This window comes from Pseudochelatococcus sp. (assembly GCF_050946405.1).
In the GTDB taxonomy this organism is placed as follows: Bacteria; Pseudomonadota; Alphaproteobacteria; order Rhizobiales; family Beijerinckiaceae; genus Pseudochelatococcus.
Genome location: NZ_JBMNUS010000007.1, coordinates 1 through 112,856 on the forward strand (window position 1 = coordinate 1; position 112,856 = coordinate 112,856).

Sequence of the window (112,856 nt, forward strand, 5' to 3'; positions counted from 1 at the left end):
AATGCATCAAGCGTAATAAGCGCAGCATCTCCCGCGGCCGCGCGTGCCAGCCAGGCGAAAGACTTGATGTCGAGCATCCGGTCCGTGAAACTGTCCTGAAGACGGACGCTGTGCGTGAGTTTGAGAGACGTTTCCGTCAGTACATCGATCGTCGCCGCGACTCTCGCCGCATATTGATCGCCAAGATCAGCCGGACGGTTGGCGCGAGACTGCCGGAGAACTTCCGAGACCTGCTCCTGCTGCGCCTTGAGGCTGTTATGGGCCATCTTGAGATTGGCCGCCAGTTCCGGGCTTGCCGGCAGGTCCGCCGTCTGCAAGACGGCGATCGCCTGCTCGATGGCCGGCATCTCGGCGGCGCGAGCGGCCTGAATCTGCGCGAGACTGCCGGATACGTCGCCATCGCCGACAAGGGCCTGGCGCGTGTTAGCCGAATCAGCCCGTAAATTATGCACCGCGTCGAACAGATACGACGTGATGCGCGTCACCGCCTCGATCCGCGCCAGTTCGACGGTGCGGCGCCATGCCGACGCTGCGTCGAGTGACAATTGAACGATGCTCGCGGCGACAAGGACGCCGACGATGGTCCTGAGAATGAAACTGATAGATAAACTGTTCATGGAGCCCTCTGCTTTCAGACAACAGCCCAGCCACATCTGCACGGTACGGAAAAATATGTACAGACAAGTGACATATCCGTCGATAACGTGTCCGTTCCGTCGATAACGTGTCCGTCGAGGCCATTGTTTCTGACAGCAGTCAGGTGTTCGGGCGCGCCCTGAGAATGCGCCCGCGACAGGGAGTGATAAGAAACGGGATCGCCGGGATCGCGGCCCGGTCTCCGTCAGGCCGTTACGGCCTGTCCTTCCGGCGCCGCGCCGACTTCCTCCACCAGCGGCGGCAGGCCGAGCACGTGGCGGAAGGCGTGGAAGGTGGCCGCCGCCCTGGGATCGGCATCGGAGAGCGGACCGAGCACGTAATGCACCGCTTCCAAGGCCTGTTCGCGCTCCTCCGCCGTGTGCAGCAGGTCCGGCAGGCGCTCCAGCGCCTGCTCGCGGGCGAACTGGGCGGTGAGGCTCTGCTCGTGAATGATGCGCGCCCGCTCCACCGGGGCGAGATGGCTGAACGGCTCGGTCTTGTTCAGAAGATGCGCCGAGCGCTCCAGCCTGTCCTTGCGCACGTTGCCGCGCGAGTCGGCGAGCAGAATCAGCATGCGGATCACCGCCTCGACGAACCCGCCGCCGCCGATATGCGCCAGCGCCGATTGCACCTCCGGCAGCGCGAACAGCTCCTCGCGCGACTTGCGCGTGCGCCCGAACTCGAAGCGGCGCCCGAACCAGCGCATATGGGGCGTGGCGTAGATGCTGAAGAACAGCGTCTCGTACCACGCATTGCGCAGGTCGCGCGCGATATCGACGGATTGCTCGAAAGCGTTCGCAAGCCATTGCTCCGTGCGCACGAAGAGATTGTCCTCATCCGCCGGCGCGCGATTTTCCACCGTCGCGCGGGCGAGGGCCTCCACCGGCCGCAACGCGGCATTGTGCGACGACAGCAGGCCGCGCTGCAAACGCAGCGGGTGCAGCGCCCGTGACAGTTCCGCCGTCGCCTGCGTCACGCCCCCCTGCACGAACGGGCGCAGGAAAATGTCGTAAAGCTCGCCCTGCAACTCGGAAAGGCGCGCGACCGCCGCGAAGGGCACCTCGTCGCGCCGCCCCTCGTTGGCGCCGGGCAGATCGCTCATCTTGCGCTCGTTGAAGGAAACGCTGAACTGCTGGTCGGCGCCCTCGCCGATGATGTCCTCGATCCGCATCTCATAAAGACCGGGCGCCAGCGCCTCGATGGTCTTGAGCGTGGAAGCCACTTCCGTGTGCTCCCGCCGGGCGATCGAGGAAGAGACGAAAATGCCGAGATGCCCGACCTTCTCATGCACCATGTAAATGATGCGCTGGCCGCGAATCCTGATTTCGCTCTCGTCGGCATAGGTATCGACGATCCAGTTCAGCGCCTGCTTGGGCGGCGTGATGGTGTCGCCGAGGCTCGTGAACACGATCACCGGCGAACGGATCTGCTTGACGTCGAGATTGCGCCCGTGCTCCAGGCGCGCCTCGTTGCGCGCGAGCCGGTTGCCGATGAACAGGTCCCGCACGATCCAAAGGATTTCCTCCTCGTTCATGAGGAAGAAGCCGCCCCACCATTTTTCAAATTCGAGAAACCGGCTGCGGCCGGTGTCGATTTCGTTGAAATAGTCGTAATACTTGCGAAAATAGTTGCGGCCGGGATTCATCAGCTCGAAATTGAGCACCAGCCACGCGCCGTCGAACACGCCGTTGCCGATGTCGGACAGGATCATCGGCAGGATCTGGCCGCCGATCAGCCCGGCGTTGTAGCGGATGATGTTGCGGCCGATCTCGCCCGACCACGTTTCCACCGGCGCGCCGTTCAGCACCAGCGGCCCGGTGATGTCGGGGTTGCTCGCACCAAGCAGCAGCGTCGCCCAGCCCCCCTGGCAATTGCCGATCACGACGGGCTTGGCGGATTTGGGGTGCTGCGCCTGCACGTAACGCACGAACGCCGCTTCGGTGCGCGTGACGTCGGCGAGCGTCTGCCCCGGCTCCGGCTCGCGACGGAAGCTGACGAAATACACCGGATGCCCGTCACGCAGCGCGACGCCGACCTGGCTGTCCATCTGCGAGCCGCCGATGCCGGCGCCCTGCCCGGCGCGCGGATCGATGATGACGTAGGGACGCTTCCAGTCGAAGGTCTGCATGCCTTCCGGCGGGCGCACGCGCAGCAGCACGTAATTGGTGGGACGCGGCTGATCCGCGCCGTCCAGCACGAGGTCATAGCCATAGACGAGAACGGGCGGACATCCCGCGGCCTCATGCGCGAGGAAGATATCGCCGCGCTCGCGGATGGTGTCCGCGTAGAGCACGGCCCGCTGCGCGCGGTCGATCCAGTATTGCCGCAGCGCCTCCGCCAGCCCCGCCCCGCCGGCCTGCGCCTCACGAACGAACTCGTCCGTGAGGACATGCGCGGCGTCCAGTGCCGCGCGGACACGGGCGCTGTGATCGGTGGCGATATGCGTGACATGGTGGCTCGACGACTGGGTGGTGAGATCACCCAGCGCGGAATACTCCGAAAGCTGCGCCTTCAGCGCCTGCGCCCGCTGCTCCGCCGTGGAGCGCTGCCCGTCCATGATGCGCGCGATCAGAAACACGTCGTCATCGAAGCCGCCGCTTTCCCGACCCACGATGTCACCCCGGCCCGATTCTGCTGCTTGCGATGCCATTGACGCCTCCGAAGCCTTCCCGACGGGATCCGGGATGATTCTTACACCGCCAACTACGTACAAATCATAACAGCGAACCGTCCATGACGGAAATCAACAACCCGGCGCGATGCCGCTTTACATTAACACGGCGCCTTTTCTCAGCGAAAAACAACGATATTGTTTGATATCAGCCGGAAACGTCATAATATCTACATATAATGACACGGCACCGGCCGCACAACGAAAGCGGGAAAGACTCAGGTCTTTCTGCCGCAAATGCACGTTCGGGCGCAAAACCGGCATCCGCTTTGCGCCCGGAACCGCTTTCGCGATATGCGGAACGATGACGAACCGGCCGACCTGCCGCCAGCGCCTGTCAAGAACAGGCCGGGACGGCTGTCAGGAAAACAGCGAGTCGATATCGTCCTGGGAGACCACGTTGACATCCGTGGCGAGCGCGGGACCGTTCAGCAAAGCCGCATCGCCCTCGCGCTGCATCGACATCGACGGGACCTCGCCGCTGGAAACGGAGGAGAAGCCTTCCTCCCCACCCCAGATCGCCATCATGGTCGCCACGCGATCCTCGACGAAGTGGAGCACCTGCACGACCTTGCTGATGCGCTGGCCGGTCAGATCCTGGAAATTGCACGCCTCGAAGATGCGAATGGCCTGCTTGTGAATTTCGATAGCCATCGCCTGATCGGCGCCGCTCAACTTGGTCAGCAGCTTGCCGGCGGCTTCCTCCACGGTCTCGGCCGAGGAAAGAATGGTTTCCGTCGCGGCCTCGGTGCCGCTCACCACCGCGTCCAGCTCGTCCAGCGCACGGCTGGACGAGTCGCCCTGCAACCCCTTGACTTGCAGGTTGAGGATCTCGCGCTTCGTCTGCGATATCGCATGATGAATCAGCGCGACCTCAGCCTTCATCGATCCCGAGCCCGCGGAAGACTCCGTCGAAGCAGCGGCCGCGCCCTTCTGGACAAGGCCCCTGATTTCCGCCAGCTCTGTAAAAACCCGCTCGAAAAGCGGTGCGTAATCAACCGGTTCGGCAGTCATACGCAAATCCCGCTCCTCGCTCTCCACTTCGTGTCCGGCCTCGATTCGGAACGGCCGCCGATCCGCCAGCATCGGCATTCTCCTGCCATCAGCAAAACCCGGCACACAGATAGCCGATCGCCAGCAACCGCGCAATATTTGAAAATTACAAAAAGCAAGCCTCAGGCAAGCTACAGATGTCATCTACTGGTGATGTTGACGTTTCCGCTACGTTGAATGTACAGTATATGCACGATCGGAGTGATCGATGGCCCTTGATCTTTCAATGCCCATTCTCGTAGTCGACGACTACAAGACGATGATTCGAATCATTCGAAATCTTCTCAAACAGCTGGGCTTTCAGGATATCGACGACGCTGCCGACGGCAGTGAGGCGCTGGCCAAGTTGAAGGAGCGTCAATACGGCCTCGTCATCTCGGACTGGAACATGGAGCCCATGACGGGCTACGAATTGCTGAAGCAGGTGCGCAGCGATCCCGCGCTTGAAGCGATCCCGTTCATCATGGTCACGGCCGAGGCGAAGAGCGAAAACGTCATCGCCGCCAAGAAGGCCGGCGTGAACAACTACATCGTCAAACCCTTCAACGCCCAGACGCTGAAGGAAAAGATCGAGGCCGTTTTCGGCTGATGTGTCACGCGCCGTCGCGGCGGGAAAAAGCGGTTTGCATCGTTGCCGAAGCGGCGGCGGTGCGGACCGTTTCTGTTTTCGCTCCTCTTCGCGACCGATGCCCGAATCGATCGTCCGGCCGGCCGCAGACAGCGGAAGAAAGCCGCCGGAAATGCTCCCCGCGACCTTTCGGATCTACTCCGCCGGCGCTATCCGCGCGCTGTCCGCCACCGCCTCGTCCTGCGCGAAACGCCGCCCGATGAGCGTGTAGACCACAGGCACGACGAACAGCGTCAGCAGCGTGCCCAGCATCATGCCGCCGACGATGACGAGCCCGATCTGCTGGCGGCTCTCGGCGCCGGCCCCCGTGGCCAGCGCCAGCGGCACCGCGCCGAGCACCATCGCGCCCGTCGTCATGAGAATCGGACGCAGCCGCAGCGTCGCCGCCTCCACGACGGCGGCAAGCCTGTCCCGGCCCGCTTCCTGCTGCTGGTTGGCGAATTCCACGATCAGGATGCCGTGCTTGGTGATGAGCCCCACCAGCGTCACCAGCCCGATCTGGGAATAGACGTTCATGGTGCCGCCGCCGTAATGGAGCGCGGCCAGAGCGCCCGTCATGGACAGGGGCACGCTGAGCAGGATGATCAGCGGATCGCGGAAACTCTCGAACTGCGCCGCGAGCACCAGATAGATGAAGCCCAGCGCCAGCACGAAAACCATCGCCAGACTCTGGCTGGAGGCCCGGAACTCCCGGCTCTGGCCGCCGACATCCGTCTGTACACCGTCCGGCAGCACATCGGCCGCTGCGCGATCCAGGAAGGCGAGCCCGTCGCCGAGCGCGTAGCCGGGGGCGAGGTTGCTGGAGATGGTGGCGGAACGCAACTGGTTGAAACGGCGCAGGTCCTTCGGCGCCACCGATTCGGACACCTGCACGATGTTCGAAAGCTGCACCATCTCGCCCGAGGGCGCGCGCAGGAAGATGGTCGAGAGCGTCGACGGCGAGGCGCGGTCTTCCGCCGCCATCTGCACGTAGACGTCATATTGTTCGCCGTCCACCTCGAAGCGCGTCACCTGCCGTCCGCCGAGCAGCGTCTCCAGCGTGCGGCCGACCACCGAGACGTCGAGGCCGAGATCGGCCACCTTCGCGCGGTCGAGCGTCACGCGGAATTCCGGCTTGTTCAGCTTCAGGTCGGATTCGGGATTGACGAAGCCCGGCCATTCCCGGGCCCGCGCCAGCATGGCGTCGACATGCTCCTGCAATTCCTCGTAGGTGCCGGACGTCTGCACCACGAATTCCACCGGACGCGAGGAGCCGCGCTGCCCGAGCGAGGCGGGATTGTTCGCATAGGCCTCGATGCCGGGGATGCGCTGGAGACGCTGGCGCATGTCGGCGGCGAGCTGCTGCTGCTTGACGCCGCGCGCGTCCCAGTCCTTCAGCCGCCCGATCGCCATGAAATCGGTGATTTCGGGAAAGCCGAGGATGACGAGCACCGAATCCATTTCCGGGATCTCGCGCAGATCCCGCTCGATGATGTCGACGTAGCGGCTCATGTAGGCGAGCGTCGCGCCCTCGGGGCCGCTGCCGCGAATCATGACGACGCCGCGATCCTCGACGGGTGCGAGTTCGGACCGCAGCAGCGTGATGTAATAGCCGCTCAGGCCGGCCACGACGAGCGCGACCGCCACCACGAGGAAGCGCACCCGCATCGCGCCCGACAGCAGCCGCCGATATCCCGCCTCCAGCCCGGAGAAAGCCCGCTCCAGCAGCAGGAAGAGGCGGCCGGGGCTCGGGTTGTGGCGCAACAGCTTCGCGCACATCATCGGGGTGAGCGTCAGCGCCACGAAACCGGAGACGATCACCGCGCCGGCGAGCGTCAGCGCGAATTCGAGAAAGAGGCGGCCCGTGCGCCCCTCCGCGAAGGCCACCGGCGCATACACGGCGGCGAGCGTCAGCGTCATGGCGATGACGGCGAAGCCGATCTCGCGCACGCCCCTGATCGCCGCGTCGACCGGCTTCATGCCTTCCTCGACATGGCGATGGATGTTTTCGAGCACCACGATGGCGTCGTCCACCACGAGCCCGATGGCGAGCACCATGGCGAGCAGCGTCAGCGTGTTGACGCTGAAGCCGAGCATCAGCATCAGCGCGAACGTCGTCACCAGCGAGATCGGGATGGTGACGATGGGAATGAGGGAGGCGCGCAGCGAACGCAGGAAGATGAGGATCACCAGCACCACGAGCGCGATGGCCTCGACGATGGTATGGTAGACGGCCTTGATCGAACGGTCGATGAACACCGCGTTGTCATTGGCGATCTGCGCCGTGACGCCGTCGGGAAGCGAGGCGTTGATGTCCGGCATCACGCGCCGCAGCGCCGCCGATACGTCGAGCGGATTGGCCACCGCCTGCTTGACGATGCCCACGGTGACGCTCGTCTGGCCGTTGAAGCGCCCGTCGCGGCGCATGTCCGCCGCCCCGAGCTCCACCCGCGCCACATCGCGCAGGCGCACCTGATGGTTGCCCGCAAGCTTCACCACCACGTTCTCGAATTCCTGCACCGTGGCCAGGCCCGTGCGCGAGAGCACGGTGAACTCGCGGCCGGAACTCTCGATGCGGCCCGAAGGCAGTTCGACGTTCTGCGCCCGCAGCGCCCCTTCCACATCCTGCACCGTAAGGTTGTAGGCGGCGAGGCGCTCGCGGTCCACCCAGACGCGCATGGCGTAGCGGCGCTCGCCGAAGATGGTGACATCGGCGACGCCGGTGAGGTTCTTGAAGCGGTTGACGACGTAACGGTCGATATAATCGGTGAGTTCGAGCGCGTTCATGCGCTCGCTCATGAAGGCGATGAAGACGACCGGCTGGGCGTCGGCCTCGACCTTGGCGATCACCGGCTCGTCCACCTCGTCCGGCAGCCGTCCGCGCACGCGGCTCACACGGTCGCGCACGTCGCTCGCCGCCACGTCCGAATCGACGCTCAGGCCGAAACGCACGGTGATGCGGCTCGACTCGGAGCGGCTGACCGATTCGAGCACGTCGATGCCCGCGATGCCGGCGATGGAACCCTCCAGCACCTGCGTCACCTGGCTTTCGATGATGGAGGCGGAGGCACCGGGATAGCGCACGGTGACGGAGACGACCGGCTCGTCGATGTTCGGATACTCGCGCACCGTCAGCCGGCCGTAGGAGACGATGCCGATGAGTATGAGGATCAGGCTGAGAACGGTGGCGAACACCGGCCGCCGGATGCAAAGCTCCGAAAATCCCATCGCGCGCCCTTTCCGTCAGGTCTGGCCGGCCGCCGCCACGACCGTTTCCACCTGCGCGCCGTCGCGCAGGCGGTGCTGGCCGGCGGTGACGACGACGGCGGCGGCGTCCAGCCCGTCCACCACCTCCACCTCGCCGCCCCGGCGCATGCCGAGCCGCACCACCGTCTCGCGCGCCCGGCCGTCGACAACCCTGTAGACGATCGCATCCGCGCCGCGCGGCACGATGGCCTCCTCGGGAATGAAGACGCTCTCGCCGAGGCTCGCGCCCTTGACGGCGATGCGGGCGAACAGGCCCGGACGCAGCAAGAGATCGGGATTCGGCAGCCGCGCGCGGATGTTGAGCGCCCGCCCGTTCACATCCACCATCGGATCGACGGCGTAGATCGCGCCCGTGAAGCGACGTCCCGGCAGGGCGTCGACCGACAGCTCGATCGTCTGGCCGACGGCGACATTGGCGAGATGGATTTCCGGCACCTTGAAATCGACCTTGAGCCGGTCGATCTTCTCGAGATTGACGATTTCGGCGCCGGGATTGAGATAGGCGCCGACGGAAACCTTGCGCACGCCGAGCATGCCGGAGAACGGCGCGCGGATGAAAAGCTTGTTGTAGCGCGCCTCCACGAGCGCCAGCGCCGCGCGGGCGGTGGCGCGCGCCGCCGCGGCCTCGTCGTTGGCGCGCTGGGTGGCGTTGCCGCCCTGGGCGAGCACGTTGGTGCGCCGATAATTGGCCTCGGCGAGATCGAGCCTGGCGCGCACATCCGCGATCTCGGCTTCCGTCAGCGTCGAGTCGAGCCGCACCAGAAGATCGCCGGCCGTGACCTGCTCACCCTCCGAAAAGCTGATCTCGGCGACGCGCCCGGCGATTTCGGAGGAAATCTGCACGCTCTCGTCCGATTGCAGGCTGCCGACGGTGTTGATCTCGGATACCGACTCGCCCACCCGCACCGGCGCCGTCTCCACCGGCAGCTTCCGCGCGGGTGCGGCGGGCGCCGGCGCGGCCTTGCCCTCCGCGCCCGCCTGCGCCGACGATTGCGTCACGAGCCCGAGACCGGCGAGGGACTCCGCGACGGGCCCCGCCAGAAAGCCCGCGAGATCCCCGCCACGGCGTTGGTAGACGACCGCCCAGGCAACCGCCAGGACGACGACGAGCACTCCGACCGCCAGCAACCTACGCATGCGTCATCCCCGCACAGCCACCGGAACCGCAGCCGGCAAAATGCCCTTCAGTCCAGGTTATCTATCAACAATGCACTTTGGAACGATTGTGCAATGCAACAGGACGGTCGCGCAAGTTAATATTAGCTCATGTTCCGCGTCCCGGGCGCCGCCCGTTCCAGCGCCGGAATTGTCGCGGTTCAGGTCCCGCCTGTCCAATCAAAGTTACGATAGCGGCCCTGTTTTCGCATCGATGGCGCAAGAGCGGTTGACTTTCCGGCCCGCGAGGCTCTACCCGCAAGCGGCGCCTGGCCGGTCACGGCCGGGGCGCGGCTCAAGCCCAGGACAGGACATGACTGCTCAATATGATGTGCTCGGTATCGGCAACGCCATCGTCGATGTCATCGCCCGCGCGGAAGACGATTTCCTCGTTGCGCACAATCTCGTGAAGGGCTCCATGCAGCTCATCGACGCAGCGCGCGCCGACGCGCTTTTCGCCGCGCTCGGTCCTGTCACCTGGGTTTCCGGCGGCAGCGCCGCCAATACTGTCGCCGGCCTCGCCTCGCTCGGCGCGAAACCCGCCTTCATCGGCAAGGTGAAGGACGACGAGGCGGGCAGGCGCTTCGGTCACGACATCCGCTCGCTGTCGGTGGCCTTTCCCACCGCGCCGGCCGCCGACGGCCCGGCGACCGCGGTGTGCCTGATCGTGGTGACGCCGGACGGCGAGCGCACCATGAGCACGTATCTGGGCGCAAGCCGCCACCTGACCGTCGCCGACATTCACCGCGAGACGGTGGAAGCCGCCGCGATCACCTATCTCGAAGGCTATCTGTGGGACCCGGAAGAGGCGAAGGAGGCGTTCGTCGCGGCCTCCGCCATCGCGCACAACGCGGGGCGCGACGTGGCGCTCACGCTCTCGGACGCCTTTTGCGTCGAGCGCTTCCGCGGCGAATTCCTCAACCTCCTGCGCACGCAGGCGGTGGATATCGTGTTCGCCAACGAGACGGAGCTCAAGAGCCTCTACGAGACCTCCGACTTCGACGCCGCCGTGGAGGCGCTGCGCGAGGAAGACCTGCTCGGCGTCGTGACCCGATCGGAGAAGGGCGCGCTGGTCGTGACGCGCGACGAGACGATCGCGGTGCCGGCGTTTCCGGTGGCGGAAGTCACCGATTCGACGGGCGCGGGAGACCTGTTCGCGGCCGGCTTCCTGTTCGGCCTCTCGCACGGGCTCGACCTGCGCACGGCCGCCCACCACGGCGGGCTCGCGGCTTCCCATGTCATCCAGCACATCGGCGCGCGGCCGCAGAAGAACCTGCGCCAGCACGCCATCGATAACGGGCTGCCGGTGGAGCCGCCGACCGGGGCGGCCTGAGCCGTCACCAACTTGTGTGATTGACCCCGGCCGCGTCAAAGGCCACATAGATACCCTGTCCAGGCGCGGGAGCCTTCCGTTCCCCGCCTCCGGGACGAATTCGGTCTATCGCGCCTTGCGGCGCCTTTCGCGGGATATGTTCATGCGCGCCTTACGCCGGCTTTGCCGTTCTCTCCTCGCCGCCGCCTGCGTCGCCTCGTTCGCGGCCTCCGCCCCCGCCGCGGAGATGCCGCAGGAGCAGCGGGCGCAGATCGAGAGCGTGATCCGCGACTATCTGGTGAACAACCCGCAGGTGCTGAAGGACGCATTGGCGGCGCTCGAGGCGCATCAGGAGAAGGAACAGCGCGCCGTCGTCGCGGAGGCGGTGCGCGACGTGACGGCGGACGCCGCCGCGCGGGACGGCATCGTGCTCGGCAACCCGGAGGGCGACATCACGCTCGTCGAGTTTTTCGACTACAACTGCGGCTTCTGCAAGAAAGCGCTCGGCGACATCGAGGCGCTGGTCAAGGCGGACCCGCGCATCCGCTTCGTGCTGCACGATTTCCCCATCCTGCGCTCCGAATCAGCCGACGCGGCGCTGGTGAGCATCGCGGCGGGCAATCAGTTGTCCGGCGACAAGTATTACCGTTTCCATTCCGATCTTCTTCTGTCGAAGGGCGTGGTGGGCAAGGAGCGCGCGCTCGAAGTCGCGAAGGCGGCCGGCGCGGACATGAAGCGGCTCGCGCGGGACATCGAATCGGAAGCCGTGCGTCAGAAGCTGGCGCGCAACATGCAGGCAGGCGAGCGGCTTTCGCTCACGGGCACGCCGAGCTTCATCGCCGGCGACAGCGTGATCCCCGGCGCGGTCGGGCTGGAGACATTGCAGACGATCGTGGCTTCGGTGCGCCAGTGCGGCAAGGTCACTTGCTGATCCACGGCGGAAAAACATCGAAAACAGAGGTTATACGCAGAAAAGCGGAACCATATCCCTTTCCCTGTCGGCCGCGCCGGTCTAAGAGGTGGAATCGCTTTGCGTCGACGATGCGGGCGCGCCTTCGCACACGCCTTCCGGCGTTCGGACGACGGCGGACCGCGATAAGCTGAGCAACCGCCGAATGGTCGCAATCCACGTTCTCAACGGTCCCAACCTCAACCTGCTCGGACAGCGCGAGCCGGAAGTTTACGGCCGTCTCTCGCTCGCCGATATCGAGACGCGCCTGCGGGCCAGGGCAGAGGTTCTGGCGGCCGCCGGCGGCGGGGCGATCTCGCTTGCCTTCGCGCAGACCAACAGCGAGGGCGAGCTCGTCACCCTCGTGCAGAACGCGGGGCTTGCGGGAGCGGGCGTGATCCTCAACGCCGGCGCCTACACGCACACCTCCATCGCGCTGCGGGATGCGATTTCGGGCTCGCGGGCGCTTGCAATCGAGGTGCATTTATCGAATGTGCACGCGCGGGAGCAATTTCGCCATCATTCCGTGATTGCAGCAGTGGCGCACGGCGTGATCGCGGGCTTCGGCGCGGCCGGCTACGAGCTGGCGCTGGAAGCCATCGTGCCGCTGCTGCGGGCGCGCACGGCGGCCGTTGAAGGCGTTGGAAACCATTGACAGAAGAAAGCATGGCAAAAATCAGCCCTATCGATCCTGAACTCGTCAGGGAGCTTGCGAAGCTCATCTCGGAAACCGACCTGACGGAAATCGAGGTTGCCAAGGGCGACCTGCGCATCCGCGTCGCGCGCGCCGTCACGGCCAATGTCGTTCTGCCGCAGGCCGCGCCGGTGGCGGCGACGTTGCCGGGGGCTGCTGCGATCGCGCCGGCCGCGCCCGCGGCGGCGGCGCTCGCCGACAACCCCGGCACCGTGCTGTCGCCGATGGTGGGCACAGCCTACCGCCGCCCCTCGCCGGATGCGAAGCCCTTCATCGAGGTGGGATCGAAAGTGCAGGCGGGCGACAAGCTGCTGCTGGTCGAGGCCATGAAGACCTTCAACGACATCGTGGCCCCGCGCTCGGGCACCGTCACCGCCGTGCTCGTGGAGGACGGGCAGCCGGTCGAGTACGGCGAGCCGCTGCTGGTGATCGAGTAATCGATGTTCGACAAGATCCTGATCGCGAACCGGGGCGAAATCGCGCTGCGCATCCTGCGGGCCTGCAAGGAACTGGGCATCGCCACCGTCGCCGTCCATTCCACCGCCGACGCCAACGCCATGCACGTGCGCCTCGCGGACGAGAGCGTGTGCATCGGCCCGCCTCCCGCGCGCGACAGCTACCTCAACATCCCGGCGCTCATCGCGGCCTGCGAGATCACCGGCGCGGACGCGGTGCACCCCGGCTACGGCTTCTTGTCGGAAAACGCGCATTTCGCCGATGTGCTGGCCGAGCATGGCATCGCCTTCGTCGGCCCCAAGGCCGATCATATCCGCCTGATGGGCGACAAGATCGAGGCCAAGCGCACCGCGCGCGCGCTCGGCATTCCCTGCGTGCCCGGCTCCGAAGGCGGCATCACGGACGATGACGAGGCGCAGCGCGTCGCGGCCGACATCGGTTTTCCCGTGCTCGTCAAGGCGGCGGCGGGCGGCGGCGGGCGCGGCATGAAGGTGGCGCGCGACGCCGCGAGCCTCTCCGATGCGCTCGCCACCGCGCGCATGGAGGCGAAGGCCGCCTTCGGCGACGATTCCGTCTATCTGGAGAAATATCTGGAGAAGCCGCGCCACATCGAGATTCAGGTGATGGGCGACGGACGCGGCGGCGCGATTCACCTGGGCGAGCGCGATTGCTCGCTCCAGCGCCGCCATCAGAAGGTGTGGGAGGAAGCGCCCTCGCCCGCCCTCAACCTGTCGGAGCGCGAGCGCATCGGCGAGGTGGTTTCCCGCGCGATGCGGGAGCTGCAATATCTCGGCGCCGGCACGGTGGAATTCCTGTACGAGAACGGCGAATTCTACTTCATCGAGATGAACACCCGCATTCAGGTGGAGCATCCGATCACGGAGATGATTTCCGGCATCGACCTCGTCAACGAGCAGATCCGCGTCGCCGCCGGCGCGCCGCTGTCCATCCGGCAGGAGGACATCGTGCTGCACGGCCATGCCATCGAGTGCCGCATCAACGCCGAGCATCCGTCCAACTTCCGCCCCTCGCCCGGCACCATCACCTATTACCATCCGCCCGGCGGGCTCGGCGTGCGCGTCGATTCGGCGGTTTATCAGGGCTACCGCATCCCGGCGAATTACGATTCGCTCGTCGGCAAGCTCATCGTGCACGGCCGCACGCGCACCGAATGCCTGATGCGCCTGCGGCGCGCGCTGGACGAGTTCGTGGTGGACGGCGTCGAAACCACGCTGCCGCTGTTCCGGGCGCTGGTGCGCAACCAGGACGTCCAGAACGGTCTTTACGACATCCACTGGCTCGAACATTACCTCGACGCCGAGGGGCCGCTGGAAATCGAGGCGCTGCGCACGGTCTGAGCGGGCGGGACGCTTCGCCCGCGCTTGCTTCCGCCGGGTTTCCTGTCACAATGGCTTATCCGCTTGGGGTGTCCCGCGCCTGTTTCCGGTGCGGGGCTGAGAGGCGCCCGCCAACCCATCGAACCTGAACCGGATCATGCCGGCGGAGGGAAGCGAGATGCGCCCGCAGGCGGTTTTGCGCGGGCGGCCTTCCGTTCCGGCCTGATCGCAACCCGCGACGCGAGCCAGCATCATGCCGCCCTCAACGACAATACAGGAAACGGGCTTCCCCCCTCGCCCGGTCGACCTGCGCCTTTACGCCATTCTCGACCCCGAGCGCGCGCGCGGGCGGCCGCTGCCCGATCTGGCGCTGGCGGCGATCGACGGCGGCGTGACGCTGCTGCAATACCGTGACAAATACGCCGACACGCGCCGGCTCGTCGCCAACGCCCGCGCCATCCGCGAGGCCGTCGCCGGCCGGGGCGTGCCGCTGCTGATCAACGACCGCATCGATGTGGCGCTGGCGGCCGGCGCGGACGGCGTGCACGTGGGGCAGGACGACATGACGCCAGCCGACGCGCGCCGCCTGCTGGGCGGGGAGGCCATCGTCGGCCTGACGCTCAACAATGTCGAGGAAGCGGCGGCGGCCGCGCGCGAGCCCATCGACTACGGCTGCATCGGCGGTGTGTTCGCGACATCCAGCAAGACGGACGCGAAGCCCCCCATCGGCCTCGACGGGCTTGCCGCCGTCGCGGCGGCGGCGCGCGGGCATGCCGCGCATCTGCCGATCGCGGCCATTTCCGGCATCGACGAGACCAATGCCGCCGCCGTCATCGCCGCGGGCGCAGAGGGCGTGTCGGTAATCTCGGCGATCTTCATGGCGGACGACGTGGCGGAAGCGGCGCGGCGGCTGCGCGCCATCGTCGACCACAGCCTCGCCGCGCTCGGGCATCAGGGCGACCTCACGCCGGAAGACAGGCCATGAGCACTATCGCAGGCACCACGCCCATCGCCGTGACGATCGCCGGCTCCGATTCCGGCGGCGGGGCGGGCATCCAGGCCGACCTGAAAACCTTTTCGGCGCTCGGTGTCTATGGCGCCAGCGTCATCGCCGCGCTCACGGCGCAGAACACGCTGGGCGTCACCGGCATCCATGATGTGCCGCCGGATTTCGTCACGGCGCAGATCGACGCCGTCTTTTCCGACCTGCCTGTCGGCGCGGTCAAGATCGGCATGCTGTCGCGGCCGGAAACCATCGCCGCCGTCGCGGACGGTCTGCGACGCTGGCGGCAACAGGCCATCGTGCTCGATCCCGTCATGGTGGCGGCAAGCGGCGACCGGCTTCTGGCGCAGGAGGCGGTGTCGACGCTGCGGGAACGGCTGATCCCGCAAGCCTTGCTGATCACGCCGAACCTGCCGGAGGCCGCCGTGCTGCTCGACACCGACCCGGCGGAAAACGAGGCGGACATGCTGGCGCAGGCGCGCGCCCTGCTGCAACTCGGGCCGCGCGCCGTGCTGATCAAGGGCGGGCACGCGCGCGGCGAGGAAAGCGTCGACCTGCTGATCGAGGGCAAGGACGTCATCCGCCTGCCCGCGCCGCGCGTCGCCACGCGGAACACGCACGGCACCGGCTGCACGCTGTCTTCCGCCGTCGCGGCGGGGCTGGCGAAGGGGCTGGCGCTGGAGGAAGCCGTGGTCGCGGCCAAGGATTACGTCAGCCGCGCCATCGCCGCCGCCGACCGGCTGACGATCGGCAAGGGGCACGGCCCCGTGCACCACTTCCATGCATGGTGGTAGCGGCACGCCTGACGGTAGCGGCGCGGCCGATGGCCGCGCCTTTCAGGAGCGGGATTACTTGTTGGTTTCCTGAATGTGGGCTTCGAGGAACCACAGGTCCTTGTCGAGCGCGCGCGTCACTTCCGTGAACACGTCCGAGGTCGCGTCGTCACCGGCTTCGGCCGTGGTGCGGATCGCCTCGCGGGTGGCCTTGGCGACTTCGGCGAAGGAGCGCGACAGGTATTCGACATGCTCCAGCCCGTCCGTGATCTGCAAGGGATAGGCCTTGAGCTTGCTGATCTCGGCGGCGACCTGCACGGTGCCGTGGGCGATGCCGCCAAGCGCGGTCAGCCGTTCGGCAATCGTGTCCGTATATTCCACCACGTTGGCATAGAGCTTGTCGAACAGCTCGTGCAGCGCGATGAAGTGCGGCCCCTTGACATTCCAGTGCGCATGCTTGATCTGCGCGCCGAGATCGACAAACTGGGCCAGATGCTCGTTCAGCAGCTCGATCGACTTCGTACGGACGTTCTGCCCGAGATCGTTCAACGTCTTGACAGTCATTCCAGGCTCCTCGTTGAGACCTTCGAGCAGGATACGATCGGGTTGAATCGCCATCCCGCTCTAAATTCCATATTCTATAGCATCAGACCGAAAAGCGCGTGCACTTTTTGATCGAATTTGATGCGTTCACAAATGGATAGAACGCCATGCCGAATCAGGCGAGCGTCCGTCGCGCTCCCTCCTCGCTCCCGGCCGGCGGGGTTGCGCGCCATTGCGCGAAGGATCGCGCGCGCCGGCGGGAATCCTCCTTTTCCTTTGGGCACATATAGTCTAAACCAGCATCATGACAGATGTCCGCTCCTCCCTGCGCATTGCGCTTGCGCAACAAAATCCGCTTGTCGGCGACATCGCCGGCAATCTGGCGCGCGCGCGCGCGGCCCGCGCGCAGGCCGCCGTGGCGGGCGCGGACGTCGTCCTGTTTCCCGAGCTGTTCCTGACCGGCTATTCGCCGGAGGATCTCGTGCTGAAGCCCGCCTTCACCGCGGCCGCGCGTGCCGCCTGCGACGATCTGGCGCGCGACACCGCCGATGGCGGACCTGCGATTCTCATCGGGCTGCCGTGGGCGGAAGACGGCCGCATCTACAACGCCGTCGCGCTGCTCGACGGCGGTCGCGTCGCCGACAGACGCCTGAAGGTGGACCTGCCGAATTACGGCGTGTTCGACGAAAAGCGCGTGTTCGACGCCGGTCCCCCGCCGCTGCCGCTCACGGTGCGGGGCGTGCCGGTGGGCGTGCCGGTCTGCGAGGATATCTGGACGCCCGCGCCGGTGGCCGCTCTCGCGGCGGCGGGCGCGGCGCTGCTGCTGGTGCCCAACGGCTCCCCCTACCGGCAGGAGGTGGAGGCGGAGCGCCTTTCCATCGCGCGCGCGCGGGTGGCGGAAAGCGGCCTGCCGCTCGTCTATCTCAACCAGGTGGGCGGACAGGACGAGATCGTGTTCGACGGCGCGTCTTTCGCGCTCGACGGCGACGGCGCGCTCGCCGCGCGCCTGCCCGCCTTCGCCGAGGCGCTCGCGGTGATCGAGGCGCGCCGCGCCGGGCGGGGCTGGACGCTGGCGCCCCTGCCGCCGGCGGCGAATCCGCAGGGCGATTCGGCCGATTATGCCGCCTGCGTGCTGGGCGTGCGCGACTATGTAACGAAAAACCGTTTTCCCGGCGTGGTGCTCGGCCTTTCCGGCGGCATCGATTCCGCGCTGGCGGCGGCGATCGCCGTGGATGCTCTGGGGCGCGAGCGCGTGCATGCGGTGATGCTGCCCTACCGCTTCACCGCCGGCGAGAGCCTTGAGGATGCAGCCCTTTGCGCGCACCGGCTCGGCATCCGCTACGACGTGCTGCCCATCGCCCCGGCGGTGGAGGGGCTGGAGGCGGCGCTCGCGCCGCTTTTCGCCGCCACGCAGCGCGACGTGACGGAAGAGAACCTGCAAAGCCGGGCGCGCGGCACCATCCTGATGGCGCTGTCGAACAAGTTCGGCGCCATGCTGCTCACCACCGGCAACAAGTCCGAAATGGCGGTGGGCTACGCCACGCTCTACGGCGACATGAACGGCGGCTTCAACCCGCTGAAGGATCTCTATAAGACCCAGGTGTTCCGCCTCGCCGCGCTGCGCAACCGCCGGAAGCCCGAAGGCGCGCTCGGCCCCGACGGCGAGGTGATCCCCGAGCGCATCATCACCAAGGTGCCGACCGCCGAACTGCGCGAGAACCAGACCGATCAGGATTCGCTGCCGCCCTACGACGTGCTGGACGACATCCTGCGCGGGCTCGTGGACGCGGAACTGCCGGTCGAGGCGATCGTCGCGGCCGGCCACGACGTGGAAACGGTGCGCAAGGTCGAGCGGCTGCTCTACATCGCCGAATACAAGCGCCGCCAGTCGGCGCCGGGCGTCAAGGTGACGCATCGCAACTTCGGCCGCGACCGGCGCTATCCCATCACCAACGGCTTCCGGGATCCGTTTCCGGCAAGGCCCGCTTCATGACCGCAGCTTCGAGAAACACGGCCGCCCGATGACCGATATCCACCTTCCCGCCGTCATGACCGGGCCTGTCGTTCGCTTCGCCCCCTCGCCCACCGGCTTCCTGCACATCGGCAATGCGCGGCCCGCGCTGCTCAACTGGCTTTTCCGGCTGCGCCACCATGGCCGCTTCATCCTGCGGCTCGACGACACCGACGGCCTGCGCTCGACGGATGAATACGCGCAGGCGCTGGTGGAGGATCTGACCTGGCTCGGCATCCTGCCGGACGCGTTCTTTCGCCAGTCGGAGCGCTTCGCTCTCTACGACGCCGCCGTCAAGCGGCTCGTCGGCGAAGGGCGGCTCTATCCCTGCTACGAGACGGCGGAGGAACTCGAGCGCCGCCGCAAGCTCCAGCTCGCGCGCGGACTGCCCCCGACCTACGACCGCGCGGCGCTGAAGCTCACCGGGGCGGAACGCACGGCGCTGGAGGCGGAAGGCCGCCGCCCGCACTGGCGTTTCCTGCTGGATCACAAGACGGTCGAATGGGACGATCTCGGGCGCGGCGACTGCCGCGTGGACTGCGCCTCGCTGTCGGACCCGATCCTGCGGCGCGAGGACGGCACCTATCTCTACACGCTGCCCTCCGTCGTCGACGATATCGACATGGGCATCACGCATGTCATCCGCGGCGAGGACCATATCACCAACACCGCCGTGCAGATCCAGCTCTTCGAGGCGCTGGACGGGCGCCTGCCGGTCTTCGGCCACCACAACCTGCTGACCACGGCGAGCGGCGAAGGGCTGTCGAAACGGCTCGGCCACCTTTCCCTGCGCCATCTGCGCAAGGCGGGCATGGAGCCGCTGGCGGTCGCCTCGCTGGCCGTGCTCGTCGGCTCGTCGGAGGCCGTGCGGCCGGTCGGTTCGCTGGAGGAACTGGCGCAGATCATCGACATCGGCCAGCTTTCCCATGCGCCCGCGCGTTTCGACGAGAACGAACTGGCGCATCTCAACACGCGGCTGCTGCTCGAATTGCCGTTCGAGGCCGTGCGCGAGCGGCTGGCCTCGTTGCAGATCGGCGGCGGGGAAGATTTCTGGCTCGCCGTGCGCGGCAACATCCTGCGGCTGTCGGATGCGCTCGGCTGGTGGGAGGTTATCAGCAAGCCCCTCGTTCCCCCGATCGAGGATGCCGCCGTCACCGGCGCCGGCGCCCGCCACCTGCCCCCAGGCCCGTGGACGAAGGACACCTGGTCGCCTTTCGCATGGCAGATGTGGACCGAGGCGATCACCGCCGAAACCGGCGCCAAAGGCAGGGCGCTGTTCCATCCGCTCAGGCTTGCGCTCACCGGGCGCGAGCGCGGGCCGGAACTGGCGAACCTGCTGCCGCTCATCGGCCACGACCGCGCGCGCGCGCGCCTCGAGGGCGAGGAAGCTTAGCCCGCGCCGTATCCCCGTAATGATTTTCCTGTTGACGCCCGCCCCGGCGTCACCACATGTCGTTCTGCGGATCAAACGAACGTCCGTCATAAGGAATGCAGCGGCGTGGCGGAACATCGGGGACAGGGCATGGCGAGCGACAATGCCAGCGGACGCGAGCGGATTCGCGACGATTCGGGTGCGCAGGTGCTCTCCGGCCAGTTGGGCAAGACGGTACAGCGCCTGCGCAAGGCGTATAACCTGTCGCTGTCGGAACTTGCCGAGCAATCCGGCGTGGCCAAGTCGATCATCAGCCAGATCGAGCGCAACGAGACCAATCCGACGCTGGCCACCATCTGGCGGCTGTCGCAGGCGCTCGACGTCTCCATCGACCGGGTGCTGACGAGCGAGGCCGACGACGCCTTCATCGAGAAGATCTCGCGCCCCGACACGCCCATCCTTGTCTCCGACGACGGCCGGATGCAGCTCGGCATCATCGGCTGGATCAAGACGGTGGAATGGCTGCAATGGTACGACGTGCGCGCGGAACCGGGCAGCGCGCTCGATTCGGACGCCCACCAGCGCGGCTCGGTGGAGAGCCTGTCCGTGCTGGAAGGCGTGTTCGAGGTGGAGATCGCCGGCGCGGTGCAGGAAGCGCGGGCGGGAGAGAGCCTGCGCTACCGCTGCGACCGGCCCCACATCGTGCGCTGCACCGGCAACACGCCGGGGCGCGCGCTCATGGTCTGCATCCTCAAGGCCGCCGTGATGGACTGACGAGGCGTTTCACGGCTCCTCGCCCGTCGTCACGGGCTCGCCGTGGGCGACCCAATCCTTGAAGCTGCCCTTGTAATGCTCGCGCAGATCGAGGCCCGCCGCGCGCGTGGCGGCGAGGGCGCGCAGCGTGCGCCCGCCGGAGTTGCACGAAAACACGATCCGGCGACCGTTCGCTTCCGGCAGCGCGGCGGGATCGAACGTCGACAGCGGCACGGAAACCGACGCCGGGATATGGCCGGCCGCGTATTCCTCGCTCTCGCGCACGTCCACCAGCAATATCGAGCCGTCGGCAAGGCCGCGCTTCACCTCGTCGATCGCGAGATCGACCACATCATCCGGCTTCGTCACACTCATGTCAGCTTCTCCTCATGTCGGCTTCTCCTGCCCAACACGCTATCCCGTTTCATTCCACGTGAACCTATGGGGCCAGAATTCATTCTACAAGGCAAATGGACAAAACTGCCGATGTCTTTTAGCCTGTGTAAAATTCAGGTGGAAGAAGGTGAGTCTCCCATGAGCAATGCGGCAGGGGTGAGCAACGCAGCAGGAGTCGGCAGCGCGGCAAGGGTTGCCCGCAGCGTCGTCGAGGCCGTCGGCAACACGCCGCTGATCCGGCTCAACAAGGCGTCCGAACTGACGGGCTGCGAGATCTACGGCAAGGCGGAGTTCCTCAACCCCGGACAATCGGTGAAGGACCGCGCCGCCCTCTACATCATCCGGGACGCCGAGGCGCGCGGCGCGCTCCAGCCGGGCGGCACCATCGTGGAAGGCACTGCGGGCAACACCGGCATCGGCCTTGCGGTGATCGGCAACGCGCTGGGCTACCGCACCGTCATCGTAATTCCCGAAACGCAGTCGCAGGAAAAGAAGGACGCGCTGCGCCTGCTGGGGGCGGAGCTGCTGGAAGTGCCGGCGGTGCCCTACGCCAACCCCAACAATTATGTGAAGGTTTCCGGCCGCACGGCGGAGGCGCTCGCCGCCGCCGATCCCAAGGGAGCGGTGTGGGCGAACCAGTTCGATAACGTCGCCAACCGGCAGGCGCACATCGAGGGCACCGGCCCGGAAATCTGGGCGCAGCTCGACGGCGGGATCGACGGCTTCGTCGCCTCGGTGGGCTCCGGCGGCACGCTCGCGGGCGTCGGCATCGCGCTGAAGGAGCGCAACAACGGCGTGAAGATCGCGATCGCCGACCCGCTCGGCGCGGCGCTCTACAGCTATTACACGACGGGCGAGCTGAAATCGGCGGGTTCCTCCATCACGGAAGGCATCGGACAGGGGCGCATCACGAAGAACCTGGAGGATGCGCCGATCGACCTCGCCTATCAGATTTCGGACGCGGAGGCCCTGCCCTATGTCTTCGATCTGGTGCAGAACGAGGGGCTGATTCTGGGCGGTTCCTCCGCCATCAACATCGCCGGCGCGATCCGGCTGGCGAAGGACCTCGGCCCCGGCCACACCATCGTCACCATTCTCGCCGACTACGGCAACCGCTACCAGTCGAAGCTGTTCAACCCGGAATTTTTGCGCGCCCGCGACCTGCCCGTGCCGGCATGGCTGGAGCGCGCGCCCTCCGTGGAGCCCAACCTCGTCTGATTCCGGACTGAAAAGCCAATCGCCCGATTCCATCGCGCGCCCGGATGGGCTATCGATAACCGATAGAAAAACGGGAATCGGTGCGGCCGGGCGATGGAATCACCTCTGTTTCTGGGCATTGACGGCGGCGGCACGCGCTGCCGCGTGCGCCTGAGCGACGCGCAGGGCCGCACGCTCGGCGAGGGGCTGGGCGGCCCGGCCAATGTCCGCCTGCCGCCGGAGAGCGTGCGCGACGCCATCCTCGCCGCCTCGGCCGCCGCGCTCGCGCAAGCGGGGCTCGACGCCACCGCCTGGCGGCGCACCCGCGCCGGTTTCGGCCTCGCGGGCGCGGGACAGGCGTCGGGCCGCGAGCGGCTGTTGCGCCAGCCCTTTCCCTTCGCCGCCATCGTGCTCGATACCGATGCGCGCGCCGCCTGGCTCGGCGCGACCGCCGGCGCGGCGACGGACGACGACAGGGGCGCGATCCTCATCGTCGGCACCGGCGTCTGCGGCTACATGGAGAAGCGCGAGAACGGCGCGAGGCGCGTCATCAGCATCGGCGGCTGGGGCTTTCCGCTGTCGGATGACGGCAGCGGCGCGGTCGCCGGCCGCGAGGCCATCCGGCGCACGCTGCACGTCTGCGACGGGCTCGCACCGGCCGGCACGTTGTCGGAGGCCATCCTCGCCGCCATCGGCCCGACGCCGGAAGCGATCATCGACTGGGGCGACGGCGCCACGCCCGCCGACTATGCCCGCTTCGCGCCGCTCGTCTACGCCCATGCGGCGCAGGGCGACGCGATGGCGCGCACCGTCGTGGCGGAAGCCGCGCAGGCCATCGGCCGCCTTACCCTGCGCCTCGTCGCACTCGGCGCGCCGCGCGTGCACCTCATCGGCGGCCTGACGGAAACGGTGCTGCCGTGGCTGGAGCAGGACGTGCGCCGCCATTTCGCGCCCCCGGACGCCGATGCCCTCACCGGCGCGCTCATGCTGGCGCGGCAGGACCGCCCGGCGCGGGAGAACGCGTCGTGACGAAAGCGCCCGGCCCTTATGCGCTCACCGGCGCGCGCATTTTCCGGGACAATCGCGTCTGGCTGAGCGATCACGCCCTCGTTATCGACGGCGCGCGCATCGCGGCGATCGTGGCCGATGCGGACCTCGGCGAGAGCATCCCGCGCCGGCGCGTCGCCGGCCTGCTGGCGCCGGGCTTCGTCGACGTGCAGGTCAACGGCGGCGGCGGCGTGCTGTTCAACGACACGCGGACATGGGACGGCATCGCCGCCATCGGCGCGGCGCACCGGCGTTTCGGCACCACCGGCTTCCTGCCGACCTTCATCACCGATACGCCCGCCCGCATGCGGGAGGCGCTCGCCGCCGTGCGCGAGGCGGTGGCGCGCGGCGTGCCCGGCCTGCTGGGCGTGCATCTCGAAGGCCCGTTCCTCAATGTCGCGCGCAAGGGCATCCACGATCCGGCGCTGATCCGCCCGATCCGTGACGACGACATCGAGCTGATCGGCGATTTCGCCGCAAGCCTGCCGCCCGGCTTCGCCACCCTGCTCACGCTGGCGCCCGAATGCGTGGGCCCCGACGCGGTGGAGCGGCTGGCGAAGGCGGGCGCGGTGCTGTCGGCCGGCCATACGGATGCCGACGCCGACACGGTGGCGCGGGCGCGGGCGGCGGGACTGACGGGCTTCACCCATCTCTTCAACGCCATGCCGCCGCTCGCCGGGCGCGCGCCCGGCCCCGTGGGCGCGGCGCTCACCGATCCCGAGAGCTACTGCGGCATCATCGCCGATCTGCATCACGTCTCGCCGGTTTCGCTCGCCGCCGCCATCCGCGCCCACGGACCCGCGCGCATGATGCTCGTGACCGACGCCATGCCGACGGTCGGCAGCGCCGAGGATACCTTCACCCTCGCCGGCCGCGCCATCACCCGCGCGGGCGGGCGGCTGACGGCCGCCGACGGCACGCTCGCCGGCTCCGATCTCGACATGGCGAGTGCCGTGCGCCATGCGACAGGGCGTCTCGGCGTTTCGCTGGACGATGCCCTGCGCATGGCCTCACATTATCCGGCGGCCTTTCTCGGGCTGGAGCGCGAACGCGGCCGCATCGCGCCAGGCATGCGCGCCGATCTCGTGCTGCTCGACGCGGCTCTCGCCGTCATCGCCACCTGGATCGACGGGCGCGAAGCAGGCGATCTCCCATGATGACGGCATCCCGCACGCTTGCGGACCGGCTTGCGACCCGCAAGCCGCTCATCATGGGCATTCTCAACGTCACGCCCGATTCGTTTTCGGACGGCGGCCGTTTCGATGCGCCCGACGCCGCGCTGGCGCAAACGCAAACGATGCTCGACGAAGGGGCGGATATCGTCGATGTCGGCGGCGAATCGACGCGCCCCGGCCACATGCCGCTTTCAGCCGAGGAGGAGCAGGCGCGCGTGCTGCCCGTCATCGCCGCCATCGCGCCGCTCACGCGCGCCCGCGACGTGCCGGTCTCCATCGACACGTACAAGGCGGCCACCGCCCGCGCGGCGCTGGCCGCCGGCGCGCAGATCGTCAACGACATCTGGGGCCTCCAGCGCGACCCGGACATGGCGGCGGTCGCAGCCGCCTTCGGCGCGCCGGTGATCGTCATGCACAACCGCGAGCAGCCCGACGCCGCGATCGATATCGTGGACGACATGCTGCGCTTTTTTGAGCGCTCCGTCGCGCTGGCGCGCAAGGCGGGCATCGCCGACGACGCAATCGTGCTCGATCCGGGCATCGGCTTCGGCAAGACGCCCGCACAAAACCTCGACGCGCTGCGCGGCATCGGCAGGATACGGGCGACCGGCTTCGCGGTGCTGGCGGGCGCATCGCGAAAATCCTTCATCGGCAATCTCATCGGCCGCCCGCCGGCGGAGCGGCTGCACGGCACGCTGGCGGCGCATCTCGCCGCGTTGGCGCTGGGCGCGGATATCCTGCGCGCCCACGATGTCCGCCCGCATGTGGAAGCGGTCCGCATCTGGCAGGCGATCGGCGTTCCGGCCGTTTCCGGCGGCAACCTTGTATGACGCTCGTCAGGCAGTATATTTTGTAGACTATAGCGAAGAAATATAGATGGTTGTTTTTTAAACCGATTCCAGAGCATAATCCCCGCAGGCAGATGTTATTTCTTGGGAAAGCGCGTGCTTTGACAAAGAGATAGGGCGGGACAAGCGATTCGGCGAAAAGCCCGCGCCCCGGATGACATCTGCGGTGGAAGGCCGTGCGGATGGGCCGCACTGTTCAGGTTTACATCGCGCGAGCATTTTTCGGCGCGGCCAACGTGAGAGCAAGAGACAGACCGACATGCTGACGAAGAAGGGGAAATATGGGCTCAAGGCCGTGGTTCACCTCGCGAGGCTCGAACCCGGCACATCCGCGCTCGTGGCGGATATCGCCGAGAGCAACAACATCCCCAAGAAGTTTCTGGACGCCATTCTGGGCGAGCTGCGCAACGCCGGCTTTCTGCACAGCAAGAAGGGCAAGGGCGGCGGCTACATGCTGGCCCGCCCGCCGGAGACGATCATCGTCGGCGACATCGTGCGCGTGCTCGACGGCCCGCTCGCGCCGCTGCCTTGCGCCAGCAAGACGGCCTACCGCCCCTGCGAGGATTGTCCCGACGAGCAGATGTGCGCCGTGCGGCTGATGATGCTGGAAGTGCGCGAATCGATCGCCCGCGTGCTCGACCGGCGCAACCTGGCCGAAATGCGCGACCTGCCCAAGGACGAGATGGAGTCCTTCGTCTACCATATCTGACGCCGGCGGCCGCGACTCTCGACCATGCGGGCTTTCCTCAAGCCCGCCCGCCCTCACAACCGCCGCAGCGCCACTTCCTCTATGCGATGGCTGTCGCCCTTGCGCAGGATGAGGCTGGCGCGCTGGCGCGTGGGCAGGATGTTGTCGCGCAGGTTGATGAGGTTCGTGCCGGCCCACAGCTCCTCCGCCTTGCGCCGCGCCTCTTCCTCCGGCACCTCGGCATAACGGCGGAAATAGGATTGCGGATCGCGGAACGCCGTTTCGCGCAGGTGCATGAAGCGGCTCACGTACCATTCATGCAGTTGTTCCTCGTCGGCATCGACATAGATCGAGAAGTCGAAGAAATCGGACACGAAGGGCACGGCCCGTCCGTCGCGCGGCGGGCGCGCCGTCTGGAGCACGTTGAGCCCCTCGACGATGAGAATGTCCGGCCGGTCGACGACGACTTCCTCGCCCGGCACCACATCATAAATCAGGTGCGAGTAGACCGGCGCGCGCACGTTGCGCGCCCCCGCCTTGATCGCGGACAGGAAACGCAGCAGCGCCTGCGTGTCGTAGCTTTCGGGAAAGCCCTTGCGGCTCATGATGCCGAGGCGGTTCAGCTCCGCGTTGGGGAACAGGAAGCCGTCCGTCGTGATGAGCTGGACCTTGGGCGTGTTGGGCCAGCGCCCGAGCAGCGCCTCCAGCACGCGCGCCGTGGTGGACTTGCCCGCCGCCACCGACCCCGCGATGCCGATGATGTAGGGCACCTTGCCGTCCTCGACGGCGAGGAAGCGCTCGGTGGCGCGGAAAAGCCCCTGCATCGCCGCCACATAGAGCGACAGCAGGCGCGAGAGCGGCAGGTAGATTTCCGCCACCTCGGACAAGGACAGCCGGTCGTTCAACGATTGCAGGCGCACAAGCTCGTCGATGGTCAGCGTCATCGGGGTGTCGGCGCGCAGGCTCGCCCATTCGGCGCGGGTGAACACGCGATAGGGCGACAACTCGCCGTTCAGCGGCACGATACCGCCCTCCGCCGCCATGCCCTCACCGGTTTCGCGCTTGTTCATCGGTCTCGCTCCCCCGTCGGGGTCAGGTCTCAGGCCCCTGAAGACTCACGGCCCGGAGGCCTGCGCCCCTCTGGCCGCCTTTTCCTCAAGACCCGACTGCACTGTCCGCCGTTTTAACTCGTTCAGCACATCCTGCAATGCAATATCGCGCGCGCGAAGAACGACGAGAAGGTGATAGAGCACGTCCGCGCTCTCCGAAACGAGGCCGGCGCGGTCGTTCTCGACGGCGGCGATCACCGCCTCCACCGCTTCCTCGCCGAATTTCTTCGCCGAGCGCCCCACGCCCGCCGCGAGCAGCTTCGCCGTGTAGGAGACGTCCGGGCTCTCGGTCGCGCGCCGCGCCACGATCGCCTCCAGATCGCCGAGACTGAAAGGCGTATCCTGCCTGTCCGCCATCGCCTAGTTCCCTTCCCCTGCGACATCGTGGTCGCGGCGCACCGCGATCCCGGCCCGCGCCAGCGCATCCTTGGCTTCGGCAACCGTGAAAGTGCCGAAATGGAAGATGGACGCGGCCAGCACCGCCGTGGCGTGGCCGTCGCGGATGCCTTCGACCAGATGATCGAGCGTGCCGACGCCGCCCGAGGCGATGACCGGCACCGGCACGGCGTCCGCGATGGCGCGGGTGAGCGCGATGTCGTAGCCCGCCCTGGTGCCGTCGCGGTCCATGGAGGTGACGAGCAGCTCGCCCGCGCCCAGCTCCACCACTTCCACGGCGAAAGCCACGGCATCGATGCCGGTGGCCTTGCGGCCGCCGTGGGTGAAGATTTCCCACGCCGGAGTCTCGTCCGGCGCGGAGACGCGCTTGGCGTCGATGGCGACGACGACGCACTGGCTGCCGAACTTTTCCGCCGCCTGGCGCACGAAGCGCCGGTCGTTGACGGCGGCCGTGTTGATCGACACCTTGTCGGCGCCCGCGAGCAGCAGCGCGCGGATATCCTCCACGGCGCGCACGCCGCCGCCGACCGTGAGCGGAATGAAACAGGCTTCGGCCGTGCGCCGCACCACATCGAGCAGCGTGCCGCGATTCTCGTGGCTCGCCGTGATGTCGAGAAAGCACAGCTCGTCCGCGCCCGCCGCGTCATAGGCGCGCGCCGCCTCCACGGGGTCGCCCGCGTCGCGCAGCGCGGTGAACTGCACGCCCTTGACGACGCGCCCGTCCTTCACGTCGAGACAGGGAATGATCCGGTTCTTCAGCATGGCGCGGCCGCCTTCTTCAGCAGCGCGATGGCCTCGCGCGGATCGAGCCGGCCGTCGTAGAGCGCGCGGCCGGTGATCGCCCCTTCCAGAATGGCGCAGTCGGGCTCCAGCAGCCGCTCGATATCGCGGATGGAGCCGAGCCCGCCGGAGGCGATGACGGGAATGCCCACCGCCCGCGCCAAAGCCAGCGTGCCGTCGATGTTGAGGCCCTGCACCAGTCCGTCGCGGGCGATGTCGGTATAGACGATGGCGGCGACGCCGGCGTCCTCGAAGCGCCGGCCGAGTTCCTGCGCCGACAGCTCCGACGTTTCCGCCCAGCCCTCGACGGCGACCAGCCCGTCGCGCGCGTCGATGCCGACGGCGACGCGGCCGGGAAAGCGGCGCGCGGCCTCGCGCACGAAATCGGGATCGCGCACCGCCGCCGTGCCGATGATGACGCGGGCGACGCCCTTCTCCAGCCAGCCCTCGACGGTAGCGAGATTGCGGATGCCGCCGCCGAGCTGCACCGGAATGGAGAGGCGCGACAGGATGCCCTCCACGGCGCCCGCGTTCACCGGCTTGCCGGCGAAGGCGCCGTCGAGATCGACGACATGCAGCCAGGAAAAGCCCTGCGCCTCGAAGGTCGCCGCCTGTTCGGCGGGATTGTCGTTGAACACGGTGGCGCGGCTCATGTCGCCCTGCACCAGGCGCACGCAGCGCCCTTCCTTCAGGTCGATCGCGGGAAACAGGATCACGGGCGCCACCTCAGGAAATTGGCGATGAGCGACAGGCCGAGCGCCTGGCTCTTTTCGGGATGGAACTGCACGCCGGCCACGTTGCCGCGCGCCACCGCCGCCGTCAGCGGGCCGGCGTAATCGGTGGTCGCGACGAGATCGGCGCCATCCGCCGGATGCAGCGCATAGGAATGCACGAAATAGGCGTGCAGGCCGCCCGGCCCGGTCGGAATGCCGTCGAACAGCGGATGGTCGCGCACGAGATCGAGCGTGTTCCAGCCCATGTGCGGAATCTTGAGCGCCGGATCGGCGGGCTCGATCAGCGTCACGTCGCCGGCGATCCAGCCGAGCCCCGGCGTCGTCACATATTCGAGCCCGCGCGTGGCGAGAAGCTGCATGCCGACGCAGATGCCGAGGAACGGCCGGCCCCGGCCCGTCACCGCTTCCGCCAGCGCCTCGCCCATGCCGGCAACGGCGTCGAGCCCCCGGCGGCAATCGGCGAAGGCGCCCACGCCCGGCAACACCACGCGATCCGCCGCGCGCACGGCCTCGGGATCGGAGGAGACGACGACGGTCTCCGCAAGGCCCGCCTCCCGCGCCGCCCGCTCGAAAGCCTTGTGAACGGAATGCAGATTACCCGATTCGTAATCGACGATGACAGTACTCAACGCGGCTCCTCCGCCGGGGGAAACAACCCGATCACACCTTCGTCGCGCCGGTCCCGCACCGGCGCGCGCGGATGGGGATAGGGCCTCGCCTGCGGTTTCGCCGCAACTCCCCCCGCCGCCTGCGCGCCATCCGCCTGCGCGCCGCCTGCCGGCGGCTCATCCGCATCGCGCCCGGCGAGCCAGATGGCGAACGCCCGCCGCTCCGCCGCCTCCGCGTCGTCCGCCACCACCACGCCGCGCAGCGCAAGGCCGCGGCGCTCCAGCGTCCAGCGGCGCAGACCGTTGGCCTCGAAGGCGAAGAGCAGCGCGAGCAGCACGCCGGCAAGCCCCGCCGCCCGCTCCGGCAGGCCGGCCCATTCCAGCCCGAAGGCGAGCGCGAGGCTCACGGCCAGGAAACCGGCGGCGACGAGCCACAGCCGGTTCCACAGGCACCAGAGGAACTGGAAAATCAGCGCCCCCCAGGAGAAACCGTCGCGCACGACGACGGCGCGCTCCAGCGCCAGACGATCGCCGGGCGACGCCCCCGCCGGCACATGAAAGGTGTAGACAGCCATGGTGCGCTCCCGTTTCAACGATCCCGTGCCGAGCGATCCGCTTTCTTCAAAAGAGCCCGGTTCCTCAAAGAGTGCCGGTTCCTTAAAGAGTACCCTTGGTCGAGGGAATGCGCTCGCCCTCGCGCGGATCAAGGCTCACCGCCTTGCGCAGCGCCCGCGCCAGCCCCTTGAAGCCGCTTTCCGCGATGTGATGCGCGTTCTCACCATACAGCGTTTCCACATGCAGCGTCAGCCCGGCGTTGATGGCGAAGGCCTGAAACCATTCGCGCACCAGCTCCGTGTCGAAATTGCCGATCTTCTCGCGCGCGAACGCGGTGCGGAACACGAGGAAGGGCCGGCCGGAGATGTCGACGGCGACGCGCGTCAGCGTCTCGTCCATCGGCAGGTGGACATCGGCATAGCGGGTGATGCCGCGCTTGTCGCCGAGCGCCTTGCGGAACGCCTCGCCGAGCGCGATGCCCGTATCCTCGACGGTGTGATGCTGGTCGATATGCAGGTCGCCCGTCACCTTCACCTTGAGGTCGAACAGGGCGTGGCGCGCGAAAAGGTCCAGCATGTGGTCGAAGAAGCCGACGCCCGTCGCGATCTCGGCCTGCCCCGCGCCGTCGAGGTTCAGGCTGACGAACACGTCGGTTTCCCGGGTCCGGCGTTCCACGGTGGCGGCGCGCATGGGGCTTCATCTCCTGTCGGGCGGCATTCGCCGGGCGATATGAACTTTCGCGCTTGTAGCAAGAGAAATCCCGGTGCGCCAGAGCGGCTTGCGCGCCCGGCGCGCCATTTCCCGTTTGCTTTACCGCCAATCGCGATTACATGAGCGACGACAGAAAGGCACGATGTTCATGAACATGCAGAGTGACGGGCAGTTTCATGCCACCACGATCCTCATGGTCCGCAAGGGCGGCCGCGTCGTCATGGGCGGCGACGGGCAGGTCAGCCTGGGGCAGACCGTCGTCAAGGGCAACGCGCGCAAGGTGCGCCGGCTCGCCAAGGGCAGCGTCGTCTGCGGCTTCGCCGGCGCCACGGCGGACGCCTTCACGCTGTTCGAGCGGCTGGAGACCAAGCTCGAGCAATACCCCGACCAGTTGATGCGCGCCTGCGTGGAACTCGCGAAGGACTGGCGCACGGACCGCTATCTGCGCCGTCTGGAAGCCATGCTGCTGGTGGCGGACAGGCAGGTCGGCCTGCTGCTTTCGGGCACGGGCGACGTGCTGGAGCCCGAGACGCGCGACGGCGCGGCCATCATGGCCATCGGCTCCGGCGGCAACTACGCGCTTTCGGCCGCGCGGGCGCTGGCCGATTCGGCGCTCGATGCGGAAGAGATCGTGCGCCGTTCCATGGCCATCGCCGCCGAAATCTGCGTCTATACCAACACAAGCCTCGTCATCGAAGCGCTGGACGAGGCGCAGACCCCGTGAGTGCAAGCATGAGCGCCTTTTCCCCCCGCGAGATCGTTTCCGAGCTCGACCGCCACATCGTCGGCCAGCGCGACGCCAAGCGCGCCGTCGCCATCGCGCTGCGCAACCGCTGGCGCCGGCAGCAGCTCACCGGCCACCTGCGCGACGAGGTGCTGCCCAAGAACATCCTCATGATCGGCCCCACCGGCTGCGGCAAGACGGAAATCTCCCGCCGCCTCGCCAGGCTCGCCGGCGCGCCCTTCCTCAAGGTGGAAGCGACGAAATTCACCGAGGTCGGTTATGTCGGCCGCGACGTGGAGCAGATCGTGCGCGATCTCGTGGAGGTCGCCATCGGCCTCGTGCGCGAGGCGAAGCGCAAGGACGTGCAGGCGAAGGCGCAGATGGCGGCGGAGGAGCGCGTGCTCGACGCGCTGGTGGGCACCAACGCCAGCCAGACCACGCGCGACGCCTTCCGCCGCAAGCTGCGCGCGGGCGAGCTCGACGACAAGGAAATCGAGATCGAGGTGCAGGCGCAGCCGGCCGGCCTGCCGATGTTCGACCTGCCCGGCATGCCGGGCGCGTCGGTGGGGGCGATTTCCATCGGCGACATCTTCGGCAAGCTGGGCGGCGGGCGCACGCGCACGCGCCGCGTCAACGTGCGCGACGCCTACGAGCCGCTGCTGACGGAAGAAAGCGACAAGCTGCTCGACAGCGACAGCATCGTGCAGGAAGCCGTCCGCGAGACGGAGGAAAACGGCATCGTCTTCCTCGACGAGATCGACAAGATCTGCGCCCGCGAGGGCCGCTCCGGCGCGGACGTCTCGCGCGAGGGCGTGCAGCGCGATCTGCTGCCGCTGATCGAGGGCACCACGGTTTCCACCAAGCACGGCCCGGTGAAGACCGATCACATCCTGTTCATCGCCTCGGGCGCGTTCCATGTCGCCAAGCCGTCGGACCTGCTGCCCGAATTGCAGGGCCGCCTGCCGATCCGCGTGGAGCTGTCGCCGCTCGACGAGAACGATTTCCGCCGCATCCTCACCGAGACCGAGGCGAGCCTCATCAAGCAATCGGTCGCGATGATGGCGACGGAGGGCGTGACCCTCGACTTCAGCGAGGACGCCATCAACGCCATCGCCCGCATCGCGGTGGAGGTGAATTCCTCCGTCGAGAACATCGGCGCGCGCCGCCTTCAGACGGTGATCGAGCGCGTGCTGGACGACATCTCCTTCACCGCGCCGGACCGCTCCGGCGAGACCGTCACCATCGACGGCGACTACGTGCGGGGCGGCGTCGGCGATCTGGCGAAGAACACCGACCTCAGCCGGTTCATCCTGTGACGGCGCCGGCGGCGGGCGCGAAGGGCGCGCGCGCGAACACGCGGAAGCGCTCGTTGCCGGTCTGCCGGTAGAGCGCGAGCGCTTCCACCGGCACGCGCGCCTGCCCGACATGCTCGCCGTACAGCTTCGTGAGTCCGTTCAGCGCCTTCTCCACCTTCTCCTCCGGCACGCGGCCCGTCAGGGTGAGGTGGAAGCGGAAGTCCTCGAAGACATGCGGATAGCCGTAGGCTTTCAGGTGGCCGAGCTGGCGCTCGGTCAGCGCCTCCGGGCAGCGCTTGGCGAATTCCTTGTCGGTGAGCGGCGCGCGGAACGGCTCGAAGACCTTCACGGTGTCGCGCTCCAGCGCCAGCAGGGCCGGCGTCGGCTCGGCAAGGCCCCTGGACCCGAGGCCCTTGGACTCGGTGAGAGCGATGAAGGCGCCGCCCTGACGGTCCGCGATCGCCGTCACCTGCAACGCCGGCAGGACGAATCGCTGCCGCGAGGCCGCGAATTCCGTCAGCGCCGCCGCGAGCGTTTCCTCGGTCTGATCTGCCGCGAGCCGGAAAGGCGCCTTGATGGTGGCGTGGAACGCATAAAGGCGCGGGTCGGCGGTCAGCAGCCGCCAGGCGGGCGCCTCGAACCCCTCCGGCACAAGCTGCGGCACTTCCTCGCCGCTCGCACCGTCATAACCCAGAACGGCGGAGCCGAAACGCCACAGGGCATCCGTCGGCTCCGGCGCGAAATAGACGGCGTATCGGGTAACGGGCTGCGCGCACATATCGACATCATCCCTTTCGGTTGCCGGCCGTCCTCGGGTCATCGGCCGTGCCGCTGCGATCGGTCCCTCCGGCGCGGTCGCGCCCGCCCGCAGCGGGTCTCGCGCCTGAACCGGAACGCATAGAAGCCACACACGACGTCCTTGCGTCAACCGGGGCATCCGGGCTATCTGATCAATTGAATCGTTTGTCCGGGAAGGATACCGTCTTGAAGGATGCCGTCTTGGCCGAATCCGCCTCTTCGCCCGCCCGCAGCGGCGGGCCGGGTCAAAACCGCGGGCCCGGCGCCGGAAATCTCGGTGTCGTGGGCCTCGTCACCGTGGTGAGCGCCATCGTGCTCGTGGCGGCGGAATTTCTGGCGCTGGGCATCGCGGCGGGCTGGGCCGTCGCCGGCCTGCTCGAACTGGGCAATATCGCCGAATACATTCTCATGAGCGCTTTCGGCCTCCTCGGCCTGTGGGCGACGGTGCGCTTCGCGCGCGGCGCGTGGCGGCAGGAAGCGGCGCACCGGCGCGCCTGAGCGCCGCGGCAATCACGCCGGCATGGAGCGATCGCGGCGCGCCGTGCCTTCATTGCGCCGGAATGCCGCTTATCTTCAGCGCCTGTTCCGTGTTCCCCCTCGTCAGGAAACCGATCCCACGATGATCAGCCGCCGCGCCTTCCTCGCCTCCGCCGCCTTCGCTTCCGCTTCCCTTGCCACGGCCGCTCTCGCGCGCTCCGGCTTCGCCGCGCCGGCGGAAGCGGGCCTCGGCCTCGGCCAGCCGGCGCCATTCTCCTTCGACGGCCTGATCGCGCAGGCGAGAGACCTTGCCGCGCAGCCCTACGCGCCGCCGCCGGCGCGCGACGGGGCCATTCTCGATGCGCTCGACTACGAGGCGCACGGCAAGATCCGCTTCGACACCGATGCGGCGCTGTTCGCGGACGGGGGGCGCTCCGGCAAGGGCCGCTTCCCGGTCACTTTCTTCCATCTCGGCACCTTCTTCCGCACGCCGGTGCACATGTTCGTCGTGGAGGACGGCGCGGCGCGCGAGGTGCTCTACGATCCCGCCTATTTCGACATGCCGGCCGACAGCCCGGCGCGCAAGCTGCCGGCAGACGCCGGCTTCGCCGGTTTCCGCTTTCAGGAAAGCCGGCGTGACGGCGATACGCCGGACTGGCGCCGCAACGACTGGGTCGCCTTTCTCGGCGCTTCCTACTTCCGGGCCATCGGCCAGTCGTTCCAATACGGTCTTTCCGCGCGCGGCATCGCGCTCGATGTCGCGGTGGCGGGACAGGCAGAGGAATTTCCGGCCTTCACGCGGTTCTATTTCGAGACGCCGCGCGACGATTCCCCCACCGTCACCGTCTTCGCGCTGCTGGAGGGGCCGAGCATCGCCGGCGCGTACCGCTTCGACATGACGCGCGAGACCGCGGGACCGGAGGCGGGCGTCGCCATGACCATCGACAAGGCGCTGTTCCTGCGCCGCGATGTGGCCCGCCTCGGCATAGCGCCGCTCACCTCGATGTACTGGTATTCGGAAACCGCCAAGAAGACGGCGATCGACTGGCGGCCGGAGGTGCACGATTCCGACGGCCTCGCCCTGTGGACCGGCGCGGGCGAGCGCATCTGGCGGCCGCTCAACAACCCCGCCGCGACCACGGCCTCCGCCTTCGCGGACGATTCGCCGCGCGGCTTCGGCCTGTTGCAGCGCGACCGGCTGTTCGGCCATTATGAGGACGGCGTGCATTACGAGCGCCGCCCGAGCGCCTGGGTGGAGCCGCTGGAGGAATGGGGCCGGGGCGCGGTGCAGCTTGTCGAAATCCCCACCGACGACGAGATCCACGACAACATCGTCGCCTTCTGGGTGCCGGAGCGGCCGGCGCGCGCCGGCGACGCGCTGCGCTTCCGCTACCGCCTGCACTGGCGCGACGCCGATCCCTATCCCTTCCCGCTCGCGCACGTGGTCGCGACGCGGCTCGGCAACGGCGGCCAGCCCGGCCTGCCGCGGCCGCAGGGCGTGCGCAAGTTCGTGGTGGAATTTCTCGGCGGGCCGCTCGGCGATCTGCCCTTCGGCGTGAAGCCGGACGCGGTGCTGTGGGCCTCGCGCGGCAGCTTCTCCTACATCTTCACGGAAGCGGTGCCGAACGACGTGCCCGGCCACTGGCGCGCGCAGTTCGACCTCACCGTGGAGGGCGCCGAGCCGGTGGAACTGCGCCTTTTCCTGCGCGCCGGCGAAAGAACGCTGTCGGAAACCTGGGCCTTCCAGTACCATCCGTTCTGAGGGCAGGCATCATCCGTTCCGGGCGATTGTCGTTTTGCGGCTTTTCTTTTCGCGCGTCCGAACAATATAACAGGATCGACAGCCCACAGGGCGCGCCGTCGCGCCCGCCAGGCATTTCACGAGCGGCACAATCATGAGCGGCGATACCATGAGCGACAAGATCCCCGTCACCGTACTCACCGGCTATCTGGGGGCGGGCAAGACGACCCTGCTGAACCGCATCCTCTCGGAGCCGCACGGGCGCAAATACGCCGTCATCGTCAACGAGTTCGGCGAGATCGGCATCGACAACGACCTCGTCGTCGGTGCGGACGAGGAAGTGTTCGAGATGAACAACGGCTGCATCTGCTGCACCGTCCGCGGCGATCTCATCCGCATCATCGAGGGGCTCGTGAAGCGGCGCGGCAAGTTCGACGCCATCATCGTGGAGACCACCGGCCTCGCCGATCCCGCGCCCGTGGCGCAGACCTTCTTCGTCGATCAGGACGTGGCGGCGCGCGCGCGGCTCGATGCGGTGGTGACGGTCGCGGATGCGAAATGGCTCGCCGAGCGCCTCAAGGACGCGCCCGAGGCCAAGAACCAGATCGCCTTCGCCGATGTCATCGTGCTCAACAAGACCGATCTCGTCACCGCGGAAGAGCTTGAGGAAGTCGTCGGCCGCATCCGCGCCATCAATCCCTACGCGCGGCTCCACAAGACGCAGCGCGCCGCCGTGCCGCTGGCGGAAGTGCTGGAGCGCAACGCCTTCGATCTCGACCGCATCCTCACGCTCGAACCGGCCTTTCTCGAAGACGAGGCGCACGGGCACGACCATCACCACGATCACGAGCACGGCGAGAACTGCGGCTGCGGCCATCATCACGACCACGATCACCGCCATGGCCACGATCATGGCCACGGCCATCATCACCACCATGGCGGCCTGAAGCATTATCACGACGAGGACATGCAGTCGGTCTCGGTGATCGTGCCGGGCGACGTGATCCCTGAAAAATTCCTGCCCTGGGTCAACGATCTGGTGCAGCGCGAGGGGCCGAGCATCCTGCGTTCCAAGGGTATCCTGTCGTTCCGGGGCGAGCCGCGCCGTTTCGTGTTCCAGGGCGTGCACATGATCATCGAGGGCGACCTTCAGCGGGAATGGAAGCCCAGCGAGACGCGCGATTCGCGCATGGTCTTCATCGGCCGCGATCTCGACGAAGAAGCCATCCGCGAGGGTTTCCTCGCCTGCGCGGCCTGATCGCATGTCGGCTACAGCTTCATTGCGCGATCGCGTGGCGTCTTTCGACGCGGGCGCGCACGTCACGGGCGTCGCATGGCTCGACGGCACGGCCGCTTTCGCGCTCGGCGACGGCGGCGTGTGGCTGGACCGGGACGGCGCGCGCCGACGCGTCGAGGCCCATCCCGATGCCGGCGCCCTCGTCGTCGCGCGCGCCGGCAAGCGCCTGCTGACGGGCGGCGACGACGGCCGCGTGGCGGCGACCGGCGCGGACGGCGCGGTCGAGACCGTCGCCGACGAGAACGGCCGCTGGATCACGGCACTTGCCGGGCGTGAGGACGGCGCATTCGCCTGGGCGGCGGGCAAACGGGTGAACGCGCGCGACGCGAAGGGCCGCGCGGCCGCGCTCGACGTGCCCGCCACCGCCCAGGGCCTCGCCTTCGCGCCCAAGGGCTACCGGCTGGCCATCGCCCGTTACAACGGCGCGACGCTGTGGTTCCCGGCGATCGAAAACGGCGTCGAAACGCTGGCGTGGAAGGGGTCGCACCTCGACGTCACCGTTTCGCCGGACGGCCAGTTCGTCGTCACCTCCATGCAGGAAAACACCCTGCACGGCTGGCGGCTGTCGGACGGCAAGGACATGCGCATGGCGGGCTATCCGGCCAAGTCCCGCTCGTTGAGCTGGTCGCATGACGGCGACTGGCTCGCGACCTCAGGCGCGGATGCGGCCATCATCTGGCCTTTCGCCAAGGGCGGGCCGATGGGCAAGGCCCCGCGCGAATGCGGCGTGCGCAATCGCATCGTGACGCAGGTCGCGTTCCATCCGGGCGCGCTCGTGCTGGCGGCAGGCTACGCCGACGGTGCGATCCTGATGATCCGCCTGACCGACGCGGCCGAACTCGCGGCGCGCGACGCGGACGACACGCCGGTTTCGGCCCTTGCATGGGACCGCAAGGGCGGCCGGCTCGCCTTCGGCACCGAGAGCGGCGCGGCGGGCATTCTCACCCTGCCATGAGGCGTCTTCAAGCAGGGCGGATGCCGCTTTGCTTGAAGAAGACACGCAGAATCAGAAGATTGGAGGACTTTTGCGTTCAAGCCGCGCCATCGAATTGAACGCAAGTTGCGGTAAAGTATAAAATTTAGAGCGGCGTGACGATTCCGCTTGAATGCACGCCGCTCTAAAAGCGGCGGGTTCAGAGCGCCGGCGGCACCGGCGTTTCGGGCACGGGCGTCAGCGGTCCCCGGCCGGCGAACCACGCCCGCAGGTTGTCGACCATCAACTGCCCCATGGTGTCGCGCGTATACTCGGAAGCCGAGCCGACATGCGGCAAAAGCACTGTATGCCCGATATCGATCAGCGCCTGCGGCACGCGAGGCTCATCCGCGAACACGTCGAGCCCGGCGGACCGGATCACGCCCTGCTCCAGCGCCGCGATCAGCGCCTGCTCATCCACGATCCCGCCCCTGCCGATGTTGACGAGAATGCCGTCACGCCCCAGCGCCGCGAGCACTTCGGCATCGACGACGCGGTGCGTGCCCTCGCCGCCGGGCGCGGCGACCAGCAGCACATCCGCCTCCTCCGCAAGCCCCTTCAGCGTATCGACATAGCGATAGGGAACGTCGGTGCGCGGGTTGCGGTTGTGATAAAGGATAGTGACGTCGAAAGCCGCCAGCCGGTGCGCGATGGCGATGCCGATGCGGCCGAGCCCGAAAATACCGATCTTGCGCCCGCGCAGGGTGGGAGAAAGCGGAAACGGCTTTTCCAGCCAGCCGCCGGCGCGCAAGTAGCGGTCGGCCTGCGGAATCTGGCGGATCGTGGCGATGAGCAGCCCCACGGCAAGGTCCGCCACCTCGTCGGTGAGCACATCCGGCGTGTTGGTGACGACGACGCCGCGCCGCGCGGCCGCGCCGGTATCGATATTGTCGTAGCCGACACCGAAGGCCGCGATGATTTCAAGACGCGGCAGCGCATCGATGAGCGCCGCGTCGACGGGCACGCCATAGGCGGCCGCGATGCCGCGCGCCGTCGCCCCATGCTCCGCCAGCCAGGCGCCGCGGTCGGCGGCCTCCGCCAGCCGGTGAACCCGAAAAGCGCCTTCAAGCGCCGCTTCGGCGGAAGCGACGACGCGATTCGTCAGGATGACATCGATATCCGTCATGAGCCGTCCCATAGCGCCGTCCGTTCGCACGGAATCGTTTGAACGGAAAGAATGCGCTCAAAAATCAATGGCTTGGAGCATATTGTCGTTTCCGCGCAATGGCAACATGCGCCCGAGAATTTTTACGTTTCACTGAAACGCAAAATCTCCGTCTTTTCGATTTGAAACGTTTCTCCACGCAAGGCGGCATCCGCTTCGCCTGGAAACGCCTTATTCCACCATGTCGTCGGCGTCGTCAGCATCCGCCTCTTCTTCGGCCTCGTCGAGCGCCTGCACGCCGGCGAGGTTGCGGGCGGCCTTGCGCAGCAGCTTGCGCAACCGCTTGCGCTCCTTGTTGTCGAAGCCGTCGAGCAGCTCGTTCTCGACCTCGTTCCACAGCTTGTCGATCGCGACGGCGCGGATCGCTCCCTCTTCGGTGAGGCGCACGATGACGATGCGGGCGTCGCCCGGCTCCGCGATCCGCTCCACGAGGCCCTGCGCGGCGAGGCGCGCGATCGTCTTGGAGGCGGTGGGCGGCTTGACGCGCAGAATATGGGCCAGCTCGCCCATGGTCATGGTATCGACCGTCGACAACGCCTGCAACACCTGTTCCTGCCCCGGAAACAGGCCGAGCCCCGCCAGCCTTTCGCCGATACGCGTGCGGTGCAGCCGCGCCGCATGGACGAGAGCCCATCCGACGCTCTTGGCGACCGGGTGTTTCATCGTCCTTCCTCCTTGTGTCGGGGCAGGCCCCGTTTGCAGCGGAACATGTCCGGCCCGCAGGCGGCAGCCGCTCGCCATATAATCGGACAAGCGCGCCGCGCCCGGCGCCGTCAGCGACAGACCGAAATTAGGTTGCCGTCGAAATAATGCAGTCTTTCTCATGACGCAGCAATGACAAATGGTGCGGCGCAACGTAAAGTCGATGCAATATCGGGGACTTTTCCAATGCTTCCTTTCAACCAGTGGACTCATCTGACAACGGAAGACTTTTCCGGCGGGCGATTCGCCGACACCCTCGCCGTCCTGCCCGTGGCGGCGGTGGAGCAGCACGGGCCGCATCTGCCGCTCGGCACCGACGTCTTCATCATGGAAGGTTATCTGGCGCGCGTGGCGGCGCTGCTCGATGGCGCGGCGCCGGCCCTCTTCCTGCCGGTGCAGCCCATCGGCCTGTCCAACGAGCATCTCGCCTTCAAGGGCACGCTGACGCTGGCGCCGGAAACCGCGATCCGCGTGTGGACGGACGTCGGCGAGAGCCTGCACCGCGCCGGCTGCCGCAAGCTGGTGATCGTCAGTTCCCACGGCGGCAATTCGCCGGTCATCGACATCGTGGCCCGCGATCTGCGCGCGCGCCTGAACATGCTCACGGTAACGGTTTCCTGGCAGAGATTCGGCTACCCCGACGGCTTGTTCGACACGCAGGAGATACGCCACGGCATCCATGGCGGCGATATCGAAACCTCGCTGATGCTCGCCTTCCGCCCCGATCTCGTGCGCATGGAGCGGGCGCGGGATTTCACCCCGCTGAGCGTCGCGCTGGCGGAGAGATATCGCTACCTCAGCGCCGGCCGGCCGGCGGGTCTCGGATGGATGGCGCAGGACCTCCACCCGGCGGGCGCGATCGGCAACGCCGCACCGGCCACGGCGCAAAAGGGCGAGGCCGCGGCGGTGCACGGGGCGCGCGCCTTCATCGACCTGCTGGCGGAAGTGCGCGATTTCGAGCTGCCGGCCGCCGAAGGGCATTGAGCGCGCCGGCCCGGCTCAGCGCGCGGTCCACGGGTGGATCCATGTCTCGGTGAGCGCCCGCCCGCCCTCGCGCAGGAAGGCGCGCACATCCACCGTCTCGCCGGGCGGCACGGCGATGTCGATGCCGGCGCGGAAACCCTTGATCTTCGGATTCGCGACAAGGAACGTGCGCACCACCCTGCCCTTCGAGACGGAGGCGTCGATGGCGACGCGGGACGGATCGAGCATATGATAGGCGAGATCGTCGCCGGCGAAGTCGACGAGGAAGCGGCGCATGCCGGGCAACACTTCCTCGGCGGAGCCGGCGGCCTTGGGCCTGCCCTGATAGGTGTTGATCGCCCGCCCGCCCGGATGCAGGCCGGCGGCCTCGCCCACCGCGCGCACGCGGTAGCGGTAGACCAGCGTCTGCCCCGCCTGCGGCGTCTCCCGCGGCACCCAGAAGGCGACGATGTTGTCGTTCGTTTCGTCGTTGGTGGGGATTTCGAGCAATTCGACATGCCCCGGTCCCCAGTCGCCGACAGGCTCCACCCAATAGCCCGGCCGCAGCTCGTAATGCAGGTCGATATCCTGATAATGCTCGAAGTTGCGGTCGCGCTGCAACAGGCCGAAACCGCGGATATTGTTGTCGATGAAGGACGAGCGCGCCTGCTCGGGCGGGTTGCGCAGCGGCCGCCATATCCACTCGCCCGAGCCGGAATGCACCAGCAGCCCGTCCGAATCGTGCAGTTCCGGCCGGTATTCGTCCAGAAAACGCCGGTCGTTCTCGCCGACGAAGTACATCGACGTCAGCGGCGCGACGCCGAGCCGCTCGATCGGCCGGCGCACGAAGAGCGTCGCCGTCACGTCGAGCACGGTTTCCTTGCCCGGATAGACGAAGAACTGGAACGCCCCCGTCACCGACGCGCCGTCGAGCAACGCCAGCACCGTGACGCGCTCCGCGCCGGGCGCGGGATAGTCGATCCAGAACGCGCGGAAGAACGGAAACTCCTCCTGCGCGCCGGCGTTGACCGCGAGCGCGCGCGCCGAGAGGCCGTATTGCTGGCCGCGGCCCAGAAAACGAAAGTAGCTCGCCCCCAGAAACGAGATCAGCTCATCGAACACCTGCGGATCGTTCAGCGGATGGTGCAGCCTGAACCCGGCGAAGCCCAGGTTGATCGGCAATCCGGCGTCGAGCCGGATGGCGCCGGCGTCGAACAGTTGCGGCGAATAGGGCACCGGCGTCGGCACGCCGTCGCGAATGATGCTGACCGTCACCGGGCGGCGGAAGAGAAACCCGAGATGGAACATCTGCAACCGGAACGGCCCGCCGCCCTCGCCGAGCAGCGCCCGGTCGGCGAGAAAGCGGATGTTGCGATAGGCATCGAAATCGAGATCGGCCACGCTCTCCGGCAGGGGCGGCACATGATCGTCGAAAGGCACGGCCGCCAGCTCGCGGGCGCGCTGCACCACATCCTCATAGCCGAAGCGCGCGACCTGCGCCGTTTCATCCTCGGCGGAGGGCTCGGGCGCCCCGGAGCCTGGCACCCCGGAACCGGGCGCCTGGGCGCGGACGCCCGGAGAAGGCATCACGGCCGACGCGGCGAGCGCCGCCGCAAGGCCCCCGAGAACGCCGCGCCGGGAAACGGGAAACGGGTTTGGCAAGCGTGACATGAGGCGTCCTTCCCGGAATTGGCCGGCAAACGACCGGGCATCCGTTTGTCGCGCAGTATAGTGGCGGAAAGGGGATGCCTCACGGGCTTTCCCCGATGATGGTAAACAGCGGCCGCGCGGCCGGCGACATTGCCTCTTCATGCGTCATGCGCATGCCTGAAATGCAACATTCTGATGCTTCAAGGGGCAAAATGCCGCTGGCGGCGGTTGAGAATCAGCAAGAAACGCCGTATATGTCGCCTTGCCCAATTTCGCACGTGCCTGTGGTCGCGTGCCGGTTGGCGGGTCGCCGGACAAGAGGCCGGTTTTCTCGCCCGTGGCGTGGGGAGTTTGCGTTCCCGCGTTCATCGACAGACCGGCAGCCGGAGGCGAAACCGGCCCACCCTGCTCTCCCGCAGGGGACGGGACTTAAAGCAACGACGGAACGGGCTTTTTTGGTCTCTGCCGGCTTTCCACAGGCCGGTGGCGGTTCACCGAAGAGGCTTGTCCATCATTGCCAGGCGTGCGGTCGGGATTTCCCTTCCAATCCAAGGCAGCCAACCGGGTTGTTCGCTTGCGACGATCCGGGCGCGTTCGATTTGCATCGTTTTGCGTCTCCACAGCGCAATAACGGGTGCCCTCGCATGCGCATTGTCGCGCGCTCGGCTGTTCGAGCGCGCCCCGTCGTCCTTGAGTGCACGTGTAAGGGAAGTACAATGACCGACCGCATTCGCGAATTTCTCCGCAACCGACGTGAAGACGGCCCGTGCCTCGTGGTCGATCTGGACGTGGTGCGCAACAACTATCTCGCTTTCGCCCACGCCCTGCCGGATACGCGCGTGTTCTACGCCGTCAAGGCCAACCCTGCGCCGGAGGTCCTCTCGCTGCTCGCCTCGCTGGGGTCGTGCTTCGACACGGCTTCGGTGGCGGAAGCCGAGATGGCGCTTGCCGCGGGCGCATCGCCCGACCGCATCTCCTTCGGCAACACCATCAAGAAGGAGCGCGACGTCGCGCGCGCCTTCGCGCTCGGCATCCGCCTCTTCGCGGTGGACTGCGAGGCCGAGGTGGAGAAGGTGGCGCGCGCGGCGCCCGGCTCGCGCGTGTTCTGCCGCATCCTGTGCGACGGCGCCGGCGCGGAATGGCCGCTGTCGCGCAAGTTCGGCTGCGATCCGTCGCTTGCGGTGAGCGTGCTCGAACATGCGCACCGTCTGGGGCTTGAGGCTTACGGCGTGTCGTTCCACGTCGGCTCGCAGCAGCGCAACCCGCGTGCGTGGGATCAGGCGCTCGCCTCGGCCGCCGGCATTTTCCGCGAATGCGCGGAGCGCGGCATCGGCCTGTCGATGGTCAATCTCGGCGGCGGTTTCCCGGCGAAGTACCTCAACGACATCCCGGCCGTGGAGGCCTATGGCGCGTCGATCCTCGATTCGCTGCGCGCGCATTTCGGCAACGCGATCCCCGAGACGATCATTGAGCCGGGCCGCGGCATGGTGGGCAACGCGGGCGTGATCGAGGCCGAGGTGGTGCTGGTGTCGCGCAAGAGCGCGGACGATGCGCTGCGCTGGGTCTATCTCGACATCGGCAAGTTCGGCGGTCTCGCCGAGACGATGGACGAGGCGATCCGCTACCCGATCCGCACCGCGCACGATCACGACGCGATGGAGGATTGCATCCTTGCCGGGCCGACCTGCGATTCCGCCGACGTGCTGTACGAGAAGACGCCCTACCCGCTGCCGGTCAGCCTCGCCATCGGCGACAAGGTGCTGATCGAGGGCGCGGGCGCCTATACCACGACCTATTCGGCGGTCGCGTTCAACGGCTTCCCGCCGCTGAGATCCTATCACATCTGATCCCGCGCCCTTCCGCAGGAGGGGCCGATCGTCCGCCGGTCATGGAGCGCCTTGCGACTCGAAGGCCGGCGGATGTTTTTCGCCAAAGCATCGAGCCAAAAAACGGATACCGTTTTTGGGATCGTTCGATGCAAAACAAATTGTTCGTTTTTCCGGCTGCCCGGCCGATTGCCGGGCGGGGAGGAACTTGCCGTGTTTCTTGTTCGTGAGGAAATTCCTGCCGATGTCGCGGGGCGTGAAGCCCTGCTCGATGTCTGCTTCGGCCCCAATCGTTTCGCCAAGACCAGCGAACGCATCCGCGAGGGCCGTTTGCCCGCCGAGGGATTGTCGCTTTCGGCCGTCGCGGACGGGCGCCTCGTCGGTACCGTGCGTCTGTGGCACGTCTCGGCGGGTGCGGAACGCGCCGCGCTGCTGCTCGGCCCTCTGGCCGTCGACCCCACCTGTCAGGCCGGCGGCATCGGCAGCGCGCTGATGCGCGCGTCGATCGCGGCCGCGACCCGCCTGGGCCACGGCGCCATCCTGCTGGTGGGCGACGCGCCCTATTACGCCCGTTTCGGCTTCGGCACGGAACGGACGGGCGCGCTGTGGATGCCCGGCCCGTTCGAGCGCGAACGGTTCCTCGGGCTCGAACTGCGCCCGCAGGCGCTGCTGGGCGCGCGCGGCCTCATCCGCCCCACCGGCGTCCGCGTCGCGCCCGAGCGGGTCGCGGTGCCGCAGGCGGCTTAACATCCTTCGGCACCGGTCGCGGATCGGGGCCGGTACCTTACCGCCCGCCGAGCGCGCGATAGACCTTGGAGCCGGCGCGGCCGCTCTCGGGCATGCCGAGCTGGCGCTCGACGTCCTTGATGGCGTCGCGCGTCACCGGGCCGATCTTGCCGTCCGCCTCGCCGATGTCGTAGCCTTTCGCCAGCAGCAGCTTCTGCAATTGCAGACGCTGTGCGCGGGTGAGGCCGGGGTCGTCCGTGGGCCAGGGCGTGCGCAGCGGCGGATAGCCGGCCAGCCGGTCCGCCAGATGCGAGATGGCGAGCGCGTAGGATTCCGCCTGATTATAGGAATAGATGGCATCGAAGTTGCGGAACACGAGGAAGCCCGGCCCGTTGCTGCCGGCGGGCAGCAGCAGGCCCGCCTGCCCGCCGCCGGCGAGCGGGCGCCCGTCCGCGCGGGTGACGCCGCGCTGCGACCATTCGGCGATCGCGGCCTTGTTGCGCCGCCCGGTCGGCCCCTTGTAGCCGCGCGGCACCTTCACCTCGATCATCCACGGCTCGCCCTCGCGCCAGCCCGCCCGCTTGAGATAATTGGCGGTGGAGCCCAGCGCATCCGGCACGGAAGACACCAGATCGCGCCGGCCGTCGCCGTCGAAATCCACCGCGAGGCGCTGGTAGGTGGAGGGAATGAACTGCGTCTGGCCGAAGGCCCCGGCCCATGAGCCGTAGAGCTTGTTGAGCTCCAGATCGCCCCTGTCGACCAGCTTCAGCGCCGCGAACAGCTCGCCGCGCCAGAAATCCCGGCGCCGCCCGCCCTCGCACACCAGCGTCGCCAGCGCATGCGGCAGGAAGTTGTCACCCGCCTCGCGGCCGAAATCCGTCTCCACGCCCCAGACGGCGGCGATCACATGCCGGTCGACGCCGAAACGGCGCTCGGCGGCGCGCAACGTCGCATCATGACGGCGCATCATCGCCTGGCCATCGGCAACCCGCTGTTCGTCCACGAGAAAGCCGAGATAATCCCAGATCGGCGTCTTGAACTCCGGCTGCACCTTGGAGAGGCGCAGCACCTTTTCGTCGGGCGCGGCGATATCGAGCGCGCGGGACACGACGGCGCGGCTGATGCCGGCCTCAACCGCGGCATTCCGCAGGCCGGCCATGCAGGCGGAAAAATTCGCCCGGGCCGGCGTGGCCACGAGCCCCGCCGCCGACACCGCAATGACGGCGGCAAGCCATTGCCGGACCGCGCCCCGATCGATACGCCCCATGCGCCACACTCCCCGAAACATCGTTCATGCCTGATCCGGGGCATCTTTAACAAAAATGGCTAACGATTCGTTCACGCCGCCATGCCGGTCAGACGCGGATCGTCTCCGTGGGAGCAGGAGGCGGAACCAGCGAACGGACGGCCGGGCTCTCCGGCAGGGTGATCCGCCCTTCCCGGTCGATACGAAGCTCGAATGCGATATCGCACCAGGGCGTCTCATTCTCGCCCAGCGCCGTCACGATGGCCTCATACGATGCGTCGTCCAGTCTCGCGGTGCGCTCATAACGGCACCGGAGAGAAACAACGCCGTCGTCCGCCTTGTCGATGTCGAAGGAAAAGGCATCGGCGGACCGCAAGACTTCTTCGCCGCTCTCCGGGTCCGGCAGGGAAATAACGACGGGGCCGCCCGGCACCACCGCACCCGCCGCCGAGCCGCCCTCGTCCTCGCGGCAATATTCGCCCATGGCGCGGATCGCCCCCTGCGTGCTCAAGGCAAGCAGCGCGTTTCTTTGCGGCGTCGTGCAATCCAGCGTGACGAGCGCCCCGCAGAACGCCTGAAGGCGTTGGGTTCCTTCAGTTGCCTCCGGCGTGTGCAACCGTTCACCGCCGATGGTATAGGTCCCTTCGGCCAGGTCGCCCGCCAGGGCGCTCAACACGCTGCCTCCGGCGGAATAGATGTTCGCCTGCTTGCCGCCGATCTCGAGCACCGGGGCATCGGGCAAATCGACCAGGCCAAGGAAAAACGCTTGCTCCCGCTCCGCATGCCGCATGACCGCCGCACGATCATCGGGATAATCCTTTTCCAGAATACCGAGAGCGGTCCTGACATCGTCCGCCTCGCGCACACGCAACGCGTCGACGGAACTGCCCTCGACATCCACACCGGCATCTCCCGCCCGCGGCCCTTCGCCCCTGAGCAGTTCGAGATGCCGCTGGAAATCGTTCTCCAAACCGGCAACCAGCCCGTTCAGATGCGCCTCGGCGGCTTCCCGACCGCATCCCACGCCCTGCATATGCAGATCGGCCGCGACCCGACCATTCACAAGCAGCTGGTAGCCCCCACCCTCGACTTCGTGCGTCGCAAGCATGCCCCGGGCTTCAGTGCTCACGAGATGCACGAGTTCGTTGAAGGCCGCCAGCTTCTCGCGATTGTCGCCATGCGCGTACAGGTCGTGCAGGCGCACGGCCGCCATCGCCTTGAATTCGTCGGGAAACAGGGACAACGTGTCACGCACGAAATCCGCCCTCGGCGTCCCGTCGTCGAAATGCCCCCACTCGTCGCCCCACTCCCCTGGCAGGATGGCCGCAACATGATCGCCCGCCTTCAGACGATAGGAAGCGATACCGCCGTCTTCACGCCGAACTTCCTCCATCGAGAAAGCAAGCTGGCTCTCAAATTCCACGAGGCTCCTGAGCTCGTTGAAAGCTGCGAGCTTGTCCCTGCTGTTCAGTCTGGGCGAGTTCAGATCGAGCACGAGCCCGAGCGCCTTGTCCCTGCCGGCTTCGGGAAACATGTTCGAAGCCATGCGGTGGAAGTCGATCGCCATGCCCGACACGGCGCCGAATTCCACCGGCTCCCCCGTCCCGCGCTCGATCAGAAGCTGCGCGCCCTTCGCGTTGCGATCGATGACAAAGCTGGCCTGAAATTCGGGCTGAACGAGTTTTTTCAGTTCGTTGAACGTGGACAGCTTGTCAAAATCGGTCGCATTCTCATCGTGGAACAGATCGAAAAGAAGCCGCTTGGCCTCGGCCTTGTTCGACCCCGTGAACATGTCCACGATCCTGTCCCAGATCGTGACAGCCCTGTCCCGGCTATCGGCATGTCTTATGGATTCGATTTCGGCAGAGCCGATCAATATATCAAATCTTTCACTATGAATACCAATAGAAGACATCTATCCATCTCCGTCAGCAATGAATTTAAATACAGACGATTCCGGCGGCACCATGGAAACATATACATGGAAATATATCATGGCAACGGCTTGCGTTGAAACCCGTCCCTTGCCATGCGAGGGGCCTTGCATGTTGGCAACACACCGCCCGTCACAGCCCCGCCGCGGCTCCGGGGCGTCATGAAGCCTGACGACCACCCGCTGCGCCCGCAAGACCGGCGGTCCGCCCGCCGGCCCACGATGAATGCCCGGCGTGTCCTTACACGCGGATCGCGCCTTCAGGGACGCCGCCAGCCGCTGCGGGATTCGCGGCAGCGGGAGCATGAGCGGCTGGTGTATCACGCTGCAATACGTCAACCGGGTCCTTGACGACCGTTACCCGTGTCCCATTCCCGTCCACACTCAGCCTGCCTTCCCGATCGAAGGTGAGTACCACATCGACCTCGCTTCCTACCGTCATTCTTGGGCTTGAGGGTCTGTACTCTTGCGCAAAAACGCCGAACTGCTCTCTATCCATGTTTTCAGGCGTCGAGAAATGGCACTTGACGGTAAATGGTTTATCTTTTGCGACCTCAAACTCGTAAGAGACGGTTGCGCTTTCCGCCCCCGAATACACTATGGCGTTTGGCTCGCGCCCGCCGTTCTTGGCATAGGTGGATTCCGCAACAGCGCCAAAAATCGTTTGCTCAACAATGGACAATGCAGCGTTTATCTGCGCCCTGCTGCCTCCGGCCTGGCTGAGACGCCAGTACAGCGTGTCCAGTTCAGTAATTTCTTGGCCATTGAACTTGAAACTCGCCCTGCCCACGTCTTTTTCAACCTGCTCAAAGAGCCTGGGGACCAGCTGGCCCCTGTCTGTTGTTATGGCATCATTCTCGCTGAACATTTCTGACAACACAGCCCGCGCCGACTTCGCCAGATCTTTAACTTCCTCATCGGAGGCGGCCCGGCCGTTGTTAACCATAACTTCCCTTGCGCGCTCCTCCATGGCGTGCTCCTCCATGGAGGGGAAAAAGCGCTCAGTCTCCTCCTTAGGCGCAGACAGCGTCGGCGATGTCCAAAAATTCTCGAGATCCTGCAGATAAGATAATTCGACTGCAAGCAACATTCTCGCAGAAGGGTCTTTTTCTTCTTTCAAAGACTTTTTCAACAAGCCGATATTCCTTCCGACGGCCTGCATATAAGGTTCCATGCCCTCCCGTCTCTTGCCGACCTCCTCGTTCAACGATCTCTCCAGAAAGCCGATCGATAAACCGATCTCCTCGCGCCCGACCGGCCCGGTCGGAGCAGGCCCCAGTGTCTTCGACACATGGACATCCCGGCCAAACCTCAAAGAGATCCGGTCGTCTGAACCGACATCAAGATTCAGCATATCCATGGCTTTATCGTCAACGGCGAGGCGCTTCAGCTCGAGGAAATCGCGGATCGATTGCCAGCCGCCGACCTTCGGAGAAAAAATATCGCCCAGCAACTCTTTCGCCCGGGCGGCATGCTCCTCGGGGAACAAATGCTTATAATTGTCCCAGTTATTCGCGCGGAAAGCATTGGCTTCCACGCCAAGGATATCGCCGTTATTATCGATACGGACTTCCACAACCTCCGCGTGCTCCGCCGTGTCGTGGCTGGCCTTGACCACAAAGCCGTCTCCGTCCCTGCGGACATCGTAGATGACAGCCGACCCTTCGCCGGGCTTTTCGCTGAAAATATCCCCATCGAGGAGGCCCAGCAGGACATCGCGCGACTTGCCGAAGACGCCTGCCTCTTCAATCTGCCCACACACGCCGCCGAACACTCCCTCCGCAAGCGCCTGCGCCGTGCGCTCATCCTCGTCCAGCCCCGGACGATTGGAGAGGTGGATCGCCTTACCGTCAATCCTGATCTGGGCGCCCTCAGGCAGCGCGCCGGGGCCTCTGAAGCCCGGCATCGAGCTCAAAGGGGCAAAACCTTCTTTTGTCAGAAATTTCCGCGCTTCAGGGGAGAGATTGGAGAAATAAGGGTAAGATTGACCGTTCTCCTGCCCCGCCAGAAATCTCTCCGCCGCCCCCTCATAAGCCTGGATGGCGCGGCAATCGGCCTCCGACAGCTCCCCGTTCTCCAACGCCTTGAGCGCGCGTTCGCCCATCGAATCCGTTCCGATGCTGAGGACATTGTCCGGATTGTCCAGCACAGGCATATAGCCGCCACGGGCGCTGTTAAGATTCCTTGCGGCAGCATTCTGTTGGCTCAGCTTGCCCACTCGCCCGGCGACAGCTTCTTGATCAACCGCCACAGGCACGGGATCGAACGACTCCGGCACCCCGTCCCGCCTGGAGACAGACGATGGCAGCGTGACCTCATGCCCGGCTATCATCAGCTTGCCCAACACGCCACCCGGCGCGCTCTCGCTGAAATCAGCGGAGAAATGCGACGCATGCGACAGGCCGGCGAGCTGCTGCAATTTTTTGAAGCTTTCCAGCCTTTTGCCGCTATCGAGGTCTTCAGAAAAAATCTCCCGTAGCAAGCCCTTCGCCTCGCCAACATGCGTGTCCGAGAAGTAATCCCTGATCTTTTCCCAGACCTGATCCACTGCATGCAAGAAATCGCTAACCAATCCGCGGCCTTTAAGGGAATTTACATTCTCGGCACTGATTTCACGACCGAAATACTCTGCATCGATACCGCCCGGAGGAACCGAACCTATGCTCATTTCAATAGCTCCTTAAAATAAATTATAAGATGCCCCGTTTATAGCGCATGGTTTTTCGCCGCACAAGAAGGCACCCTTACCTGCCAATACATGCAGGCGAAATATTTTGACGGCCGTATTGTTGCGTTTCACTTCGGGACGGGGCCGGGCAAACGGCTGCGCCGGCGCCACCCCGCTCCGATGAAGCCGGGACAGGCCCGCCGCCGTTTCGCGTTCGTCAACAGATGATAAACGGCGGCGGCTCACTTTTCCGGCGCGCGTTAACCATGTGGTAACCATAGTGGCGCCAAATGTTAACAGCGCAGAAACCCGAAGAAGTCCCGTGACCGATACAGCTCATTCCTCATCCGCCGCCAAATCCGACGCCAGGCCGCGCCCCACCATCCGCTTTCGCGGCCGCTCGTTTCTGGCGCTGATGCTGTCGCCCGAGGCGCCGCTCGACGCCTGGCTCGAGGAACTCGCCATCCTGATCGACCGCTCGCCGGGCTTCTTCGGCGCGCGCGCCGTCATTCTCGACGTCTCCAATCTGGACCTCGACAGGCAGGGCCTCGCCGATCTCCTCGCGCGCCTCGGCGAGCAGCGCATTCAGGTGATGGGCATCGAGGGCGCCAGGGAATCCTGGCTCGGGCCGGGCTTTCCGCCGCTGGTGCGCGGCGGCAAGCAGGTGAACGAGGTGGATATTCCGGCGCCCAGGGCGGAAACGCCCGCGGCGCAGAATGCATCGGCGGCCGAAAGCGCGCCGGCGGCGAGCGCGCCGCCCGCGCCCGAGCCGGCGAAGGCCGGGAGCGGCGAAGCGCCCATCGCCATCCCCGACGAGGCGATCCGGCCGTCGCTGCTGGTGGACCGCCCGGTGCGCTCGGGGCAATCGATCGTCTATCCGCAGGGCGACGTCACGATCATCGGCTCCATCGCCTCCGGCGCGGAGGTGATCGCGGGCGGCTCGATCCACGTCTACGGCGCGCTGCGCGGCCGGGCGCTGGCGGGCTGCGCCGGGCATTCCTCGGCGCGCATCTTCTGCGGCAAGCTCGAAGCCGAGCTCGTCGCCATCGACGGCCTCTACAAGACGGCGGAGGTTCTCGGTCAGCAATATCACGGACAGGCCGTTCAACTTTGGCTGGAGGGCGACGCGATCAGGATCGCGCCCCTGAACTGAGAGGGACAAGAAATGACCAAGGTTCTGGTCGTGACATCGGGTAAGGGCGGCGTCGGCAAAACGACGTCGACGGCCGCCCTCGGCGCGGCGCTGGCCAAATCGGGACAGAACGTCGTGGTCATCGATTTCGACGTCGGCCTGCGCAATCTCGATCTCGTCATGGGCGCGGAGCGGCGCGTCGTCTACGATCTCATCAACGTCGTGCAGGGCGAGGCCAAGCTCGCCCAGGCGCTGATCCGCGACAAGCGCATCGACACGCTGTCGCTGCTGCCCGCCTCGCAGACCCGCGACAAGGACGCGCTCACGGAAGAGGGCGTCGACCGGGTGATCGACGAGCTGCGCGGCAAGTTCGACTGGGTGATCTGCGACAGCCCCGCCGGCATCGAACGCGGCCCGACGCTGGCCATGCGCCATGCCGACATCGCCGTGGTCGTCACCAACCCGGAAGTCTCGTCGGTGCGCGACTCGGACCGCATCATCGGCGTGCTCGATTCCAAGACGCTGAAGGCGGAGCGCGGCGAGCGGGTCGACAAGCACCTGCTGCTCACGCGCTACGACCCCGCGCGCGCCGAGCGTGGCGAGATGCTGAAGGTCGAGGACGTGCTCGAAATCCTCTCCATCCCGCTCATCGGCATCATCCCCGAAAGCGACGAGGTGCTGCGCGCCTCGAACCTCGGCACGCCGGTGACGATCAGCAACCCCACCAGCGCCCCCGCGCGCGCCTATCTCGACGCGGCGAAGCGGCTGCGCGGCGAGGCGGTGGACATGACCATTCCTTCCGACAGGAAGGGGCTGTTCAACAAACTGTTCGGCAGGAGGGCGGCATGAGCTTCTTCAAACTGTTCACCCGCCGCTCGTCCGCGCCGGTCGCGCGCGAACGGCTGCAAATCCTGCTCGCGCACGAGCGCATCTCGACCGGGCAATCCGATCTCGTCGCCGTGCTGCGCGAGGAAATCCTCGCCGTCATCGCCAAGCACATCCATGTCGACAGCGACAAGGTGAAGGTGACGATGGACCGCGGCGACGCCGTATCGACCCTCGAAGTCGACATCGAACTGCCGTCGCATATCGCGCCGCCGAACGCCGAGGCAGCCGACGGCAAGGGGATCGATAACAAGGGGATCGACGGCAAGGCGGCGAGCGCATCCGCCGTCAAGAACGCGCCCGCCGCAAAGCCCGCCAAGGCGGCCTCCGGCACCCTGCCGCGCTCCGCCAGCGCCTGAGGCGGCGGCGGCCCCGCCGCGCAAGACCTTTCACCGGAAAAGTATTTTATCGCGCCGGACGCGCCCTCCCCCCCTTGTTGTTGCGCACCTGCAACACTTACATGAGCCGCATGACCGGTTGACGCCGATCAGTGACTTCATCACCCTGCGGCTGCCAACTGGGGCTGCTCGGAGATACGGACCATTCGATGCGGGACGCCTTTCCGGGCCGACCGGCCGGCGGAGCCTTCACGCTCCCCGCCCGTGTGACGGAAGGCGTTGCCGAAGGGAGCGCGACTGATGAACATCGAGAAGTATACCGACCGTGCGAAGGGGTTCCTGCAATCCGCCCAGTCGCTGGCGCTGCGGGAGCAACATCAGCAATTCCTGCCCGAGCACCTGCTGAAGGTGTTGCTCGACGACGCCGAGGGCCTTGCCGCGGGGCTGATCGACCGCGCCGGCGGGCAGTCGGCGCTGGCGCTGCGCCAGACGGAACAGGCGCTGGCGAAGGTGACGAAGGTGCAGGGCGGATCGGGGCAGATCTATCTGTCGCCGGCGCTCGCGCGCGTGTTCGACACCGCCGAGAAGGCCGCCGACAAGGCGGGCGACTCGTATGTCACGGTGGAACGGCTGTTGCTCGCGCTCGTCGTGGAGAAGGATACGGAAGCCGGCAAGGCGCTGGCGCAGGCCGGCGTGACGCCGCAGAACCTCAACGCCGCCATCGAGGCGCTGCGCAAGGGGCGCACCGCCGACAACGCCTCGGCCGAAAACGCCTATGACGCGCTGAAGAAATACGCCCGCGACCTCACCGCCGCCGCGCGGGAAGGCAAGCTCGATCCCGTCATCGGCCGCGACGAGGAAATCCGCCGCGCCATCCAGGTGCTGTCGCGGCGCACGAAGAACAACCCGGTGCTGATCGGCGAGCCCGGCGTCGGCAAGACGGCCATCGTCGAGGGGCTGGCGCTGCGCATCGTCAACGGCGACGTGCCCGAGAGCCTCAAGGACAAGCGCCTGCTGGCGCTCGACATGGGCGCGCTGATCGCCGGCGCGAAATACCGCGGCGAGTTCGAGGAGCGCCTCAAGGGCGTGCTCTCCGAGGTGCAGGCGGCGGAAGGCGGCATCATCCTGTTCATCGACGAGATGCACACGCTGGTGGGCGCCGGCAAGTCCGACGGGGCGATGGACGCCTCCAACCTGCTCAAGCCCGCGCTGGCGCGCGGCGAGTTGCATTGCGTCGGCGCCACCACGCTCGACGAATACCGCAAGCACGTGGAAAAGGACCCGGCGCTGGCGCGCCGCTTCCAGCCGGTGTTCGTCTCCGAGCCGACCGTCGAGGATACGGTCTCGATCCTGCGCGGCCTCAAGGAGAAGTACGAGCAGCACCACGGCGTGCGCATCCAGGATTCGGCGCTCGTCGCCGCCGCCACCCTGTCGAACCGCTACATCACCGACCGCTTCCTGCCCGACAAGGCCATCGACCTCGTGGACGAGGCGGCGGCGCGCCTGCGCATGCAGGTCGACTCCAAGCCCGAGGAACTCGATTCCGTCGACCGCGAGATCGTGCGCCTGAAGATCGAGGCGGAAGCCCTCAAGAAGGAACAGGACGCAGCCTCCAAGGACCGCCTCGTGCGCCTCGAAAAGGAACTGGCCGACCTAGAGGAGCGCTCCTCCACGCTCACCGCCCGGTGGCAGGCGGAGAAGGACAAGCTCGGCCGCGCCGCCAACCTCAAGAAGCAGCTCGACGAAGCCCGCACCGAACTCGCCAGCGCCCAGCGGCAGGGTCAGTACCAGCGCGCGGGCGAGCTCGCCTACGGCGTCATCCCCGGCCTCGAAAAGGAGTTGCAGGAGATCGAAGCGCAAGGAAAAGACCCGCATGCCGGCAAGGCGGGATCGGTGCGCGAGGAAGTGACGCCCGACAACGTGGCGCAGGTCGTCTCGCGCTGGACGGGCGTGCCCGTCGATCGCATGCTGGAGGGCGAGCGCGAGAAGCTGCTCAGGATGGAAGAGGTGCTCGGCAAGCGCGTGATCGGCCAGGAAGAGGCGGTCATCGCCGTCTCCACCGCCGTGCGCCGCGCCCGCGCCGGGTTGCAGGACCCCAACCGGCCGATCGGCTCCTTCATGTTCCTCGGCCCCACCGGCGTGGGCAAGACGGAACTGACGAAGGCGCTCGCCTCCTTCCTGTTCGACGACGAGACGGCGCTGGTGCGCATGGACATGTCGGAATACATGGAGAAGCATTCGGTGGCGCGGCTCATCGGCGCGCCCCCCGGCTATGTCGGCTATGAGGAAGGCGGGGCGCTCACCGAGGCGGTGCGCCGCCGGCCCTATCAGGTCGTTCTGTTCGACGAGATCGAGAAGGCGCACCCGGACGTGTTCAACGTGCTGCTGCAAGTGCTCGACGACGGCAGGCTCACGGACGGGCAGGGCCGCACGGTGGACTTCCGCAACACGCTGATCATCATGACGTCGAACCTCGGCGCCGAATATCTCGTGGCGCAGAAGGCGGGCGAGGATTCGGAGGCGGTGCGCGACGACGTGATGGCGGTGGTGCGCGCGCATTTCCGCCCCGAGTTCCTCAACCGCGTGGACGAGATCATCCTGTTCCACCGCCTCAGGCGGGACCAGATGAACGCCATCGTCGACATCCAGCTCCAGCGCCTGGCGCGGCTGCTGGAAGAGCGCAAGATCACGCTCGACCTCGACGACAGCGCCCGCGACTGGCTCGCCGAGCGCGGCTACGATCCGGCCTACGGCGCGCGCCCGCTGAAGCGCGTGATCCAGAAGAACGTGCAGGACCCGCTGGCGGAGCTGATCCTCAGCGGCCGGATCAAGGACGGCGAAACGGTGCCCGTGACCGCCGGCCCGCTCGGGCTCGTGATCGGAGACCTCGCCGTCTCGACGGAGCGTCCGCCGAACGCGGCGCTGAACTGATCGCGCTGATCGCGCCATGTCGATCGCATCATGACGAAACCGGGAAGCGCTCGCCGCTTCCCGGTTTTCCTTTCAAGAGCTTAAGCCGCGTCGGACTGGCCCCAGCGCGGGAAGGGGTCCGGCAGATCGCCGTAGCGGGAAGGCTCGAAGGCCGCCCCGTTCGCGGGGCCGACGAGGCATTCGTCGAGAGCGGCGCGGATGGCCGCCTCGTCCATGCCGGTGCCGATGAAGACGAGTTCCTGCCGCCGGTCGCCCCAGATGCGATCCCAATGGCGGCGGAAGTTCTCGCGCCATTCGGGATGATCGGGCCAGTGCTGCTTCGGGATCGCCGCCCACCAGTAGCCCATGGCGGAGACGCGCGCCACCGCGCCCGCGAGCGAGAACTCGCCCACCCAGCGCGGACGGGTGGCGAGCCAGAAATGCCCCTTGGCGCGGATCAGGCCCGGCCAGGTGCGGTTGATGAAGGCATTGAACCTTTCCGGGTGGAACGGACGGCGCGCGCGGTAGACGAAACTGCCGATGCCGTATTCCTCCGTCTCGGGCACATGATCGGCAAAGCCGTAAAGCTCCTTGAACCACAGCGGATGCGTCTCGGCCTTTTCCTCGCTGAACAGGCCGGTATCCAGCACGTCGGCGAGCGATACGCGGCCGAAATCGGTTTCCACCAGCCGCGCGTCGGCGTTGAGCGCCTTCACCACGCTGCGCACCAGCGCAAGCTGCTCGGGGGCGATGTCCGACGCCTTGTTGAGCACCACGACATCCGCGAATTCGATCTGCTCCACCAGCAGGTCGACGATGGTGCGCTCGTCCGCGTCGCCGTTGCTTTCGCCACGATCGCGCAGGAAATCGTTGGAGCCGTAATCGCGCAGCAGATTCGCGGCGTCCACCACCGTCACCATCGTGTCGAGGCGGGCGATATCGGAAAGGCTTTCGCCGTCCTCGTCGCGAAACGAGAACGTGCTGGCGACCGGCAGCGGCTCGGCGATGCCGGTGCCCTCGATCAGCAGGTAGTCGAAGCGCCCTTCGTCGGCGAGACGGCGCACTTCAGCCAGCAGGTCGTCGCGCAGGGTGCAGCAGATGCACCCGTTCGTCATCTCGACGAGCTTCTCCTCCGTGCGCGACAGGTTGCCGCCGCCCTCGCGCACCAGATCGGCGTCGATGTTCACCTCGCTCATGTCGTTGACGATCACCGCGACGCGCCGGCCCTCGCGGTTGTTCAGGATATGGTTCAGCAGCGTGGTCTTGCCCGCGCCCAGAAACCCCGACAGAACGGTCACGGGAAGCCGTGCGTCGCGCGGCGTGTCTTGCAGCAGCGGCGTGTCTTGCAGCAGCGGCGTGTCTTGCAACATCGTTACCTCTTATGAAATGTTATACTATTGCATAATTTAATCCTTCCATATCCACGCCGTCAATCCGGCTCGCACCATTCCTTCAATGGCAATCCCGGCAGAGGCAATCCTGCGGGCGATCCTGCTCAAGGCGGTTCTGCGGATTTCCCCATAGGCGCGCGCGATGATCCGTGCGATGTGCTGAATGCGGGACAGTCACCGGAAACCGACACGTCAATCACGGATATCGACATGCCTTTCACGGACAACAATCAGGCCGACGCCCTGGTGCAGATCGGCCGCTCGGGAACGCTCGGACGCATCCATCTCAACCGCCCCAAGGCGCTCAACAGCCTGACGCTCGACATGGTGCGCCTCATCGCCGGCGCGCTCGACCGTTTCGAGACCGACGCGCAGGTCGCGGCCGTGCTCATCACGGGCGAGGGCGAGCGCGCCTTCTGCGCCGGCGGCGACATCCGCGCCCTCTATGACGGCGGACCGGAGAACAGCGCGGCGGGCCGCCTGTTCTGGCGCGAGGAATATGTCGTCAACGCGCGCATCCGGCGCTACGCGAAACCGTATGTCGCCTTGATGGACGGGATCGTGATGGGCGGCGGCGTCGGGGTGTCGGCGCACGGCAGCCACCGCGTCGTGACCGACCGCACGCGGCTCGCCATGCCGGAGACCGGCATCGGCTTCTTCCCCGACGTCGGCGGCACCTGGCTGCTGTCGCGCGGGCGGGCCGGCGCGGGGCGCAGCGAGATCGGCACCTATCTCGCGCTCACCGGCGAGCAGATCGGCGGCGCGGACGCCATTCACGCCGGCCTCGCCGATCATTTCGTGCCGGCCGGCGGCTTGCCCACGCTTGTCGAGCGCCTCTCCGCCCTCCCCGCCTCGGCGGACGCCGCCGTCGTCGCGCAAGTCATCGAGACCGTGACGGCGCCGGCCGAACCCGGCCCGGTGGAGCGGAACGCGGCCACGATCGATGCTGCTTTCGCCTTCGACACCGTGGAAGAGATCTTCGCCGCCCTCGCGGCATCGGGCGACGACTTCGCGCGGAAGACGCTGGCGACCCTGCAAACGCGCTCGCCCACCAGTCTCAAGCTGGCGCTCCGGTTGCTGCGCCTCGCGCGCGAGGACGCAACCCTCGAACAGACGCTCGAGCGCGAATACGCGGCCGGCGCGGCGGTGCTCGCCGGCCGGGACTTCTACGAGGGCGTGCGCGCCGCCATCATCGACAAGGACCGCAACCCGCAATGGCAGCCCGCAACCCTCGACGCCGTGGCTGACAGCGACCTCGACCGCTATTTCGCGCCGGCGCCCGAGCGGGTGTTCGCCTGAGCGAAAGCATGCCGGACCGGCGGACAATCGCTTCTTGCCCGTCGGGGATTTCGGGAGCATTGTCGTCGGCCTTGTGATTCCATACAGATGATTCCATCCGGTCGCGGTCGCCTTGCGGCATGGGCCGGGCGCCCCTTCCGGCAGCGTTTTCAGGATCGACAGCATGCCGCAGGACGGCCTGTTCTTGCTTGCGGCGGGTGTCGCCGCGTTTCTGGTCGGGCTGTCGAAGGGCGGCCTGCCGCTGATCGGCATGTTGTCCGTGCCCCTGCTGGCGCTGACCATACCGGCGTTTCAGGCGGCGACGCTGCTGTTGCCGGTCTTCGTCTTCGCGGACGTGATCAGCATCTGGCTCTACCGCCGCCATTTCAGCCGCCGCAATCTCGCGATCCTGGTGCCCGCCGGCCTGCTCGGCGTCCTGATCGGGTTCATGACCGTCGCCGTGATCCCGGACGCCGCCGTGGCGCTGCTCGTGGGCGCGGTCGGCCTGGTGTTTTCGATGAACGCATGGCGCAAGCGGGGCGTCCAACTGCCGCCGCGTCCGGCGGACGTGCCGCGCGGCCTGCTGTGGGGCGCCGCCGCCGGCTTCACCAGCTTCCTGTCTCACGCCGGCGGCCCGCCCTACCAGATCTACGTGCTGCCGCAAAAGCTCGACAAGCTCACCTTCGTCGGCACGACCACCATCGTCTTTGCCGCGATCAACGCCGCCAAGGTCGTTCCGTTCCAGGTACTGTCACCGCTGACAGGGGATCAGTGGCGGATGGTGGCCGGCCTGCTGCCCGTCGCCGCTCTCGGCGCGCTCACCGGCCGGCGCGCGCTGAACGTCATCCCGGAAAGGACGTTCTACGCCCTTGTCGAGGCAGGGCTGTTCATCGTCTCGCTGATGCTCTGCTACACCGCGATCAGGGAGTTTTCCGGCGGATAGAGCGGCGTGCATTCAAGCGGAATCGTCACGCCGCTCTAAATTCCATATTTTACCGCAACTTGCGTTCAAATCGATCAATCGACTTGAACGCAAACTGCTCTGGAGCGGCGTGCATTCAAGCAAAATCGTCACGCCGCTCTAAATTCTATATTTTACCGCAACTTGCGTTCAAATCGATGGATCGATTTGAACGCAAACTGCTCTGGAGCGGCGTGCATTCAAGCGGAAACGCGGCGTCCCGTCAGAAAACCACCTTGCCGGGCGCGACCGCCGAGCGGGGGCTGAGCAGCACGACATTGCCTTCCGCGTTCTGCGCGCCCAGAATCAGCACCTGCGACTGGAAACCGGCGATGTTGCGCGGCGGGAAGTTGGCGACGCACGCCACCTGCGTGCCGACGAGATCCTCGGCGGCATAGCTCGTGATCTGCGCGCTCGACCAGCGGATGCCGAGATCGCCCAGATCGACGGCGACCTTGTAGGAGGGATTGCGCGCGCGGGGAAACGGCTGCACCTCGACGATCCGCCCGACGCGAATGTCGAGCCTGGCGAAATCGTCGTATGTCACCTCGGCCTTCGCCGGCTGCGCCGTCTCCGTCATTCCATCCCCCGGACCGATTCATCGCGAAAACATGGAGCATAGCCATGTTTCGCCAAAACGCAAAAATCCTCCATCTTCCTGATTTGCCGCATTTTCTTCATGCAAGGCGACCCCCAGGCAAAAACAGACCCCGGCAGCCTGCGCCACCGGGGTCATAAATCCTGGACGATCGCCAAATCCTGGACGATCGCAACGCAATCACTCGGCCGGCGCGGGCTCCGTGTGGCCCTCGCCGGCGCCCGGAGCGCCCTCCTGTTTCCGGCCTCCGCCGAACAGGCGCATGACGCCCACAAAAAACACCGGCACGAAGAAGATGGCGAGGACGGTGGCCGAAATCATACCGCCCATCACGCCCGTGCCGATGGCCTGCTGGCTACCGGCGCTCGCGCCCGAGGCGATGGCGAGCGGCAGCACGCCGAGCGTGAAGGCGATGGACGTCATGAGGATCGGCCGGAAGCGCAGATGCGCCGCCTCCAGCGTCGAATCCACCAGTGACCGGCCTTCCGCATAGAGGTCCTTGGCGAATTCCACGATCAGAATGGCGTTCTTCGCCGACAGGCCGATGATGGCGATGAGGCCGACCTTGAAGTACACGTCGTTGGGCATGTCGCGCAGCAGCACCGCCGCGACGGAACCGATCACGCCGAGCGGCACCACCAGCATCACCGCAAACGGAATCGACCAGCTCTCATAAAGCGCGGCGAGGAACAGGAACACCACGAGGCAGCTCAGCGCCAGCAGGAACGGCACCTGCGAGCCGGACTGGATTTCCTGCAACGATTGCCCCGTCCATTCGTAACCGAAGCCGTCCGGCAACTCGCCCGCCAGCCGCTGCATCTCGGTGATGGCGTCGCCGGAGGAGAAGCCCGGCGCGGCCTCGCCCGCGATGCGTATCGACGGATAGCCGTTGTAGCCGACGACCATCGCCGGCCCCTTCTTCCACTCCGCGGAGGCGAAGGAGGAAAGAGGCACCATGCCGCCGCCGGCGTTGCGCACGTTGATGGCCAGCAGGTCGGAGAGCTGCTTGCGCCTGTCCTGATCGGCCTGCACCGTCACCCGCTGCATGCGGCCCACGTTGGGGAAGTCGTTGACGTAGGACGAGCCGAGATTGGTCGAGATGGCGTGATTGATGTCGGCGAAGGTCACGCCGAACGTGTTCGCCTTCTCGCGGTCGATGGTGATGCTCACCTGCGCCGCATCCGGCAGGCCCTCGATGCGCAGGCCGGTGAGCACCGGGCTCTTCGCCGCCGCCGCCATGAGCTGATCGCGCGCGCCGGCAAGCGCCTCCTGCCCCAGCCCGCCGCGGTCCTGAAGGCGGAACGAGAAGCCGCTCGCGGTGCCCAGGCCCTGAATGGGCGGCGGCGACAGGGCGAAGGCGATCGCGTCGCGCAGGCCGAACATCTGCATGTTCGCCCGCATCGCGATTTCCGCCGCCGAATTGCCCGGCCCGCGTTCCGACCAGTCCTTCAGCGTGGCGAAAGCCAGCGCCGCGTTCTGCCCGGCGCCGTCGAAGCTGAAGCCGTTGATCATGACGAGGTTCTCGACCGCGTCTTCCCTGGCGAAGATGCCCTCGACGGTTTCGATGACCTCGCGCATGCGGTTGCTCGTCGCTTCCGGCGGCCCCTGCATGCTGACGATGATGTAGCCCTGGTCCTCGTTCGGCAGGAACGCCGACGGCAGCTTGACGAACAGGTAGCCCAGGCCCCCGACCAGGATCAGATAGACGAGCATCACCCGCACGACCCGGCGCACGAGAAAGCCGACGATCCCCGTGTAACCATGCGTGAGGCGATCGAACGTGCGGTTGAACCAGCCGAAGAAGCCGCGCTTCTCATCGTGGTGGCCCTTCGGCACCTGCTTGAGGAAGCTTGCGCACAGCGCCGGCGTCAGCGACAGCGCCAGCAGCGCCGAGAACAGGATCGACACCACCATGGTGAGACTGAACTGGCGATAGATGACGCCGACCGCGCCGGGGAAGAAGGCCATCGGCACGAACACCGCCGTGAGCACCAGCGTGATGCCGATGATCGCACCGGTGATCTGCTTCATCGCCTTGCGGGTCGCCTCGCGCGGCGGCAGCCCTTCCTCCGACATGATGCGCTCGACGTTCTCCACCACGACGATGGCGTCGTCGACGAGAATGCCGATGGCGAGCACCATGGCGAACATGGTCAGCACGTTGATGGAGAAGCCCGTCACCAGCATGATGGCGCAGGTGCCCAGCAACGCGATCGGCACGACGATGATCGGGATGAGCGTGTAGCGGAAGTTCTGGAGGAACAGGAACATCACCACGAACACGAGCCCAACCGCCTCGAGCAGCGTGTGGAACACCTTCTCGATGGAGACGGCGACGAAAGGCGCGGTGTCGTAGGGAATGTCCCACTTGAGGTTGGCGGGGAAGAACTGCGCCAGCTCCGTCATGCGCGCGTGGATCGCCTCCGACGTGGCGAGCGCGTTGGCGGTCGAGGTCAGCTGCACGCCGATGGCGGCGCTCGGCTTGCCGTTCAGACGCGAGGTGACGTTGTAATCCTCGCCTCCCACCTCGACGCGCGCGACGTCGCGCAGACGCACGGACGAACCGTCCGGGTTGGCGCGCAGCACGATGGCGCCGAACTCCTCCGGCGAGGTCAACTGCCCCGTCACGAGAACGGTGGCGGAGATCGTCTGGTCGATGGGGTTGGGCTGCGCGCCGATGCGCCCGGCCGCCACCTGCGCGTTCTGCGCCTGGATCGCGGTCGTGATGTCGCTCGTCGTGAGCTTGAGCCCGATCATCTTCTCGGGATCGATCCAGATGCGCATCGCCCGCTCGGCGGCGAAGAGCTGCGCCTTGCCGACGCCCGGCACGCGGCGGATCTCGCTCAGCACGTTGCGGGTGAGGAAGTCGCCGAGGCCGATGGCGTCCGTCGTGCCGTCGACGGAGGTCAGCGTGATGACGAGGAGGAAGCCGGCCCCCGCCTCCTCGACGTTGATGCCCTGCTGGGAAACGGCCTGCGGCAGGCGCGGCTCGACACGGCGCACCCTGTTCTGCACCTCGGTCGAGGCGAAGTTGACGTCCGTGCCCGGCTGGAAGGTCGCCGTGATCTCGACGCTGCCGTTGCTGTCGGAAGTCGACTCGAAATAGAGAAGACCCTGAACGCCGTTCAGTTCTTCCTCGATCAGCCGCGTGACGCTCTGGTAGATCTCGTTGGGCGACGCACCCGGATAGGCAGTCGTGATCGAGATCTGCGGCGGGGCGACGTTGGGATATTGCGCGATCGGCAGCAGCGGAATGGCGAGCGCGCCGGCGAGAACGAGGAAGATCGCCACGACCCAGGCGAAGACCGGGCGATCGATGAAGAAACTGGGCATGCCGGTGCTCCCTATTCGCCGCTTTTCACGGCTGCGGGCGCGGTCGCGGCCGTCGTCTCCGCGCGGGGTTTCCAGTCGGCGGGCGCCACCGGCGCGCCGGGGCGGATCTTCTGGAAGCCCTCGACGATCACCCGGTCTCCCGGCTTCAGGCCCTCGGAAATCACCCAGCGGTCGCCGATGACCCGGCCCGCCCGCACGGGACGCACCTCGGCGACGTTGTTCGCGCCCACGACATAGACGAGCGCCTGCCCGCCGGTATCGCGCTGCACGGCCTGCTGCGGCACGGCGACGGCGCCCTGCTCCACACCCTGCTCGATGCGGATGCGCACGTACATGCCCGGCAACAGTTCGCCGTCGGGATTGGGGAACTGACCGCGCATCGTCACCTGGCCGGTCGTCGCGTCGACGGTCGCCTCCGAGAACAGCAGCCGCCCGACATGCCGATAGGGCGTGCCGTCGTCGTACAGCAGATGCACGGGCGCCTCGCTCTCGTTGCCGCCCAGCACCTCGCCCCGCTGCGCCGCGCGGCGCAGGTTCAGAAGATCGTTCACGGACTGCGTGAAATCCGCGTAGATGGGATCGAGTTCCTGAATGGTCGCCAGGATGTCGCCCACGCCGGTGCCGACCAGCGCGCCCTCGGTGATGCGGGCGCGGCCGATGCGGCCGCTGATCGGCGCGGTGACGTTCGTGTATTGCAGATTGAGCTGCGCCGTGGCGAGCGCGGCCTTCGCCGCCGCGACATCCGCGTTCGCCTGCGCGAGCGCGGCGACGCTGTTCTCGAGCGCCTGCGTGCTCGTGACGTTGCGGGCCTGCAACTCCTTGCTGCGGTCGGCCTGCTGGCGGGCCTGCAACTGCGTGGCCTCGGCGCGCGCCAGCGTCGCCCGCGCGCTTTCCACCTGAAGGCGGAAGGGCTCGGGATCGATGCGGTAGAGCACGTCTCCCTCGTTCACATGCCCGCCCTGCGTGAACACGCGCTCGACGACGATGCCCGAAACGCGCGGACGCACCTCGGCGATACGGGTCGGCGTGATGCGTCCCGGCAATTCGTTGGTGATGGGAATGGCCTCGGCCTGCACCGTGACGACGCCCACCTGCGGCGGCGGCATCGCCGGCGGCCCGCCCGCCGATTGCCCGTTGCCTTCGTCAGTGCAGGCGGCAAGCGCGGCGGCCGTCAGCAGGGACATCCCGACGAAAAGAGCCCGTAGAGAGGATGGGATCTGCATTCACAATTCCTGCCGTAATTCCTGGATATCGAAACCCGCCTGAGCCTTCCGGCTCAGGAACTACCATGAGACGGCCCCGCCGCCAACGTGTCATACCAGAAAACGGATACCGTTCTTCCGGGTAAATTTGCTGTAAAAACAAATAGACAGGGCGAAATTCCGCATTTGCGCCGAATGCGTTTCGCCCCCGGATGCGTTCACCCTACGGGTCGTTCTTCTCAGCTGCGGCGGCAGGCGGCGGATGCGCCTGCGCACCCGCGGGCGCCTGCGACGACAACCACCCGATATCGGCCAGCAACTGATCCCACTCCTCGCCCTGCCACGGCTGAAAGCCGAACATTTCGAGCTGCGCCAGCCCTTCGGTTGCCAGAAAGGCGAGCAGCGCGCCGCGCGGGCTGGCCGATGTCCGGCGCAGATCGCCGATGATGGCCGCGAACAGATCCTGCACCGGCCGCCGCAACACCGCATCCTGCGCCATCGCCGCGCAAAGGCTCGTCGTCGCCGTGCGATCCTCTTCCGACAGCGCCCGCACGCCCTCGATCCGCGCGCGGATATACGCATCGGGCGACGACAGGCCGAAACGCGCCTTCAGATCGTCTATCTTGCGGCAATGGTTGTCGATGTCCCGCGCGATGAGCGCGCCGACAAGCTGCTGCTTGCTCTTGAAATCGTAAAGAACGCTCGCCTTGCTGATGCCCGCCTGCCGCGCGACGGCCTCAAGCGTCAGCCGCCCGGCGCCGTCGCGCAGGACAACGGCCTGCGCTGCGTCGAGCACCTGATCGCGCGTGATCGTCCTGTGACGGGCCATGAGAGTCCACATTCATTTCCGACCGGTTGGTTATTATTCCATCGCACACCGGAGTCAAGCGCCCGCGCGGCGCGGAAAGTGCGGACGGGCACGTCGCGATATCGCCGTAGAATTGGGGCTGCAATGCGTTCGTTTTCCGCGCGCGGCCGGCATGATCACTCAGATGTGATGCGGCCGGACGCCTTGCGGGGCCTCCGCCCCCTCCGACAGCTCGGCGATGATGGGACAATGCGGGCGTCCGTCGCCGTGGCAGTTGTTCGCCAGATGGCGCAGGGTATCGGCCATCTGTTGCAGTTCGCGCATGCGGGCTTCGAGTTCGGCGATATGGTCGAGCGCCACCCGCTTGACATCGGCGCTGGCGCGCGCGCGATCCCGCCAGAGGGCGAGCAGCGTTTCGATGCGGGCGAGGGAAAAGCCGAGATCGCGCGCCCGGCGGATGAAGCGCAGCGTATGCACGTCCGCGTCCTCATAGACGCGATAGCCCGACCGCGTGCGCGCGACGCCGTCGATCAGGCCGATGGCCTCGTAATAGCGGATCATCTTGGCCGACACGCCCGACGCCCGCGCGGCCTCGCCGATGTTCATGGCCGGGCCTCCGGCCGCGTCACCTCCATCGGGCCGTGAAAGCGGCGCAACCGCAGCGCGTTGGTGAGCACGAACACGCTGGAGAGCGCCATCGCGCCCGCCGCCAGCATCGGCGACAGCAGCGTGCCGTTGACGGGATAGAGCAGACCCGCCGCCACCGGAATGAGCGCGGCGTTGTAGGCGAAGGCCCAGAACAGGTTCTGCCCGATGTTGCGCATCGTCGCCCGCGACAGCGCGACGGCGTTGACGACGCCGCGCAGATCGCCCGACATCAGCACCACGTCGGCGCTCTCGATGGCCACATCCGTGCCGGTTCCCACCGCGATGCCGACATCCGCCGCGGCGAGAGCGGGCGCGTCGTTGATGCCGTCGCCCACGAAGGCCAGCGCCCCGCCGGCCGACAGGCGGCGAACGACGTCGACCTTGCCCTCCGGCAGCACCTCCGCCTCCACCGTGTCGATGCCGAGCCGGCGCGCGATCGCCGCCGCCGTGCGGCGGTTGTCGCCCGTGACCATGACGACCTTCAGCCCGAGATCGTGCAGCGCCCCGATGGCGGCCGGCGTCGTCGGCTTCACCGGATCGGCCACGGCGGCGATGGCGGCGAGGCGCCCGCCGACCGCCGCATAGAGCGGCGTGCGCCCTTCGTCGCCGAGCCGGGCCGCCTCTCCGGCGAAGGGCGCGGGATCGAGGCCGAGCCGGCGCATGAAGCGATCCGCCCCGACATCCACCCGCACGCCGCCGACCGCGCCGGTGATGCCGTAGCCGGGCACGGCCTCGACCGTTTCCGGCGCCGGTACTTCCAGCCCGCGCGCCCGTGCCGCCGCCACGATGGCCTGCCCGACGGGATGCTCCGAGCGTCCCTCGACGGCGGCGACGAGCGCCAGCACCTCGCCCTCGGAAAAGCCCGCGCTCACCGTGAAATCGGTGAGTTCGGGCCGCCCTTCGGTCAGCGTGCCCGTCTTGTCGACGGCGATCGCCGTGATGTCGCGCAGGCGCTGGAGCGCGTCGCCCTTGCGGAACAGGACGCCGAGCTCCGCCGCCCGCCCGGTGCCGACCATGATGGATGTCGGCGTCGCGAGCCCCATGGCGCAAGGGCAGGCGATGATCAGCACCGCCACCGCGTTGACCAGCGCGTAGGTGAGCGACGGCGCGGGGCCGAACGCAAGCCACGCCGCGAAGGTCAGCAGCGCGGCCGCGAAGACCGCCGGCACGAACCATGCGGTGATACGGTCCACCAGCGCCTGCACGGGCAGCTTGGCGCCTTGCGCCTCCTCCACGAGGCGGATGATCTGCGCCAGCACCGTCTCCGCCCCCACCCGCGTCGCGCGGAAGGAGAAGGTGCCGGCGCCATTGACCGTGCCGCCGACGACCGCCGCACCGCGCCCCTTGGCGACGGGCACCGGCTCCCCGGTGATCATGGATTCGTCGACGAAGGATTCGCCCTCGACCACCTCGCCGTCGACGGCGATGCGCTCGCCCGGCCGCACGATGACGATATCGCCGGGCGCGACGTCGCCGATATCGACCTCCACCGTCTCGCCGCCGCGCGACACATGCGCCGTTCGCGGCCGCAGGCCCACCAGCCGGCGGATCGCATCGCTGGTGCGCCCCTTGGCGCGCGCCTCCAGATAGCGCCCGGCGAGGATCAGCGTGACGATGACCGCCGCCGCCTCATAATAGACATGCACCGTGCCGGCCGGGAGCACGCCCGGCAGGAAGGTCGCGACCGCCGAATAAGCCCAGGCCGCGCCCGCGCCCACCGCCACGAGCGCATTCATGTCCGGCGCGCCGCGCAGCAACGCCGGGACGCCGATGGCGAAAAAGCGCCGGCCGGGGCCGAACAGCGCCGCGGTGGTCAGCGCGAACTGGCCGTACCAGTTCCATGGCCCGAGCGCGCCGGCAAGCCAGTGATGGAATGCGGGCACGAGATGCGCGCCCATCTCCGCGATGAAAACCGGCAGCGTGAGCGCGGCGGCAATCGCCACCGCGCGCCGCAGCGTCGCGATCTCCGCCTCGCGCGCCGCGCGCTCCCGGTCGCCGCCGTCGGCCGGCGTCAGCGCCCGCGCCTCATAACCCGCGCGGCGGACGGCCGCTTCGATCGCGCCGGGAGCCACAGCGCCCACCGCCGCCGTCACGCTGGCGCGCTCCGTCGCGAGGTTCACCGCCGCGGCGATCACACCCGGCACCGCCTTGATGGCGCTCTCGACGCGCAGCACGCACGACGCGCAGCTCATGCCCGCGATGGAGAAGCCGAGCGTCTCCTGCCGCACGTCATAGCCCGCCGCCCGCACCGCATCGACGACGGCGCCGACATCCGGCGTGCCGGCAAAGCTGACGCTCGCCCGCTCCGTCGCCAGGCTGGCGCTCGCATCCGCCACCCCCGGCGCAGAGCGGATGGCCTTTTCCACCCGGCTGACGCACGACGCGCAGCTCATGCCCTCGACGGACAACTGCAACGTCGTTCCCCGTGCGGGCGCTTGCGGGGCATCGGCGGCCATCACTGCATCATTCATGATCGGACCTGCTATGCAATCGGCGTCGCACGGCGGCGACATCGCATCTTCCATAGACCTTCCCATGATGGCAAGGTCAAGCGCAGCCGCGACCCGTTGACCTTGCCATCATGGGAAGGTCTATCATGCACGCGACTCGCAGAAAGGAGAAGGCAGGATGCCGACGTTGAAAGTACCGACCATGAAATGTGAGGGCTGCGCCGCCACGATCGAAAAGGCGATCAGGGACATCGATCCGCAGGCGACGATAACGGTCGACCTCGCGGCCAGGACGGTTGCCGTGGAGTCGGCGGCCGACGCGCGGGCGCTGTCGCAAGCCGTCCGCGCGGCGGGATACGAGAACGGGCCGGCGTGATCGCCCTGCCGTTGCGTTACTGCGGATTCTCGCGCCGCTCACCGTAAAAGGCGTCCTGCCGCACCAGACGAGGCTGCGCCTCAAGAGGCGGCAGATCGTCTTCCGCCGCGACCGCCCACACCCGCTCGTTGAGCGGCGTCGGATTGTCGGCAACTGCCGTCCTGCCGGGAGGGGGGGCCAGCGGATCGGAATTTTCCGTCACCCCGCGCCCATGAAAACCGCTGGTCGCCGGGGATGAGGCGGGCCCCGCATTGGAAACTGGAGCCTGCACGCCGGCGGGATCCTGAATGCCGGGAGAAATGCGAAAAGAAGAATTATAATCAGACATACCTCAAACCTTTCAGGTCAAAAATAGTTGTAAAATGAAATATTCGCCCGTGAAAAACGACTTCGGCTCATTATTCGGGAACGAAAACGAGCGCCATCCGACAAGGAATATAGCTACATAAAAAACACCACCCGCAACCGCCGGGTCGCCGCCCATCAACGCATATGGGAAAGTGCTAAACAGCGGCACCGACGATGGCGCAATTGCTACAATACTATGAAATATGTAATGTTCCGTCAAGCAGTCTCATATCCTCACAAAACCGGTGGCGGCCGGAGCATCGCCCCCGAACGGCGCGGATGCGCCGTCGCCGCGATGAAGAATGTCGAAGAGCGACCCTTTCAGGAACTCGATCCTGTCCACCGCTGATTTGAGCGCCTCCTGAAACCGCTCCTGCGTGAGCCCCGCGAGCGGCACACGATCGGACCATACGATCCGCCCGGAAGCTTCATCGAAAGTCAATGCGCCGTCGCCGCAAAAAACGGAAAGATGCCCCTCTCCCGCAAGGCGGCGAAAGAAACTCTCGCCCGCATGCGGCGTTACGGCGCAGACCGGCCCATAGAGCAGGAACGCGTCGCGCGCGCCGTCGTAAAGAATGCTGAGCGCATGATCATCGAAAAGCAGGCCGATGAAGCCGCGCTCTCCGAAGGACAGCCCCGGCAAACCGATATAGTCGCCGAACCCCGAAAGAAGCGCTTCCGCATCCAGAGAAACCGCCACCCGCACTTCACTCATTACATCGCCCCTGACCGCACGATCGACCCGCCGCCGCAGAACCAGAAGCAACGAAGCCGAACAACCCGATGTCGCACCCGGATAAAAGCAAAAACGCACACCCGACCACGCAATACATGAACACGCTCAATTACAGCCATAAAACAGGACACACTTTTTACTTGCAAAAAGCTTCCGCATTAAATATTTATTTTGATATTATGGCAATGTACATTCATATGTTACCATGAAAATGATGCAAGTCAACCGCCATAACTGCCCGGGCGGTCGTCGTGAAACTGCAACATGCGACAGATATGCGACATTCTTGCGCTTTCATCACCGCGACAACAAGCTTATAGTTCCGCCTCGCGATAATGTCCGCGCATGAGCGGGTATTGGAGCGGCGTGACGATTCCGCTCGAATGCACGCCGCTCTGAATTCCATATTTTACTGCAATTTGCGTTCAGATCGATCGACCTGCACGCAAACTGCTCCGGAGAGGCAGGCATGGAAGAATCCGCAGCACGCAGGGCGCAGATCGTGGCCGAAATCACGGCGGCCACCGGAATCGACGATGGCATGATCGAGCGCCTTGTCGGCACGTTCTATGCGCGCGTCCGTGAAGATGCCGTTCTCGGCCCCGTGTTCGAGGCCCATGTCACGGATTGGGATGTCCATCTTGCGCAGATGCGTCTGTTCTGGTCGTCGGTGACGCTCATGAGCGGGCGCTATCACGGCCGCCCGATGCCCAAGCACCTGAACCTGCCCGTGGACGCGCGCCACTTCGACCACTGGCTGCGGCTTTTCGAAGCGACTGCACGGGAGGTCTGCCCGCCCGCCGCGGCCGATTACTTTCTGGAGCGCGCACGGCGCATCGCGAGCCATCTGGAATATGGCGTCGCCACGCGCCACGGCGCCAGCCTCGCGCCCGGCGAGCGTTTCGTCAATCCGGCCCTGCCCGCCGGGCAGGTGGCCTGACCGGCCGGCGATCACGCCTTCTTGACGAATTCCGTCTTGAGCACGAGCCCCTTTACCTGCTTCGTGTTCGCCTCGATTTCACCGGGCTTGCCGGTCAGCCGGACGTTCTTGACCAGCGTGCCGCGCTTCAGCGTCTCCGAAGTGCCCTTGACCTTGAGGTCCTTGATCAGCGTCACCGAGTCACCGTCCGCCAGCGGCGTGCCGTTGCTGTCCTTGACGATATCGTCGCTCACTGCGTATTTCCCTCCGATATGCCCGTTTCGATGCCGATTTCGGCCGGGTCGATGTCGTAATGGCGCGAGCAGAACTCGCAGGTGACGCCGATGCGCCCGTCCTCGCCCACCATGGCCCGCCTGTCGTCGTCGTCGAAGCGCGACAGCGTGGCGAGGATGCGGTCGCGATCGCAGCGGCAGGCTTCCCGCACCGGCTGCGCCTCGAACACGCGCACGCCCCGCTCGTGGAACAGCCGGTACAGCAGCCGCTCGCTCGACACCGTGGAATCGATCAGTTCATGATCCTCCACCGTTTCGGCCAGCAGATGCGCCTCCCGCCAGCGGTCATCGGCATCCTCGTCCTGCGCCTCCGTGGAAGCCCGCGCGGCGCCCGCGCCGGTCGGCGGCAGGAACTGCACCATCACGCCGCCGGCGCGATAACCGGTGCGGCGCGCCTCGCCCGCACCGGACGTCTCCTCGCCCACCGCGAGCCGCACATGCGTCGGAATCTGTTCGGACTGGCGAAAATACGTATGCGCCGCCGCCTCGAAGTCGTCCCCCTCGAGAGCGACGATGCCCTGATAGCGCGACATGGCCGCGCCCTGATCGATGGTGAGCGCGAGATGGCCGGAGCCGAGCAGCGCGCCGGTGCCGGTTTCGCCCGCCGCTTCCGCCGCCGCGAGGCGCTCGGCGTCGAACGTCGCGCAGGCGCGCAGCCTGTCGGGCGTGTCGAAATCGACCACGACCATGCCGACCGGCCCGTCGGAGCGCGTCTGCAACTGAAACTGCCCCTCGAACTTCAGCGCCGATCCGAGCAGCACCGCCAGCGCCGCGGCCTCTCCCACCACGCGCGACACCGCGGGCGGATAACCGTGGCGCGACAGGATGAGATCGATCGACGGCCCGAGCCGCACAGCGCGCCCGCGCACATCGAGCCCTTCGACGGCGAACGGCAGCACGCTGTCATCCGCGCCCTCGGCAGGCCCCGCGTGGAAGCCGTCCCGCACGCGCTCCTGTCCGCTCGCCACGCTCACCGCCCTCCGTCGGCGGCCGGCGCGGTGACGCCGAAGCACCAGGCCAGAACGCCCTTTTGCGCGTGCAGACGATTCTCGGCCTCATCGAACACGACCGACTGCGGCCCGTCCATCACCGCATCCGTCACTTCCTCGCCGCGATGGGCCGGCAGACAATGCATGAAGATCGCATCCTTGCCGGCGGCCGCCATCAGCCTCTCATTGACCTGATAGGGACGCAGCAGATTGTGGCGATAGCGCTCGTCGTCGTCGCCCATCGACACCCAGCAATCGGTGACGACGGCATCCGCCCCCTTCACCGCCTCGAACGGATCATCGGTCACGAGCACCTCGGCGCCCTGCCCCCCCGCCCATTTGACGAGATCCGCGCGCGGCGCAAGCCCGGGCGGCGTCGCCACCGCGATGCGGAAGTCGAGCCGCGCGGCGGCCTGAATCCACGATGTCAACACATTGTTGGAATCGCCGGTCCACGCCACCGTGCGCCCCTTGATGGGGCCGCGGTGCTCCTCGAAAGTCATCACATCCGCCATGATCTGGCAGGGATGCGACAGCTTGGTGAGGCCGTTGATCACCGGAACCGAGGCATATTCCGCCAGTTCGAGCATCGCGGCGTGATCGAGAATGCGGATCATGATCGCATCGACGAAACGCGACAGCACGCGCGCCGTATCGGGGATCGACTCCCCCCGGCCGAGCTGCATCTCGGCGCCGGTCAGCATGATCGGCTCGCCGCCGAGCTCCCGGAAACCGACATCGAAGGAGACGCGCGTGCGGGTGGAGGGCTTGTCGAAGATCATCGCCAGCACCTTGCCGGCCAGCGGGCGGCTGGCCTGCGGCCCGCCTTTCACGCGCCCCGCCTTGATGGCGGCGCCGAGATCGAGCACCGCGCGCACCTCTTCGCCCGAGAAATCGCCGAGATCGAGAAAATGCCGCACCTTCCGGCCTTCCGTGGCTCCGTTGCCGTTACTCATCCTGCCTGTCTTTCGTCTGCTTTTCCTGCGTCCGGTTCCGCCTGAAGAGTTTGCGCCCGAAACGTCTGCGCCACTTCGCCGAGCCCCGCGACGGCCTCTCCGATCTCCGCCTCGCCGATGATGAGCGGCGGCAGCAAGCGCACCACGTTATCCCCCGCCGCGATCACGACAAGCCGGCGCGCAAGCGCTGCCTTGACGAACTCCGTGTTCGGCACCTTGAGCTTGAGGCCGAGCATCAGCCCCTCGCCGCGCACATCCTCGAACACGTCGGGAAAGGCGTCCTTCAGTTCCGCGAGCCGCTGGCGGAAGAGGCCGGCCTTCTCCTGCACGCCCTCCAGGAAGCCGGGCGCGAGGATCTCGTCGAGCACGGCGTTGCCCACCGCCGCCGCCAGCGGATTGCCGCCGAAGGTGGTGCCGTGGGTGCCGAGCGTCATGCCCTTCGACGCCTCGCGCGTCGCGAGGCTCGCGCCCAGCGGGAAACCGCCGCCGATGCCCTTGGCGATGGCCACGATGTCCGGCGTGACGCCGGCCCATTCGTGGGCGAAAAGCTTGCCCGTGCGGCCGATACCGCATTGCACCTCGTCGAGGACCAGCAGCAGGCCGTTATCGTCGGCGATCTGGCGCAACCGGCGCAGGTCCTGCGGCGGCACGGCGCGAATGCCGCCCTCGCCCTGCACGGGCTCGATGAGAATGCCGGCGGTCTCGGGCCCGATCGCGGCGGCGAGCGCATCCCAATCGCCGAACGGCACCTGATCGAAACCCTCGACCTTCGGTCCGAAGCCCTCAAGGTATTTCTGCTGGCCGCCGGCCGCGATCGTGGCCAGCGTCCGCCCGTGAAAAGCGCCCTCGAAGGTGACGAGACGGAAGCGCTCGGGATGGCCGTTCGCGGCATGATACTTGCGCGCGGTCTTGATCGCGCATTCCAGCGCCTCCGCGCCGGAATTGGTGAAGAACACCGTATCGGCGAAGCTTGCGTCGACAAGCCGTTGCGCGAGGCGCTCCGCCTGCGGGTTCCGGAACAGGTTCGAGATGTGCCACAGCTTGCCGCCCTGCGCGCCGAGCGCAGCCAGCAATCCGGGGTGGTTATAGCCCAGCGCATTGACGCCGATGCCCGACCCCAGATCGAGATATCGCTGACCGTCGCGCGCCACGAGCCATACGCCCTCCCCGGTCTCGAAAACGACGTCGGCCCGCGCATAGGTTGGCAGAAGAGGCGATGTCAAGGCACCATACTCCAGAGAAGGCAGGCCGCGCGCGAAAGGCCGCCAGACGGCGCACGCGCCCCGGAAAACCCGCCGCCCGCGCCGGCCACCCGGCGACGGAAAACGGAAAAGCCGCCCCACAGGGCGGCAACTCCCTAGTATCTTATGATCGATGCCGCAGACATTCAAGTATAAACTCCGCCGCGCCCCGCCGTCGGCGCTCGCGGCGAAAAATTGCGAATTTCGCGCCATCGCCTTGATATCGCCCGCATTCACAGCATTCTTCGCGGCGTTCAAGGATTTGTTTACGATCTCTCCTGTGGGAAATTGCGCGCCAATCGACGCATGACTCTTGCCGGAGAGTCGCAGCATATTGTAGTTTCCCGCGTGAGAGCCACGGAATATCGTCCGGCTGCCTCTTCCAGCGTTTCCCATGAGGTGAACGTTGCGTCCGGCAATGAGTCGTTTGCCGGCGAAATGAGGGATTCCGTTTGGGCATCGAGGGATTCCCCGCGGGGCGTGGCGAGATGGAGCATGAATGATGAGCGATCCCGGCAACACCTGGACTGACGAGCGCGTCGAGCAACTGCGCAAGCTTTGGAGCGACGGGTTGAGCGCCAGCCAGATTGCGACGGAAATCGGCGGCGTCAGCCGCAATGCGGTGATCGGCAAGGTTCATCGTCTTGGCCTGTCGGGCCGCGCGAAGGCGCCGGCGGCGCAGACCGTCCGCGCGCCGCGCAAGCCGCCGCAGGCTGCCGAGCCGCTCGCGCCCGCCCCGCGCCAGGTTCCGCCGGCGGCCATCGTTCCTCCCGCCCCGGCGCCGCAGCCCATGGCGCCGACCTTCGGCAACGCCGCGCTCGCGGCCGCGCCGCTGGCCGTGGAACCGGATGAGGATCCCGTCCGCAGCCCGGCCGCCGATCTCGTGCCGGTCACGCGCGAGAATGTCGTTGTGCCGATTTCCGAGCGTGTCACCATCATGGATTTGCGCGAGTACATGTGCCGCTGGCCGGTGGGCGATCCCACGTCGCCGAATTTCCGCTTCTGCGGCGCGCGGGCGGTGATCGGCATGCCCTATTGCGCGCATCACGCCAGCATCGCCTACCAGCCCGTTCTCGATCGCCGCCGGGACCGCAAGCGCGCCTGAGCCGGGGCCGCCCCATCACGGCAAAAGAAGAAAGCCGCCGGACGATCCGGCGGCTTTTGCATGAGCCCGCACCGGGCAAAATCCTTCCGGCGGGACGGTCGCAAAGCGCTCTACTCGGCGCGCGCGAATGTCTCGTCGAAAGCATAGCCCGCGCCGCGCACGGTGCGGATCGGATCGGGGCTGCGGGCGCGGTTGATGGCCTTGCGCAACCGTCCGACATGCACATCCACCGTGCGCTCGTCGATATAGACATCGTGGCCCCATACGCCATCGAGCAATTGCTCGCGGGTGAAGACGCGGCCGGGGCTCTGCATCAGGAACTCGAGCAGCTTGAACTCGGTCGGCCCCAGGTGCAACTCGCGGCCGTTGCGGCGCACGCGCCGGGTTTCCCGGTCGAGCTCGATGTCGCCCGCCAGCAGCAGTGTCGCCACATGACCAGGCTTCGTGCGCCGCAGCAGCGCGCGCACGCGCGCCAGCAGTTCCGGCACGGAGAAAGGCTTGACGACGTAATCGTCGGCGCCCGTGGCGAGTCCCCTCACCCGTTCGCCCTCCTCGCCGCGCGCCGTCAGCATGATGATCGGCAGGCGTTCGGTGTCGCCGCGCGCACGCACGCGCCGGCACAGCTCGATGCCGGAGAGGCCCGGCAACATCCAGTCCAGCAGAACCAGGTCGGGAACCTGCTCCCGGAGCCGGATCTCCGCTTCGTCGCCGCGTCCGACACTGTCGACGAAGTAGCCTTCGGCTTCGAGGTTGTAACGAAGAAGCAGCGCCAGCGGCTCTTCGTCCTCCACGATGAGAATGCGTGGTCCTACCATGATATCCTCGTGGAACCGCCCGCAACCATTGCGAGACATCGAATCTTCACGTGCTCAGGCTACACTGTCCTCATCGGCAATTCGGCGGAGGTTGTCGCGCGGAGACGCCGCGCAACGCGAGCAACCCCTTCGGACCGTTCTCCGAAAGGATCATGTGCGCTTGCGGCATATGAGGATGACCGGTGCATCGCCCGAGCTGTCCATCTTTCCCTGTACGTTCCACCTGACCCCTCGGGACGGCGCATCCCGCGAGGCTGCGCAAGCAGAGCCCGCCTTGACGGCGCACGGCCCCGGAGCGCCGTGGGGTACTCCGGGACCTGCCGCCTTCAGAGCGTTGCGGTCGTGGCGAAGCTCGTGGTGTCGCCCTTGGGGCGCTCACCCGCAAGCGTCTCGCCCGTGGTCAGGAAGTAGATCGTCTCGGCGATGTTGGTCGTGTGGTCGCCGATGCGCTCGATGTTCTTGGCAAGGAACAACAGATGCGTGCAGAACGTGATGTTGCGCGTGTCTTCCATCATATAGGTGAGAAGCTCGCGGAACACCGAGTTGTAGAGCGCGTCGATACGGTCGTCGCCGTTCCAGACGTCGAGCGCCTTCTTTTCGTCGCGCTGGGCATAGGCGTCGAGAACGTCCTTGAGCTGCGCCTGCACGAGATCGCTCATGTGCTGGACGCCGACGACGATCTTGGCCGGCTGCAACTCGCTGCTGATGGCCAGGACGCGCTTCGCCGTGTTCTTCGCCAGATCGCCGATACGCTCGACATCTCCGGCCACGCGGATGGCCGAGACGATATCCCGCAGATCGACCGCGACCGGCTGGCGGCGGGCGATGGTGGACACCGCAAGATCCTCGATCTCGCGTTGCAGGTTGTCGAGACGCACGTCGGCATCGATGACCTGTTGGGCGAGGGCGACGTCGCGGCGCACCAGCGCGCGCGTGGAATCATCCAGTTGCTTCTCGGCAATGCCCCCCATCTCGGCGATCTTGCTGCGCAAGAGTTCGAGATCGGCGTCGAAGGAAGTTACAATATGTTCGGCCATCACCAAATATCCCTGTCTGAAGGCGGCACGGGCGATGCGGCGCACCGCCCGGTCCATACGCCCGATCAGCCGAAGCGGCCCGTGATGTAGTCCTGCGTGCGCTTGTCCTGCGGCGCGGTGAAGATCTTCGTCGTTTCCGCGAATTCCACCAGCTCGCCCAGATACATGAACGCCGTGAACTGCGACACGCGCGCCGCCTGCTGCATGTTATGCGTCACGATGGCGATCGTGTAGTCTTCCTTCAGCTCGTCGATCAGCTCCTCGACTTTGGACGTCGAGATCGGATCGAGCGCCGAGCACGGCTCGTCGAACAGGATGACCTCGGGCTTCACGGCAACGGTGCGGGCGATGCACAGGCGCTGCTGCTGGCCGCCCGAAAGGCTCTGGCCGGAAGCGTTGAGCTTGTCCTTGACCTCGTCCCAGATGGCGGCGCGGCGCAGGGAGGATTCGACGCGCTCGTCCATTTCCGCCTTGCTCAGGCTTTCGTAGAGGCGGACGCCGAAGGCGATGTTGTCGTAGATCGACATCGGAAACGGCGTCGGCTTCTGGAACACCATGCCGACCTTGGCGCGCAGGGCGTTCAGGTCCTGGTTGGGAACGAGCACGTTCTGCCCGTCCACCAGCACCTCGCCCTCGGCCCGCTGGCCGGGGTAAAGATCGTACATGCGGTTCAGGACGCGCAGCAGCGTCGACTTGCCGCAACCCGAGGGGCCGATGAAGGCGGTGACGATCCGGTCGTACAGCGGCAGATTGATGCCCTTCAGCGCCAGCGTGCTGCCGTAGTAGAACTTCAGATTGCGAACCGAAACCTTTTCGGTGAGGGGGCCGGCGGGGATCGCCGGCGGCACCGGTTGCGTGGCGCTCTGGGTGGTCATTTCTTCTTCCTCGTGGAGAGAGCGCGAGCCGAAATGCTCATCGCAAGAACCGTAAAGGTGATAAGCAGGGCGCCCGTCCATGCAAGCTGCTGCATGTTCTCGTCAGGCGTCTTGGTGAAGTTGTAGATCACGACCGGCAGGCTGGCGATCGGCTGCGTCATGTCCCAGCTCAGGAAGTTGTTGCTGAGCGCGGTGAACAGCAGCGGCGCGGTTTCGCCGCTCACCCGCGCCACCGCCAGCAGGACGCCGGTGACGATGCCCGCGAGCGCCGCCTTGTAGGCGACCTGACGGATCACGATCGAGCGCGGCAGCCCCAGCGCGGTCGCGGCCTCGCGCAACTGGCCGGGCACGAGCAGCAGCATGTCCTCGGTCGTGCGCACCACGACGGGGATCACGATCACGGCCAGCGCCGCAGCGCCCGCCCAGCCCGAGAAGCCCCCGAACGGCGCCACCAGAACCTCGTAGATGAACAGGCCGATGACGATCGACGGCGCGGAAAGCAGGATGTCGTTGATGAAGCGCACGACGTTCGTCAGCTTGTCGTAGCGGCCGTATTCCGCCATGTATGTGCCGGCGAGCACGCCGAGCGGCGTGCCGATGAGCACGGCGACGAAGGTCATCATGATGGAGCCGATGATGGCGTTCAACAGGCCGCCGCCGACGGAGCCCATGCTCGGCGTGATTTCCGTGAACACGGCGGCGGACAGGCCGGAGAAGCCTTCCCACACCAGCACGCCCAGGATCAGCAGCAGCCACAGGATGCCGAACAGCGCGGCGGACGTGCAAAGGCCCATGGTGATGCTGTTTTTGCGCTTGCGCGCGGCATAAGTGACCATGATCAGGCCCCCTGCTTGTTGAGGCGCGCCAGCATGAGGCGGGCGGCGGCCAGCACGATGAAGCTGATGATGAACAGGATGAGACCGAGCGCCACGAGCGACGAGCGATAAAGCCCTTCCGACGCCTCGGCATATTCGAGCGCGATGGTCGCGGAAATGGTCGTGCCGGGCTGAAGGATCGACGCCGAGATCTGCTTGGCGTTACCGATCACGAAGGTGACGGCCATCGTCTCGCCCAGCGCGCGCCCCAGCGCCAGCATGATGCCGCCGACGAGACCGGCGCGCGTGTGCGGGATGACCACGTTGCGCACGACTTCCCAGGTGGTGCAACCGAGGCCGTAGGCCGCTTCCTTCATCACGGCTGGCACCGTCTCGAACACGTCGCGCGACACCGAAGCGATGAACGGCAGCACCATGATCGCCAGGATCAGGCCCGCCGTCAGCGTGCCGAGACCGTAGGGAGGGCCGGCGAAAACCGCGTTCAGCAGCGGGACGGGGCCGAAGACCGCGATCAGGAACGGCTGCACCGTCTGCTGGAGGAAGGGCGCGAATACGAAGAAGCCCCAGATACCGTAGATGATCGACGGGATGCCGGCCAGCAGCTCGACCGCGATGCCGATCGGGCGGCGCAGCGTCATCGGGCAGAGCTCGGTGAGGAACACCGCGATGCCGAGCCCCACGGGAACCGCGATCAGCATCGCGATCAGCGAAGTCACCAGCGTGCCGTAAATGGTCGCCAGCGCGCCGAATTCCTCGGCGTTCGCATCCCATGCCTGCGATACGAAGAAGTCGAGGCCGAAATGGCTGAGAGCCGGCCAGGCGCCGTACATCAGCGAAGCCATGATCGCGAACAGGAGGACCAGCACCAGAAGTGCCGCCGTCCGCGTCAAATGGAAGAATATCGTGTCGCCCTGCCTGAACCTGTTCAGGACGCGCGATCTGTTCACCGCTGCGTCACCGCCGCGGGAGATGTCTTTTATTGCAACGTCGGCCATGACTTCTCTGCCTGTGTGCGTTGGAATTCTTCGTCTGCCCGCCGTCTTGTGGCAGCCCGGAAGGCGGCAGGCAAGCGAAAACTCCCCGCGCATTCGGCCGCCATCCGCGCGGGGACCGAAGCGCCGCAGCGGGGCCGGCCAAGGGGCGCCGAAACGGCGCCCCCGGCCTGTGTTCCGGAACGGAACCGCTTACTTGTTCTTGACTTCCGCCGTCCAGACGGCGCGGATCTGGTCCGTCAGGCTCGACGGCAGCGGGATATAGGCCAGCTCTTCGGCAAGCGAAGCGCCCTTGTTGTACGCCCAGTCGAAGAACTGGAGCGCGGCAGCGGACTGCGCCTTGTCCTTGGGCTCCTTGTGCACGAGCACGAAGGTGGCGGCGGTGATCGGCCAAGAGCCTTCACCGGCCTCGTCGGCCAGAATCACGCCGAAGCCCGGAACCGACTTCCAGTCGGCATTGGCGGCGGCGGCCTGGAACGAAGCCGTGGTCGGCTCCACAACCTTGCCGGCCTTGTTCTTCAGGCGGGTGTGCGACAGGTTGTTCTTCTTGGCGTAGATGTATTCGACGTAGCCGACCGAACCGGCGATCTTGGCGACGTTGTTGGCGACGCCGTCGTTGCCCGGCGCGCCGAGACCGACCGGCCACTGCACCGTGGTGCCGACACCGAGCTTGTCCTTCCAGTCGGCCGAAACCTTGGACAGATAGCTGGTGAAGTTGAAGGTCGTGCCCGAGGAATCGGCGCGGCGCACGACGGCGATCGGCGTGGCGGGCAGCTTGACGTCGGGGTTCAGCGCCTTGATGGCCGCGTCGTCCCACTGCTTGATCTCGCCGAGGAAGATCTTGGCCAGCGTGTCGCCGTCAAGGGCGAGCTCGCCGGGCTTGATGCCTTCGAGGTTGACGATCGGAACCACGCCGCCGATGACGGTGGGGAACTGCACGAGGCCGGACTCTTCGAGGTCCTTGCCGGACAGCGGAGCATCGGTCGCGCCGAAGACAACGGTGTTGCCCTTGATCGCCTTGATGCCGTTGCCGGAACCGCTCGACTGGTAGTTGATCTGGACGCCCGTCTCCTTGTTGAAGGCTTCCGCCCACTTCACGTAGACCGGGGCGGGAAAGCTGGCGCCCGCGCCGGTGATGGTCTGAGCGCCGGCAGGAGCGGCAAAAGCGGCGGCGGCGAGGCCGGCGGCCGCATAAACGTAGGAAAATTTCATGGAGCGTCTCCGGGAACAAATGCAAATGAATGAAACCGCCCGCCGTGCCAATACGGCCGGCGCAACGTTGTCGCCTGGACAAGCTCAACCCTAATGGGCGACATGACAGCTTCTATGACGTTTGAATGACGGCTCCATGACACTCGGCGCCGCAACGTCCGGCTTCAGCGCCTTCCGGCCTCGCGGGCGCCTTGCGCGGCGGCGGATCAGGCCGTCCCGCCCGGAGGCGCGATCCGCGGAAGCGACACCTTGAACGTCGCGCCCTCGCCGACCTTGCTGGCGATGTCCAGGCGGCCGCGATGGCGGTTGACGATGTGCTTGACGATGGCGAGGCCGAGCCCGGTGCCGCCTTTTTCCCGGCTGTCCGCGACGTCGGCGCGATAGAATCGTTCCGTCAGGCGCGGCAGATGTTCCGGCGCCACGCCGGGGCCGTAGTCCCGCACCTCGATCGCGACCTCCTCGCCCGCCGAGGCCCGCGCCGTCATGACGGACACATCCACGCGCCGTCCCTTCTGGCCGTATTTGATGGCGTTTTCGACGAGGTTCTCGACGACGCGCAGCAATTCGTCCCGCGCGCCGGTCACGAAGAGGGGAACAGGCGCCTGCTCCAGCGCCAGCGTGACGCCGCGCTCCTGCGCCAGCGGGGCCAGCGTCTCGATCATGTGGCGCACGAGCAGCCCCACCTCGACCGTGTCGTCGGGCAGCATGTGAAGGCTCATCTCGATGCGCGACAACGACAGCAGATCGTCGATGAGCCGCGACATGCGCCGCGCCTGATCGCGCATGATCACCAGAAAGCGCTCGCGCGCGTTGGCGTCGTTGCGCGCCGGCCCCTGGAGGGTCTCGATGAAACCGATCAGCGACGCGAGGGGCGTGCGCAGTTCATGGCTGGCGTTGGCCACGAAATCGACGCGCATGTGCTCCAGACGGCGCGCGGTGGTGAGATCGCGGATCATCAGCACCGCCCCCTCCGGCAGCGCGTCGGCGCGGCTGACGAGCGGGGCGATGTGCGCCTCCAGCGTGCGCTCCACCACGCCGTGCTCGCGAAACTCCGCCTGCACGGCCTCGCCCCCCCGCAACACGGTCTCGATGCCGTCGAGCACGGCGGGCGCCCGCACGATGAACGCCAGCGGCCGCGCCTCCACCAGCAGCGGAAACAGCGCCCGCGCGGCGGGATTGACGTTCAGCACCACCCCGCGCCTGTCGATCAGCACCACCGGATCGGGCAGCGCCGCCAGCAGCACGGCGGGCGAAACGAAACTGGCGGACGGCGGCTTCACGCCCCCGACCGGCACCTGCCTGCCCGGCATGCGCCTGTCCCTGAACAGAAGGAGCGCGGCAGGCACCGACAGTCCCGCCCCGATCGCCGTCGCCAGGCTGAAACCGCCGCCGACAATCTCGACCAGCGCCACGATGGCGCCGGCCAGCAATACCGAGCGCAGGGCTATTGCGCGTGAACTCAATGCCATACCGTTACCCGCACGATGCGCCGGCGGCCGCGCCCACTCGCGGCACGGCTGTTAACCCGGCTTACAAATCGTTATGATGCCATCGGATTCATGACAGGGAGACGGCAGATGACCCATCATCGCAAGCAAAATCGGGCGGCCGCGACTGAAACCGCCGCAAGCGCCGGTCCGGGCGGGGCGCTGTCCACGTTCGACATCGAAACGCCGGAGCTGCCGCGGACGATCGCCGACGCCGCCTTGCGTTCGGGCGGGTTTCCCTATGACGACAAGCTGTCGCGCAAGGTATACAAGCATGAATTGCGCAACCTTCAGATCGAACTGCTCAAGCTCGCGGCCTGGGTGCGCCAGTCGGGCGAGCGCCTCGTGGTCGTGTTCGAGGGGCGAGACGGCGCGGGCAAGGGCGGCGCCATCACGCGCTTCACCCAGCATCTCAACCCGCGCAGCGTGCGCATCGCGGCCCTTCCCCGGCCTTCCAGCGTCGAGGCGGGGCAATGGTACTTCCAGCGCTATGTCAGGGAATTGCCGACCGCCGGCGAGATCGTTCTCTTCGATCGCTCCTGGTACAACCGCGCCGGCGTCGAGGCGGTCATGGGCTTCTGCTCGCCCGAGCAGACGGAGCGCTTTCTGCGCGAGGCCCCGATTCTCGAAAAGCTGTGGACGGACGACGGCATCCGCCTGATCAAGATCTTGCTGACCATCGGGCCGGAAATGCAGATGGCCCGCCTGCACGCGCGCGAGCACGACCCGCTGAAACGCTGGAAGCTGTCGCCCATCGATTACGAGGCCATTCCGCGCTTCGACGCCTATTCGCGCGCCTTCGACCGCCTGATCGAGCATACCAGCACGCCGCATGCGCCCTGGACGATCATCCGCGGCAACGACAAGGCGCGCGCCCGCCTCGCCGTCATCCGCCATGTCCTGACCGTGACGCCCTATGCCGACAAGGACGACGCGGCCGTGGGCGCGGAAGACCGGGGCGTCGTCCTTTCGGCGCGGCGTTTTCTGTGCAAGGGAGGCGAGCCCACCGCCAACGGCGAGTGACGCCGCGGAAGTGACGCCGCAGACGAGAGGTATGGAGCGGCGACGCGATCCTGCGTGAAAGGTCCCGGACTGCGGGCGAAAGAGGCCGCTCAGGGTATCGCCGGAGGATCGACGAAAACCCGCAGCGGCTTCGAGCGGCCCCGAACGGCGATGGTGCGGGCGGCGAGCCCTTCGGTCTCGATGCCGGCCATGCGCATGACGGGTTCCGACACCACGATCGCGGCGTCGAGTTCCTTCGCGACGGCTTCCAGCCGGCTGGCGACGTTCACGGTATCGCCGATCGCGGTCAGGCTGCGCGCGGGACCGTAGCCCATCACGCCGACGATGGCGGGGCCGGCGTGGATGCCGACGGCGACGCGCAGCGGCGCGGAAAGCTCCATGCCCAGCTCGCGATGCAGCCGGCCGATATCCGCCACGATGCGGTGCGCCGCCTGCAACGCGGAGCGACAGCCGTCCCGCGCCGTGCCGCCGATCCCGAACAGCGCCATCGCTCCGTCGCCGATGAACTTGTCGACGCGCCCGCCGCTTTCCTCGACCGCCTGTCCGACGAGGGCGAAGTAACGGTTGAGGAGAAACACCGTGTCGTAGGGCAGCCGCTTTTCGGTCATGCCGGTGAAGTTGCGGATATCGCAGAACATCACCGCGATTTCCTGCTCCCTTCCGGGCGCGGTTTCCCTGATGTCCTTCAGGCGATCGTGTTTGCGGGGCGGCACGAGAACGGGCGTGACGCTGATATCGTGCGCGGGCCGCAACTGGCAGGCGAGACGCACGCCGGCGGACGCGCCCACGCGCTCCAGCGTCGCCATCTCCAGCGCGTCGGGCGGCGCGAGGGCCGCCGGGTCGCCGAACACCTCGACACGGCACGTCGAACAGCGCCCCTTGCCGCCGCACACCGCATATTGGGGAATGCCGGCAAGGCGGCTGGCCTCCAGCACGGTGAGGCCGCGCGGCACCCTGATGCGGCGGTTGCCCGGATAGCTGATCTCGACCGTCGCGCGCCGCTCCCGCAAACGCCGCAGGCCGCGCAGCGCGAACACGCCGCCGACGGCAAGACCGAACCCGCCGTAGAGCGAGACGCGGGCGAGCTGCAAGCCGGCGTCGACATGCGCCCGCGCGACCGGATCCGACGGCGGCGCGCTCGCCCCCGTCACGGCGAGCGCGCGGCCGGTTTCGGCGAAGCCGAGCAGCGCCAGCACCGGCAGAAGGGCCGCACCGACGAGCAGCCACGCGGATGCCTTCCGATACCAGTCGCGCGGGCGCATCCAGAAATGCAGGCCGATGCAGCCGTGGAACCACACCACCGCAAGCGCCACGCTCTGACGCACGCCCGAGACCGGCGACGTCACCCACAGCGAACGGATCACCGTTTCATACGTGCTTTCAAGCCCGTAGAACGAATAGCCGACGCGCGTCGCGACCACATGGTCGATCAGGAGCAGCGGCACCAGCAGGCCGAGCGCGATCTGCAAGATCTCCCCCGCCGGCATGCGCAGCGTGCGGCGGCGGTAAAGGGCGTGGAGAGCGAGGCCCACATGCAGGAGCAACGCGCCATAGAGAAGCATGCCGCCGGCGAAGGTTCCCCAGAACGCCGAAAACAGCTCCAGCCCCGCCTCCGCCACCGGAAGCGAAATCAGGTTCAGCGAATGGTTGACGAGATGCGTCGTCACGAAAACGAACATGACGATGCCTGTCGCGATCCGCAGATTGCGTTCGGCCAGCGCCTCGAACCGGGAAACGGACGCCACCTTCCGGGCAAGCCCGATGGAGAAACGAACGGCCGGCGCAAAAGCCCGATTCATGGTCAATGCATCTTGCTCCGAACCGGACGGGAGCCTGTGCGCTTTCCGCCCGCAAAGCGGATACCGCCTTGCGTGAAGACAACGCTTCAACTCAAGAAGACGGACAGCGGCGCCGGATCATGCCTCGCCGGCCAGCAGCCTGACGCGCGTGCCCCATGGGTCCGTCGTTTCTACACCATTCCCGACCGGCCTGACAGCCAGGCCCGCCGCCTTGAGGCGCGACGACTGCCCGTCGATCAGCGCCCCGTCGCGCACGTTCAGGGAAAACCAGTCGAGCCCGGTGCTGCGCGGATCGCGCATGCCGGCGCCGGCGCTGTTCCAGGTGTTGAGCGCCACATGATGATGATAGCCGCCCGACGAGAGGAAGGCGGCGTCGCGCCGGTCGCCCCGCGTGGACACGAGGCCGAGCGCCTGCTCGTAGAACCGCCGCCCGGCGGAAACCTCGCCCACGCGCAGATGGATATGGCCGATCCGCAGCCCGGCCGGCGCACCCGCGTAGGTGTCCCTCTCCGTGGTCGTCAGATCGAGAATGGCGTCGATGTCGAGCGGATGCGTGCCCATCGTGACGACGCCGTCATGCCATGCCCACTCACCCGCCGGGCGATCGGCGTAGATCTCGAGCCCGTTGCCTTCCGGGTCGTCCAGATAGACGGCCTCGCTGACGCTGTGATCGGCGAAGCCCGACAGCGGCAGCCGCGTGAAGGCGGCATGCACCAGCCATTGCGCCAGATACCTGCGTTCCGGCATCAGGAACGCTATATGGAACAGGCCCGCCTGCGTCGGCGGCTCGAACGCCGCATCCCCGGCATCGACAAGCGTCAGCAGGGGCACGCCGTCGACGCCGAGCACGGCACGGTCGCCCTCCTCCGCCAGCGGAGACAGGCCGATCGCATCGCGATAGAAGGCGGTCATCGCATCGCGCCGGCGCACACGCAACGCGGCCGCTCCGATGCTGACGGGCGTGCTGTTGGCGAAGCCCGGACCGGCGGAAACGACGCCGCCCTCCGCCCGCACGGCGCCCTGCATCGCCATCGTCAGCGAGGCCGCGCCCGCCAGCCTGAAAAGCGTTCTGCGCGTGGCGACCATGCTCATGAACCGCGCTCCATCTCCGTTGATATCGACCGGTTTCTAGCTCCGCGCCGTCGCCCCCGCATCTCACAACCGCGTGACGCCGTTCGCCCGGTCAATGGCCGTGGCCTTCGGCACGAACGGGCGTTTGCCGTGCGCGGCGCGCTTCCCGCATGCGATCCTCTTCCGGGGGCGGGGTGCGCCACAGACGCCGCAGCCAGCCCTGCGCGTCGATCAGCACGACGGCCTGCGCAAGCTCCCGCTCCTCCTGCCCGGTCAGGATCGCGAGCGCGGAAAGCCACCGCGACCGCTCCGCCTCGTCGCGGATGGTGCAGACGCGCCACGAAACGCCGTCCGCGACAATCGCCGCCGCTCCGCCGCCGGCCATGACCGTATTCGTCGCGGCCAGATAAAGCATGGCGTCGCCGGGGCGCGCGGGGTCCACCGTCCGGCCCTCTTCCAGGCAGGCGAACGACATGGCGGGAGCGCGCGTCGCCGCCGTCCAGCGCCCGTCCTGGTCGAGGCTGCGGGCGCTGCCGCGGGCGCGGACGACATCGACGAGCATCCAGATATCGCCCTCGGTGAGCCTGTCGCCGAAAGCCGGCATCGAGGGCGTTCCATCGGCGGCTCTCATGCCGTGCGCGATGCGCCAGAAGAGATCGCCGTCGAGATGGCGGCGGAACAGGGGCGCGGTGAGATCGGGCGGCCAGACGGGTCTGCCCGTCGCCAGCGGGCCGCGGCCACGCGCGTCGGCGGCATGGCAGCTCGCGCATTCGGTCGTGAACAACGCCGCGCCGCGTTGCAGGGAGGCGGGCGAGCGAGCGCGTTCCCATTGCTGGAAGGTCGTCGGAAACGCCTCGCGAAAATAGGGCTTGAGCGGAAACGACGGCACCCAGAACGCTGCCGCGACCGCCGCGCCGACCAGCGGCCAGCGCCCCGCGCGCCACAGCAGGCCCGCGACGAGCAGGGCAAGCCCGGCGAGAACCGGCGCCAGCGTGCGGACGATCCTGTCGCGCAGGAAGGCGTCGTCCCAAAGGCCCGGCACCGGCCGGAGGGAGAAGGGCCACACCGGCTGCTCGTGCGCCGCCGGCGGCAGGCTGGCGAGCGCGGCCGCCGCGCCGATCAGCGCCACGCCGACGAGCGCTTCGGCGAATACGCTGACCCTGATGGCGCGCAGGGCATCCTCCCGCCCGGCCAGCGCCCGCGGGGTGAACACGAAGCGGTTGACGGCCGCGAAGGCGAGCATGACGGCGAACAGAAACACCTTGCCCGCCGCGAAAAGGCCGTAGGGCGTGCCGATGAAACGGGGCACGTCGCCAAGCATCGGCCATTGCAGGACGGCCGTCGCCACGATGATCAGCACGCAGGCGAGACCGACCGGCGAAAAGCGACGGGCGGCCAGCGCACCCGCGCGCGCCGCGCCGCGCAACGTCAGCCAGAGCGGAAAGAGCGCGCCGAGCCAGACGCTCGCCGCCAGAACATGCGCGGCCGTCGCCAGCGGCACCAGCGCCCCGTCGCTGGCCGCGCCATGGCCGAGCAGCGGCTGGAGCAGGATCGCGGCAGCGAGGAGCAGGCAGGCGAGCCATGATCCCGACCGGCCGCCGGGCCATCGCAGCGCGATCGCGGCGAGAAGCAGCAGGGCGAGGCGAAGACTGAAAACCGCGCCGAAGCGCGTCTGCGTCAGCACGAGCATCAGGCGGTCGGGCGCCCCCCATCCGCCGCCGGCCATCGCCGCCGTCTGCGCCAGCAGCCACAGGAGCGCCCCGGCGATCGACACGACGAGGCTCGCCGTGGCCAGCGCACGAATGCGCCGCCGCACGTTTCGCAATGCGTCGTCATCCGCGCGCGCGAGAACTCCCGGCGGAGGGAGAACCGCCCGCATAAACACGAGCGCCCCCAGCGCCGCGACCAGCGCCGCCAGATGCAGCAGACGCGCCGCCGGCACGGCGAATTCGATCGGCGTCACCGGCTCGCGCCGCCCCGATCAGCCACGAAAGCCGCCTGCCGTCACGGGCTCACCGTGAAGGTGTAGGAGCCGTTCGTGCTGTGCGTGTCGACCGAGGTCGCGACCCACCGGACGCGATAGACGCCGGCCGCGAGCCTGGGCAGGCTGACGCGCAGGCTCTTGCGGTCGCCGTTCACGTTTTCCGGCTCGCCCGTCGCAACCGGCTCGCCCTTGTCGTTCGTCACCTTGATGCTGCTCAGCTTCAGCTCGATCTCCTGCGAGAAACTCAGGGTGACGGCCTCGGGCGGGGCGCTTTCCTGCGCCTGCTCCGCCGGAACGGCGCGGTCGAGATGGGCGTGAGACCACGCCGGCGATGCGAACATCAGCGACGCGATGACGCCGCCCGCCAGAATGCGATTGAATTCCATGATGCTGTCCTGTCATTCCCCGTCGGGGCGGACCGGCCGCGCCCGACGGCAACCTTTACCACGATGCGTCAAGGCCCAGTTGCGCCAGCGCCTCGCGGCGCAGTTCCGCCAGCTCGGGCGCGCCCCTGCGGCGCGGATAGGGAAGATCGTTGACGATCTCCTTCCTGATGCCGGCCGGGCGATCGCTCAGCACGATGATGCGCTGCGCGAGGAAGGCCGCCTCCTCCACGTCGTGGGTCACGAGCAACGTGGTGAAGCCGCGCGCATGCCAGAGGTCGAGAATTTCCGTCTGCATGGCGATGCGCGTGAGCGAATCGAGCTTGCCGAGCGGCTCGTCGAGGATCAGGATGCGCGGATCGTTGACGAGCGCGCGCGCCAGCGACGCCCGCTGGGCCATGCCCCCCGACAACTGCCGGGGATAGGCGTTCTCGAAGCCGGTGAGGCCGACGAGCCGGATCGCGTCATCGACGCTCGCGCGGCGCTCCTTCAGGATGTTGCGCGCCTCCAGCCCCAGCGACACGTTTCGCCACACCGTCCGCCACGGATAGAGGGTCGGGTCCTGAAACACCACGACCCGCGAAGGATCGGGCTCCAGAACCGGCTCGCCGTCGACGAGGATCGCGCCCTTCGTCGGGTGGTCGAGCCCGGCGACGAGGCGCAGCAACGTGGATTTGCCGCATCCGCTCGGCCCCAGAAAGGCGACGAACTCGCCCGGCCGAACCTCCAGATCGATGTCGGCGAGCACCGGCAGCGATTGCCCGTCGAGGTCGAACGCATGGCTCAACCCCTTGATCGCGATATGCGCGCCCGCGTCCGACGCCGGAACGCCGTTTTGCGCGGCTTGCGGCAGGGCTACCATTTCACCACTCCCTTCTGCCATGCGAGCAGGCGGTCGCGAACCGCGAACAGCAGGGTGATGAGGCCCGAGAAGACGATCGCCATCACGATCAGCGCGCCGTACATGTTGGAATAGGCCGCCCAGCCCTGCGCCCATTGCAGGTACCAGCCCAGCCCCGACTTCACGCCCATCATCTCCGCCACGACGAGCACCGAGAACGACGAGCTGAGCCCCATGAACAGGCCGACGAACACATGCGGCAGGGCCGCCGGCACGGCCACCTTGAGCACGAGGAAGCGCTCGTCGGCGCCAAGCGTGCGCGCCACATCGTAATAGGCCTTGTCGACGCTCGCCACGCCCGACCACGTCAGCACCGTCACCGGGAACCACGTCGCGAGCGCGATGAGAAACACCGCCGCCGAAAAACTCGTCGGAAAGAAGAAGAAAGCCATCGGCAGCAGCGCCGTCGACGGAATCGGCCCCAGGAAGCGCAGCACGGGATGCACCCAGTAGCCGAGCGATTGCGACCATCCGATCAGGGCGCCGGTCACGAAACCTGTTATCGCGCCGAGCGCGAAGCCGATGGCCAGCAGCCGCATCGAGTTGAAAAGGCTGTCCGACAGCCGCACCCAGTCATCGGCATAGACTTCCACCAGCGAGGAAGGCGGCGCGAAGAAAGGCACCGGCAGAACGCCGAACTTCGCCGTCAGCAGTTCCCACAGCACGAAGAAAACGCCGATCGCCACGAGCCACGGCGATGCCTTCAGCAGCCGCGCGCGCACGGCCGGAATGAAAGGCGCGGCAAGCGCCAGCGCCGCAAGCAGCGCCGTCCACACGACGAAGCCGATGCCCGTCTCCCGCGCGTAGAGCGGCTCCGCGAAGCCCGAGGGCCTGTCGGGAAGGCCGAGCGCGACCGCGGCCACGACGGCCCAGACCGACACGGCCACCGCCGTCCATATCGGGTTCGCGCCCACCTCGCCGCCGCGCGCCGCGCGGCTTGCCCCGTCCGCACGGGCGGGGGAAAAATCCCCCGCCAGCGCCGATGTCGGAATATGATCAGATGAGGACATCGGGCACAACTTTCCTCGCGAAGGCCGCGACGTCGGTGTTCTGGCGGATGACGTTGATGATCTTCAACTTTTCCGCGAACAGCGCGACATCCTTGCGCAGCGCCTCGCCCGTCGAGTGATGGTCGTGGGTGTGGCTGCGCAGGATGGCGGCCAGCGTGTCGGCCGGGATCTTGGCCGGCACGAACGGCGCGAAGATCTCGGCCGAGGCGTCGGGATTGGCGGCGGTCCACGCCTGCGCCTCGACGATGGCGCGGGTGACGGCGGCGGCGACGTCCGGCTGGTCGCGCAGCAGGCTGCCGCGAAGGCCGAGCACGCAGCAGGTCGATTCACGGTAGACGCCGTCGAGGTTCGTGGCGACTTCCTTCAGATTCTCGCGCTCGCGGATCAGATAGAGCTGCGGATCGTCACCGGCGATGGCCTGCACCTCGCCCTTCTTCAGCGCCTCGCCGAACAGATCCTGCGGATACTGGAGCCACTCGACTTCCTTGTCGGGGTCGATGCCCAGCTCCGCGAGGCGGATGGCGAAGAAGTTGCGGACGGGGCTCGCCTGATCGGTGACGGCCACCTTCTTCCCGCGCAGATCCTCGACCTTGCCGATGTCGGCGTCGGGGGCCGCCAGCAGGCGCATGCAGCCGCCATGGGTGCCCACCGTCAGCGCCACGTCGAAGCCCTGCTCCAGCGGCTTCAGCCAGCGCAGCGCCATGCCGATGCCGCCGTCGGCGTGGCCGGTGGCGATGGCTTGCAGCAACTGGTCGGTCGGGCCGCTGAAATGCACCGGCTCGACGGTCAGGTTGTACTGATCGAAGAAGCCGCGCTTGAGCGCCACCGAGATCGGCGACTGACAGACCGCCGTCTGGCCCCAGGCGAGCTTCACGACGGTCCGCTCCCTGAGCGGAGAAACCTGCGCGATGGCGGGCCGGGACAGAATGCCGAACGGGTCTGCCGCGCCCAGCGCGCCGAGGCCCAGTGCGCCGCCCGCGACCTGCAACAGCCGGCGGCGGGAGGGATTGGCGGTACTTTCAAACGTCGAACGGGTCATCGTAACACCTTTTAGGAATGGGATCGTCGCATCGGCGACCGCAAGGACGCATGCGCCGCACACCGCGCGGGACCGCGCCTTTCCGCCCCCGGAAATTCGTTCAAGGCTGTCATCGCCGCTGCCGCCTCGATTTTCACAGGCTCGATCCGTCCTTTGCGCGGCGCCCGAGACGAGCAACGGACGCATGGGGCACACCATACCCTCGGCAATCATGTTAGTCTATAAAAATACAATTAAACAGGACGTCGCAGGATCGCCGGCGGCAACCGCGCAACAACGCGCATCTTCGGGACGCATCTCGCCTGCCGCAGCGATGTAAAAGACGACAATTCCGGGAGTGTTTTCATTTCAGGGCGCGGCTTCGGCGGGGAAAGGCTTCGCGCCCGTTTCTCTCACGCAAGCTGCGCGCTCCCACGCGCCCGTGGCGGACCCGTCAAGCCCGGCGGGAGACGGAATCGGCAGGAAGGCGAAGGCCGCCGGCGGCGGCGTCAGGGCGGCCTGCGTTCAGGCCGATCCGTCGAATTGAAGGCAAGTTGCTGTAAAATATGGAATTGAGAGCGGGATGGCGCTTCAGCCTGATCGCATCCCGCTCTGACGGCTTGCGGCGCGGAAGGCGGGTGCCGCCGTCCGCGCCGCTCCCGAACGGCCGGGCGTCAATGCGCCGGCGAGCCTTCCGCCGGCCGGGCGGCGGGCGTCTCGTCCTGCGCGGCGGCAACGGGAATGAGCTTTCCGCCCAGCGCATCCGCGAGTTTTTCCGGGTCGAGTTCGCGCTCCCACTTCGCCACCACGATGCAGGCGACGGCGTTGCCGATGAGGTTGGTCAGCGCGCGGCATTCCGACATGAAGCGATCGACGCCCAGAATGAGCGCCATGCCCGCCACCGGCACCGAAGGCACGACGGACAGCGTGGCCGCCAGCGTGATGAAGCCGGCGCCGGTGATGCCGGCCGCGCCCTTGGAACTGAGCATCGCCACCAGCAGGAGCAGGATCTGTTCGCCCAGCGACAACGGAATATCCATCGCCTGGGCGATGAAGAGAGCCGCCAGCGTCATGTAGATGTTGGTGCCGTCGAGATTGAAGGAATAGCCGGTGGGAATGACGAGCCCCACCACGGAACGCGCGCAGCCGGCCCGTTCGAGCTTCTCCATCAGCGTCGGCAGCGCCGCCTCGGACGAGCTCGTGCCCAGCACCAGCAGCAGCTCCTCGCGGATGTAGCGGGCCAGAGCGACGATGGAGAACCCGTTGTAGCGGGCCACCGCGCCGAGCACGACCAGCACGAACAGCAGCGAGGTGAGATAGAAGGTGCCCACGAGCAACGCCAGGTTGGCGACGGACTCGATGCCGTACTTGCCGATGGTGAAGGCCATCGCGCCGAACGCGCCGACGGGGGCCGCCCTCATGAGGATCGCCACCAGCCGGAAGATGGGCAGCGTCAGCGCTTGCAGGAAGTGCAGCACGGGTTCGCCGCGCTTGCCGACCATGCCGAGCGCGATGCCGAACAGCACCGAGAAGAACAGAACCTGCAGGATGTCGCCCGACGCGAAGGCCCCGACGATCGTCGAGGGAATGATGCCGAGCAGGAAGCCGACGAGGCTCTGCTCATGCGCCTTTTCCGCATAGGTCGCGACCGCGCCCGCATCCAGCGAGGCGGGATCGATGTGCATGCCGCTGCCGGGCTGCACGACATTCGCGACCACGAGCCCGATGATGAGCGCCAGCGTCGAGAAGGTGAGAAAATACAGCATCGCCTTGCCGGCGACCCGCCCGACCTTCTGGAGATCGGACATGCCCGCGATGCCGGTCGAGACGGTGAGGAAGATCACCGGCGCGATGATCATCTTGACGAGCTTGATGAACGCATCGCCCAGCGGCTTCATCGACTCGCCGATGTCGGGCGAGAAGTGGCCCAGGGCGATACCCACGGCGATCGCCGCCAGAACCTGGACATACAGATGGCTGTAGAACGGGATTTTCGTCTTGTGCGCGGCAGGCGCGGCTACATGGACCGGACTCACAGCTTTCCTCCTATATTTTATGTTGTAGCGGGCGACAGCGGCGGAAGGCTTTTCTTCCGGGCGAGGCGGGAGGCTGTCCCCTCATTTCGGGCAAGCTTGAGCAAACCCCGTGCCAATTCGGAGGAAAAATGTATGATATTGAAATATATTGCGTATTTTCCATATTGAGATTATCGGCTTGCCATATGTGCGAAAAACCGCTCTGAATCGCCAACCCGGTGTCCGAAATTCCGCACGGTGCTGCCATGGACGCTTCGTCATCCCTGAACCGGTTTCTGCGCGCGGCGCGCATGCTTCCCGACGCATGGCGCATGCGGTTCGGCGCGGTCTGGCTCGTCTATGGCGCGCTCGCGGCCGCGGTGGTCACGGGGGCGCTGCTGATCGGCGCGGAGCGGGGCCGCGAGCGCGCCTATGCGGCCATCGGCGGACGGGCGCACAACACGGCCGTGCTCAACGCGGCGCTGCTGCGCACCGTGCTGGAAAAGCAGCGCTCGCTGCCCTTCGTGCTCGCGCAGGATACGGAACTGCATGCGGCGCTTGCCGCGGGCGACGCCAGGCTGCTGCATGCGCTCGACGAGAAGTTCGAGAAGCTCGCGGCGGGCACCAACGCATCCGTGATCTACCTTCTCGACGCCAACGGCCTGGCGGTGGCGGCAAGCAACTGGCGAACGCCCATCAGCTTCGTCGGCAACGACTATGGCTTTCGCCCCTATTTTCTCGACGCCGTGGCGGGAGGATCGGCCGAATACTACGCGCTCGGCACCGCCAGCCTCATGCCGGGCCTCTACATCACGCGCCGCATCGACGGACCGGCGGGGCCGCTCGGCGTCGTCGTCGTCAAGGTCCAGTTCGATCAGGTCGAGGCGGACTGGCGCGAGGGGCCGGATATCTCCTACGTCAGCGACGCGCGCGGCGTGATCGTGGTCTCGCGGCAGCCGGAATGGCGGTTCAGCACCATCGCGACCCTTCCCGAAGCGGCGAAGGAGCCGTTGCGCAAGAGCCTCCAGTTCGGCGACGCGCCGCTGATGCCGGTGCCCGTCACGCCGGCTTTCCCGGCGCGGACGCCGGATATCGTCTCCGTGCTGCCGCCGGATGCGGCCTCGCCGTCGCGCTTCGTCAGGATCGGCGTTCCGGTGCCCTCGACACGGTGGACGCTGCATTTGCTGGCACCGAGCGAGCAGGAGGTCCGCGCCGCCGCCTATGCCGGGCGGCTCGGCGCCTTCGCCGTGGTCGCGCCGCTCGTGGCGCTCGCCGGGTGGCTCGTCCATCGCCGCAACCGCCATCTGCTGCGCGCCGCGCGCGACGAGGCGTCGCGCATCGAGCTGGAACGGCGCGTCCGCGACCGCACCCGCGAGCTGAGCGCCGCCAACGACAGGCTTCAGTCCGAGGTGCTCCGGCGTCAGGAGGCCGTCAGCCACTTGCAGGAGGCGCGGGAGGAACTGGCGCAGGCCAACCGGCTGGCGATCCTCGGGCAGGTGTCGGCCGGCATCGCCCACGACATCAACCAGCCCATGGCCGCCATCCGCAGCTATGCCGACAACGCCCAGATCCTGCTTCAGCGCAACAAGACCGAAGCCGTCCGCGAGAACCTCGCCACCATCGCCGCGCTGACGCAGCGCATCGGCACGATCATGGAAGACCTGCGCGCCTTCGCGCGCCGGCGTACCGGCGGCCTGGAGGCGACCGTCGTGGCCGAATCGATCGACGGGGCGCTGCTGCTGCTGCACAACAGGCAGCGGCAGCAGGCCGTCACCCTGGCGTGCAACATGCCGCCGAGAGACCTGAAGGTCATGGGCAACCGCGTCCGGCTGGAGCAGGTGCTCGTCAACCTGATGCAGAACGCGCTGGAGGCGATGGACGGCCGGCCCGGCGGCCGACTCGAACTCGACTGGCGCGTGGAAGGCGACGAGGTTTTGCTGAGCGTGGGCGACAACGGTCCGGGCATTCCCGAGGAAGTCATGCAGCGCCTGTTCACGCCTTTCACCACGACCAAGCAGGGCGGGCTGGGGCTCGGCCATGTCATCTGCAACGACATCATCACCGCGTTCGGCGGTTCGCTCGACGTGGAGAGCGCGCCGGAAAAGGGCACGCGGTTCACCATCCATCTCAAGCGCACCGGCACGGGCGGCGACGGCCGGACACCGGAGGAGCGGACGGCGGCATCATGACGACAGACGCACGAGAGAACGGCCCCATCGACGTCGCCTTCGTCGACGACGACGCGGAACTGAGGCGGGCGAACGCCCAGACGCTCGAACTCGCGGGCCTCGACGTGCGGCTGTTCGAAACCGGCCCGGCCCTGATCGCGGCCATGGACGACACGTTTCCGGGCGCGATCGTGACGGATGTCCGCATGCCGGGCATGGACGGCTTCCGCCTGTTTCGCCACCTGCGCGAGATCGACGCCGATATTCCCGTCATCCTCATCACCGGCCACGGCGACATCGACATGGCGGTTGAAGCCATGCACCAGGGCGCCTACGATTTCATTCCCAAGCCCTATGCCGCGGACCGGCTGGTGCGGAGCGTGCAGCGCGCGGTGGAGAAGCGCCGGCTGGTGCTGGAAAACCGGCGGCTGCGCGAGGCGGTGACGCGCGCCGACCACGACGACGTGCCGCTGATCGGCCAGACGCCCGCCATGGAGCGGCTGCGCCAGACGCTGCGCCAGATCGCCGTGGCGGATGTCGACGTGCTGGTGGCGGGCGAGACCGGCAGCGGCAAGGAGGTGGTGGCGGAACTCCTGCACCGCTGGAGCCGCCGCCGGGAGGGCCGTTTCGTGGCACTCAACTGCGGCGCGCTGCCCGAGAACGTCATCGAGAGCGAGCTTTTCGGCCACGAGGCCGGCGCCTTCACCGGGGCGCTGAAGAAACGCATCGGGCATATCGAGTATTCCAGCGGCGGCACGCTGTTTCTCGACGAGATCGAAAGCATGCCGCTCGCGGCGCAGGCCAAGCTGCTGCGCGTGCTCGAAAAGCGGGAGATCGTGCCGCTGGGCGGCAACGACAGCCGCCAGCTCGACCTCAGGGTCGTCGCCGCCGCCAAGACCGATCTCGGCGATCCGGCGGCGCGGGGCGATTTTCGCGAAGACCTTTACTTCAGGCTCAACGTCGTCAGCCTCGCCATTCCGCCGCTGCGCGAACGGCGCGACGACATCCCGCTGCTTTTCATGCATTTTCTGAAGAAGGCGGCCGCGCGCTTCAAGGTCGAGCCGCCGGACATGAAGCCGGGGCTGCTGCGCTTCCTGCACATGCATCCGTGGCCCGGCAACGTGCGGGAACTCGCCCACGCCGCCGAGCGGTACGTGCTCGGCCTCCTCGACGTGCCGGCGTGGCAGGAGGCCGGCGCGGAGGGCGAAACGCTCACGCTGCCCCGGCAGATGGAACTCTACGAAGCCGAACTGATCCGCGAGGCGCTGCGGGAATACAAGGGCAACGTCAGGGCGGCGACAGAAGCGCTCGGCATCCCGCGCAAAACCTTTTACGACAAGCTGCAAAAGCACGGGCTGGTGCGCAGCGACTTCACCTGACGGAGGCGGTTTCCACGCCCCGCCGTCCCGCCTTCCCGCACGCGAACGGACGACGATGAAAAGCCGCATCGGCGCCGGCGCGCATGCCGGTCGCGGCAGCGGACCGTCTTCGAATCAGGCGAACCCGGCCGCGGCGGCGACACCCGGAAACGGCGACCGTCGCCCGCCGCCAACCCTCCGGCGAAGCCGGTACAGTTTCCTTCTGTAACCACGATAATATCCGACGATGCTTATTTTAATAATTATAAAATGATAAGCGAAAAGTGAAAATTTTTGCTCCGTGAACATTTATTGATTACTATCAAACAACGGTCATTCAGCTTGACCTATCTGGTCGGGGGACACCTTCGCGGAATGGTATTGCTGATCGCTATCGGCCGCGAGGTTTCGCATTTCGGGGTGAAAGACTCACGGCGCAACAGGTGATCGCGACCGATTGCCTGTCCTCCGGGAGAGGAGCGGGCGATCATGCGGGCATTTCTGGCGGCTTTACTGTTGGCGGCGCAGTTTTGCATTCTCCCTTGCTTCCTCGATGCGGGACGGTTGCAGGCGCAGGAGGCGGGCGCGCGCGCCGGTCTGGACTATGCGTCGCTCGTCTCGCGCATCGACGCGTTGCTTGCCCAGGGTCTGGAGGATTATCGCGCCGGCCGCGTCGATGACGCGAAGAAGGCCGTGCAGCGCTCGTATTTCGAAATATTCGAGAACCTCGAAGGCCCCATCCGCGTCAATATATCGGCCCGCCGCAGCTATCAGCTCGAATCGGAATTCGGCGCGATCAGGCGGCTGATGACGGAAGGCGCTCCCGTCGCGCAGGTTGAGACGCGCATCCGCGCCCATATCGCCGCGCTCGACGCGATCGTGCCGCAGCTCGAAAAGGGCCACCGCATCATCGCCGAACGCGCCGACGACGCCCCGCAGGCCGCGCCCGAGCCGGCGGCGGACGAGATGCCGAAAACGATAGAGCCCTATTGGGAACGGGCGGTGGAGACGGTGAACCGGCGCCTGCTCGAAGCCGCCGACGCGCTGGAGCGCGGCAGCCGGGACGAGGCGCGCGAACTGGTCCGCAAGGGGCAGTTCGAAGGTTACAAGAACAGCCTGCTGGAAGCGGCCATCCGCCAGCATGTCTCGCAAAAGCGCGACGCCGAATTCGCCGCCGAGTTCAGCCGCATCGTCGGGCTCGTGAACGACGGCCGCGAACCCCGGCTGATCCGCGGCTCGGCCCGCGTGCTGAACGACGATCTCACCGCGCTGCTGCACGGCCTGCCGCTCGTCGGCACCGCGAAGGAGCAGGCGGCGGAGGCCGCGCCCGCGTCGGCGGACTGGAACGCCGTCGCGCGGCGCATCGCGGACGAGGTTTCCCGCGCGCTGGCGCTGGCGGCGGCCGGCAATCCCGCCGACGCGGTCGGCGTGCTTCAGGATACCTATTTCGACGTTTTCGAGGCGAGCGGCATGGAGGCGCGCGTCGGCGCGCGCGACAACGCCTTCAAGACGCGCATCGAAGGGCACTTCAGCCGGCTGATGGCGCTGGTCCGCGACGGCGCGCCCGCGCCGGCGCTGCGGGAGGTCGCGAACAGTCTCGACACGGACGTGGCGCAGGCGGCGGAACTGCTCGGCGGCGCGAGCGCGGGAAGCTGGAGCGCCTTGTTCGCGGCCTCGCTGCTCATCATCCTGCGCGAGGGCTTCGAAGCGATCCTGATCGTCTCCGCCATCATCGCCTATCTGGTGAAGACCGGGCACGGCGACAGGCGCGGGGTGATCGTCAACAGCGTCGTCGTCGCCCTCGTCGCCAGCGTCATCACGGCGATCCTGCTCAAGCTCGTGTTCCGCGCCTCCGCCGCCAGCCAGGAAGTGCTGGAGGGGGCGACCATGCTGCTGGCGGCGGCGGTGCTGTTCTTCACCAGCAACTGGCTGCTCGCCAAGGCCGAGGCCGCCCGGTGGAGCGCCTTCATCGAGGGCAGGATCGACGGGGCCGTCAGCACCGGCTCGCTGCGCGCCCTGTGGTTCGTCTCCTTCCTCGCCGTCTACCGCGAGGGCGCGGAAACGGTGCTGTTCTATCAGGCGCTGACCATCGACGCGGATACCCGCGGCCTCGTCGCCATCGCGGCCGGCTTCGCCATCGGCGCGCTGGCGCTCGTCGGCGTGTACCAGGCCATGCAGAAAGGCGCGCTCCGGTTGCCCATCGGCCCGTTCTTCCGCGTCACCGGCGCGATCCTCTACGTGATGGCGTTCGTGTTCGTCGGCAAGGGCGTTCTCGAACTTGTCGAGGGCAAGGTGATCGAGCCGACGCTCGTCGCCCGGGCGCCGGAAATCCCCCTGCTCGGCATCCATCCCTACCGCGAGACGCTGCTGCCGCAGGCCCTCTTCATCGCCGTCACCGTGCTGTCGCTGGCGATCATCTGGCGTCGCGGCAGGCGGCAGGCCGATGCCGGCACCGGCGCGGCGGCGCAGACATCCCGGCCCTGACGTCTCCGGCAGGGGCCGGGCCATTCACCGAGGAGCAACACCATGAAGAACACCGCACTTTTCGCAGCAAGCCTCGCCCTGCTCGCCGCCTCCGGCGCGCAGGCCCAGCATGCCCAGCATCAGGCCGCGCAGGAGCTGGTGGAATATCCCATCGGCGAGCCGAAAGTCGTCAACGCGCTGGAGGTCGGCGCCGTCTACCTCGCGCCCATCGATCTCGACCCCGCCGGCATCGACCTGCCCGCCTCGCAGTCGGACGTGCATCTCGAAGCCGACATCCGCGCCACCGAAGGCAACCCGAACGGCTTCGGCGCGGGCGAGTTCGTGCCCTATCTCTCCGTCTCCTACCGTCTGGAGAACAAGGACACCGGCAAGGTGCAGACCGGCAACTTCATGCCGATGGTGGCCATCGACGGCCCGCATTACGGCTCCAACGTCAAGCTGCCGGGCGCGGGCAACTACAAGCTCACCTACCACATCGAGCCGCCGGCCCGGCAGGGCTTCGGCCGCCACACGGACAAGGCGAGCGGCGTGGGCAAGTGGTTCGAGCCCTTCGAGGTCGAGTACGACTTCACCTACGTGCCGCTGAAGTAACAACCGCCGGCAGGCGGCCCGAGGCGGGGCCGGGAGCATCGCATTGGCCTATTACATCACCATACTGGCCCAGACCCTGGCCGTCGCGGCGCTGGTCGCGGCGTTGTGGCCCTTTGTCGCCGCCGGCGGCGAGCGCCCGCGGGGGGCAGGCGTGCTCCCGGCGCTCGCGGCGGGCGCGGCCGTCGCCGCTCTCGCTGCCGGCGCGGCGGCGGCCACGCCGCGCTCCGCCACCGCCATCGCGACGCTGGTGCACGCGGCCGCGCTGGCGTTCATCCTCGCCGGCCTGCTGCTGACGCCGTTCGCGGCGCGTCCTGCCGCCGGCCCGCCCGCGCTCTGGCGGCGCGTCGCGGGCTTCGTGCTCATCGCCGTCGTGACGGCGCAAGGCGTGTTCGATGCCTGGCGGCTGAGCGTCAACCACACGCTGAGCGCGACCGACATCGTCAACACCGAGCTTATCGTCAATTGCGCCGCCATCGTCATCGGCCTCGCCGCGCTCACCGCGCTGGGGATGCTGCTGGCGCGCGTCGCGCCTCTTGCCGGGCGCGTGGCGTCCGCGCTCGCGCTCGCCGCCGCGCTCGCGGCGCTGGCGGTGGCGGGAATCGAAAAATCGCTGCTCGGCATGCTGCGCATCGACGCCCTTTCCGTCACGGCGGAGCGCGTCTCGTTCGTGGCGCGGCTGTCGCTCGTCACGCCCTGGCTCGCCTACGCGCCGCTCGCGATCGCGCTGCTGCTGGCGGGCGTGGCGGCGCTGCGCCGCCTGCGCATTCCCGCCGACGTCACCGGACGCATCGAGCGCCGCCGCCTGCGCGCGCGCAGCCTGGGCGAGCGGCGCTGGCGCGGCGGCGTTGCCGCGACCGCCGCCTTCCTGCTGGCGGTCATGCTCTATCAGGATCTTTACGCCTCGCGCCCGCCGCGCCTGTCGCAGGCGGTGCAGCTCGCGCCCGATGCGCGCGACACGATCCGCATTCCGATCGATGAGGTCAAGGACGGCAACCTGCACCGTTTCGCCTATGTCTCGTCGGACGGGCATCGGGTGCGCTTCTTTCTGGTCAACCGCTACGACGAGGCGCACACGAGCATCGGCGTGGTGCTCGACGCCTGCCTCATCTGCGGCGAGGGCGGCTACATCCAGCGGGGCGACGAGATCATCTGCATCGCCTGCAACGTGCGCATGTATCGCCCCACCATCGGCAAGCCCGGCGGCTGCAACCCGATCCCGCTCAATCACGCGGTCGAGGACGGCATCATCGTCATCGCGGCGGACGATCTGGAGAAGGGCGCGCGCTACTTCAGCGAGGTGGTCGAGATCGACGTCGCGGACCCCGTGAGCGGCGCGCGGCTGCGAAACACGGGCGCGCCCTTCCAGTACGAGCACGGCGGGCGCACCTGGTTCTTCGAGAACCGCGACACCTACGACCGCTTCCGGGCGACGCCGGAAGCCTTCGTCAAACCTCGGGGGGCGTAAGCGATGTTCCTGCGCATGCTGCGCCAGTCGTTCGCCGGCAACCGCAAGCGCAAGGCGCTGGCGGCCGTCACGGTGGCCCTGTCGGCGACGCTGATCACCACGCTGTTCGCGCTCTCCGTCGATGTCGGAGACAAGATGGCGAGCGAGATGAAGGCTTACGGCTCCAACATCCGCGTCACCCCGCGCACGGAGAACATGCCGCTGATCATCGGCGGGCGGGATTTCAACCCCTTGCGGGGGCGCGATTTCATCGACGAATCCGCCCTGCCCGCGCTCAAGGATATCTTCTGGCGGCACAATGTCGTCGGCTTCGCGCCGCGTCTGACGCTGCCGGTCGTCGTCATCGGCGGCGCGCGGTCGCTGGAGGCGAGCCTCATCGGCACCTATTTCGACAAGAATGTGCCGTTGCCCGACGACCCCGGCTACCGCACCGGCGTGCGCGGCATCAATCCGTTCTGGCATGTGGAAGGCGCATGGCCCGACGACGAGGCGGGCGCGGGCATCACCGGCGTTCTCATCGGCGGCGGACTGGCCGGGCGGCTCGGGGCGCGCGTGGGATCGGAACTGACGCTCGCCGAGCCCGCGCCGCAGGCCGCTTCCGGTGTCGTGCAGGCGACGTCGGGCATCGTGAAAGTGACCGGCATCCTCGCCACCGGCGACGTGGAGGACAACGCGCTGGTGGCGCCGCTCGGCTTCGTGCAGAAACTGGCCCGCCGGCCCGGCAAACTCCAGTCCATCGACGTCAGCGCGCTCACGGTGGCGGAAAACGATCTCTCCCGCAAGGCGAGCCGGGGCGCGGAGGCGCTGACGCCGGAGGAATACGACGTCTGGTATTGCACGGCCTATGTCAGCTCCATCGCCCATCAGATCGAGGAAGCGATTCCCGGCGTCTCGGCGCGGCCCATCTGGCAGGTGGCGGCGGGCGAAGGGGCCGTGATCGGGCGCATCCAGAGCCTGCTGTTCGTCGTCAGCGTTGCGGCGATCGCCGCCGCCGCCATGGCGGTCGCGGCGCTGACCACGACGACGATCACCGAGCGCGCCGGCGAGATCGGCCTGATGAAGGCGCTCGGCGCGGCGCCGTGGCAAATCTATCTGCTGTTCATCGGCGAGGCGGTGATCGTCGGCCTGATCGGCGGGCTGATCGGTGTCGCGGCCGGCTATCTCATGGCGCAGGGCGTGGGGTGGAGCGTGTTCGGCGCGGGCGTCGAGGTGCGGGCGATCACCGTGCCGGTGGTGCTGGCGACATCCGTGCTGACGGTGCTGGTGGGCGCGCTCGTCTCCTCGCGCGAGATCGCCTCGCTGCTGCCGGTGGAGGTGCTGCATGGCCGCCGGTGACGCCTTCTCCCGCCATGGCCGCCGGCGCGGCGCCCGGCCGTTCGCGCGCCTGAAAACGTTCGCCCATCTCGTCTGGCGCTCGCTCGCCGTGCGCAGCGGCAGGCTGGAAATCGCGCTCGCCGCCATCATCGTCGGGGCGGCGATCGTATCAGCGCTCACGAGCCTCTATCTCGACATCTCCATCAAGATGAGCCAGGAATTGCGGGCTTTCGGCCCCAACCTCATCATCTCCGCCCGCGACGGCGCGGAAGGCGACGGGGCGGAGGGAGACGGCGGCGCGCAGCCGCGCGGCGTGGCGGAAGCGCTGCTGCGCGAGGCCATCGCCGCCGTGCCGGCGGACAGGCGTGTCGGCGGCAGTCCCTATCTTTACGGGCTGGTGCGGCTCGATCTCGGCAGCGCCGTGCTGGCGGGCGTCGATCTCGCCGCGCTGCGCGCCATCTCGCCCTATTGGCAAGTCGAGGGCGCGTGGATAACGGCGGATTTCGACGACCGCAACGCCATGGTCGGCCGCCGGCTGGCGCAGAGCATGGAGCTTGCGCCCGGCAGCGCCGTCACCATCACCGGCGGCAACGGCGAGCAGGCGCGGGTGACGGTGAAGGGCATCATGGACACGGGCGAGAACGAGGACAGCCAGATCGTCGTCAATCTCGCGCTGGCGCAGCGCCTGCTCGGCCTGCCCGGCCGCGCCGATTTCGCCATGGTCAGCGTCGCGGCGCAAGGCCCGCAGGCGGACGCCATCACGGCGGCGCTGGCGGAGCGGTTTCCGGCGCTCGCCGCGCGACCCATCCGCAAGGTGTCGGAGAACGACGGCCAGATCCTCGATCGCATCGAGGGCCTGATGGCGCTGGTGGCGGCCATCATCCTCGTCATCACGACGCTCAGCGTCAACGCGACGCTGACCGCCATGATCACCGAGCGCACGCCGCAGATCGGCCTGCAAAAGGCGCTCGGCGCATCGAACCGCGACATCGTCGGCCAGATCCTGGCCGAAACGGCCGTCACCTGCCTCGCGGCGGTCGCGATCGGCCTCCTGCTCGGCTTCGGCCTCGCGCAACTGCTGGGGCAGGCGGTGTTCGGCGCGTGGGTGACGTTCCGGCCCGTCGTCGTGCCGCTGACGCTCGGCGTATCGCTGCTCGCGGCGCTGATCGCTGCCGCGCTGCCGGTGCGGGGCGCCGTCAATGTCGTGCCCGCCCGCGTTCTGAGAGGAGAATGAGCCCGGTGACTTCCACGAGCCTGCGAGAATCCGCGCCCGTCTCCCCTTCCGGGGAGCGGCAGAAAGTCATCGGCGTCGAGGGCCTGACCAAGGCTTTCGGCGCGGTCCGCGCGCTCGACGACGTGACCTTCGACGTCTTCGCCGGCGCGTTCGTCAGCATCATGGGGCCTTCGGGATCGGGCAAGACGACGCTTCTCAACATCCTGTCGCTGCTCGACGTGCCGACCGGCGGCTCCTACCGGCTCGACGGCATCGAGACCGCCCGGCTGACGGAAGCGGAGCAGGTCGTCATCCGCCGCGAGAAGATCGGCCTCGTCTTCCAGCAATTCCACCTCATCCCGTACCTTACGGCGGTGGAAAACCTCATGCTGGCGCAATATTATCACTCCATCGCCGATCGCGAGGAGGCACTGGAGGCGCTGGAGCGCATCGGCCTCGCGGACCGGGCCGACCATCTGCCCTCCCAGCTTTCGGGCGGCGAGCAGCAGCGGGTGTGCATCGCGCGTGCGCTCATCAACGATCCGGCGCTCATCCTCGCCGACGAGCCCACCGGCAACCTCGACGAGGGCAACGAGGAGCGCGTCATGGGCCTGTTCCGGGAATTGCAGGCGAGCGGGCGCACCATCATCCTGGTGACGCACAATCCCGATCTCGGCGCGCAGACCGATTACGTCATCCGGCTCCAGCACGGCAGGAGGGTTGCATGAAGACACCGCGGATGCTGCTTTGCGCCGTCGCGCTGGCGGCCTGCCTGTGCGGCTGCAAGGCGGAACCGGAAATCGCCGCCGGCAAGCCGGTGGCCGAGCTGGCCGCCTTCGCCTTCGACGGCACGCCGGTGCGCCTCGAACACTATCGGGGCAAGGTCGTGCTGCTGAACTTCTGGTCCGGCGGCTGCGGGCCGTGCATCGCCGAGATGCCGGCGCTCGACGCCGTTTACCGCGCCAACCGCGACAGGGGCGGCGGCTTCGCGGTGCTGGCGCTCAACATGGGCGAGCCCGACGCGGCCGTGCGGCGGGCGGCGGAGCGGCTCGACGTCTCGTTCCCCGTGCTGCTCGACGGCCTGAAGATCACCACCGACCGCTACCGGGTGATCGGCGCGCCGACATCCTTCCTGATCGACGGCGAGGGCCGGCTGATCGAGAAGATCGTCGGGCCGGTGGATATCGCCGGACTGGAACACAAACTGGCCGGGCTGCTGTGATGCGCCCGCCGGCCGCGCGGGGCGGAACGGCCTCAATGCTCGCGAAACTGCGCCGCGTAATTCACCAGCGCCTCGATTTCGGCGTCGCTCAACCCCTTCTTGAGACGCTGATACGGCCGGGCCGGCGCCTCGACGGCGCGCGCCGCCAGGAGATAGCCGCGAACGGCTTCCGCGGAGAGCGTATCGAGCGGGCGGGCGCGGCCGCGCGCCGTCTCCCGCCCCTGCCGGCCGTGGCAGCCGGCGCAAGCCTCGTCATAGAATCGCCGGCCGTCCACCGCCTCCTGCGCGACCGGCCCGGAGGGCGAAAGAAGACAGATCGCCGTCATGACGGCGAGGAGCCGCACGCCCGGCAGCCGGGGGCGATACTCAGTTGTTGTCGTTTCGGAAGACAATCGACCGGACCTTCATTGATAGCTGATGCAACGTATCGACAACTATATGGAACATCCGAAAACGCCTCGGAACGTCTTATGGTTAGCATTAGCGACATATGCACATCAACCGTTCCTGCGTACAGGGATTCGGAAACAGCCCGAATACAGGCAGGGAATGACCGGATAACCCCTCCGCCATCGCAAGGACCGGCGCATGCATCCTGACCTCTCGCCCTTCATGACGTTGCGCCGGTTTCTGGCCATCGCCCATCATGTGCCGGGGCGGATCAGGGTGAAGCTCGATCCGGCCGCGCTCATGCAATTGCCGATCGTCGACACCGGTCCTTTCGTCGCGTTGGCGAAACGGATTCCGGGCGTGAAGGCGATCCGCGTTAATGCCGCGGCCCTGTCGGCGGTGATAGAGTACGACGCCGGGTTGATCGCCGCGCCGGTATGGGAGCGGCTGCTGGCGGGGGACCGGGCCGAGATCGAGGAGATTCTTCGGAATCACAGCGCGTAGGCGGCCGCGTCCGCCGCTTCGGAACAGCATGCGAGGACAATCATGTCGCACGACAATTATCGGTGGAACGGCTACGGGCCGGGCGCGGGCCAGCGCTCCGGGCAGCGCATCGATGCGCTGGACGTGCTGGAAGGCGTGCTGAAGGACGGCTTCAGCGTCTCCAACCTGACGCGCATCGCCCGCGCCAGCGGCTCGAACTTCTGGCTCGGCGCGGCGCTGGGGGCGGGGCTCGTCGTGCTCGCCAACCGTCCCGACGTGCGCGCCGCCGTCGCCGGCGTTTTCCGCAACGGCGCACCGCCCGCCGCCGCGCCGCACGATCCGCAGTCGCCGGCAACCTGACCCCACCGGAGGATCATCATGTCGAACAAGCCACAGGATCAGCAGGGCATCCACTACCATTATCATTTCTACGGCCCCGGCGCGGCCGCGGCCGGCCAGCAGGGCGACGCCGGCGCCCAGCAAGGCAATCCGCCGGGTGGCGATCCGCGCAGCGCCGGCTTCGGCCCGCCGCCGTTTCCGGGCGCTCCCTATCCCGAGAATCCTTTTCCCGGCGGCGCGAGCGGCAACGCCCATGCGCATCCCGGCGCGGACTCGCTGGTGAAGGGCCTGCTCATCGGCGCGGGCGCGGCCTATCTGCTCACCAACGAGACGGCCCAGCGCACCATCCTGCGCGCCGCCGTGCAACTCTGGGCCGCCGTGCAGGGCGGCGTCGAGGAACTGAAGGAAAAGCTTCACGACGCGGAAGCCGAGTTCGCGGCCGCCGCCGGCCCCGCGCCCGCCGCAACGGCAGCGGCCGCGCCCGATGCCGGCGCGGCCGGTGTCGAACCTCCCGCCCCCGCGCAGGAAGCACCCACAAAGGAAACGCCCGCGCAGGCGGCCGACAGGGACCCGGCCGTGATCTCGCCGCGCTTCTTCCACGCCGGGAGCTGAGCGGCGACATGGCGCGGATCGTTCATGAGTTGCCGGGCCGTCTGCGCCTGAGACTGGCGCAGACGGCGGACGGGCTCGCCCGCGCGGGTGCTGCGGTGCGCGACATCGCCGGCGTGGCGCGCGTGCGCGTCAATCCCGGCTGCCGCTCGCTCGTGGTGCGCTACGACGGCGATCCGCAGGTGCGCGCGCGGATACTCGCGCATGCCGCCAATCCGCCGCCCGCCGAACATCCGCTGGTGCAGCCGACGCCGGGCACGGAAGGGTCGCAGCTCGCGCTGGCGGGGGCGGCGGCGCTGGCCTCGCTCGTGCTGCCGCGCGAGGCCGCGCGCGTGCTCACCGTCGCCAATGTGGCGGGCACGGTGGCGCGGGGCATTCACGCCGCCGCCACCGAGGGCCTCAAGGTCGAGGTGCTCGATGCCCTCGCCATCGGCCTGCCCACGCTGCGCGGGCGCTTCACGACCGCCAATTTCACCCGCTTCCTGATGGAGCTCGCCGTCTACATCGAGTCCACCACCGTGGAGCGCTCCGACGAGCTGCTGCGCTCCCTGCTGCACCGCAAGCCGGACGACGTATGGGTGGAACTGCCGGACGGGCGGTTGATCAGGGTGCCTTTCGCGCACCTGAAAGGCGGCGAGCACATCGCCGTCGGCCTCGGCGAGACGGTTCCCGTCGACGGCCGGGTGATCTCCGGCGATGCCTATGCCGACCAGTCGGCGGTGACGGGCGAGAGCCTGCCCGTCCCGCTGTCGCCGGGCGGCGAGGCGCTCGCCGGCAGCATCCTCACGGACGGGCGCCTGGTCATCCGGGCGGAGCGCGTGGGCGAGGCCACGACCACCGGCCGCATCACCCGCTACATTCAGGAGGCGCTGGAACGTCCCGCCGAGATCCAGTCGGTCTCCGACGCGCTGGCCGACCGGCGCGTCGGCATCACGCTGGCCTCGGCCGCGGGCGTGTTCGCCCTCACGCGCGACTGGCGGCGCATCGAATCCGTGTTCATGGTCGATTACTCCTGCACCGTGAAGCTCGGCACGCCCATCGCCCTGAAACGGGCGATGTACAACGCCGCCCGGCAGGGCTGCCTGGTGAAGAGCGGGCAGACGGTGGAAACACTGGCCGGCATCGATACGGTGGTGTTCGACAAGACGGGGACGCTGACCCACAACACGCTCGAGGTGACGGACATCGTGCCGCTCGTCGGCGGGCTGGGCGAGGACGAGGCGGTGGCGATCGTCGCCTCGCTCGGCGAGCACACCTCCCATCCCATCGCGCGCGCCGTGGTGGAACTCGCCCGCGCGCGCCGGCTCGCCCACGTCGACCATCAGGAAGTCAACTTCATCGTCGGCCACGGCGTGGAAGGCGCGATCGGCGGCGATGTCGTGCGCTTCGGCAGCCGCCACTATCTGGAGGACGACGAACACATCTCCTTCGCCCGCCAGCGGGCGCTGGTGCGGACCTTTCAGGCGGAAGGCAAGTCGCTGCTCTACGCGGCGCGCAACGACCGTCCGCTCGCCGTCTTCGCCCTGCGCGACAGGCTGCGCGCGGAAGCCGGCGACACGCTGCGGCGTCTGCGCGCGGGCGGCGTCGAACGTCTCGTCATGATCACCGGCGACCATCGCGCCAAGGCGCTCGCCATCGGCGCGGCGCTGGGCCTCGACGACGTGCATTACGAACAGCAGCCGGAAGACAAGGCCCGCATCATCGGGGAGCTGAAGGCGGCCGGCCGCCGCGTGGCGTATGTCGGCGACGGCGTGAACGACGGGCCGGCGCTGATGATGGCCGATGTCGGCATCGCCATGCCCCGCGCCGCCGACATCGCCCGCGCGACCGCCGACATCATCCTGCTCGACGATCATCTCGCGTCGCTCGTCACCGTGCTCGGCCTCTCCCGGAATGCGATGCAGCTCATCCATTCCAATTTCCGCGTCGCGGTGGGCGTGAACTCGGCCATCCTCGCCGGCGCCGCCACGGGGCTGCTGCCCTCTCTCGCCACCGCCACGCTCCACAACGGCACCACGATCGCCGTGCTCGTCCGCTCCCTGCTGGCGGGAAAACGGACGTGACGGCCGCGCGCTTCCACGCGCAGCGAAAGCGCAAAAAATACGCGACGAAAGCGCAAAAAATCATCCGGCATGTGCCAATAATATCATATGAAATATTTCGCGGCCGTGATCTACTACATAGCCAATATAGCCTCCAGTGAATCTATATTGATCAAATTACAAGCTGCCGCACCGGAGTGAACCAAATGATCAACTTAACCCGCTATCTGACGGGAGGTGCGGCGTGTCTTGCCGCGATCTCTCCGGCGTGGGCCGCCGACCTGCCGGTTTCGAAGAGCGCGCCCGTCGAATACGTGCGCGTCTGTTCGGTGCACGGCGAGGGCTTCTTCTATGTGCCGGGCACGGATACCTGTCTCAGGATCGGTGGACGTCTGCGCGCGGATTATGCTTTCGCGGAGCCCAGGGGCGCCACGATCACCGAAACCGACGCCGCCGGCAACGTTATCGGCGCATGGCGCGACGGGCGCTATCGCGACGCCACCGGCATGAAGGCGCAGGCGCGGCTTGAGGTGGACGTCCGCACGGCGACGGACTTCGGCCTGCTGCGGGCCTTCATCCGCTACGAGATCGAGAAGAACACGGGCGTCTTCAGCGACGACGAGAACGGCGGGCTGGTCGAGAGCGCCTACATTCAGTGGGCGGGCCTGACGGCGGGCCATGCGACATCGTTCTTCGATTTCTACGCCAACGATCTCAACTTCGGATCAGGCCTGCAAGGCTCCTTCGGCTCGGACACGACGAACAACCTGCTGGCCTATACGGCCACCTTCGGCGACGGCTTCTCGGCGACGCTCTCGCTGGAAGACCGCAACACGCGCAATGTCAACGACGCCTGGTACGATGTGGCGGGCCAGCGCCTCCCGGATGTGGTCGCCAATCTGCGCGTCGACCAGGACTGGGGATCGGCGCAATTGTCGGGCGCGCTGCATCAGCTCAATTCAGGATCGCTCTACGGGCCGTTCGCGCAGCGCGTGGACACGGCCTATGGCTGGGCGCTTCAGGGCGGCGTGAACATCAATCTGCCCGCGCTGGCGGAAGGCGACGTGCTGTGGCTTCAGGCCGCCTATGCAGACGGCGCCCTGCATTACATCGGCGCCGGCGACATCGAGACGGGGGATTTCCTGTCGATCGTCACGGACGGCGCCCTTGTCAACGGCGACGTCAAGACGACGCGCGGCTGGAACGCGACCGCCGCCTTCCTGCACTACTGGACGCCTTCGGTGCGCCAGAGCATCTGGGGCAGCTATACCGGCATTTCCTATGACAATACCGTCAAGGCCGACTACGTGGCGCTGCGCAACGTCGACGCGTGGACCGTGGGCTCGAACCTGATCTGGTCTCCGGTGAACGCCTTCGACATCGGCGTCGAGGTGCTCTACTCGAAAGCCGAACGGAAGAATTTCGCCGGCGAAATCATCGAGAGCCGCCAGAAGTCGGAAGATCAGGTGCAGGCCCGCCTGCGGCTTCAGCGCGAGTTCTGAACCCGGTTTCCCGATATCCTGGAGACATTCCGCGTTTCCTTGAAACGCGGAATGTCTCCAAAGTTTTCGATTCCGTTTGACCGGAACGCGATCTATCGGGCGGCGAGCGGTTCGCTCGCGCGCAGGAAACGGATGTGCGTACGGTTCAGTTCGTCGCAGCCGTGCGCGCCAAGCATGGCGAGGTTGCGGTCGACTTCCGCGGCAAGCAGCCTGATGGCATGGGCGACGCCCGCTTCGCCCGCCACCGCCGCCGCGTAGTTGAAGGGCCGGCCGACGAAAACGAGCCGCGCGCCGAGCGCGATCGCCTTCAGCACATCCGAGCCGCGCCTGAAACCGCTGTCGATCAGCACCGGCACCTGCACGCTGTCGACGATCTCCGGCAGCACACGCAGCGGCGCGATCGCGCCGTCGAGTTGCCGCCCGCCGTGATTGGAAACGACGATGCCGTCGACTCCCGCCTGTTCGGCAATCCGGGCGTCCTCGCGGCTGAGAATGCCCTTGATCAGCAGATCGCCGCCCCAGCGCTGGCGGATGCGCTCGATATGCCGCCAGGAGAAATGATCGCGCCCGGCGAAGTTCCTCAGCACCGTGGACGAGAACACCGGCACGCCACGATTGGCGAAGGAATTTTCGAAGTGCGGCAGGCCATGCCGCGCGACCGTTCGAAACAGCGTCTCGACAAGCCAGCGCGGGTGCGTGATGCCATCGACGGCGAGCCTCGCGCTCGGGCGCAGCGGCGTGGAGAAGCCGTTGCGGACGTTGTTCTCCCGGTTGGCGCTGATCGGAATATCGACCGTGACCACCAGCGTGCGGAAGCCGGCGGCCCTGACGCGGTCGATCAGCGCGTCGATGCCCGCATCGTCGGCCGGCAGATAGGCCTGGAACCAGATGCCGGGCGCCTCCGCGATAACCTCCTCCATGGGAATCAGCGAAGCGCCGCTCAGGATCATGGGGATATTGGCCTTGCGGGCGGCGCGGGCCTGCACGATGTCGCCGCGATAAGCGCTCAGGGCCGAGAGCCCCATCGGCGCCACCCCGAAGGGTGAGGCGAATTCCTGGCCGAAGACGGTCACCGACTGGCTGCGCCGGGACACGTCCGTCAACACCCTGGGAACGAGCGAAACATCGTCGAACGCATCGCGGTTGGCCTGAAGGGATTTGTTGTCCTCCGCCCCGCCGGAAACGTAACCGAACACCGGACGCGGCAACCGCCGGCGCGCCACCGGCTCGAAGCAGTTCAGGGAAAGGAAGCGGTTGGCAAGGCGTGAAGGGGCGACATCTTTCGTTTCGGGATTGCTCAT

General features: G+C 67.2%; 100 protein-coding genes, 1 pseudogene and 1 riboswitch. Of the genes and pseudogenes, 49 read left to right on the forward strand and 52 right to left on the reverse strand.

Features of this window, described 5'->3' with window-relative positions; all coding sequences use genetic code 11:
- The 3 genes from ACOYJQ_RS11390 to ACOYJQ_RS11400 form a co-directional block, all read right to left on the reverse strand.
- Nucleotides 1-653: hypothetical protein (locus ACOYJQ_RS11390; protein ID WP_433458553.1), on the reverse strand; the 653-nt coding region annotated here is incomplete at its 3' end.
- Between the two features lie 188 nt (nucleotides 654-841).
- A complete protein-coding gene (locus ACOYJQ_RS11395; protein ID WP_433458554.1) occupies nucleotides 842-3,286 on the reverse strand; it encodes a DUF3141 domain-containing protein in 2,445 nt (814 codons plus the stop codon).
- Nucleotides 3,287-3,667: 381 nt separating this feature from the next.
- On the reverse strand, nucleotides 3,668-4,393 hold the full coding sequence (locus tag ACOYJQ_RS11400; RefSeq protein WP_433458555.1) for a protein phosphatase CheZ: 726 nt from the start codon (nucleotides 4,391-4,393) through the stop codon (nucleotides 3,668-3,670).
- Nucleotides 4,394-4,568: 175 nt separating this feature from the next.
- Between ACOYJQ_RS11400 and ACOYJQ_RS11405 the strand changes: the two genes are divergently transcribed.
- The gene (locus ACOYJQ_RS11405; RefSeq protein WP_433458556.1) at nucleotides 4,569-4,949 is read left to right on the forward strand and encodes a response regulator; all 381 of its coding nucleotides are present in this window, start codon (nucleotides 4,569-4,571) and stop codon (nucleotides 4,947-4,949) included.
- 174 nt (nucleotides 4,950-5,123) lie between these two features.
- Here ACOYJQ_RS11405 and ACOYJQ_RS11410 read toward each other — a convergent pair whose 3' ends face one another.
- Both ACOYJQ_RS11410 and ACOYJQ_RS11415 read right to left on the reverse strand, forming a co-directional pair.
- Nucleotides 5,124-8,195 (reverse strand): efflux RND transporter permease subunit, encoded by a 3,072-nt coding sequence (locus ACOYJQ_RS11410; RefSeq protein ID WP_433458557.1) that lies wholly within the window; start codon nucleotides 8,193-8,195, stop codon nucleotides 5,124-5,126.
- 15 nt (nucleotides 8,196-8,210) lie between these two features.
- Nucleotides 8,211-9,371 carry an efflux RND transporter periplasmic adaptor subunit gene (locus ACOYJQ_RS11415; protein ID WP_433458558.1) on the reverse strand — a complete coding sequence of 387 codons (1,161 nt, stop codon included), beginning with the start codon at nucleotides 9,369-9,371 and terminating at the stop codon, nucleotides 8,211-8,213.
- Nucleotides 9,372-9,702: 331 nt separating this feature from the next.
- Here ACOYJQ_RS11415 and ACOYJQ_RS11420 point away from each other — a divergent pair, with 331 nt between their 5' ends.
- From ACOYJQ_RS11420 to thiD, 7 genes are all read left to right on the forward strand, one after another.
- The gene (locus tag ACOYJQ_RS11420) at nucleotides 9,703-10,722 is read left to right on the forward strand and encodes an adenosine kinase (protein ID WP_433458559.1); all 1,020 of its coding nucleotides are present in this window, start codon (nucleotides 9,703-9,705) and stop codon (nucleotides 10,720-10,722) included.
- Between the two features lie 142 nt (nucleotides 10,723-10,864).
- Nucleotides 10,865-11,632 carry a DsbA family protein gene (locus ACOYJQ_RS11425; RefSeq protein WP_433458560.1) on the forward strand — a complete coding sequence of 256 codons (768 nt, stop codon included), beginning with the start codon at nucleotides 10,865-10,867 and terminating at the stop codon, nucleotides 11,630-11,632.
- Nucleotides 11,633-11,816: 184 nt separating this feature from the next.
- Entirely contained in the window at nucleotides 11,817-12,305 is a 489-nt protein-coding gene (gene aroQ, locus ACOYJQ_RS11430; RefSeq protein ID WP_433458562.1) for a type II 3-dehydroquinate dehydratase, read from the forward strand.
- 11 nt (nucleotides 12,306-12,316) lie between these two features.
- Nucleotides 12,317-12,781, forward strand: coding sequence for an acetyl-CoA carboxylase biotin carboxyl carrier protein (accB, locus tag ACOYJQ_RS11435; RefSeq protein WP_433458563.1), 465 nt, complete (start codon nucleotides 12,317-12,319; stop codon nucleotides 12,779-12,781).
- A gap of 3 nt (nucleotides 12,782-12,784) precedes the next feature.
- On the forward strand, nucleotides 12,785-14,158 hold the full coding sequence (gene accC, locus ACOYJQ_RS11440) for an acetyl-CoA carboxylase biotin carboxylase subunit (RefSeq protein WP_433458564.1): 1,374 nt from the start codon (nucleotides 12,785-12,787) through the stop codon (nucleotides 14,156-14,158).
- A 54-nt stretch (nucleotides 14,159-14,212) separates the two neighbouring features.
- Nucleotides 14,213-14,326: riboswitch (TPP riboswitch) on the forward strand.
- Nucleotides 14,327-14,390: 64 nt separating this feature from the next.
- A complete protein-coding gene (gene thiE / locus ACOYJQ_RS11445) occupies nucleotides 14,391-15,122 on the forward strand; it encodes a thiamine phosphate synthase (protein WP_433458565.1) in 732 nt (243 codons plus the stop codon).
- Nucleotides 15,119-15,934 carry a bifunctional hydroxymethylpyrimidine kinase/phosphomethylpyrimidine kinase gene (gene thiD, locus ACOYJQ_RS11450; RefSeq protein ID WP_433458566.1) on the forward strand — a complete coding sequence of 272 codons (816 nt, stop codon included), beginning with the start codon at nucleotides 15,119-15,121 and terminating at the stop codon, nucleotides 15,932-15,934. The genes thiE and thiD overlap by 4 nt, the downstream gene beginning before the upstream one ends.
- Before the next feature lie 54 nt (nucleotides 15,935-15,988).
- Here thiD and dps read toward each other — a convergent pair whose 3' ends face one another.
- Entirely contained in the window at nucleotides 15,989-16,531 is a 543-nt protein-coding gene (dps, locus tag ACOYJQ_RS11455; RefSeq protein ID WP_433458567.1) for a DNA starvation/stationary phase protection protein Dps, read from the reverse strand.
- 229 nt (nucleotides 16,532-16,760) lie between these two features.
- On the opposite strand from dps, the gene ACOYJQ_RS11460 reads away from it, so the two are divergent.
- The 3 genes from ACOYJQ_RS11460 to ACOYJQ_RS11470 all read left to right on the forward strand — a co-directional run bounded on the left by ACOYJQ_RS11460 (nucleotide 16,761) and on the right by ACOYJQ_RS11470 (nucleotide 20,613).
- A complete protein-coding gene (locus ACOYJQ_RS11460) occupies nucleotides 16,761-18,449 on the forward strand; it encodes an NAD+ synthase (RefSeq protein WP_433458568.1) in 1,689 nt (562 codons plus the stop codon).
- 55 nt (nucleotides 18,450-18,504) lie between these two features.
- Nucleotides 18,505-19,860: a glutamate--tRNA ligase gene (gene gltX / locus ACOYJQ_RS11465; protein WP_433458842.1), complete on the forward strand. Its 1,356-nt coding sequence runs from the start codon at nucleotides 18,505-18,507 to the stop codon at nucleotides 19,858-19,860.
- Between the two features lie 129 nt (nucleotides 19,861-19,989).
- On the forward strand, nucleotides 19,990-20,613 hold the full coding sequence (locus ACOYJQ_RS11470) for a helix-turn-helix domain-containing protein (protein WP_433458843.1): 624 nt from the start codon (nucleotides 19,990-19,992) through the stop codon (nucleotides 20,611-20,613).
- A 9-nt stretch (nucleotides 20,614-20,622) separates the two neighbouring features.
- Here ACOYJQ_RS11470 and ACOYJQ_RS11475 read toward each other — a convergent pair whose 3' ends face one another.
- Nucleotides 20,623-20,967, reverse strand: coding sequence for a rhodanese-like domain-containing protein (locus ACOYJQ_RS11475; protein WP_433458570.1), 345 nt, complete (start codon nucleotides 20,965-20,967; stop codon nucleotides 20,623-20,625).
- Between the two features lie 159 nt (nucleotides 20,968-21,126).
- Between ACOYJQ_RS11475 and ACOYJQ_RS11480 the strand changes: the two genes are divergently transcribed.
- The 5 genes from ACOYJQ_RS11480 to ACOYJQ_RS11500 all read left to right on the forward strand — a co-directional run bounded on the left by ACOYJQ_RS11480 (nucleotide 21,127) and on the right by ACOYJQ_RS11500 (nucleotide 25,964).
- Nucleotides 21,127-22,206, forward strand: a complete 1,080-nt coding sequence (locus tag ACOYJQ_RS11480; RefSeq protein WP_433458571.1) for a cysteine synthase A — start codon at nucleotides 21,127-21,129, stop codon at nucleotides 22,204-22,206.
- Between the two features lie 93 nt (nucleotides 22,207-22,299).
- Nucleotides 22,300-23,214, forward strand: coding sequence for a BadF/BadG/BcrA/BcrD ATPase family protein (locus tag ACOYJQ_RS11485; RefSeq protein WP_433458572.1), 915 nt, complete (start codon nucleotides 22,300-22,302; stop codon nucleotides 23,212-23,214).
- Nucleotides 23,211-24,389, forward strand: coding sequence for an N-acetylglucosamine-6-phosphate deacetylase (gene nagA, locus ACOYJQ_RS11490; RefSeq protein ID WP_433458574.1), 1,179 nt, complete (start codon nucleotides 23,211-23,213; stop codon nucleotides 24,387-24,389). The genes ACOYJQ_RS11485 and nagA overlap by 4 nt, the downstream gene beginning before the upstream one ends.
- Nucleotides 24,389-25,237, forward strand: coding sequence for a dihydropteroate synthase (gene folP, locus ACOYJQ_RS11495; RefSeq protein WP_433458844.1), 849 nt, complete (start codon nucleotides 24,389-24,391; stop codon nucleotides 25,235-25,237). Before nagA ends, folP begins: the two co-directional genes overlap by 1 nt.
- A 277-nt stretch (nucleotides 25,238-25,514) precedes the next feature.
- The gene (locus ACOYJQ_RS11500) at nucleotides 25,515-25,964 is read left to right on the forward strand and encodes an RrF2 family transcriptional regulator (RefSeq protein ID WP_433458575.1); all 450 of its coding nucleotides are present in this window, start codon (nucleotides 25,515-25,517) and stop codon (nucleotides 25,962-25,964) included.
- A 53-nt stretch (nucleotides 25,965-26,017) separates the two neighbouring features.
- On the opposite strand, the gene coaA is transcribed toward ACOYJQ_RS11500, so the two are convergent.
- From coaA to hisB, 7 genes are all read right to left on the reverse strand, one after another.
- On the reverse strand, nucleotides 26,018-26,986 hold the full coding sequence (gene coaA, locus ACOYJQ_RS11505) for a type I pantothenate kinase (RefSeq protein ID WP_433458845.1): 969 nt from the start codon (nucleotides 26,984-26,986) through the stop codon (nucleotides 26,018-26,020).
- A gap of 72 nt (nucleotides 26,987-27,058) precedes the next feature.
- Nucleotides 27,059-27,409, reverse strand: coding sequence for a phosphoribosyl-ATP diphosphatase (locus ACOYJQ_RS11510; protein WP_433458577.1), 351 nt, complete (start codon nucleotides 27,407-27,409; stop codon nucleotides 27,059-27,061).
- Nucleotides 27,410-27,412: 3 nt separating this feature from the next.
- Nucleotides 27,413-28,210 carry an imidazole glycerol phosphate synthase subunit HisF gene (hisF, locus tag ACOYJQ_RS11515; protein WP_433458578.1) on the reverse strand — a complete coding sequence of 266 codons (798 nt, stop codon included), beginning with the start codon at nucleotides 28,208-28,210 and terminating at the stop codon, nucleotides 27,413-27,415.
- On the reverse strand, nucleotides 28,204-28,953 hold the full coding sequence (gene hisA, locus ACOYJQ_RS11520) for a 1-(5-phosphoribosyl)-5-[(5-phosphoribosylamino)methylideneamino]imidazole-4-carboxamide isomerase (RefSeq protein ID WP_433458579.1): 750 nt from the start codon (nucleotides 28,951-28,953) through the stop codon (nucleotides 28,204-28,206). The genes hisF and hisA overlap by 7 nt, the downstream gene beginning before the upstream one ends.
- On the reverse strand, nucleotides 28,941-29,591 hold the full coding sequence (hisH, locus tag ACOYJQ_RS11525) for an imidazole glycerol phosphate synthase subunit HisH (RefSeq protein ID WP_433458581.1): 651 nt from the start codon (nucleotides 29,589-29,591) through the stop codon (nucleotides 28,941-28,943). The genes hisA and hisH overlap by 13 nt, the downstream gene beginning before the upstream one ends.
- Nucleotides 29,588-30,145 (reverse strand): DUF2628 domain-containing protein, encoded by a 558-nt coding sequence (locus ACOYJQ_RS11530; protein WP_433458583.1) that lies wholly within the window; start codon nucleotides 30,143-30,145, stop codon nucleotides 29,588-29,590. Before ACOYJQ_RS11530 ends, hisH begins: the two co-directional genes overlap by 4 nt.
- Before the next feature lie 82 nt (nucleotides 30,146-30,227).
- A complete protein-coding gene (hisB, locus tag ACOYJQ_RS11535; RefSeq protein ID WP_433458585.1) occupies nucleotides 30,228-30,815 on the reverse strand; it encodes an imidazoleglycerol-phosphate dehydratase HisB in 588 nt (195 codons plus the stop codon).
- A 169-nt stretch (nucleotides 30,816-30,984) separates the two neighbouring features.
- On the opposite strand from hisB, the gene hslV reads away from it, so the two are divergent.
- Together hslV and hslU are read left to right on the forward strand one after the other, a co-directional pair.
- A complete protein-coding gene (hslV, locus tag ACOYJQ_RS11540) occupies nucleotides 30,985-31,560 on the forward strand; it encodes an ATP-dependent protease subunit HslV (protein WP_433458586.1) in 576 nt (191 codons plus the stop codon).
- Nucleotides 31,561-31,568: 8 nt separating this feature from the next.
- On the forward strand, nucleotides 31,569-32,876 hold the full coding sequence (gene hslU, locus ACOYJQ_RS11545; RefSeq protein ID WP_433458587.1) for an ATP-dependent protease ATPase subunit HslU: 1,308 nt from the start codon (nucleotides 31,569-31,571) through the stop codon (nucleotides 32,874-32,876).
- Here hslU and ACOYJQ_RS11550 read toward each other — a convergent pair.
- Nucleotides 32,866-33,633 carry a DUF1045 domain-containing protein gene (locus ACOYJQ_RS11550; protein WP_433458588.1) on the reverse strand — a complete coding sequence of 256 codons (768 nt, stop codon included), beginning with the start codon at nucleotides 33,631-33,633 and terminating at the stop codon, nucleotides 32,866-32,868. The two genes, hslU and ACOYJQ_RS11550, sit on opposite strands and share 11 nt — an antisense overlap.
- 221 nt (nucleotides 33,634-33,854) lie before the next feature.
- On the opposite strand from ACOYJQ_RS11550, the gene ACOYJQ_RS11555 reads away from it, so the two are divergent.
- From ACOYJQ_RS11555 to ACOYJQ_RS11570, 4 genes are all read left to right on the forward strand, one after another.
- The gene (locus ACOYJQ_RS11555; RefSeq protein ID WP_433458589.1) at nucleotides 33,855-34,151 is read left to right on the forward strand and encodes a hypothetical protein; all 297 of its coding nucleotides are present in this window, start codon (nucleotides 33,855-33,857) and stop codon (nucleotides 34,149-34,151) included.
- A gap of 121 nt (nucleotides 34,152-34,272) precedes the next feature.
- Entirely contained in the window at nucleotides 34,273-35,892 is a 1,620-nt protein-coding gene (locus ACOYJQ_RS11560) for a glucan biosynthesis protein (protein ID WP_433458591.1), read from the forward strand.
- A 148-nt stretch (nucleotides 35,893-36,040) separates the two neighbouring features.
- The gene (locus ACOYJQ_RS11565) at nucleotides 36,041-37,129 is read left to right on the forward strand and encodes a CobW family GTP-binding protein (RefSeq protein WP_433458846.1); all 1,089 of its coding nucleotides are present in this window, start codon (nucleotides 36,041-36,043) and stop codon (nucleotides 37,127-37,129) included.
- Between the two features lie 4 nt (nucleotides 37,130-37,133).
- Entirely contained in the window at nucleotides 37,134-38,123 is a 990-nt protein-coding gene (locus ACOYJQ_RS11570) for a WD40 repeat domain-containing protein (RefSeq protein WP_433458593.1), read from the forward strand.
- A gap of 178 nt (nucleotides 38,124-38,301) precedes the next feature.
- Here the strand turns inward: ACOYJQ_RS11570 and ACOYJQ_RS11575 are convergent, their stop codons facing one another.
- Nucleotides 38,302-39,267, reverse strand: coding sequence for a 2-hydroxyacid dehydrogenase (locus ACOYJQ_RS11575; RefSeq protein WP_433458594.1), 966 nt, complete (start codon nucleotides 39,265-39,267; stop codon nucleotides 38,302-38,304).
- Nucleotides 39,268-39,477: 210 nt separating this feature from the next.
- A complete protein-coding gene (locus ACOYJQ_RS11580) occupies nucleotides 39,478-39,969 on the reverse strand; it encodes a MarR family winged helix-turn-helix transcriptional regulator (RefSeq protein ID WP_433458596.1) in 492 nt (163 codons plus the stop codon).
- 225 nt (nucleotides 39,970-40,194) lie between these two features.
- Here ACOYJQ_RS11580 and ACOYJQ_RS11585 point away from each other — a divergent pair, with 225 nt between their 5' ends.
- Nucleotides 40,195-40,992: a creatininase family protein gene (locus tag ACOYJQ_RS11585; protein ID WP_433458597.1), complete on the forward strand. Its 798-nt coding sequence runs from the start codon at nucleotides 40,195-40,197 to the stop codon at nucleotides 40,990-40,992.
- A 15-nt stretch (nucleotides 40,993-41,007) separates the two neighbouring features.
- Here ACOYJQ_RS11585 and ACOYJQ_RS11590 read toward each other — a convergent pair whose 3' ends face one another.
- Nucleotides 41,008-42,642, reverse strand: coding sequence for a glucan biosynthesis protein (locus ACOYJQ_RS11590; protein WP_433458599.1), 1,635 nt, complete (start codon nucleotides 42,640-42,642; stop codon nucleotides 41,008-41,010).
- 695 nt (nucleotides 42,643-43,337) lie between these two features.
- Between ACOYJQ_RS11590 and ACOYJQ_RS11595 the strand changes: the two genes are divergently transcribed.
- A complete protein-coding gene (locus ACOYJQ_RS11595) occupies nucleotides 43,338-44,468 on the forward strand; it encodes a type III PLP-dependent enzyme (RefSeq protein ID WP_433458600.1) in 1,131 nt (376 codons plus the stop codon).
- A 192-nt stretch (nucleotides 44,469-44,660) separates the two neighbouring features.
- Entirely contained in the window at nucleotides 44,661-45,194 is a 534-nt protein-coding gene (locus ACOYJQ_RS11600; RefSeq protein ID WP_433458601.1) for a GNAT family N-acetyltransferase, read from the forward strand.
- 37 nt (nucleotides 45,195-45,231) lie between these two features.
- Here the strand turns inward: ACOYJQ_RS11600 and ACOYJQ_RS11605 are convergent, their stop codons facing one another.
- From ACOYJQ_RS11605 to ACOYJQ_RS11615, 3 genes are all read right to left on the reverse strand, one after another.
- Nucleotides 45,232-46,440, reverse strand: a complete 1,209-nt coding sequence (locus tag ACOYJQ_RS11605; protein WP_433458602.1) for a lytic murein transglycosylase — start codon at nucleotides 46,438-46,440, stop codon at nucleotides 45,232-45,234.
- A gap of 88 nt (nucleotides 46,441-46,528) precedes the next feature.
- Entirely contained in the window at nucleotides 46,529-48,211 is a 1,683-nt protein-coding gene (locus ACOYJQ_RS11610) for a hypothetical protein (protein WP_433458603.1), read from the reverse strand.
- A 382-nt stretch (nucleotides 48,212-48,593) separates the two neighbouring features.
- Nucleotides 48,594-51,020 (reverse strand): hypothetical protein, encoded by a 2,427-nt coding sequence (locus ACOYJQ_RS11615; RefSeq protein ID WP_433458604.1) that lies wholly within the window; start codon nucleotides 51,018-51,020, stop codon nucleotides 48,594-48,596.
- Between the two features lie 322 nt (nucleotides 51,021-51,342).
- Here ACOYJQ_RS11615 and minC point away from each other — a divergent pair, with 322 nt between their 5' ends.
- The 4 genes and pseudogenes from minC to clpB all read left to right on the forward strand — a co-directional run bounded on the left by minC (nucleotide 51,343) and on the right by clpB (nucleotide 56,306).
- Nucleotides 51,343-52,173: a septum site-determining protein MinC gene (gene minC / locus ACOYJQ_RS11620; protein WP_433458606.1), complete on the forward strand. Its 831-nt coding sequence runs from the start codon at nucleotides 51,343-51,345 to the stop codon at nucleotides 52,171-52,173.
- Between the two features lie 12 nt (nucleotides 52,174-52,185).
- A complete protein-coding gene (gene minD, locus ACOYJQ_RS11625; protein ID WP_433458608.1) occupies nucleotides 52,186-53,001 on the forward strand; it encodes a septum site-determining protein MinD in 816 nt (271 codons plus the stop codon).
- Nucleotides 52,998-53,234: pseudogene (gene minE / locus ACOYJQ_RS11630) on the forward strand (cell division topological specificity factor MinE); the annotation flags it as partial. The gene minD and the pseudogene minE, both read left to right, overlap by 4 nt.
- 441 nt (nucleotides 53,235-53,675) lie before the next feature.
- Nucleotides 53,676-56,306: an ATP-dependent chaperone ClpB gene (clpB, locus tag ACOYJQ_RS11635; protein WP_433458610.1), complete on the forward strand. Its 2,631-nt coding sequence runs from the start codon at nucleotides 53,676-53,678 to the stop codon at nucleotides 56,304-56,306.
- Nucleotides 56,307-56,386: 80 nt separating this feature from the next.
- On the opposite strand, the gene zigA is transcribed toward clpB, so the two are convergent.
- Entirely contained in the window at nucleotides 56,387-57,655 is a 1,269-nt protein-coding gene (gene zigA / locus ACOYJQ_RS11640; protein WP_433458611.1) for a zinc metallochaperone GTPase ZigA, read from the reverse strand.
- A gap of 231 nt (nucleotides 57,656-57,886) precedes the next feature.
- Between zigA and ACOYJQ_RS11645 the strand changes: the two genes are divergently transcribed.
- The gene (locus tag ACOYJQ_RS11645; RefSeq protein WP_433458612.1) at nucleotides 57,887-58,975 is read left to right on the forward strand and encodes an enoyl-CoA hydratase/isomerase family protein; all 1,089 of its coding nucleotides are present in this window, start codon (nucleotides 57,887-57,889) and stop codon (nucleotides 58,973-58,975) included.
- Between the two features lie 163 nt (nucleotides 58,976-59,138).
- Nucleotides 59,139-59,897, forward strand: coding sequence for a sulfite exporter TauE/SafE family protein (locus tag ACOYJQ_RS11650; RefSeq protein ID WP_433458613.1), 759 nt, complete (start codon nucleotides 59,139-59,141; stop codon nucleotides 59,895-59,897).
- A 241-nt stretch (nucleotides 59,898-60,138) separates the two neighbouring features.
- Here ACOYJQ_RS11650 and ACOYJQ_RS11655 read toward each other — a convergent pair whose 3' ends face one another.
- The 6 genes from ACOYJQ_RS11655 to ACOYJQ_RS11680 all read right to left on the reverse strand — a co-directional run bounded on the left by ACOYJQ_RS11655 (nucleotide 60,139) and on the right by ACOYJQ_RS11680 (nucleotide 68,960).
- A complete protein-coding gene (locus ACOYJQ_RS11655) occupies nucleotides 60,139-60,495 on the reverse strand; it encodes a tRNA-binding protein (protein WP_433458614.1) in 357 nt (118 codons plus the stop codon).
- Nucleotides 60,496-60,693: 198 nt separating this feature from the next.
- On the reverse strand, nucleotides 60,694-63,846 hold the full coding sequence (locus ACOYJQ_RS11660) for a multidrug efflux RND transporter permease subunit (RefSeq protein ID WP_433458616.1): 3,153 nt from the start codon (nucleotides 63,844-63,846) through the stop codon (nucleotides 60,694-60,696).
- Between the two features lie 11 nt (nucleotides 63,847-63,857).
- Nucleotides 63,858-65,069, reverse strand: a complete 1,212-nt coding sequence (locus ACOYJQ_RS11665) for an efflux RND transporter periplasmic adaptor subunit (protein ID WP_433458617.1) — start codon at nucleotides 65,067-65,069, stop codon at nucleotides 63,858-63,860.
- A gap of 202 nt (nucleotides 65,070-65,271) precedes the next feature.
- Nucleotides 65,272-65,877, reverse strand: a complete 606-nt coding sequence (locus ACOYJQ_RS11670) for a TetR/AcrR family transcriptional regulator (protein WP_433458618.1) — start codon at nucleotides 65,875-65,877, stop codon at nucleotides 65,272-65,274.
- 159 nt (nucleotides 65,878-66,036) lie between these two features.
- On the reverse strand, nucleotides 66,037-66,462 hold the full coding sequence (cueR, locus tag ACOYJQ_RS11675; RefSeq protein ID WP_433458619.1) for a Cu(I)-responsive transcriptional regulator: 426 nt from the start codon (nucleotides 66,460-66,462) through the stop codon (nucleotides 66,037-66,039).
- Nucleotides 66,459-68,960: a heavy metal translocating P-type ATPase gene (locus ACOYJQ_RS11680; protein ID WP_433458848.1), complete on the reverse strand. Its 2,502-nt coding sequence runs from the start codon at nucleotides 68,958-68,960 to the stop codon at nucleotides 66,459-66,461. The genes cueR and ACOYJQ_RS11680 overlap by 4 nt, the downstream gene beginning before the upstream one ends.
- A gap of 172 nt (nucleotides 68,961-69,132) precedes the next feature.
- Between ACOYJQ_RS11680 and ACOYJQ_RS11685 the strand changes: the two genes are divergently transcribed.
- Nucleotides 69,133-69,330 carry a heavy-metal-associated domain-containing protein gene (locus ACOYJQ_RS11685; protein ID WP_433458620.1) on the forward strand — a complete coding sequence of 66 codons (198 nt, stop codon included), beginning with the start codon at nucleotides 69,133-69,135 and terminating at the stop codon, nucleotides 69,328-69,330.
- Between the two features lie 16 nt (nucleotides 69,331-69,346).
- Here the strand turns inward: ACOYJQ_RS11685 and ACOYJQ_RS11690 are convergent, their stop codons facing one another.
- The 3 genes from ACOYJQ_RS11690 to ACOYJQ_RS11700 form a co-directional block, all read right to left on the reverse strand.
- Nucleotides 69,347-69,532 carry a hypothetical protein gene (locus ACOYJQ_RS11690; protein WP_433458621.1) on the reverse strand — a complete coding sequence of 62 codons (186 nt, stop codon included), beginning with the start codon at nucleotides 69,530-69,532 and terminating at the stop codon, nucleotides 69,347-69,349.
- 138 nt (nucleotides 69,533-69,670) lie between these two features.
- Nucleotides 69,671-69,898 carry a hypothetical protein gene (locus ACOYJQ_RS11695; protein ID WP_433458622.1) on the reverse strand — a complete coding sequence of 76 codons (228 nt, stop codon included), beginning with the start codon at nucleotides 69,896-69,898 and terminating at the stop codon, nucleotides 69,671-69,673.
- A gap of 6 nt (nucleotides 69,899-69,904) precedes the next feature.
- The gene (locus ACOYJQ_RS11700) at nucleotides 69,905-70,393 is read right to left on the reverse strand and encodes a type III secretion system chaperone (protein WP_433458624.1); all 489 of its coding nucleotides are present in this window, start codon (nucleotides 70,391-70,393) and stop codon (nucleotides 69,905-69,907) included.
- A 490-nt stretch (nucleotides 70,394-70,883) separates the two neighbouring features.
- Between ACOYJQ_RS11700 and ACOYJQ_RS11705 the strand changes: the two genes are divergently transcribed.
- Nucleotides 70,884-71,354, forward strand: coding sequence for a group III truncated hemoglobin (locus ACOYJQ_RS11705; RefSeq protein WP_433458626.1), 471 nt, complete (start codon nucleotides 70,884-70,886; stop codon nucleotides 71,352-71,354).
- Between the two features lie 11 nt (nucleotides 71,355-71,365).
- On the opposite strand, the gene ACOYJQ_RS11710 is transcribed toward ACOYJQ_RS11705, so the two are convergent.
- From ACOYJQ_RS11710 to ACOYJQ_RS11725, 4 genes are read right to left on the reverse strand one after another with little or no spacing between them, the layout of a single operon-like run.
- Nucleotides 71,366-71,587, reverse strand: a complete 222-nt coding sequence (locus ACOYJQ_RS11710; RefSeq protein WP_433458628.1) for an alkylphosphonate utilization protein — start codon at nucleotides 71,585-71,587, stop codon at nucleotides 71,366-71,368.
- The gene (locus ACOYJQ_RS11715) at nucleotides 71,584-72,594 is read right to left on the reverse strand and encodes an Hsp33 family molecular chaperone (RefSeq protein WP_433458849.1); all 1,011 of its coding nucleotides are present in this window, start codon (nucleotides 72,592-72,594) and stop codon (nucleotides 71,584-71,586) included. The genes ACOYJQ_RS11710 and ACOYJQ_RS11715 overlap by 4 nt, the downstream gene beginning before the upstream one ends.
- Nucleotides 72,595-72,596: 2 nt before the next feature.
- On the reverse strand, nucleotides 72,597-73,571 hold the full coding sequence (gene argF, locus ACOYJQ_RS11720) for an ornithine carbamoyltransferase (RefSeq protein WP_433458630.1): 975 nt from the start codon (nucleotides 73,569-73,571) through the stop codon (nucleotides 72,597-72,599).
- Nucleotides 73,568-74,794 carry an aspartate aminotransferase family protein gene (locus ACOYJQ_RS11725; protein WP_433458631.1) on the reverse strand — a complete coding sequence of 409 codons (1,227 nt, stop codon included), beginning with the start codon at nucleotides 74,792-74,794 and terminating at the stop codon, nucleotides 73,568-73,570. The genes argF and ACOYJQ_RS11725 overlap by 4 nt, the downstream gene beginning before the upstream one ends.
- 520 nt (nucleotides 74,795-75,314) lie before the next feature.
- Here ACOYJQ_RS11725 and ACOYJQ_RS11730 point away from each other — a divergent pair.
- Nucleotides 75,315-75,917 (forward strand): GcrA family cell cycle regulator, encoded by a 603-nt coding sequence (locus ACOYJQ_RS11730; protein WP_433458850.1) that lies wholly within the window; start codon nucleotides 75,315-75,317, stop codon nucleotides 75,915-75,917.
- A 110-nt stretch (nucleotides 75,918-76,027) separates the two neighbouring features.
- On the opposite strand, the gene phoB is transcribed toward ACOYJQ_RS11730, so the two are convergent.
- The 7 genes from phoB to ACOYJQ_RS11765 form a co-directional block, all read right to left on the reverse strand.
- Entirely contained in the window at nucleotides 76,028-76,732 is a 705-nt protein-coding gene (gene phoB, locus ACOYJQ_RS11735) for a phosphate regulon transcriptional regulator PhoB (protein WP_433458633.1), read from the reverse strand.
- A 326-nt stretch (nucleotides 76,733-77,058) separates the two neighbouring features.
- Nucleotides 77,059-77,769, reverse strand: coding sequence for a phosphate signaling complex protein PhoU (gene phoU / locus ACOYJQ_RS11740; protein ID WP_433458635.1), 711 nt, complete (start codon nucleotides 77,767-77,769; stop codon nucleotides 77,059-77,061).
- 65 nt (nucleotides 77,770-77,834) lie between these two features.
- Complete coding sequence (pstB, locus tag ACOYJQ_RS11745) at nucleotides 77,835-78,644, reverse strand: phosphate ABC transporter ATP-binding protein PstB (protein ID WP_433458636.1); 810 nt, start codon at nucleotides 78,642-78,644, stop codon at nucleotides 77,835-77,837.
- On the reverse strand, nucleotides 78,641-79,480 hold the full coding sequence (gene pstA, locus ACOYJQ_RS11750) for a phosphate ABC transporter permease PstA (protein ID WP_433458638.1): 840 nt from the start codon (nucleotides 79,478-79,480) through the stop codon (nucleotides 78,641-78,643). Before pstA ends, pstB begins: the two co-directional genes overlap by 4 nt.
- Before the next feature lie 2 nt (nucleotides 79,481-79,482).
- Nucleotides 79,483-80,475 (reverse strand): phosphate ABC transporter permease subunit PstC, encoded by a 993-nt coding sequence (pstC, locus tag ACOYJQ_RS11755; RefSeq protein WP_433458639.1) that lies wholly within the window; start codon nucleotides 80,473-80,475, stop codon nucleotides 79,483-79,485.
- Nucleotides 80,476-80,664: 189 nt separating this feature from the next.
- The gene (pstS, locus tag ACOYJQ_RS11760; protein ID WP_433458640.1) at nucleotides 80,665-81,684 is read right to left on the reverse strand and encodes a phosphate ABC transporter substrate-binding protein PstS; all 1,020 of its coding nucleotides are present in this window, start codon (nucleotides 81,682-81,684) and stop codon (nucleotides 80,665-80,667) included.
- 206 nt (nucleotides 81,685-81,890) lie between these two features.
- Nucleotides 81,891-83,153, reverse strand: coding sequence for an ATP-binding protein (locus ACOYJQ_RS11765; RefSeq protein ID WP_433458642.1), 1,263 nt, complete (start codon nucleotides 83,151-83,153; stop codon nucleotides 81,891-81,893).
- A 108-nt stretch (nucleotides 83,154-83,261) separates the two neighbouring features.
- On the opposite strand from ACOYJQ_RS11765, the gene ppk2 reads away from it, so the two are divergent.
- Complete coding sequence (gene ppk2, locus ACOYJQ_RS11770; RefSeq protein WP_433458643.1) at nucleotides 83,262-84,194, forward strand: polyphosphate kinase 2; 933 nt, start codon at nucleotides 83,262-83,264, stop codon at nucleotides 84,192-84,194.
- Between the two features lie 89 nt (nucleotides 84,195-84,283).
- Here the strand turns inward: ppk2 and ACOYJQ_RS11775 are convergent, their stop codons facing one another.
- The 8 genes from ACOYJQ_RS11775 to ACOYJQ_RS11810 form a co-directional block, all read right to left on the reverse strand.
- Nucleotides 84,284-85,993 (reverse strand): adenylate/guanylate cyclase domain-containing protein, encoded by a 1,710-nt coding sequence (locus tag ACOYJQ_RS11775; RefSeq protein WP_433458645.1) that lies wholly within the window; start codon nucleotides 85,991-85,993, stop codon nucleotides 84,284-84,286.
- 117 nt (nucleotides 85,994-86,110) lie between these two features.
- Entirely contained in the window at nucleotides 86,111-87,079 is a 969-nt protein-coding gene (locus ACOYJQ_RS11780) for a VOC family protein (RefSeq protein WP_433458851.1), read from the reverse strand.
- A gap of 97 nt (nucleotides 87,080-87,176) precedes the next feature.
- On the reverse strand, nucleotides 87,177-89,027 hold the full coding sequence (locus tag ACOYJQ_RS11785; RefSeq protein ID WP_433458646.1) for a CopD family protein: 1,851 nt from the start codon (nucleotides 89,025-89,027) through the stop codon (nucleotides 87,177-87,179).
- A 41-nt stretch (nucleotides 89,028-89,068) separates the two neighbouring features.
- Nucleotides 89,069-89,434: a copper homeostasis periplasmic binding protein CopC gene (gene copC, locus ACOYJQ_RS11790; RefSeq protein WP_433458647.1), complete on the reverse strand. Its 366-nt coding sequence runs from the start codon at nucleotides 89,432-89,434 to the stop codon at nucleotides 89,069-89,071.
- 55 nt (nucleotides 89,435-89,489) lie between these two features.
- Nucleotides 89,490-90,293, reverse strand: coding sequence for an ABC transporter ATP-binding protein (locus tag ACOYJQ_RS11795; protein ID WP_433458648.1), 804 nt, complete (start codon nucleotides 90,291-90,293; stop codon nucleotides 89,490-89,492).
- Nucleotides 90,287-91,213 carry an ABC transporter permease gene (locus ACOYJQ_RS11800; protein WP_433458852.1) on the reverse strand — a complete coding sequence of 309 codons (927 nt, stop codon included), beginning with the start codon at nucleotides 91,211-91,213 and terminating at the stop codon, nucleotides 90,287-90,289. The genes ACOYJQ_RS11795 and ACOYJQ_RS11800 overlap by 7 nt, the downstream gene beginning before the upstream one ends.
- A 115-nt stretch (nucleotides 91,214-91,328) precedes the next feature.
- The gene (locus tag ACOYJQ_RS11805; RefSeq protein ID WP_433458649.1) at nucleotides 91,329-92,381 is read right to left on the reverse strand and encodes an ABC transporter substrate-binding protein; all 1,053 of its coding nucleotides are present in this window, start codon (nucleotides 92,379-92,381) and stop codon (nucleotides 91,329-91,331) included.
- 653 nt (nucleotides 92,382-93,034) lie between these two features.
- Nucleotides 93,035-94,396, reverse strand: coding sequence for a dicarboxylate/amino acid:cation symporter (locus ACOYJQ_RS11810; protein WP_433458651.1), 1,362 nt, complete (start codon nucleotides 94,394-94,396; stop codon nucleotides 93,035-93,037).
- 245 nt (nucleotides 94,397-94,641) lie between these two features.
- Here ACOYJQ_RS11810 and ACOYJQ_RS11815 point away from each other — a divergent pair, with 245 nt between their 5' ends.
- From ACOYJQ_RS11815 to ACOYJQ_RS11855, 9 genes are all read left to right on the forward strand, one after another.
- Nucleotides 94,642-96,564 (forward strand): sensor histidine kinase, encoded by a 1,923-nt coding sequence (locus ACOYJQ_RS11815; RefSeq protein ID WP_433458652.1) that lies wholly within the window; start codon nucleotides 94,642-94,644, stop codon nucleotides 96,562-96,564.
- Entirely contained in the window at nucleotides 96,561-97,922 is a 1,362-nt protein-coding gene (locus ACOYJQ_RS11820) for a sigma-54-dependent transcriptional regulator (RefSeq protein WP_433458653.1), read from the forward strand. Before ACOYJQ_RS11815 ends, ACOYJQ_RS11820 begins: the two co-directional genes overlap by 4 nt.
- Nucleotides 97,923-98,390: 468 nt before the next feature.
- On the forward strand, nucleotides 98,391-100,385 hold the full coding sequence (locus ACOYJQ_RS11825) for an FTR1 family iron permease (RefSeq protein WP_433458654.1): 1,995 nt from the start codon (nucleotides 98,391-98,393) through the stop codon (nucleotides 100,383-100,385).
- Between the two features lie 42 nt (nucleotides 100,386-100,427).
- Complete coding sequence (locus ACOYJQ_RS11830) at nucleotides 100,428-100,976, forward strand: iron transporter (protein ID WP_433458655.1); 549 nt, start codon at nucleotides 100,428-100,430, stop codon at nucleotides 100,974-100,976.
- A 43-nt stretch (nucleotides 100,977-101,019) separates the two neighbouring features.
- Nucleotides 101,020-102,441 carry a Fe-S-containing protein gene (locus ACOYJQ_RS11835; protein ID WP_433458656.1) on the forward strand — a complete coding sequence of 474 codons (1,422 nt, stop codon included), beginning with the start codon at nucleotides 101,020-101,022 and terminating at the stop codon, nucleotides 102,439-102,441.
- Between the two features lie 3 nt (nucleotides 102,442-102,444).
- Nucleotides 102,445-103,776 (forward strand): ABC transporter permease, encoded by a 1,332-nt coding sequence (locus tag ACOYJQ_RS11840; RefSeq protein WP_433458657.1) that lies wholly within the window; start codon nucleotides 102,445-102,447, stop codon nucleotides 103,774-103,776.
- Nucleotides 103,763-104,989 (forward strand): ABC transporter permease, encoded by a 1,227-nt coding sequence (locus ACOYJQ_RS11845; protein ID WP_433458659.1) that lies wholly within the window; start codon nucleotides 103,763-103,765, stop codon nucleotides 104,987-104,989. The genes ACOYJQ_RS11840 and ACOYJQ_RS11845 overlap by 14 nt, the downstream gene beginning before the upstream one ends.
- Nucleotides 104,990-104,994: 5 nt before the next feature.
- Nucleotides 104,995-105,696 (forward strand): ABC transporter ATP-binding protein, encoded by a 702-nt coding sequence (locus ACOYJQ_RS11850; protein ID WP_433458660.1) that lies wholly within the window; start codon nucleotides 104,995-104,997, stop codon nucleotides 105,694-105,696.
- The gene (locus ACOYJQ_RS11855) at nucleotides 105,693-106,190 is read left to right on the forward strand and encodes a TlpA family protein disulfide reductase (RefSeq protein WP_433458661.1); all 498 of its coding nucleotides are present in this window, start codon (nucleotides 105,693-105,695) and stop codon (nucleotides 106,188-106,190) included. Before ACOYJQ_RS11850 ends, ACOYJQ_RS11855 begins: the two co-directional genes overlap by 4 nt.
- 32 nt (nucleotides 106,191-106,222) lie before the next feature.
- Here the strand turns inward: ACOYJQ_RS11855 and ACOYJQ_RS11860 are convergent, their stop codons facing one another.
- Nucleotides 106,223-106,516: a c-type cytochrome gene (locus ACOYJQ_RS11860; RefSeq protein WP_433458663.1), complete on the reverse strand. Its 294-nt coding sequence runs from the start codon at nucleotides 106,514-106,516 to the stop codon at nucleotides 106,223-106,225.
- 262 nt (nucleotides 106,517-106,778) lie between these two features.
- Here ACOYJQ_RS11860 and ACOYJQ_RS11865 point away from each other — a divergent pair, with 262 nt between their 5' ends.
- The 5 genes from ACOYJQ_RS11865 (at nucleotide 106,779) to ACOYJQ_RS11885 (ending at nucleotide 111,555) form a co-directional block, all read left to right on the forward strand.
- Nucleotides 106,779-107,084 (forward strand): hypothetical protein, encoded by a 306-nt coding sequence (locus ACOYJQ_RS11865; RefSeq protein WP_433458664.1) that lies wholly within the window; start codon nucleotides 106,779-106,781, stop codon nucleotides 107,082-107,084.
- A gap of 42 nt (nucleotides 107,085-107,126) precedes the next feature.
- Nucleotides 107,127-107,423, forward strand: coding sequence for a hypothetical protein (locus ACOYJQ_RS11870; protein WP_433458666.1), 297 nt, complete (start codon nucleotides 107,127-107,129; stop codon nucleotides 107,421-107,423).
- Nucleotides 107,424-107,441: 18 nt separating this feature from the next.
- Complete coding sequence (locus ACOYJQ_RS11875) at nucleotides 107,442-108,014, forward strand: hypothetical protein (protein WP_433458667.1); 573 nt, start codon at nucleotides 107,442-107,444, stop codon at nucleotides 108,012-108,014.
- Nucleotides 108,015-108,022: 8 nt separating this feature from the next.
- Nucleotides 108,023-110,074: a heavy metal translocating P-type ATPase gene (locus ACOYJQ_RS11880; protein WP_433458669.1), complete on the forward strand. Its 2,052-nt coding sequence runs from the start codon at nucleotides 108,023-108,025 to the stop codon at nucleotides 110,072-110,074.
- A 185-nt stretch (nucleotides 110,075-110,259) separates the two neighbouring features.
- Nucleotides 110,260-111,555 carry a porin gene (locus ACOYJQ_RS11885; RefSeq protein WP_433458670.1) on the forward strand — a complete coding sequence of 432 codons (1,296 nt, stop codon included), beginning with the start codon at nucleotides 110,260-110,262 and terminating at the stop codon, nucleotides 111,553-111,555.
- 92 nt (nucleotides 111,556-111,647) lie between these two features.
- Here the strand turns inward: ACOYJQ_RS11885 and ACOYJQ_RS11890 are convergent, their stop codons facing one another.
- Nucleotides 111,648-112,856 carry an alpha-hydroxy acid oxidase gene (locus ACOYJQ_RS11890; RefSeq protein ID WP_433458671.1) on the reverse strand — a complete coding sequence of 403 codons (1,209 nt, stop codon included), beginning with the start codon at nucleotides 112,854-112,856 and terminating at the stop codon, nucleotides 111,648-111,650.

What these genes read in the sequence shown, in the direction of transcription:
- ACOYJQ_RS11395 (WP_433458554.1), bottom strand. Translation starts at nt 3,286, where the DNA reads ATGGCATCGCAAGCAGCAGAATCGGGCCGGGGTGACATCGTGGGTCGG.
- ACOYJQ_RS11400 (WP_433458555.1), bottom strand. Translation starts at nt 4,393, where the DNA reads ATGCTGGCGGATCGGCGGCCGTTCCGAATCGAGGCCGGACACGAAGTG.
- ACOYJQ_RS11405 (WP_433458556.1), top strand. Translation starts at nt 4,569, where the DNA reads ATGGCCCTTGATCTTTCAATGCCCATTCTCGTAGTCGACGACTACAAG.
- ACOYJQ_RS11410 (WP_433458557.1), bottom strand. Translation starts at nt 8,195, where the DNA reads ATGGGATTTTCGGAGCTTTGCATCCGGCGGCCGGTGTTCGCCACCGTT.
- ACOYJQ_RS11415 (WP_433458558.1), bottom strand. Translation starts at nt 9,371, where the DNA reads ATGCGTAGGTTGCTGGCGGTCGGAGTGCTCGTCGTCGTCCTGGCGGTT.
- ACOYJQ_RS11420 (WP_433458559.1), top strand. Translation starts at nt 9,703, where the DNA reads ATGACTGCTCAATATGATGTGCTCGGTATCGGCAACGCCATCGTCGAT.
- ACOYJQ_RS11425 (WP_433458560.1), top strand. Translation starts at nt 10,865, where the DNA reads ATGCGCGCCTTACGCCGGCTTTGCCGTTCTCTCCTCGCCGCCGCCTGC.
- aroQ (WP_433458562.1), top strand. Translation starts at nt 11,817, where the DNA reads ATGGTCGCAATCCACGTTCTCAACGGTCCCAACCTCAACCTGCTCGGA.
- accB (WP_433458563.1), top strand. Translation starts at nt 12,317, where the DNA reads ATGGCAAAAATCAGCCCTATCGATCCTGAACTCGTCAGGGAGCTTGCG.
- accC (WP_433458564.1), top strand. Translation starts at nt 12,785, where the DNA reads ATGTTCGACAAGATCCTGATCGCGAACCGGGGCGAAATCGCGCTGCGC.
- thiE (WP_433458565.1), top strand. Translation starts at nt 14,391, where the DNA reads ATGCCGCCCTCAACGACAATACAGGAAACGGGCTTCCCCCCTCGCCCG.
- thiD (WP_433458566.1), top strand. Translation starts at nt 15,119, where the DNA reads ATGAGCACTATCGCAGGCACCACGCCCATCGCCGTGACGATCGCCGGC.
- dps (WP_433458567.1), bottom strand. Translation starts at nt 16,531, where the DNA reads ATGGCGATTCAACCCGATCGTATCCTGCTCGAAGGTCTCAACGAGGAG.
- ACOYJQ_RS11460 (WP_433458568.1), top strand. Translation starts at nt 16,761, where the DNA reads ATGACAGATGTCCGCTCCTCCCTGCGCATTGCGCTTGCGCAACAAAAT.
- gltX (WP_433458842.1), top strand. Translation starts at nt 18,505, where the DNA reads ATGACCGGGCCTGTCGTTCGCTTCGCCCCCTCGCCCACCGGCTTCCTG.
- ACOYJQ_RS11470 (WP_433458843.1), top strand. Translation starts at nt 19,990, where the DNA reads ATGGCGAGCGACAATGCCAGCGGACGCGAGCGGATTCGCGACGATTCG.
- ACOYJQ_RS11475 (WP_433458570.1), bottom strand. Translation starts at nt 20,967, where the DNA reads ATGAGTGTGACGAAGCCGGATGATGTGGTCGATCTCGCGATCGACGAG.
- ACOYJQ_RS11480 (WP_433458571.1), top strand. Translation starts at nt 21,127, where the DNA reads ATGAGCAATGCGGCAGGGGTGAGCAACGCAGCAGGAGTCGGCAGCGCG.
- ACOYJQ_RS11485 (WP_433458572.1), top strand. Translation starts at nt 22,300, where the DNA reads ATGGAATCACCTCTGTTTCTGGGCATTGACGGCGGCGGCACGCGCTGC.
- folP (WP_433458844.1), top strand. Translation starts at nt 24,389, where the DNA reads ATGACGGCATCCCGCACGCTTGCGGACCGGCTTGCGACCCGCAAGCCG.
- ACOYJQ_RS11500 (WP_433458575.1), top strand. Translation starts at nt 25,515, where the DNA reads ATGCTGACGAAGAAGGGGAAATATGGGCTCAAGGCCGTGGTTCACCTC.
- coaA (WP_433458845.1), bottom strand. Translation starts at nt 26,986, where the DNA reads ATGGCGGCGGAGGGCGGTATCGTGCCGCTGAACGGCGAGTTGTCGCCC.
- ACOYJQ_RS11510 (WP_433458577.1), bottom strand. Translation starts at nt 27,409, where the DNA reads ATGGCGGACAGGCAGGATACGCCTTTCAGTCTCGGCGATCTGGAGGCG.
- hisF (WP_433458578.1), bottom strand. Translation starts at nt 28,210, where the DNA reads ATGCTGAAGAACCGGATCATTCCCTGTCTCGACGTGAAGGACGGGCGC.
- ACOYJQ_RS11530 (WP_433458583.1), bottom strand. Translation starts at nt 30,145, where the DNA reads ATGGCTGTCTACACCTTTCATGTGCCGGCGGGGGCGTCGCCCGGCGAT.
- hisB (WP_433458585.1), bottom strand. Translation starts at nt 30,815, where the DNA reads ATGCGCGCCGCCACCGTGGAACGCCGGACCCGGGAAACCGACGTGTTC.
- hslV (WP_433458586.1), top strand. Translation starts at nt 30,985, where the DNA reads ATGAACATGCAGAGTGACGGGCAGTTTCATGCCACCACGATCCTCATG.
- hslU (WP_433458587.1), top strand. Translation starts at nt 31,569, where the DNA reads ATGAGCGCCTTTTCCCCCCGCGAGATCGTTTCCGAGCTCGACCGCCAC.
- ACOYJQ_RS11550 (WP_433458588.1), bottom strand. Translation starts at nt 33,633, where the DNA reads ATGTGCGCGCAGCCCGTTACCCGATACGCCGTCTATTTCGCGCCGGAG.
- ACOYJQ_RS11560 (WP_433458591.1), top strand. Translation starts at nt 34,273, where the DNA reads ATGATCAGCCGCCGCGCCTTCCTCGCCTCCGCCGCCTTCGCTTCCGCT.
- ACOYJQ_RS11565 (WP_433458846.1), top strand. Translation starts at nt 36,041, where the DNA reads ATGAGCGACAAGATCCCCGTCACCGTACTCACCGGCTATCTGGGGGCG.
- ACOYJQ_RS11570 (WP_433458593.1), top strand. Translation starts at nt 37,134, where the DNA reads ATGTCGGCTACAGCTTCATTGCGCGATCGCGTGGCGTCTTTCGACGCG.
- ACOYJQ_RS11575 (WP_433458594.1), bottom strand. Translation starts at nt 39,267, where the DNA reads ATGACGGATATCGATGTCATCCTGACGAATCGCGTCGTCGCTTCCGCC.
- ACOYJQ_RS11580 (WP_433458596.1), bottom strand. Translation starts at nt 39,969, where the DNA reads ATGAAACACCCGGTCGCCAAGAGCGTCGGATGGGCTCTCGTCCATGCG.
- ACOYJQ_RS11585 (WP_433458597.1), top strand. Translation starts at nt 40,195, where the DNA reads ATGCTTCCTTTCAACCAGTGGACTCATCTGACAACGGAAGACTTTTCC.
- ACOYJQ_RS11590 (WP_433458599.1), bottom strand. Translation starts at nt 42,642, where the DNA reads ATGTCACGCTTGCCAAACCCGTTTCCCGTTTCCCGGCGCGGCGTTCTC.
- ACOYJQ_RS11595 (WP_433458600.1), top strand. Translation starts at nt 43,338, where the DNA reads ATGACCGACCGCATTCGCGAATTTCTCCGCAACCGACGTGAAGACGGC.
- ACOYJQ_RS11605 (WP_433458602.1), bottom strand. Translation starts at nt 46,440, where the DNA reads ATGGGGCGTATCGATCGGGGCGCGGTCCGGCAATGGCTTGCCGCCGTC.
- ACOYJQ_RS11610 (WP_433458603.1), bottom strand. Translation starts at nt 48,211, where the DNA reads ATGTTCACGGGGTCGAACAAGGCCGAGGCCAAGCGGCTTCTTTTCGAT.
- ACOYJQ_RS11615 (WP_433458604.1), bottom strand. Translation starts at nt 51,020, where the DNA reads ATGAGCATAGGTTCGGTTCCTCCGGGCGGTATCGATGCAGAGTATTTC.
- minD (WP_433458608.1), top strand. Translation starts at nt 52,186, where the DNA reads ATGACCAAGGTTCTGGTCGTGACATCGGGTAAGGGCGGCGTCGGCAAA.
- clpB (WP_433458610.1), top strand. Translation starts at nt 53,676, where the DNA reads ATGAACATCGAGAAGTATACCGACCGTGCGAAGGGGTTCCTGCAATCC.
- zigA (WP_433458611.1), bottom strand. Translation starts at nt 57,655, where the DNA reads ATGTTGCAAGACACGCCGCTGCTGCAAGACACGCCGCTGCTGCAAGAC.
- ACOYJQ_RS11645 (WP_433458612.1), top strand. Translation starts at nt 57,887, where the DNA reads ATGCCTTTCACGGACAACAATCAGGCCGACGCCCTGGTGCAGATCGGC.
- ACOYJQ_RS11650 (WP_433458613.1), top strand. Translation starts at nt 59,139, where the DNA reads ATGCCGCAGGACGGCCTGTTCTTGCTTGCGGCGGGTGTCGCCGCGTTT.
- ACOYJQ_RS11655 (WP_433458614.1), bottom strand. Translation starts at nt 60,495, where the DNA reads ATGACGGAGACGGCGCAGCCGGCGAAGGCCGAGGTGACATACGACGAT.
- ACOYJQ_RS11660 (WP_433458616.1), bottom strand. Translation starts at nt 63,846, where the DNA reads ATGCCCAGTTTCTTCATCGATCGCCCGGTCTTCGCCTGGGTCGTGGCG.
- ACOYJQ_RS11665 (WP_433458617.1), bottom strand. Translation starts at nt 65,069, where the DNA reads ATGCAGATCCCATCCTCTCTACGGGCTCTTTTCGTCGGGATGTCCCTG.
- ACOYJQ_RS11670 (WP_433458618.1), bottom strand. Translation starts at nt 65,877, where the DNA reads ATGGCCCGTCACAGGACGATCACGCGCGATCAGGTGCTCGACGCAGCG.
- cueR (WP_433458619.1), bottom strand. Translation starts at nt 66,462, where the DNA reads ATGAACATCGGCGAGGCCGCGCGGGCGTCGGGCGTGTCGGCCAAGATG.
- ACOYJQ_RS11680 (WP_433458848.1), bottom strand. Translation starts at nt 68,960, where the DNA reads ATGGCCGCCGATGCCCCGCAAGCGCCCGCACGGGGAACGACGTTGCAG.
- ACOYJQ_RS11685 (WP_433458620.1), top strand. Translation starts at nt 69,133, where the DNA reads ATGCCGACGTTGAAAGTACCGACCATGAAATGTGAGGGCTGCGCCGCC.
- ACOYJQ_RS11700 (WP_433458624.1), bottom strand. Translation starts at nt 70,393, where the DNA reads ATGAGTGAAGTGCGGGTGGCGGTTTCTCTGGATGCGGAAGCGCTTCTT.
- ACOYJQ_RS11705 (WP_433458626.1), top strand. Translation starts at nt 70,884, where the DNA reads ATGGAAGAATCCGCAGCACGCAGGGCGCAGATCGTGGCCGAAATCACG.
- argF (WP_433458630.1), bottom strand. Translation starts at nt 73,571, where the DNA reads ATGAGTAACGGCAACGGAGCCACGGAAGGCCGGAAGGTGCGGCATTTT.
- ACOYJQ_RS11730 (WP_433458850.1), top strand. Translation starts at nt 75,315, where the DNA reads ATGAGCGATCCCGGCAACACCTGGACTGACGAGCGCGTCGAGCAACTG.
- phoB (WP_433458633.1), bottom strand. Translation starts at nt 76,732, where the DNA reads ATGGTAGGACCACGCATTCTCATCGTGGAGGACGAAGAGCCGCTGGCG.
- phoU (WP_433458635.1), bottom strand. Translation starts at nt 77,769, where the DNA reads ATGGCCGAACATATTGTAACTTCCTTCGACGCCGATCTCGAACTCTTG.
- pstB (WP_433458636.1), bottom strand. Translation starts at nt 78,644, where the DNA reads ATGACCACCCAGAGCGCCACGCAACCGGTGCCGCCGGCGATCCCCGCC.
- pstA (WP_433458638.1), bottom strand. Translation starts at nt 79,480, where the DNA reads ATGGTCACTTATGCCGCGCGCAAGCGCAAAAACAGCATCACCATGGGC.
- pstC (WP_433458639.1), bottom strand. Translation starts at nt 80,475, where the DNA reads ATGGCCGACGTTGCAATAAAAGACATCTCCCGCGGCGGTGACGCAGCG.
- pstS (WP_433458640.1), bottom strand. Translation starts at nt 81,684, where the DNA reads ATGAAATTTTCCTACGTTTATGCGGCCGCCGGCCTCGCCGCCGCCGCT.
- ACOYJQ_RS11765 (WP_433458642.1), bottom strand. Translation starts at nt 83,153, where the DNA reads ATGGCATTGAGTTCACGCGCAATAGCCCTGCGCTCGGTATTGCTGGCC.
- ppk2 (WP_433458643.1), top strand. Translation starts at nt 83,262, where the DNA reads ATGACCCATCATCGCAAGCAAAATCGGGCGGCCGCGACTGAAACCGCC.
- ACOYJQ_RS11775 (WP_433458645.1), bottom strand. Translation starts at nt 85,993, where the DNA reads ATGAATCGGGCTTTTGCGCCGGCCGTTCGTTTCTCCATCGGGCTTGCC.
- ACOYJQ_RS11780 (WP_433458851.1), bottom strand. Translation starts at nt 87,079, where the DNA reads ATGGTCGCCACGCGCAGAACGCTTTTCAGGCTGGCGGGCGCGGCCTCG.
- copC (WP_433458647.1), bottom strand. Translation starts at nt 89,434, where the DNA reads ATGGAATTCAATCGCATTCTGGCGGGCGGCGTCATCGCGTCGCTGATG.
- ACOYJQ_RS11795 (WP_433458648.1), bottom strand. Translation starts at nt 90,293, where the DNA reads ATGGTAGCCCTGCCGCAAGCCGCGCAAAACGGCGTTCCGGCGTCGGAC.
- ACOYJQ_RS11805 (WP_433458649.1), bottom strand. Translation starts at nt 92,381, where the DNA reads ATGACCCGTTCGACGTTTGAAAGTACCGCCAATCCCTCCCGCCGCCGG.
- ACOYJQ_RS11815 (WP_433458652.1), top strand. Translation starts at nt 94,642, where the DNA reads ATGGACGCTTCGTCATCCCTGAACCGGTTTCTGCGCGCGGCGCGCATG.
- ACOYJQ_RS11820 (WP_433458653.1), top strand. Translation starts at nt 96,561, where the DNA reads ATGACGACAGACGCACGAGAGAACGGCCCCATCGACGTCGCCTTCGTC.
- ACOYJQ_RS11825 (WP_433458654.1), top strand. Translation starts at nt 98,391, where the DNA reads ATGCGGGCATTTCTGGCGGCTTTACTGTTGGCGGCGCAGTTTTGCATT.
- ACOYJQ_RS11830 (WP_433458655.1), top strand. Translation starts at nt 100,428, where the DNA reads ATGAAGAACACCGCACTTTTCGCAGCAAGCCTCGCCCTGCTCGCCGCC.
- ACOYJQ_RS11840 (WP_433458657.1), top strand. Translation starts at nt 102,445, where the DNA reads ATGTTCCTGCGCATGCTGCGCCAGTCGTTCGCCGGCAACCGCAAGCGC.
- ACOYJQ_RS11845 (WP_433458659.1), top strand. Translation starts at nt 103,763, where the DNA reads ATGGCCGCCGGTGACGCCTTCTCCCGCCATGGCCGCCGGCGCGGCGCC.
- ACOYJQ_RS11855 (WP_433458661.1), top strand. Translation starts at nt 105,693, where the DNA reads ATGAAGACACCGCGGATGCTGCTTTGCGCCGTCGCGCTGGCGGCCTGC.
- ACOYJQ_RS11860 (WP_433458663.1), bottom strand. Translation starts at nt 106,516, where the DNA reads ATGACGGCGATCTGTCTTCTTTCGCCCTCCGGGCCGGTCGCGCAGGAG.
- ACOYJQ_RS11865 (WP_433458664.1), top strand. Translation starts at nt 106,779, where the DNA reads ATGCATCCTGACCTCTCGCCCTTCATGACGTTGCGCCGGTTTCTGGCC.
- ACOYJQ_RS11870 (WP_433458666.1), top strand. Translation starts at nt 107,127, where the DNA reads ATGTCGCACGACAATTATCGGTGGAACGGCTACGGGCCGGGCGCGGGC.
- ACOYJQ_RS11875 (WP_433458667.1), top strand. Translation starts at nt 107,442, where the DNA reads ATGTCGAACAAGCCACAGGATCAGCAGGGCATCCACTACCATTATCAT.
- ACOYJQ_RS11880 (WP_433458669.1), top strand. Translation starts at nt 108,023, where the DNA reads ATGGCGCGGATCGTTCATGAGTTGCCGGGCCGTCTGCGCCTGAGACTG.
- ACOYJQ_RS11885 (WP_433458670.1), top strand. Translation starts at nt 110,260, where the DNA reads ATGATCAACTTAACCCGCTATCTGACGGGAGGTGCGGCGTGTCTTGCC.
- ACOYJQ_RS11890 (WP_433458671.1), bottom strand. Translation starts at nt 112,856, where the DNA reads ATGAGCAATCCCGAAACGAAAGATGTCGCCCCTTCACGCCTTGCCAAC.